The sequence below is a fragment of the Pseudomonas sp. S150 genome, assembly GCF_004526365.1.
Lineage (GTDB): Bacteria > Pseudomonadota > Gammaproteobacteria > Pseudomonadales > Pseudomonadaceae > Aquipseudomonas > Aquipseudomonas putida_A.
Genome location: NZ_CP038207.1, coordinates 2,116,816 through 2,232,158, shown reverse-complemented (window position 1 = coordinate 2,232,158; position 115,343 = coordinate 2,116,816). Strand labels below are relative to the sequence as shown.

The 115,343-nt window shown below is 60.0% G+C and carries 89 protein-coding genes and 1 pseudogene (2 of these 90 only partly in view); 42 read left to right on the top strand and 48 right to left on the bottom strand.

The features are described 5' to 3' along the window. Positions 1-1,823, bottom strand: partial view of a hypothetical protein gene (locus tag E3Z29_RS10320; protein ID WP_167734101.1) — the 5' portion only. The gene continues 127 nt to the left of window position 1, outside the view; only the first 1,823 of its 1,950 coding nucleotides appear in the window; the start codon lies at positions 1,821-1,823; its stop codon lies beyond the left edge, outside the window. 498 nt (positions 1,824-2,321) lie between these two features. On the opposite strand from E3Z29_RS10320, the gene E3Z29_RS10315 reads away from it, so the two are divergent. Beyond that, on the top strand, positions 2,322-7,118 hold the full coding sequence (locus E3Z29_RS10315; protein WP_134785706.1) for an Ig-like domain-containing protein: 4,797 nt from the start codon (positions 2,322-2,324) through the stop codon (positions 7,116-7,118). Between the two features lie 474 nt (positions 7,119-7,592). On the opposite strand, the gene E3Z29_RS10310 is transcribed toward E3Z29_RS10315, so the two are convergent. The 3 genes from E3Z29_RS10310 to E3Z29_RS10300 form a co-directional block, all read right to left on the bottom strand. Further along, complete coding sequence (locus E3Z29_RS10310; protein ID WP_134785705.1) at positions 7,593-7,952, bottom strand: DUF6124 family protein; 360 nt, start codon at positions 7,950-7,952, stop codon at positions 7,593-7,595. 154 nt (positions 7,953-8,106) lie between these two features. Further along, entirely contained in the window at positions 8,107-8,478 is a 372-nt protein-coding gene (locus E3Z29_RS10305) for a DUF6124 family protein (protein ID WP_134785704.1), read from the bottom strand. A 1,168-nt stretch (positions 8,479-9,646) separates the two neighbouring features. Continuing rightward, positions 9,647-18,256, bottom strand: coding sequence for a retention module-containing protein (locus E3Z29_RS10300; protein ID WP_134785703.1), 8,610 nt, complete (start codon positions 18,254-18,256; stop codon positions 9,647-9,649). Between the two features lie 532 nt (positions 18,257-18,788). On the opposite strand from E3Z29_RS10300, the gene E3Z29_RS10295 reads away from it, so the two are divergent. The 3 genes from E3Z29_RS10295 (at position 18,789) to E3Z29_RS10285 (ending at position 24,024) form a co-directional block, all read left to right on the top strand. Then, positions 18,789-20,147 (top strand): TolC family outer membrane protein, encoded by a 1,359-nt coding sequence (locus tag E3Z29_RS10295; protein ID WP_027614579.1) that lies wholly within the window; start codon positions 18,789-18,791, stop codon positions 20,145-20,147. Positions 20,148-20,304: 157 nt separating this feature from the next. Continuing rightward, on the top strand, positions 20,305-22,467 hold the full coding sequence (locus E3Z29_RS10290) for a type I secretion system permease/ATPase (RefSeq protein ID WP_027614578.1): 2,163 nt from the start codon (positions 20,305-20,307) through the stop codon (positions 22,465-22,467). A gap of 195 nt (positions 22,468-22,662) precedes the next feature. Then, positions 22,663-24,024 (top strand): HlyD family type I secretion periplasmic adaptor subunit, encoded by a 1,362-nt coding sequence (locus E3Z29_RS10285; RefSeq protein WP_134785702.1) that lies wholly within the window; start codon positions 22,663-22,665, stop codon positions 24,022-24,024. Positions 24,025-24,239: 215 nt separating this feature from the next. Here E3Z29_RS10285 and E3Z29_RS10280 read toward each other — a convergent pair whose 3' ends face one another. Then, positions 24,240-24,833, bottom strand: coding sequence for a tRNA-uridine aminocarboxypropyltransferase (locus E3Z29_RS10280; RefSeq protein WP_134785701.1), 594 nt, complete (start codon positions 24,831-24,833; stop codon positions 24,240-24,242). A 5-nt stretch (positions 24,834-24,838) separates the two neighbouring features. Continuing rightward, positions 24,839-25,732 (bottom strand): LysR family transcriptional regulator, encoded by an 894-nt coding sequence (locus E3Z29_RS10275; protein ID WP_007956593.1) that lies wholly within the window; start codon positions 25,730-25,732, stop codon positions 24,839-24,841. A gap of 392 nt (positions 25,733-26,124) precedes the next feature. Here E3Z29_RS10275 and speB point away from each other — a divergent pair, with 392 nt between their 5' ends. The 6 genes from speB to E3Z29_RS10245 all read left to right on the top strand — a co-directional run bounded on the left by speB (position 26,125) and on the right by E3Z29_RS10245 (position 31,716). After that, on the top strand, positions 26,125-27,075 hold the full coding sequence (gene speB, locus E3Z29_RS10270) for an agmatinase (RefSeq protein ID WP_003222717.1): 951 nt from the start codon (positions 26,125-26,127) through the stop codon (positions 27,073-27,075). A gap of 10 nt (positions 27,076-27,085) precedes the next feature. Then, positions 27,086-27,508, top strand: coding sequence for a nuclear transport factor 2 family protein (locus E3Z29_RS10265; protein ID WP_097090488.1), 423 nt, complete (start codon positions 27,086-27,088; stop codon positions 27,506-27,508). A gap of 56 nt (positions 27,509-27,564) precedes the next feature. Then, positions 27,565-29,067: a cytosine permease gene (locus tag E3Z29_RS10260; protein ID WP_134785700.1), complete on the top strand. Its 1,503-nt coding sequence runs from the start codon at positions 27,565-27,567 to the stop codon at positions 29,065-29,067. Positions 29,068-29,221: 154 nt separating this feature from the next. Continuing rightward, positions 29,222-30,601: a sodium:solute symporter gene (locus tag E3Z29_RS10255; RefSeq protein ID WP_047598203.1), complete on the top strand. Its 1,380-nt coding sequence runs from the start codon at positions 29,222-29,224 to the stop codon at positions 30,599-30,601. An 86-nt stretch (positions 30,602-30,687) separates the two neighbouring features. Beyond that, positions 30,688-31,413 (top strand): MBL fold metallo-hydrolase, encoded by a 726-nt coding sequence (locus E3Z29_RS10250; protein WP_098967752.1) that lies wholly within the window; start codon positions 30,688-30,690, stop codon positions 31,411-31,413. A gap of 42 nt (positions 31,414-31,455) precedes the next feature. Then, positions 31,456-31,716, top strand: coding sequence for a phosphopantetheine-containing protein (locus tag E3Z29_RS10245; protein ID WP_098967751.1), 261 nt, complete (start codon positions 31,456-31,458; stop codon positions 31,714-31,716). Between the two features lie 283 nt (positions 31,717-31,999). Here E3Z29_RS10245 and E3Z29_RS29585 read toward each other — a convergent pair whose 3' ends face one another. Both E3Z29_RS29585 and E3Z29_RS10240 read right to left on the bottom strand, forming a co-directional pair. After that, positions 32,000-32,128, bottom strand: coding sequence for a PA1414 family protein (locus E3Z29_RS29585; protein ID WP_003184145.1), 129 nt, complete (start codon positions 32,126-32,128; stop codon positions 32,000-32,002). A 142-nt stretch (positions 32,129-32,270) separates the two neighbouring features. Next, positions 32,271-33,164, bottom strand: a complete 894-nt coding sequence (locus E3Z29_RS10240; RefSeq protein ID WP_098967749.1) for a LysR family transcriptional regulator — start codon at positions 33,162-33,164, stop codon at positions 32,271-32,273. A 104-nt stretch (positions 33,165-33,268) separates the two neighbouring features. Between E3Z29_RS10240 and E3Z29_RS10235 the strand changes: the two genes are divergently transcribed. Further along, positions 33,269-34,450, top strand: a complete 1,182-nt coding sequence (locus E3Z29_RS10235; RefSeq protein WP_134785699.1) for an MFS transporter — start codon at positions 33,269-33,271, stop codon at positions 34,448-34,450. Here the strand turns inward: E3Z29_RS10235 and E3Z29_RS10230 are convergent. From E3Z29_RS10230 to E3Z29_RS10220, 3 genes are all read right to left on the bottom strand, one after another. Continuing rightward, a complete protein-coding gene (locus tag E3Z29_RS10230; RefSeq protein WP_098967746.1) occupies positions 34,395-35,327 on the bottom strand; it encodes a DMT family transporter in 933 nt (310 codons plus the stop codon). The genes E3Z29_RS10235 and E3Z29_RS10230 overlap by 56 nt on opposite strands. 241 nt (positions 35,328-35,568) lie before the next feature. After that, positions 35,569-35,973 carry a DUF2177 family protein gene (locus E3Z29_RS10225; protein WP_134785698.1) on the bottom strand — a complete coding sequence of 135 codons (405 nt, stop codon included), beginning with the start codon at positions 35,971-35,973 and terminating at the stop codon, positions 35,569-35,571. Positions 35,974-36,018: 45 nt separating this feature from the next. Further along, positions 36,019-36,855 carry a S1 RNA-binding domain-containing protein gene (locus tag E3Z29_RS10220; RefSeq protein WP_027614566.1) on the bottom strand — a complete coding sequence of 279 codons (837 nt, stop codon included), beginning with the start codon at positions 36,853-36,855 and terminating at the stop codon, positions 36,019-36,021. A gap of 349 nt (positions 36,856-37,204) precedes the next feature. Between E3Z29_RS10220 and E3Z29_RS10215 the strand changes: the two genes are divergently transcribed. The 3 genes from E3Z29_RS10215 (at position 37,205) to E3Z29_RS10205 (ending at position 39,260) form a co-directional block, all read left to right on the top strand. Beyond that, positions 37,205-37,393, top strand: a complete 189-nt coding sequence (locus E3Z29_RS10215) for a hypothetical protein (protein ID WP_016985943.1) — start codon at positions 37,205-37,207, stop codon at positions 37,391-37,393. Between the two features lie 206 nt (positions 37,394-37,599). After that, positions 37,600-38,319 (top strand): TorF family putative porin, encoded by a 720-nt coding sequence (locus E3Z29_RS10210; RefSeq protein WP_096797476.1) that lies wholly within the window; start codon positions 37,600-37,602, stop codon positions 38,317-38,319. A gap of 71 nt (positions 38,320-38,390) precedes the next feature. After that, positions 38,391-39,260 carry a DUF6279 family lipoprotein gene (locus tag E3Z29_RS10205; RefSeq protein WP_098967741.1) on the top strand — a complete coding sequence of 290 codons (870 nt, stop codon included), beginning with the start codon at positions 38,391-38,393 and terminating at the stop codon, positions 39,258-39,260. A gap of 114 nt (positions 39,261-39,374) precedes the next feature. Here the strand turns inward: E3Z29_RS10205 and E3Z29_RS10200 are convergent, their stop codons facing one another. Further along, positions 39,375-39,767 (bottom strand): transcriptional regulator, encoded by a 393-nt coding sequence (locus tag E3Z29_RS10200; protein ID WP_134785697.1) that lies wholly within the window; start codon positions 39,765-39,767, stop codon positions 39,375-39,377. A gap of 176 nt (positions 39,768-39,943) precedes the next feature. Between E3Z29_RS10200 and E3Z29_RS10195 the strand changes: the two genes are divergently transcribed. Further along, positions 39,944-40,678, top strand: a complete 735-nt coding sequence (locus E3Z29_RS10195; RefSeq protein WP_098967739.1) for a thioredoxin family protein — start codon at positions 39,944-39,946, stop codon at positions 40,676-40,678. A gap of 76 nt (positions 40,679-40,754) precedes the next feature. Here the strand turns inward: E3Z29_RS10195 and E3Z29_RS10190 are convergent, their stop codons facing one another. The 4 genes from E3Z29_RS10190 to E3Z29_RS10175 all read right to left on the bottom strand — a co-directional run bounded on the left by E3Z29_RS10190 (position 40,755) and on the right by E3Z29_RS10175 (position 55,176). Beyond that, entirely contained in the window at positions 40,755-41,057 is a 303-nt protein-coding gene (locus tag E3Z29_RS10190) for a hypothetical protein (RefSeq protein ID WP_134785696.1), read from the bottom strand. A gap of 54 nt (positions 41,058-41,111) precedes the next feature. Beyond that, positions 41,112-41,540 carry a hypothetical protein gene (locus tag E3Z29_RS10185; RefSeq protein ID WP_127646219.1) on the bottom strand — a complete coding sequence of 143 codons (429 nt, stop codon included), beginning with the start codon at positions 41,538-41,540 and terminating at the stop codon, positions 41,112-41,114. 233 nt (positions 41,541-41,773) lie between these two features. Continuing rightward, the gene (locus tag E3Z29_RS10180; protein ID WP_098967734.1) at positions 41,774-42,118 is read right to left on the bottom strand and encodes a hypothetical protein; all 345 of its coding nucleotides are present in this window, start codon (positions 42,116-42,118) and stop codon (positions 41,774-41,776) included. Further along, the gene (locus tag E3Z29_RS10175) at positions 42,115-55,176 is read right to left on the bottom strand and encodes a hemagglutinin repeat-containing protein (RefSeq protein WP_134785695.1); all 13,062 of its coding nucleotides are present in this window, start codon (positions 55,174-55,176) and stop codon (positions 42,115-42,117) included. The genes E3Z29_RS10180 and E3Z29_RS10175 overlap by 4 nt, the downstream gene beginning before the upstream one ends. Before the next feature lie 445 nt (positions 55,177-55,621). Between E3Z29_RS10175 and E3Z29_RS10170 the strand changes: the two genes are divergently transcribed. The 3 genes from E3Z29_RS10170 to E3Z29_RS10160 all read left to right on the top strand — a co-directional run bounded on the left by E3Z29_RS10170 (position 55,622) and on the right by E3Z29_RS10160 (position 57,356). Next, on the top strand, positions 55,622-55,897 hold the full coding sequence (locus E3Z29_RS10170) for a hypothetical protein (protein WP_097086740.1): 276 nt from the start codon (positions 55,622-55,624) through the stop codon (positions 55,895-55,897). A gap of 262 nt (positions 55,898-56,159) precedes the next feature. Next, on the top strand, positions 56,160-56,744 hold the full coding sequence (locus E3Z29_RS10165) for a papain-like cysteine protease family protein (RefSeq protein WP_134785694.1): 585 nt from the start codon (positions 56,160-56,162) through the stop codon (positions 56,742-56,744). Positions 56,745-56,756: 12 nt separating this feature from the next. Beyond that, positions 56,757-57,356, top strand: coding sequence for a hypothetical protein (locus tag E3Z29_RS10160; protein WP_134785693.1), 600 nt, complete (start codon positions 56,757-56,759; stop codon positions 57,354-57,356). Positions 57,357-57,418: 62 nt separating this feature from the next. Here the strand turns inward: E3Z29_RS10160 and E3Z29_RS10155 are convergent, their stop codons facing one another. Beyond that, positions 57,419-58,759 (bottom strand): DEAD/DEAH box helicase, encoded by a 1,341-nt coding sequence (locus tag E3Z29_RS10155; protein ID WP_041070247.1) that lies wholly within the window; start codon positions 58,757-58,759, stop codon positions 57,419-57,421. A 191-nt stretch (positions 58,760-58,950) separates the two neighbouring features. Here E3Z29_RS10155 and E3Z29_RS10150 point away from each other — a divergent pair, with 191 nt between their 5' ends. Beyond that, the gene (locus E3Z29_RS10150) at positions 58,951-60,249 is read left to right on the top strand and encodes a mechanosensitive ion channel family protein (protein ID WP_134785692.1); all 1,299 of its coding nucleotides are present in this window, start codon (positions 58,951-58,953) and stop codon (positions 60,247-60,249) included. A 110-nt stretch (positions 60,250-60,359) separates the two neighbouring features. Here E3Z29_RS10150 and E3Z29_RS10145 read toward each other — a convergent pair whose 3' ends face one another. The 3 genes from E3Z29_RS10145 to E3Z29_RS10135 form a co-directional block, all read right to left on the bottom strand. Next, positions 60,360-61,226: a carboxylate/amino acid/amine transporter gene (locus tag E3Z29_RS10145; RefSeq protein ID WP_134785691.1), complete on the bottom strand. Its 867-nt coding sequence runs from the start codon at positions 61,224-61,226 to the stop codon at positions 60,360-60,362. 343 nt (positions 61,227-61,569) lie between these two features. Continuing rightward, the gene (locus E3Z29_RS10140; protein WP_096796629.1) at positions 61,570-62,169 is read right to left on the bottom strand and encodes an FMN-dependent NADH-azoreductase; all 600 of its coding nucleotides are present in this window, start codon (positions 62,167-62,169) and stop codon (positions 61,570-61,572) included. Positions 62,170-62,400: 231 nt separating this feature from the next. Further along, a complete protein-coding gene (locus E3Z29_RS10135; protein WP_098967723.1) occupies positions 62,401-62,715 on the bottom strand; it encodes a 3-phosphoglycerate kinase in 315 nt (104 codons plus the stop codon). Positions 62,716-62,764: 49 nt separating this feature from the next. Between E3Z29_RS10135 and E3Z29_RS10130 the strand changes: the two genes are divergently transcribed. From E3Z29_RS10130 to aqpZ, 5 genes are all read left to right on the top strand, one after another. Next, positions 62,765-63,688 (top strand): LysR family transcriptional regulator, encoded by a 924-nt coding sequence (locus tag E3Z29_RS10130; protein WP_027614550.1) that lies wholly within the window; start codon positions 62,765-62,767, stop codon positions 63,686-63,688. A gap of 14 nt (positions 63,689-63,702) precedes the next feature. Continuing rightward, a complete protein-coding gene (locus tag E3Z29_RS10125; RefSeq protein WP_096796627.1) occupies positions 63,703-64,506 on the top strand; it encodes an alpha/beta fold hydrolase in 804 nt (267 codons plus the stop codon). 3 nt (positions 64,507-64,509) lie between these two features. Next, positions 64,510-65,073, top strand: coding sequence for a peptidylprolyl isomerase (locus tag E3Z29_RS10120; protein ID WP_095138580.1), 564 nt, complete (start codon positions 64,510-64,512; stop codon positions 65,071-65,073). Between the two features lie 88 nt (positions 65,074-65,161). After that, the gene (locus tag E3Z29_RS10115) at positions 65,162-66,994 is read left to right on the top strand and encodes an ABC transporter ATP-binding protein (RefSeq protein WP_095138579.1); all 1,833 of its coding nucleotides are present in this window, start codon (positions 65,162-65,164) and stop codon (positions 66,992-66,994) included. Between the two features lie 291 nt (positions 66,995-67,285). Beyond that, positions 67,286-67,981: an aquaporin Z gene (gene aqpZ, locus E3Z29_RS10110; RefSeq protein WP_134785690.1), complete on the top strand. Its 696-nt coding sequence runs from the start codon at positions 67,286-67,288 to the stop codon at positions 67,979-67,981. A 114-nt stretch (positions 67,982-68,095) separates the two neighbouring features. Here aqpZ and E3Z29_RS10100 read toward each other — a convergent pair whose 3' ends face one another. After that, positions 68,096-69,220 (bottom strand): GNAT family N-acetyltransferase, encoded by a 1,125-nt coding sequence (locus tag E3Z29_RS10100; protein WP_134785689.1) that lies wholly within the window; start codon positions 69,218-69,220, stop codon positions 68,096-68,098. A gap of 278 nt (positions 69,221-69,498) precedes the next feature. Between E3Z29_RS10100 and E3Z29_RS10095 the strand changes: the two genes are divergently transcribed. Then, positions 69,499-70,830 carry a putative porin gene (locus E3Z29_RS10095; RefSeq protein ID WP_098967717.1) on the top strand — a complete coding sequence of 444 codons (1,332 nt, stop codon included), beginning with the start codon at positions 69,499-69,501 and terminating at the stop codon, positions 70,828-70,830. Positions 70,831-71,013: 183 nt separating this feature from the next. Here E3Z29_RS10095 and E3Z29_RS10090 read toward each other — a convergent pair whose 3' ends face one another. From E3Z29_RS10090 to aceK, 5 genes are all read right to left on the bottom strand, one after another. Beyond that, positions 71,014-71,247 carry an anti-sigma factor gene (locus E3Z29_RS10090; RefSeq protein WP_098967716.1) on the bottom strand — a complete coding sequence of 78 codons (234 nt, stop codon included), beginning with the start codon at positions 71,245-71,247 and terminating at the stop codon, positions 71,014-71,016. Continuing rightward, on the bottom strand, positions 71,241-71,855 hold the full coding sequence (locus E3Z29_RS10085) for an RNA polymerase sigma factor (RefSeq protein WP_003222662.1): 615 nt from the start codon (positions 71,853-71,855) through the stop codon (positions 71,241-71,243). Before E3Z29_RS10085 ends, E3Z29_RS10090 begins: the two co-directional genes overlap by 7 nt. 106 nt (positions 71,856-71,961) lie before the next feature. Continuing rightward, the gene (locus E3Z29_RS10080; RefSeq protein ID WP_134785688.1) at positions 71,962-73,083 is read right to left on the bottom strand and encodes a beta-ketoacyl-ACP synthase III; all 1,122 of its coding nucleotides are present in this window, start codon (positions 73,081-73,083) and stop codon (positions 71,962-71,964) included. A 326-nt stretch (positions 73,084-73,409) separates the two neighbouring features. After that, complete coding sequence (hrpA, locus tag E3Z29_RS10075) at positions 73,410-77,321, bottom strand: ATP-dependent RNA helicase HrpA (RefSeq protein WP_134785687.1); 3,912 nt, start codon at positions 77,319-77,321, stop codon at positions 73,410-73,412. Between the two features lie 234 nt (positions 77,322-77,555). Then, the gene (aceK, locus tag E3Z29_RS10070) at positions 77,556-79,277 is read right to left on the bottom strand and encodes a bifunctional isocitrate dehydrogenase kinase/phosphatase (RefSeq protein WP_095138571.1); all 1,722 of its coding nucleotides are present in this window, start codon (positions 79,275-79,277) and stop codon (positions 77,556-77,558) included. A 409-nt stretch (positions 79,278-79,686) separates the two neighbouring features. On the opposite strand from aceK, the gene E3Z29_RS10065 reads away from it, so the two are divergent. Together E3Z29_RS10065 and E3Z29_RS10060 are read left to right on the top strand one after the other, a co-directional pair. Further along, entirely contained in the window at positions 79,687-81,312 is a 1,626-nt protein-coding gene (locus E3Z29_RS10065) for a methyl-accepting chemotaxis protein (protein ID WP_098967711.1), read from the top strand. An 85-nt stretch (positions 81,313-81,397) separates the two neighbouring features. Further along, positions 81,398-82,306: a DMT family transporter gene (locus tag E3Z29_RS10060; RefSeq protein ID WP_098967709.1), complete on the top strand. Its 909-nt coding sequence runs from the start codon at positions 81,398-81,400 to the stop codon at positions 82,304-82,306. A gap of 135 nt (positions 82,307-82,441) precedes the next feature. Here the strand turns inward: E3Z29_RS10060 and E3Z29_RS10055 are convergent, their stop codons facing one another. Beyond that, on the bottom strand, positions 82,442-83,305 hold the full coding sequence (locus E3Z29_RS10055; protein ID WP_134785686.1) for a DMT family transporter: 864 nt from the start codon (positions 83,303-83,305) through the stop codon (positions 82,442-82,444). A gap of 450 nt (positions 83,306-83,755) precedes the next feature. Here E3Z29_RS10055 and E3Z29_RS10050 point away from each other — a divergent pair, with 450 nt between their 5' ends. Then, positions 83,756-84,283 carry an N-acetyltransferase gene (locus E3Z29_RS10050; RefSeq protein WP_027614537.1) on the top strand — a complete coding sequence of 176 codons (528 nt, stop codon included), beginning with the start codon at positions 83,756-83,758 and terminating at the stop codon, positions 84,281-84,283. Between the two features lie 35 nt (positions 84,284-84,318). Further along, entirely contained in the window at positions 84,319-84,477 is a 159-nt protein-coding gene (locus E3Z29_RS29365) for a hypothetical protein (RefSeq protein WP_167734099.1), read from the top strand. Positions 84,478-84,535: 58 nt separating this feature from the next. Here E3Z29_RS29365 and E3Z29_RS10045 read toward each other — a convergent pair whose 3' ends face one another. Together E3Z29_RS10045 and cysK are read right to left on the bottom strand one after the other, a co-directional pair. Beyond that, positions 84,536-85,474: an aspartyl/asparaginyl beta-hydroxylase domain-containing protein gene (locus E3Z29_RS10045; protein WP_027614536.1), complete on the bottom strand. Its 939-nt coding sequence runs from the start codon at positions 85,472-85,474 to the stop codon at positions 84,536-84,538. Between the two features lie 184 nt (positions 85,475-85,658). Continuing rightward, the gene (cysK, locus tag E3Z29_RS10040; protein WP_041070300.1) at positions 85,659-86,633 is read right to left on the bottom strand and encodes a cysteine synthase A; all 975 of its coding nucleotides are present in this window, start codon (positions 86,631-86,633) and stop codon (positions 85,659-85,661) included. A gap of 127 nt (positions 86,634-86,760) precedes the next feature. On the opposite strand from cysK, the gene E3Z29_RS10035 reads away from it, so the two are divergent. Next, complete coding sequence (locus E3Z29_RS10035; RefSeq protein WP_098967705.1) at positions 86,761-87,837, top strand: DUF748 domain-containing protein; 1,077 nt, start codon at positions 86,761-86,763, stop codon at positions 87,835-87,837. On the opposite strand, the gene E3Z29_RS10030 is transcribed toward E3Z29_RS10035, so the two are convergent. Together E3Z29_RS10030 and E3Z29_RS10025 are read right to left on the bottom strand one after the other, a co-directional pair. Then, positions 87,834-88,331, bottom strand: coding sequence for a helix-turn-helix domain-containing protein (locus E3Z29_RS10030; RefSeq protein ID WP_041070304.1), 498 nt, complete (start codon positions 88,329-88,331; stop codon positions 87,834-87,836). The genes E3Z29_RS10035 and E3Z29_RS10030 overlap by 4 nt on opposite strands. After that, positions 88,319-88,549 (bottom strand): annotated as a pseudogene (locus E3Z29_RS10025) (DUF4160 domain-containing protein). Before E3Z29_RS10025 ends, E3Z29_RS10030 begins: the two are co-directional and overlap by 13 nt. Before the next feature lie 202 nt (positions 88,550-88,751). On the opposite strand from E3Z29_RS10025, the gene E3Z29_RS10020 reads away from it, so the two are divergent. Beyond that, the gene (locus E3Z29_RS10020; RefSeq protein WP_098967703.1) at positions 88,752-89,597 is read left to right on the top strand and encodes a MoxR family ATPase; all 846 of its coding nucleotides are present in this window, start codon (positions 88,752-88,754) and stop codon (positions 89,595-89,597) included. A gap of 12 nt (positions 89,598-89,609) precedes the next feature. After that, positions 89,610-90,788, top strand: a complete 1,179-nt coding sequence (locus tag E3Z29_RS10015; RefSeq protein WP_134785685.1) for a VWA domain-containing protein — start codon at positions 89,610-89,612, stop codon at positions 90,786-90,788. Positions 90,789-90,880: 92 nt separating this feature from the next. Here the strand turns inward: E3Z29_RS10015 and E3Z29_RS10010 are convergent, their stop codons facing one another. The 4 genes from E3Z29_RS10010 to E3Z29_RS09995 form a co-directional block, all read right to left on the bottom strand. Beyond that, positions 90,881-91,804 (bottom strand): biotin-dependent carboxyltransferase family protein, encoded by a 924-nt coding sequence (locus E3Z29_RS10010; protein WP_134785684.1) that lies wholly within the window; start codon positions 91,802-91,804, stop codon positions 90,881-90,883. Beyond that, positions 91,801-92,505 carry a 5-oxoprolinase subunit PxpB gene (pxpB, locus tag E3Z29_RS10005; RefSeq protein WP_134785683.1) on the bottom strand — a complete coding sequence of 235 codons (705 nt, stop codon included), beginning with the start codon at positions 92,503-92,505 and terminating at the stop codon, positions 91,801-91,803. Before pxpB ends, E3Z29_RS10010 begins: the two co-directional genes overlap by 4 nt. Continuing rightward, on the bottom strand, positions 92,502-93,254 hold the full coding sequence (locus E3Z29_RS10000; protein WP_134785682.1) for a 5-oxoprolinase subunit PxpA: 753 nt from the start codon (positions 93,252-93,254) through the stop codon (positions 92,502-92,504). Before E3Z29_RS10000 ends, pxpB begins: the two co-directional genes overlap by 4 nt. Positions 93,255-93,317: 63 nt before the next feature. Beyond that, the gene (locus E3Z29_RS09995; RefSeq protein WP_134785681.1) at positions 93,318-94,604 is read right to left on the bottom strand and encodes an MFS transporter; all 1,287 of its coding nucleotides are present in this window, start codon (positions 94,602-94,604) and stop codon (positions 93,318-93,320) included. A gap of 158 nt (positions 94,605-94,762) precedes the next feature. Here E3Z29_RS09995 and E3Z29_RS09990 point away from each other — a divergent pair, with 158 nt between their 5' ends. Then, positions 94,763-95,677, top strand: a complete 915-nt coding sequence (locus tag E3Z29_RS09990; protein ID WP_098967696.1) for a LysR family transcriptional regulator — start codon at positions 94,763-94,765, stop codon at positions 95,675-95,677. A 144-nt stretch (positions 95,678-95,821) separates the two neighbouring features. Here the strand turns inward: E3Z29_RS09990 and E3Z29_RS09985 are convergent, their stop codons facing one another. From E3Z29_RS09985 to E3Z29_RS09975, 3 genes are read right to left on the bottom strand one after another with little or no spacing between them, the layout of a single operon-like run. Beyond that, entirely contained in the window at positions 95,822-96,364 is a 543-nt protein-coding gene (locus E3Z29_RS09985) for a DUF2937 family protein (protein ID WP_007969600.1), read from the bottom strand. Between the two features lie 14 nt (positions 96,365-96,378). Beyond that, on the bottom strand, positions 96,379-97,155 hold the full coding sequence (locus tag E3Z29_RS09980; RefSeq protein WP_025110635.1) for a class II glutamine amidotransferase: 777 nt from the start codon (positions 97,153-97,155) through the stop codon (positions 96,379-96,381). Positions 97,156-97,171: 16 nt separating this feature from the next. Further along, the gene (locus E3Z29_RS09975; RefSeq protein WP_086791999.1) at positions 97,172-97,669 is read right to left on the bottom strand and encodes an MFS transporter; all 498 of its coding nucleotides are present in this window, start codon (positions 97,667-97,669) and stop codon (positions 97,172-97,174) included. 236 nt (positions 97,670-97,905) lie between these two features. Here E3Z29_RS09975 and E3Z29_RS09970 point away from each other — a divergent pair, with 236 nt between their 5' ends. Both E3Z29_RS09970 and E3Z29_RS09960 read left to right on the top strand, forming a co-directional pair. Continuing rightward, a complete protein-coding gene (locus E3Z29_RS09970; RefSeq protein ID WP_134785680.1) occupies positions 97,906-99,960 on the top strand; it encodes a S9 family peptidase in 2,055 nt (684 codons plus the stop codon). Between the two features lie 206 nt (positions 99,961-100,166). Next, complete coding sequence (locus tag E3Z29_RS09960) at positions 100,167-100,640, top strand: cyclic nucleotide-binding domain-containing protein (RefSeq protein ID WP_041070525.1); 474 nt, start codon at positions 100,167-100,169, stop codon at positions 100,638-100,640. Here E3Z29_RS09960 and E3Z29_RS09955 read toward each other — a convergent pair. Then, entirely contained in the window at positions 100,637-100,921 is a 285-nt protein-coding gene (locus E3Z29_RS09955) for a hypothetical protein (protein WP_134785679.1), read from the bottom strand. The genes E3Z29_RS09960 and E3Z29_RS09955 overlap by 4 nt on opposite strands. Positions 100,922-101,001: 80 nt before the next feature. Between E3Z29_RS09955 and E3Z29_RS09950 the strand changes: the two genes are divergently transcribed. From E3Z29_RS09950 to E3Z29_RS09935, 4 genes are all read left to right on the top strand, one after another. After that, positions 101,002-101,688, top strand: a complete 687-nt coding sequence (locus tag E3Z29_RS09950) for a spermidine synthase (protein WP_003222615.1) — start codon at positions 101,002-101,004, stop codon at positions 101,686-101,688. 49 nt (positions 101,689-101,737) lie between these two features. Then, positions 101,738-102,109 (top strand): YajD family HNH nuclease, encoded by a 372-nt coding sequence (locus E3Z29_RS09945; RefSeq protein ID WP_003222612.1) that lies wholly within the window; start codon positions 101,738-101,740, stop codon positions 102,107-102,109. Between the two features lie 192 nt (positions 102,110-102,301). Beyond that, positions 102,302-102,772: an RNA methyltransferase gene (locus E3Z29_RS09940; RefSeq protein ID WP_007911337.1), complete on the top strand. Its 471-nt coding sequence runs from the start codon at positions 102,302-102,304 to the stop codon at positions 102,770-102,772. 82 nt (positions 102,773-102,854) lie between these two features. Then, positions 102,855-103,232 carry a DUF2892 domain-containing protein gene (locus E3Z29_RS09935; protein ID WP_098967689.1) on the top strand — a complete coding sequence of 126 codons (378 nt, stop codon included), beginning with the start codon at positions 102,855-102,857 and terminating at the stop codon, positions 103,230-103,232. A gap of 120 nt (positions 103,233-103,352) precedes the next feature. On the opposite strand, the gene E3Z29_RS09930 is transcribed toward E3Z29_RS09935, so the two are convergent. Both E3Z29_RS09930 and E3Z29_RS09925 read right to left on the bottom strand, forming a co-directional pair. Further along, positions 103,353-104,582, bottom strand: a complete 1,230-nt coding sequence (locus E3Z29_RS09930; RefSeq protein ID WP_134785678.1) for a hypothetical protein — start codon at positions 104,580-104,582, stop codon at positions 103,353-103,355. A gap of 36 nt (positions 104,583-104,618) precedes the next feature. Then, positions 104,619-105,068 carry a YcgN family cysteine cluster protein gene (locus E3Z29_RS09925; protein WP_098967686.1) on the bottom strand — a complete coding sequence of 150 codons (450 nt, stop codon included), beginning with the start codon at positions 105,066-105,068 and terminating at the stop codon, positions 104,619-104,621. Positions 105,069-105,233: 165 nt separating this feature from the next. Between E3Z29_RS09925 and E3Z29_RS09920 the strand changes: the two genes are divergently transcribed. Further along, positions 105,234-105,827: a nitroreductase family protein gene (locus tag E3Z29_RS09920; protein WP_134785677.1), complete on the top strand. Its 594-nt coding sequence runs from the start codon at positions 105,234-105,236 to the stop codon at positions 105,825-105,827. Between the two features lie 124 nt (positions 105,828-105,951). On the opposite strand, the gene E3Z29_RS09915 is transcribed toward E3Z29_RS09920, so the two are convergent. From E3Z29_RS09915 to rnd, 3 genes are all read right to left on the bottom strand, one after another. After that, positions 105,952-106,884 (bottom strand): D-2-hydroxyacid dehydrogenase, encoded by a 933-nt coding sequence (locus E3Z29_RS09915; protein WP_003222601.1) that lies wholly within the window; start codon positions 106,882-106,884, stop codon positions 105,952-105,954. Positions 106,885-107,002: 118 nt separating this feature from the next. Continuing rightward, positions 107,003-107,296 carry a YcgL domain-containing protein gene (locus tag E3Z29_RS09910; RefSeq protein WP_097086697.1) on the bottom strand — a complete coding sequence of 98 codons (294 nt, stop codon included), beginning with the start codon at positions 107,294-107,296 and terminating at the stop codon, positions 107,003-107,005. Next, positions 107,293-108,426, bottom strand: coding sequence for a ribonuclease D (rnd, locus tag E3Z29_RS09905; protein ID WP_097086696.1), 1,134 nt, complete (start codon positions 108,424-108,426; stop codon positions 107,293-107,295). Before rnd ends, E3Z29_RS09910 begins: the two co-directional genes overlap by 4 nt. A gap of 254 nt (positions 108,427-108,680) precedes the next feature. On the opposite strand from rnd, the gene E3Z29_RS09900 reads away from it, so the two are divergent. Further along, positions 108,681-109,862 carry a cyanate transporter gene (locus E3Z29_RS09900; protein ID WP_134785676.1) on the top strand — a complete coding sequence of 394 codons (1,182 nt, stop codon included), beginning with the start codon at positions 108,681-108,683 and terminating at the stop codon, positions 109,860-109,862. Between the two features lie 200 nt (positions 109,863-110,062). Beyond that, positions 110,063-110,998 carry a LysR family transcriptional regulator gene (locus E3Z29_RS09895; protein ID WP_134785675.1) on the top strand — a complete coding sequence of 312 codons (936 nt, stop codon included), beginning with the start codon at positions 110,063-110,065 and terminating at the stop codon, positions 110,996-110,998. Positions 110,999-111,001: 3 nt separating this feature from the next. On the opposite strand, the gene E3Z29_RS09890 is transcribed toward E3Z29_RS09895, so the two are convergent. The 4 genes from E3Z29_RS09890 to E3Z29_RS09875 all read right to left on the bottom strand — a co-directional run. Then, a complete protein-coding gene (locus E3Z29_RS09890) occupies positions 111,002-111,367 on the bottom strand; it encodes a 5-carboxymethyl-2-hydroxymuconate Delta-isomerase (protein ID WP_134785674.1) in 366 nt (121 codons plus the stop codon). 52 nt (positions 111,368-111,419) lie between these two features. Next, positions 111,420-112,628 (bottom strand): low temperature requirement protein A, encoded by a 1,209-nt coding sequence (locus E3Z29_RS09885; RefSeq protein ID WP_134785673.1) that lies wholly within the window; start codon positions 112,626-112,628, stop codon positions 111,420-111,422. 177 nt (positions 112,629-112,805) lie between these two features. Continuing rightward, positions 112,806-113,726: a LysR substrate-binding domain-containing protein gene (locus E3Z29_RS09880; RefSeq protein WP_027614510.1), complete on the bottom strand. Its 921-nt coding sequence runs from the start codon at positions 113,724-113,726 to the stop codon at positions 112,806-112,808. A gap of 81 nt (positions 113,727-113,807) precedes the next feature. Beyond that, on the bottom strand, positions 113,808-115,343 hold the 3' portion of the coding sequence (locus tag E3Z29_RS09875; protein WP_134785672.1) for a DUF6311 domain-containing protein. 570 nt of this gene lie beyond the right edge of the window; 1,536 of the gene's 2,106 nt are visible here — the last part of the coding sequence; the start codon falls outside the window, past its right edge; the stop codon is at positions 113,808-113,810.

The following is a 115,343-nucleotide window of genomic DNA, read 5'->3' as shown; positions in this document are numbered from 1 at the left end:
CATAACGCCGAACCCCGGTTTTGCATCGGCGCTATCAATCTTTCGTAATCGGTCACATGCACTTCAAAACCGTTTCTTGCCTGATCCGCACTCAAGGTGGTCGAGAACCGTTCCGCGGCCTTGGGAATGGGCGTGGTGCCATTCGGTCCCGCGCATCCCTGCCAGAACAAAGTCACGATGTCCTTCTCGTCAAACACCGGGTTGCCTTCAATCCTCACGCGCACCCGCTCCCAGAGACGCGGTTTCGCACAGCAGTCAAGCGTCCCACTGATGCCAGCGTCAGGGAACGAAGGCTCTTGGAGACCTTCGATAATGATGATCGACACCTTGACGGGCGTGAATGGCGCCAACTGCTGGTTGACGCCATTGCTGGTGGTGTAATGAACCGGCAACGCCGGGTTCAGCCGGTCCTGGTCAATGACCGACCATGGAATATTGAACGGCACTCTCTTGCCGGCAACGTCACCGGTCTGGACGATGTATCTCGCCACGGGCGTACTGATGCTCCCCCAATAAACTTCGATCGTGTGTCCTCGTTCAGGTGCGTCGAACAATGTCAGGAAGCCGTCGGCGTCCTCGCCGAAATCTTCGGTAAGCAATGTGTTCAGCACCTTGGATTTGGCGCCGTAGATCTCCAGCAAGGCAAGCTTGGGGTTCAACAACGCCGGCGCATTCGCGTGATCCTGGCCTGCCACCGTCAGGTTCACCGATACCAGGGTTTCCATTGATGGTTTGCTATCGACGCCCCTTGTGCGCACGCGGTAAGTGACACGAGCATTCACCGGACCCAGCCCCTTGGCTGTGAGCGCACTCCACGGCACAGGGATCACGCAAGGAAAGTTGGCCGGGTCGACATACTGCGGCGGCAGAACAGTGCCATCCCAGTCCAGCAGTACCTGATCGCCGCTCAACGGATTGTCATAGGCATCGATTTCGACCGTTACCGCCCCTTGGTTGACCGCCCCCTCCCGGGCGTGCTGACGATCGATCAAGCCTCTGTCCGACAGGGGGATGCGCGGAGGCTTGTGAATGGGCACCCCTGGGGTCAGATCGACGAACACAGGCAGCGGCCGCGAGCGCGGTCCACGGTTTCCGGCCCAGTCGCGCAAGCGATAATAGATGTATCGCTGCCCATGACCGCGCAGGCGAATTTCGTCTGCGTAGACGGTGATGATAAGTTGATCGTTATCGATATCCAACTGACTGAACGCCTGCTCGCGGATTTCGGTTTCGAAGTCCGGTGGCGTGTTGGTGTCCGTCCAGTAATAAATCGCCCGGTCACGGGCCTTCACGTCCAGATAGAGGCGTACTTTGAAACGAACCTGACCGTGCTCGTCCAAATAGTCATCGGTGATGTCGCCCACAAGATCCAGCAGTTCCAGCATCGCCGGTTCCTGGCCGTCATCCGGCGGCACTCTATCGACGGTGATGGTTTTTTTCAGCGATTCCGCGTCGTTGCCACCAATCTTGAGCTTGTACGACAGGTCGTAAACGCCAGATGCCAGGTCCCTTTGAGGCACCGAAACAATCTTGTCACCCGGATCAATGGGAATATCGAACGGGAACACCCCCGCCGTGTCGTCATCAAAGGGAAGCCCCCGTCGCCTGAAGCCCACCAACACGACGTCTTTTACGAATTCCGGCTCTGTCGAGAAGTCCCACGCCGGAATCGTGATTTTCAAATCGCGACTCAATACATCGCGAGGTAATAGCCCGTCCGGGCTCTCATTACCCTCTTCGTCTTTCAGGATATCCGGAACAATCGGTTCTGGAATAACCACAAGACTTGGTTCGTCATCGCCGCGTGCGTGTTGCGGATCCATCGACGACTCTTCTGGGGGCACCATTGCGAAACTCCACGGCAATTGAGCGGACAGTGTTCTCGCGCAGGGCAGTCGTGAAGATAAAACGGGCCGTTGACTGACGATGGCGTGGAACGTTTGTGACCCAATTAGATGCCTGGCGGAAAAAGCTGACTACTGTCAGAAATACTAGGTTTGCTTACCGTTTGTCGGGAAGTCGCTGGAAATAACTGAACAGTCAGCTCAGCGTGAGGCTGCATTTTTGTTGAGCAGAATGGGGGATGAACTCGCCGCGCGACCCAGCGGGAGCAGACTCCCTCGCCATAGGTTGGGGTTCACCGCAGAGTCGACTACCCTGCGGCAACGCCTACTGGGAAGCAGTTTCAGGCATGCAAACCCCGCCTCACGACCGTTCATCGCAAATACCTCCTCACCTGTAATTTCTGACAGTAGCCAACGCTCGCCACCTGCCCCTAAATAACCCAGAGCCTTTGCTTCCCACGCCCTGGAGTCTTCAGCATGCCTATTCAGCCCCCTCGCCTCCCGCCCCCCGAGACTCTGCGGCAACTGGAAATACCCGACCGTACGCAGCCGGCCCTGGATGGGGGGGTGTGGGGGATCAATATTGCCGCCGCGCAGTTGCTGGCGCCCGACAAGGGGCTGAAAGTCTATTGTCCACCTTGGCAACTTATGGGTTTAGGTGACCACATCGAGCTGCTGCTCGACGGTGTTCAGGTCGACCAGACCACCATCGTCAAGCCAGAGGATGTCGGCGAGCGTGTCACCCTGTATGTCCCGCCCCGGAAGTTCGCGACCGGGGCCTATACGCTGCAATATCGGGTCAAGGTATTCAGCCAGTCTCCGGAAACTTCGCTGCCTCCGGTCGATATCTTCGTCAAACTCGAGCAACCCGGCGGCAAGGATGAAAACGGCAGTGCCCCGGGGCATTCCGAGCTGAACATGTACATCGATCCGCGGATCATCAACGATGGCGTGGACAAGGCAACCGCCGAAACCGGCCTCGACATCATCATCAAGGCCAAACCCGGCAGCAGCAGCCTGTTGCCCTACCCCAACATGGCCGTGGGTGACCACTGCAAGTTGACCTGGGGCGGCTGGTTTTTGTATTCGCCACGGGTGACCCAGGATCACATCGATGACCCGCAAGGCCATCCACTGGTCATCCATGTCGACAAGGCCACCATCCTCGAAGCCGGCGATACCGACAGCCTGGCCGTAGCCTTTGAAGTACACGACATTGTCGACAACCGTTCCGAAGACTGGTGCGCCGCAGTAGAGATTGCCGTCGATACCGGCAACACGCGCCTGTCGCCTCCCATGGTCAAAGAGGCCTTCAATAGCGTTGTGGACATGGACAAACTGGGAGCTGCGCCGCTGACCTTGCAAGTGGCGGTCGATGCGCCTGAATTCCGGATCGGTGATGTGATCATCGGCCTGGGCAAGGGCACCACGCTGGACGGCGAACCAATCAACGTTGAAGTCCGCGGCGAGCCACTCACCAGCGTGGGCAACATCTACGAATTGGCCCTGCCAAGCGCCGACATACGTTTGCTGGCCCAAACCCAGGCCGTGTTCAGTTATCGCGTGGAACGCAGCGGGTCTGATGATCGCCCCTCCAAGGGGCGCTTCGTCCGTATCATCGGAGCAACCCGACGCCTGCTCGCGCCGATTGCCGTGGATGCGCAACAAGGGGCACTTGACCCTGATCTGGTTAACACCACCGCCTTCATCCCCTTCGATCCGATGATGCAGGAGGGCATGGTCATCGTTCTGCGCTGGGTCGGCACCCGCCAGGATTTCAGCGTCTACGACCCGGAACTGGACTGGCACACCCTTAGCAAGGGCGATATCGACGACAAAGAACCGATCCCGATCATCGTCGAAGGCAAACACCTCAAAGCTATCGAGGGCGGTACGCTGGATTTGTTCTACGTGCTGATGGCCGAGGGCAGCGATGGAGGCATCATTCAGCGCGAGTCACTGCACCATGCTCTGTTGCGGGTGGGTGAACCGCTGCTGGAACTGGTCGCGCCCATCGTCCTCGGTGAGGCCGGCGGAACACTCGAACCCGACGACCTGCCCGGCGGTTCGAGCAAACTGACCGCCCCGGCTGCCGCCGAACCCACCAAAGCGGGTGACAAGGTCACCTATACCTGGCGCGGTTCGAAAACCGGCAAGACCAGCGACTCGGTGCCGATCAATTCGCTCAATGCCGGTAGAGCCATCGATTTCACCCTGAACCCGACCTTCGTCCAGACCCACATCGAACCCAATCGCGGCGGCACTGTGGACGCGATGTATGAAATCCTCAGGGTGGCGGCAGGCGCCACGCCGGAACGTGTCAGCTACTCGCGGACGTTGAATTTCACTGTCGGCGAAGCCGTGCTGCTGACCCGGCCGAAGGTTCAGCAGGCCGAGGCCGATGGCACTACCTTGCAGCCGATCAAGGCCGTGGAAGCCCTGACCGTCAACATCGATTCGCAAGACTTGCTGCTCAGCGATCTGCTCAGCGTGACCTGGACCGGCGCACCCGGCACGGCCGCCGGCGGCTCGCACACCACCCCGGCCAGACCCATCAGTGAAACCACGCTGACAATCGAACTGCCGGTCACCGTGCTGGCATTCAACCTGGGCAAAACCGTCACCCGCAACGGTGTGCCCCGGACCTCGTTGCCGCTGTTGTTGAATGTTGGCACCTTGCCGGACTCAAGCTTGAAATCGCCGGTGATCATGGAAGCCGACAACGATGGCGAAGGCCCGGAATTCAATGTGGCTAATCTGACTGCCAACGCAGTCGCTCGCATAGATGTCTGGCCGTTGATAGCTACCGGTCAGCGTATGTGGATGCGTCTGACCGGAACCAATGCCAACGACACTCCGTACATCAACGATATTGCACCTGGGGATCCTGTCACTCAGCCGTTGATCGATAGGGGCTACCAAAATCGCGGACTCACTCAAGCAGCAATGAAAAACCTGAAAGATGGCAGTGACTTGACCATCGAGTGCAAAACGACGTTCAACAAGAGCACGAATGAAAGCGAGGCGGTGCCCTTCCCCGTGCGCACTTACACGATCAAAGCGGTTGAGGATGTGCGGCCAGAAATTACCCGTGTGGAAGACTCCAAAGGGGAAGAAATTCTCCCGGGCGCCACGACCGTTGACACTTCTATCACGCTTAAAGGGAAAGGGGCTAAAGGCCAGAAAGTCCTGATCAAGGATGGCAATATCGAGATAGGCATTGCCGACATCGATCCACAGAGTGGTGACTGGGAGTTCCCGGTGACGGGGCTGTCCCTTGTCTCCCATAGTTTCACCGCCACTGCCCAGTACGGCAATGAGCAGGTATCGGATCCGTGGGTCGTGGTCGTGACCGCTCCTACCGCACCAACTATCACTCGGGTGGAAAACTCCAAAGGGGAAGAAATTCTCCCGGGCGCCACGACCGTTGACACCTCGATCACGCTTAAAGGCAAAGGGGCTAAAGGCCAGAAAGTCCAGATCAAGGACGGCACCACCGTCAAAGGTACAGCCGACGTCGATCCACAGAGTGGTGACTGGGAGTTCCTGGTGACGGGGCTGAGTGCCGACACCCATAGTTTCACCGCTACTGCCCAGTATGGCGGTGGGGTTGAATCGGCTCCGCGGGTCATCGTAGTGGTGGCTGCCGACACACCGGCCATCACATCAGTAAAAGACGAGAGCAACTGGAACATCCGCGAAAACGGTTACACCGTGCACACCAGCGTCACATTCACTGGCTCCGCGCCGGCCGGCAAAGAGGTGGAAGTTTTCCTCGGTACGGTTTCCAAAGGCAAAGCCAAGGCAGAGAGCAACTCCATCTGGACCCGTACCGTGAGCGGGTTATTGCTGGACGTGCTGCATACTTTCAAGGCCATTGGTCAATACGCAAATAACCCGCCGTCGAATACCTGGCGCCTGACCGTGTTGAATGGGGTCGTGCCGGCCATCACCGGTGCGGAGGATTCCAAAGGGCAGCCAATCAGCAATGATGGAAGCACTGTTGACACCACTATTCGTCTGAGGGGGACGGCGACCAAGTATCTTGAGGTGGAAATTTTCGACGGTAACAACTCCACTGGCAAAAGGGTCGAGGCCAATGGAAATGGCATATGGACGGTTGAACTGACCGGGCTGACACGTAGGAAGCATGTGTTCAAAGCCAAGGCCTTGTATGGCAGCGGGACGGAGTCGGGGGAGTGGGCGGTGAACGTGGTGGCAGCTGCTGCACCCACGATCACCTCAGTGCAAGACGAAAGCAAATGGAACATCCCCGATAACGGTTATACCGTGCACACCAGTATCACGCTCGAGGGCTCCGCGCCGGCCGGCAAGGAGGTGGAAGTTTTCCTCGGTACGGTTTCCAAAGGCAAAGCCAAGGCAGAGAGCAACTCCATCTTGACCCGTACCGTGAGCGGGTTATCACTGGACGTGTTGCATACCTTCAAAGCCATTGGTCAATACGCAAATAACCCGCCGTCGAATACCTGGCGCCTGACCGTGTTGAATGGGGTCGTGCCGGCCATCACCGGTGCGGAGGATTCCAAAGGGCAGCCAATCAGCAATGATGGAAGCACTGTTGACACCACTATTCGTCTGAGGGGGACGGCGACCAAGTATCTTGAGGTGGAAATTTTCGACGGTAACAGCTCCACTGGCAAAAGGGTCGAGGCCAATGGAAATGGCATATGGACGGTTGAACTGACCGGACTGACGCGTACGAAGCATGTGTTCAAAGCCAAGGCGTTGTATGGCAGCGGAACGGAGTCGGGAGAGTGGATAGTGAACGTGGTCGATCTCGTTGACCTCGTCGAAAACTTTGGTTCATATCCAAAAGAAAAATGGGTCACAAACCCAGGGGAAACCCTCGAAGGGACGCACACCAAACTAACGGTATTTACAGACATAGGGCGGGATTTTCGTTGGGTCAAAGTGACAGAAAACCGAACTCTTTGGATGCAGATCAGCAGCCAAATTGCTCCAGCCGCATTTGGGTATGCCGTAGCACTGAAACAAGGGAACGCCAAGAGTGCGACAATCAAGGGAGAGTTTCAGAGTCTTAGGCGTCACCGCATCCAGATTGAGTTTCTACAGAGTAATGATGTGGTCTCCTCAATACTCTTCTTCGAAGGCGTCAGTCTTGAACGGTTTGAGAGGGACGTCGCTCCACAAAACGGCCAAGCGTTCAACGCTATCAAATTTGTGATGACGATTTTGGAGGGGATAGGCGCTATGGAGATGTTTCTTATATATGAAATTGCTTACAGAAGTTAAAGGCTTCTGTTGCCTACAATTTGGTGAAGAACAGATGCCCCCGATGCTTTAGATCAGAGGAAATCACTTTTGCATCACTGACACGAAAAACGGTAATCCACGCTAAGCGCCTCTCCTTGATGGGGAGGGGCTTAGCAGTTACTCCTAAAGCTGGTGTGTTTTCAATGAACTGAAGTAAACACAGAAGGTTATTGGCAGGGGTAACGCTTTCCCACGAAAGTGTTACCCCAATTAATTGTCCCGAGCACAGCTTTATCCCAGTACTTACCTCCACTACAAAAAATATGTGCAGGCAAATTCTTGGACTCCGAAAAATGATCTGGAATGGGGCGGGTTAAGGAGACGGATTAATCTAATGGCAATAGTGAGTAACTTCACGCCTACCATGGATCTGTGCCGGGCACTTAACCAGTGACCAACGCAGATTCACTGTGGGAGCGGGCTTGCTCGCGAAGAGGCCAGAACTGTCAACGCCTATTCCTTGGGCACCACGTTATCCAGCACCTGATTCACCGCCAACTCCCCCAGCATCACCACTTGCGCAATGCCCAACACCGTATTACGACTCGGCCCCTCCAGCGTTCCGGCGAAATCGCCGAGCATGACCGTGGCCGAGGCCAGGGACTCGCAGGCGTTGGCCAGCAGGGATTCGGTGTCGGTTTGCGGGTTGACCATGAACATACTGCTGGGGGTGTATGGCGTTGCCATGATTTGCGCGGGTGCGAGGTAATGGTCGAGGGCGCGTTCGGCGGCTTCGTGGAGTTTTCTGGAGTTGAGGGATTCGTAGGGTGATACCGAGTCTGTGGCCGGCGGATTGGGTGGGGTTTCGGACATCAGCTGGAACTCCGATCAAGGTACTTTGGAAGAATGACTCCCTGTAGGAGCTGCCGAAGGTTCGGGCCGCGTTCGGACGATCTTTTGAGGTTGCTTTTAAAAAACAAGATCAAAAGATCGCAGCCTTCGGCAGCTCCTACAGGGGACCGGGTGATTAGTTCGGCACGCGGCGGCCGTCCAGTACCCGGTTGACCATCAGTTCACTGAGCATGATCACCTGATGCAGCATCAGCATGGCCCGGCGCTGTGGCTGGTCGACGACGTCGCCGATATCGCGGGCCATGTCGCTGGCGGCGGCCAGTGATTCGCAGGCTTCGACGAGCAAAGTTTCTTCGTCCACGGTGGGGTCGATGAGGAAGATTCTGTTCGCCTTGCATGACGAGGTTGAAGGGATCGAGATCTTCAGTGCGCCGGGGTTGAGGTAGAAGTTGATGGCGCGGTCGGTGGCCGCTTTTATCTTCTGCGGGTCGAGGGCTGGGTCGTACGGGATCGAGGTGTCCGGGGGGTTGGGTGTGGCTTTGAACATAGGTGACTCGCTGTTTTGAATAAGTGAGGAGCCGTCACTCTCGCTACCAAACGAAGGGTGGCGGCCATTTGTGGGTTGGTAGACCGGTCAAAACAGTAAACCCGGCGCTCCCGAAGGAGCCCCACGCATGGCCACCATAAAGCAGAGTCCCAAAAACGGATCTGTAATGTGGCGCACGACTGTAATGAAACGGGCTACCAAACCCGATCACTGATTTTCAGTGACAGGGATACGATATAGCCCGCCCCATAGCCGTGTAAGCCGGCGGATTCTGGCGTACGCGTAGGTAACGGCGCAAGGCGTTGTAGCCGGTATGGCGTAACGGTTCGTGTACTTTAAACGCGGTTGCGGGGTGATGTTTATTTGCGGGGTTTGCTCTGTTGTTTTGATTTTGTCTGGTAGGCCGCCATCGCTGGCAAGCCAGCTCCCACAATTTGACCGAGTGCATTCAGTTGGGGATTGGTCAGCTGGGAGGCCGCTTTCGCGAGCAAGCTCGCTCCCACAGTTGGAATGCGTGCATTCAGGTGGGAGGTTGGTCGGCTGGGAGGCCGCCATCGTTGGCAAGCCAGCTCCCACAGTTGGAGTGTGTACATTCAGTTGGGGATTGGTCGGCTGGGAGCCGCTTTCGCGAGCAGGCTCGCTCCCACAGTTGGAATGCGTGCATTCAGGTGGGAGGTTGGTCGGCTGGGAGGCCGCTTTCGCGAGCAAGCCCGCTCCCACAGTTGGAATGCGTGCATTCAGGTGGGGATTGGTCGGCTGGTAGGCCGCCATCGCTGGCAAGCCAGCTCCCACAATTTGACCGAGTGCATTCAGTTGGGGATTGGTCGGCTGGGAGGCCGCTTTCGCGAGCAGGCTCGCTCCCACAGTTGGAATGCGTGCATTCAGGTGGGAGGTTGGTCGGCTGGGAGGCCGCCATCGCTGGCAAGCCAGCTCCCACCATTTGACTGAGTGCATTCAGTTGGGGATTGATCAGTTGGGAGGCCGCTTTCGCGAGCAAGCCCGCTCCCACAGGGTAGCCTTGTTGTTCACAAATGCTGAGTACCCTAAATCCAATGTGGGAGCGAGCTTGCTCGCGAAGGCTGACTCACTGGCAACGCAGTTCTCCAGACAGACAAAACCCGCCGTCCCGACGGCTCGGGGCGGCGGGTTTTGTCGTTTCAGGCCTTGATCACACCGTGTCCACTTTCAGCGAATGATCATTGAGCATGCCGCTGATGATCGTCGCCGTGTCGTGCCCGCCGGCCACCACCCCGCCCGCTCCCGGGGTCACGCCGTAGTGGCTGGCGAGGTTGACGCCGGCCAGGTCGATGGTCTGGTTCGGCGTGGCGCCGGCCAGCGCGCTGACGTCGATGCTGGTGAGCACCGAGGCGCCGCTGCCGGTAACGGTGAAGTGCAGGTAATCGTCGAGCGACGCGGTGGTGCCGTTTTCACCTTGCAGCAGTTGCGACAGGTCGAGCTTGTCGGTGCCGGGGGTGAAATCGGTGATGGTGTCGTGGCCACTGTTGCCCTTGAGGTACTGGAAGGTGTCCGCGCCTGCCCCGCCAGTCAGGGTGTTGTTGCCCATGCCGCCGATCAGCAGGTCATCGCCGCCGCCACCGTTGAGGATGTCGTTACCCAGGCCGCCGTTGATCACGTTGTTATTGTTGTCGCCGGTCAGGGTGTCGTTGAAGTTCGAGCCGACCAGATTTTCGATGTTGCTGATCGTGTCGGTGCCGGCGCCGAGGGTGTTTTGCGCACCGAGCAGGCCGAGGTTGACCGTGACCCCGGCGGTGGCGTGGGCATAGCTGACCGTGTCGATGCCGGTGCCGCCGTCGAGAATGTCGTTGCCCGGGCCGCTGTAGAGCAAGTCGTTGCCCGCACCGCCGTGCATCTCGTTGTTGCCGGAACCGGCGGTCAGTACGTCGTTGCCGTCGCCGCCATTGAGGATGTTGTTGCCGGTGCCCGCCACCAGAATGTCATCCCCGGCCGTGCCGGTGAGGGTGTGGCCATCCTGATAGGTGATGCTGACGTTGGCCGTGTCGCTGCCGCCATGGTTGTCATTGGCGGTGTAGGTGCCGTGGAAGTCCGGCGTCACGTCGTGGGCGCCGGCGTAGTTGACCGTCATGGTCAGTTGATAGTTTTCCGCTGCCGTCGGATTGCTGCCGCTGGTGTTGCTGATGTTGGTCACGTGGATCTGGTAGGTGCCATCGGCACCGGCAGTGATGGTGCCGCCGTCGGCGATGCTGACGAACGCGCCGCCGTTGACCGAGTACTCCATGGTGACGTGGCCGGCCGCGAGGTTGTGATCCAGATTCAGCGTTTCGCCCTGTTTCAGTTTGACGGTGATCAGGTCTTCATCGTTGGCATTGGCGCTGGTCACCGCACCGAGGTAACCGCTGACCACCAGCACGGCGGTCATCGCTGCGGTGTTGGCGGCGAACGCAGCGCGTACGTCGGCCAGGTTCTGGTTGGCGGCAGTGTTGCCGGTGCCGGCGAAGTTGATCGCGCCAGTGCCGGTGAAGTCCGCGCCCTTGGCCACCCATCCGGTGTTGAAGCTAGTCGGCGAAGCGTTGAGCGTGTCGCCGTCCGGATCGGTGTCGTTGGCCAGCAACAGTTCGCCCGGCACCGTGATGTTGCTCGACAGCACGTTGGTGATGACGTGGTCGTCCGTCGCCACCGGTGGCGAGTTGGGGATCACTTTCACGGTCAGCGTCGAGCTGGCGAGGTCGCCGTCGTTGTCGCTGAGGGTGAAACCGATGTTCTCGGTGATCACCGTGGTTGTGGTTTTCTGCGAGGTGTAGCTGTAGTCACCGGTGTCGAGGTTGATCACCAGCGTGCCGCTGTTGTTGGTGGCGATGCTGATCGTGTTGTTCACGGTGTTGAACGTGCCGTGGTTGGTGCCGCCGGATGCGGTCAACGAACCCTGGCCGCTGTTGGCGCGCGGGTCATAGGTGTAGGTGGTGCCGTCGACCACGATGGATTTGATGAAACCGCCATCGGCGCCGAACGTACCGCCCTCGCCCAGCAGCGAACCGGTGACCGGCGCACCTTCCACAGTGCCCGACAGCACCGAGTTGAGCTGATTGAGATCGGTGACCACCACCGCGTTGGTGTTGGTGTGGCTGATGCCGTCATAGGCCAGCGGATCGAGGTTGGCGTTGCTCACGCCGCTGCCCAGACCGATCGCGTAGTTCTTGATGTTGTTGGCATCGAGGAAGGCTTTGAGTGCGGTCTCATCGGCGGTGCCGATTTCCTGGCCAGTGGTCGGTTTACCGTCGGAGAAGAAGTAGCCGATGTTCTGCGCCCCGGTGAGTTTGCCCGAGGTGTTGAACGCGGTCTGCATCGTTGCCACGGCCGCGTCGTAGTTGGTACCGCCACCCGCCGTGAGACCGGCGAGCAGCGACTTGGCGGTGGCCACGTCAACCCACACCGAGGTCCTGTCGGTGGCGCTGCTGCTGAAGGTGACGAGTTGCACCTTCACATCGCCGAGGTCGTCGTATTTGTCGAGCAAGGCACTGATCGCCTGTTTCGCCAGATCCAGTCGCGACAGGCCCGGCACGCCGGACGGGTCGACCATGCTGCCGGAGATGTCGAGGACGATCAGCAGGTTGGAATCGATCTCCACCGCCGCCACCGAACGATCCGACGCCACGGCTTTGGGCACGTCATCGACGATGTTGACCACAATCGTGCTGGTGGTGCTGTTGCCCAGCGCATCGGTGGCTTTGTAGGTAAAACTTTCGCTCAGGGTGTTGGCGCCGTCGTTGGCGTTCGGCGTGGTTTTCGGTGCCGAGGTCAGGGTGTAAGTGTAAGTGCCGTCGGCGTTGAGCTGGATCTGCCCGTAAGTGCCGGTGGCGCTGCCGACCAGGGTGTAGGTGAGCGCCCCGCTGCCGCCGGTGACCGCACCGACCAGTGTGCCGGTGGCGGTTTCGCCGGTGTTGGTCGGGTCGCTGCCGGTGACCGTGCCGGGGGCCAGGTCCTGGCCGTCCTTGGTCAGGTCGAGGGCTTTTTCGTAGACCGTCACGTCCTGATCGACCGACGCAATCAGTTTGCTGTCGGCAACGTTGATGGTGATGGTGGTGGTGCTTTCGTCACCGTCGCCATCGCGGATGGTGTAGGTGAACGTGTCAGTGGCGCCCGGCGGGCTCACCGAATTCGGGTTGCTGTGGTAAATGGCGTTGCCCGCTGCATCGAGGGTCAGGTAACCGTAGGTGCCATTGATGTTGCTGTTGAGGCCGCCGATCGCCGAGGTCGCGGTATTGCTGCCGGCGCGCACGCCGACCACTGCCCCGCCTGCCGCTGCGCCATCGGCGCCAGTGACGTCGTTGCCGAGCACGCTGAGGTTGACCGTGCCGCCCTCCGCCACCGAGCCGGTGTCGGCCTTGGCGGTCGGCAGGTCATCGATGATGTTGACGTTGATCTGGCCGCTGGCGGTGCTGCCGTCGGTGTCAGTCGCGACCACGTTGAAGTTTTCGGTGAGGCTGTTGGCGCCGTTGCCGGTCGGGTGGTTTTCGTTGTCCACCAGGGTGTAGCTGTAACTGACCACGCCGGTCGCCGGGTTGTAACCGGTGACGGTGAACGTACTGCCCAGCGGCGACACCACCGATTGCGGGAAGCCTGCGGCGACCCCGTTGGTCACGACGGCGATGCCACCGACAGTGAGGGTTTGCAGGCCATCCAGGGCCGTGACGGTGAACGTACCGCTCTGGGTCAGCGCCGGAGTATCGGGGCTGGTGCCGTCACTGAGGTTTTTCTCGTAGACGGTGAGTTCGCCGCCATTGACGTCGAGGCCGTTGAGCACCACCGGATCGTCGTTGTTGTGGATGTTCAGCACCAGATTGGCGGTGCTGGTATCGCCGTCGGCATCGGTGAGCGTGTAGGTGAATGTTTCGGTACCGTTTCCACCGCCGTGCAGAGCCTTGAAATCGGCGTCAGCCGGGTTAAGCGTGTAGGTGTAAGTGCCGTTGGCATTGAGCACCAGCGTGCCGTAAGTCCCGGTGAACGTACCGGCAGTGATCGGCCCGGCATTCGGTCCGGTGGCGACCACGTCCGCGCCTTGCACGTCGTTAGTCAGCACGTTGCCGGTCAGGGTCAGCTGGGTTTCCGAGGCACTGGTGGCGTTGCTGTCGTTGAGGGCTTTGGGCACGTCATCGACGATGCTGACGACGATGGTGCTGGTGACCACATTGCCCAGCGAATCGGTGGCCTGATAGGTGAAGGTTTCAGTCAGGGTATTGGCCCCGTCGTCGGCATGCGGTGTGGTGGTCGCGGGCGAGGTCAGGGTGTAGGTGTAAGTGCCGTTGGGGTTGAGCACGATCTGCCCGTAGTTGCCGGTGGCACTGCCGACCAGCGCATAGCTGATGGCGCCGACCGCACCGGTGACCGAACCGACCAGCGTGCCGGACGCGGTTTCGCCAGTGTTGGTCGGATCGCTGCCGATGACCGTACCCGGGGCCAGATCGGCGCCGTCCTTGGTCAGGTCGAGGGCTTTTTCGTAGACGGTGACGTCGGTGTCGCTGGTCGCATACAGCTTGCTGTTGGCGACATCGATGGTGATGGTGGTGGTGCTTTCATCGCCATCGGAATCGCGCACGGTGTAGGTGAACACATCCACCGCACCGGGGCCGTTCACGGCATTGGGGTTGCTGTGATAGACCGCGTTGCCGTTGGCATCGAGGGTCAGGTAACCGTAGGTGCCATTGATGTTGCTGTTGAGGCCGCCAATGGCCGAGGTCGAGGTGTCGGAGCCGGCGCGCACACCGACCACCGCGCCGGTCACCGCCGGGCCGTCGGCGCCGCCGATGTCATTGTCGAGCACGTTGCCGCTGACGGTGCCGCCCTCCGCCACCGACGCGGCATCGGCGTGCGCGCTCGGCAGGTCATCGATGATGTTGACGTTGATCTGGCCGCTGGCGGTGCTGCCGTCAGTGTCAGTCGCCACCACGTTGAAGTTCTCGGTGATGCTGTTGGCGCCGTTGCCGTTCGGATGGGTTTCGTTATCGACCAGGGTGTAGCTGTAGCTGACCACGCCGGTCGCCGGGTTGTAGCCGGTGATGGTCAGCGTGCTGCCCAACGGCGTGACGGTTGATTGCGGGAAGCCTGCGGCCACACCACCGGTGACGACGTTGATGCCGCCCACGGTCAGGGTTTGCAGACCGTCGAGCGCGGTCACGGTGAAGGTACCGCTCTGGGTCAGCGCCGGAGTATCGGGACTGGTGCCGTCGCTGAGGTTTTTTTCGTAGACGGTGAGTTCGCCGCCATTCACGTCGAGACCGTTGAGGGTCACCGGATCGTCGTTGTTGTGGATCTGCAGGACGAGGTTGGCAGTGCTGGTATCGCCGTCCGAGTCAGTGATGGTGTAGGTGAAATTCTCGGTGCCATTGCCGCCGCCGTGCAGGTTTTTGAAGTCGGCGTCGTTGGTGTTCAGCGTGTAGGTGTAGGTGCCGTCGGTGTGCAGTTCCAGCGTGCCATAGGTGCCAGTGAACGTACCGGCGGTGACCGGGCCGGTGGGTACGCGGTCGGCGCCCTGCACGTCGTTGGTGAGGACGTTGCCGGTCAGGGTCAACTGACTTTCCGACGCGGTGTTGGCGTTGCTGTCGTTCACGGCTTTTGGCAGGTCATCGATGATGTTCACATCGAGGGTTGCGTTAGCGGTGGTGCCGTTGTCGTCCACTACGGTGACGGCGAACTGTTCAGGCAGATTGTTGGCGCCGTTGGCGGTTGGGTGGGCGTCGTTGTGGTCGAGGGTGTAGCTGTAGCTGACAACACCGGTGGCCGCGTTGAAAGCGGTGACGGTGAGCGTACTGCCCAGCGGCGTGGTGACCGACTGTGGAAAACCTGCGGCCACGCCATTGGTCACCACGGCAATACCGCCGACGGTCAGCGTAGTGACGCCGTCCAGTGCAGTAATGGTGAACGTGCCGCTTTGGGTCAGTGCATTGGCATCAGGCGCACTGCCGGTGCTGAGGTTTTTTTCGTAAACCGTCAGCTCGCCGCCGTTCACGTCGAGGCCACTGATGACCACGGGATCGTCGTTGTTGTGGATCTGCAAAACGAGATTGGCGGTACTGGTATCGCCGTCAGAATCGGTGATGGTGTAGGTGAAGGTTTCGGTGCCATTGCCGCCACCGTGCAGGTTTTTGAAGTCGGCGTCGGTGGTGTTCAGCGTGTAGGTGTAGGTGCCGTCGGTGTGCAGTTCGAGGGTGCCGTAGGTGCCGGTGAAAGTCCCGGCAGTCACTGGGCCGGTCGGTACGCGGTCGGCGCCTTGCACGTCGTTGGTCAGCACGTTGCCGGTGAGGGTCAGATTGGTTTCTGACGCGGTGCCAGTGTTGCTGTCATCCACCGCCTTGGGCAGATCATCGACCACATTCACATCAAGCGTTGCGTTGGCGGTAGTGCCATTGTCGTCGACCACCGTGACGCCGAACTGTTCGGAAAGCGAGTTGGCGCCATTGGCAGTCGGATGCGCATCGTTGTGATCGAGGGTGTAGCTGTAGCTGACCACTCCGGTTGCTGCGTTGAAACCAGTAATAGTCAACGTGCTGCCCAACGGTGTAGTGACCGATTGTGGGAAGCCTGCCGCCACGCCATTCGTCACGACAGCGATGCCACCCACTGTCAGCGTGGTAACACCGTCCAAAGCGGTGATGGTGAAGGTGCCGCTTTGTGTCAGCGCGTTGGCATCCGGAGTGCTACCGGTGCTGAGGTTTTTTTCGTAAACCGTCAGCTCGCCGCCGTTCACGTCGAGGCCACTGATGACCACCGGATCGTCGTTGTTGTGGATCTGCAAAACGAGGTTGGCGGTGCTGGTATCGCCGTCAGAATCGGTGATGGTGTAGGTGAAATTCTCGGTGCCGTTGCCGCCGCCGTGCAGGTTTTTGAAGTCGGCGTCGTTGGTGTTCAGCGTGTAGGTGTAAGTGCCGTCGGTGTGCAGTTCGAGGGTGCCGTAGGTGCCGGTGAAAGTCCCGGCGGTGACTGGGCCGGTCGGTACACGGTCAGCGCCCTGCACGTCGTTGGTCAGCACGTTGCCGCTGAGGATCAGGTTGGTTTCCGACGCGGTGTTGGCGTTGGAATCATTCACCGCTTTTGGCAGGTCGTCGACCACATTAACGTCGAGGGTCGCATTGGCAGTGGTGCCGTTGTCGTCCACCACCGTTACGGCAAATTGCTCAGGCAAGGTATTGGCGCCGTTGCCCGTCGGATGCGCGTCATTGTGATCGAGGGTGTAGCTGTAACTCACCACCCCGGTGGTGGCATTGAAACCGGTGATGGTCAGCGTGCTGCCCAGCGGTGTAGTCACCGATTGCGGGAAGCTCGCGGCCACACCGTTGGTGACCACGGCAATGCCACCGACGGTCAGCGTGGTGACGCCATCGAGTGCGGTGATGGTGAAGGTGCCACTCTGGGTCAGCGCATTGGCATCCGGCTCGCTGCCAGTGCCGAGGTTTTTTTCATAAACCGTCAGCTCGCCACCCTCAACGTTCAAGCCGTTGATCACCACCGGATCGTCGTTGTTGTGAATCTGCAAAACCAGATTCGCAGTGCTGGTATCGCCGTCCGAATCGGTGAGGGTGTAGGTGAAAGTCTCGGTGCCATTGCCGCCACCGTGCAGCGCTTTGAAATCCGCGTCGCTGGTGTTGAGGGTGTAGGTGTACGTGCCATTGGCATTCAACACCAACGTGCCGAAAGTGCCGGTGAAAGTGCCGGCAGTGACCGGCCCGGTGGGCACACGGTCGGCACCTTGCACGTCGTTGGTCAGGACATTGCCGGTCAAGGTCAACTGGGTTTCCGAGGCGGTGTTGGCGTTGCTGTCATTCGCCGCTTTGGGCACGTCATCAATGATGTTGACGTCGAGCGAGCCGGTGGCGCTGTCGCCATTGCTGTCGCTTGCGGTCACGGTGAAATGTTCACTGAGGCTGTTGGCGCCGTCACCGGCCGGATGGGCATCGTTGCCGTTGAGGGTGTAGCTGTAGCTGACCACGCCGGTGCTGGCGTTATACCCGGTGATGGTCAGGGTGTTGCCCAGTTGTGTGGTGATCGACTGCGGGAAACCGGCTGCCACGCCAGCGCTGATCACGTTGATACCGCCGATGTTCAGGCTGCTCAGACCGTCCGGCGCCGCCACCGTGAAGCTGCCGCTCTGGGTCAGCGCGCCGGGGTTCGCCGAGGAGCCGGCAGGCAGGTTGGCTTCGTTGAGGGTCAGCTCACCGCCAGGCACGGCGAGGCCACTGAGGGTCACCAGGTTGTTGACCGGCGGCGGTACGATCGGCGTGTTGTCGCCATTGTCGATGACTGCGTTATGGCGCTCTTCGGGAAACTCGGGAATACCGTTGAAACCGGCGGTCGGGAAGCCGATCACCGGATCCACGCGCCCACCGACTTCCGTCAGCAGGACAAAACTGTGGCCGCCACCCAACTCACCTGGCGCGCCGCCCGGTGCATTCGGGCCGGCGGCGGTGGCCTCTGCCGCTTTGGTCGGGTCTTCACCGGCAGCGATGGCTTTCTGAATCTGCTCGACGTCAGTCAGTTGTGCTTCGCTGGGGGTCAGCGCTTCAGGGGAATCGACATGCACTGCCTGATTGGCCAGCAGTTGTCCGGACATGGTCATGCTGCTGTCGCGGCCCAGGGTCAACTCGTGGCCATTTTGCAGATGAATGGCGATGGCACCTTCTGCGCCGGTGATCACTTGATCGCCGGCAAACAAGCGGTCGCCCTCGACCAGGGCGCGGCGCGTGCCGTCGGTGCCCTGCGCAAAAACCTGACCAATGACTTTAGTGACGATCCCGATGAGCGTTGCCATGTGAAATTCCTCCGCTGCCGACCACCGTCGGCACTGGTTCGCGAAGCAGCCCATGGCTCAATCGGGTTGTCGGGGCGACGCTCGCACCTCGACAGTTCGTTTCGCAGGTTGCGCAAACGAGGAAACTTCAGTGCTTTCAAGCACTTCCGCGTCCTGATCGATGCAGCACACCCACTAACGCTACGTAACGGTGGTGAATCACCCGAGTGACAAAAATCTGTCGCTCATCTGCCGCTACGCGTCCCTCCCCTTCAGCAGTACTTCGCCGTATGTCGCAAAGTGAATGGAACTTTCCTCAAGCCTTTTTGTGCTCCCTAAAGCGCATGAAACAAAGGCTTTCGCCCTGAACAATGTGCCGGTTTTCGCCAAGCGCATAAGTTTTTTTCGGCATAAGCCTTATGAAAATTTTTTCTTAGCTACGCTTCAGGATGTTCTTAGCTCTGTTGTTACAAGAGTGAAACGCTTACACCTCAAATTATCGTCAAATATTTGGCGACAGTAACGCACCATCAGGATCAGGGAGATGCACCCCATGCGCGTTTTAACCCCCCTCTGCAGCGCGGTTTTGCTGGCCATGGCTTGCACTTCCCAAGCCCAGGCCATGAATCTGACCGAAGCGATTCAAAGCACCATCGCCACCCACCCGGACCTCGCCTCGCGCGTGGACGCCAAACTGTCCGCCGATGAACAAGTGAAAGTGGCCAAGGGTGGCTTCTATCCGTCCGTCGATCTGAATGCCGCTTACGGGCGCGGTTACAGCGACAACACCAATACCCGGGCTTTCGGTAATCACCACACCGAAATCCTCAATTACACCCAGTCGGAACTGCGCCTGCGGCAGATGATCTTCGACGGCTTCAACACCGCCAACGAGGTCGAGCGCACCAAGGGCGTTTCCAACTCGCGCGCCTATTACGCGCAAGGCACCGCTCAGGATCTGGCGTTGCGTACCATCGAGGTCTACCTCGAAGTGCTCAAGCGCCGTGAACTGGTGACCCTGGCCCGGAACAACCTGCAAGCGCACTTGCGCGTCAACGATCAGATCGGCCTGCGCACCCAGCGCGGCATCGGCAGCACCGCCGACTCCGATCAGTCGGTCGCCCGTAAGGCGCTGGCGCAGAACAACCTCGACACCGCCGAAGTCGATCTGGCCGACGCCGAATCGAATTTCTACGCCGTGGTCGGGCGCATGCCCGATGAACTGGAAGCGCCACCGTCGACCCGCGGCGAGGTTCCTGCCAGCCTGCCGGAAGCCCAGCAGAGCATGGTCGAAAACAACCCGTACCTGAAATCCGCGCAGGCGGACGTGCAGTCGGCCGAGAGCCAGTATGAAGTTGCCAAGTCGCCGTTCTACCCACGTTTCGATGCCGAGGCCGCAGTGGGTGCGAACAACAACGTGCAGGGCGATGAAGGCCACGACAACGAATGGCGCGTCGGCGTGATCATGAATTACAACCTGTTCCGTGGCGGCAGCGACAAGGCTCGTCTGGCCTCCGATGCGCACCAGATCAATCAGGCGATGGACATCCGCAACAATGCCCTGCGTCAGTTGAACGAGAACATTCACCTGGCCTGGAACGCCATGGTCAACGCGAACAAGCAGACCCCGACCGCCCGCGAATACGCCGAGACCACCAAGCGTGTGCGCGCGGCGTATCAGGATCAGTTCGGCCTCGGCCAACGCACCCTGCTCGACTTGCTCGACAGTGAAAACGAGCTTTACAACGCCAACCGTCGCTACACCGAAATCCGCTACACCGAGGAATATTCGATGTACCGCGTGCTGGCGAACATGGGCCAGTTGCTGAGCAAACAGAGGGTGGTGCTGCCGGCGGATGCGATTGCGGCGACCGAAGTCAAAAACGAAGCACGCCTGCCTGAGCTGAAGTAAGTCCCACGACCCTTTGTGGCGAGGGAGCTTGCTCCCGCTGGGTTGCGCAGTCACCCCAAAGATTTGAGCAGCAATGAGTTCCATGGGGCTGCTGCGCAGCCATCGGGGATAAATCCCCTCGCCACAGGTTGGACCAGTCATTACAGGGGCGATCAATATGACCAGCATGGCCGAAGGCGGACACTCCGGGATCGATCCGCGGCTGAGCTTCGATGACCCGTTACTCGACGGTCTGCTGATCCTCTGCAAACTCCACGGCGCGACGGTCAGCCGCGCCAGCCTGAGTGCCGGGCTGCCCCTGAACAAGCAACGTCTGAGCCTGGATCTGCTGCCCCGTGCAGCGGCGCGGGCCGGTTTGCAGGCGCGCTTGTTGCGCCGCGAACTGAAAGATATTTCCGCGCTGAATCTGCCGATTCTGTTGCTGCTCAAGGATGGGCGCACCGCCGTCCTGCGGCGTTTCGCCGACGACGGCAAGGCGCTGATCCTGCCCAGCGAAGCCGATGGCGGCGAGCAATGGGTCGAGCGCGAAGAACTCGCCGAACACTACAGCGGCCAGGCCTTGTTCGCCCGTCCGCGCCACGAACTCGAAGACTTGCGTTCACCGCTGGTGCCGCGCGTGCATGCCTGGTTTCGCGACACCCTGAAGCTGTCGAAATGGCTGTACAGCGACGCGATCCTCGCCAGTTTCCTGATCAACCTGCTGGGCCTGATGGTGCCGCTGTTCGTCATGCAGACCTACGACCGCGTGGTGCCGAATCAGGCCACGTCGACCCTGTGGGTGTTGGCGATCGGCCTGCTGATCGGCACCGGTTTCGAACTGGTGCTGCGGGTGGTGCGCGCGCACCTGCTGGACACCGCCGGGAAGAAAACCGATGTGATCCTTTCCGCGACGTTGTTCGAGCGCATCACCGGCATGGCGATGAAGGCGCGGCCGGCAACCATCGGCGGTTTCGCCCAGAGCATTCATGACTTTCAGGGCCTGCGCGAATTCCTCACGGCGGTGACCCTGACCAGCCTGATCGACCTGCCCTTCGTGGTGTTGATGCTGGTGGTGATCGGTCTGCTCGGTGGCTGGCTGGTGGTGATTCCGCTGCTGGCGTTTCCAATCACGATCATATTTGCTCTGGCGATTCAGGTGCGCCTGCGTGACACCGTGCAGAAAAGCCTGAGCCTGGGTGCCGAACGACAGGCGTTGCTGATCGAAACCCTCGGCGGCCTGGAAACCCTCAAGGCCTGCAGCGCCGAAAGCGAGCGCCAGCACAAATGGGAAAGCACCCATGGCGCCCTCACCCGCCTCGACAGCCACGCGCGCAACCTCTCGGCACTGGCGACCAACGGCACGCTGTTCATCCAGCAGTTCTCGGGGATGGCGACGATCGTCGCCGGGGTCTACAGCATCATCGCCGGCAACCTCAGCGTCGGTGCGCTGGTGGCCAGCTACATGCTCGGCAGCCGGGTGCTCGCGCCGCTGGGGCAGATCGCCGGGCTGATCACCCGCTACCAGCAAGCGCAACTGACCATGAAAAGCACCGACGCACTCATGGGCCTGCCCCAGGAACGCGACGGCAAACAGCGACCGCTGGAACGCACGCAACTGCAAGGTGCGCTGGACGTCAGCGGCGTGACCTTTCACTACAACGGCCAGAACGCGCCGGCGCTGAGCAACGTCAGCTTCAGCATGAAACCCGGCGAGCGGATCGGCATCATCGGCCGCAGCGGCTCGGGCAAAAGCACCCTGGCGCGGCTGGTGATGGGCTTCTATGAACCCGAGGAAGGCCAGTTGCTGCTCGACGGTCTCGACCTGCGGCAACTGGATGTAGCCGACCTGCGCCAGCAGATCGGTTATGTCGCCCACGACCTGCCGCTTTTGGCCGGCAGCCTGCGCGACAACCTGACCCTCGGCGCCCGCTACATCAGCGATTCGCGCATGCTCGAAGTCGCCGAGCTGACCGGCGTCACCGAGCTGGCCCGCCAGCATCCGCAAGGGTTCGACCGGCCAGTGGGCGAGCGCGGCCAGCTACTTTCCGGCGGCCAGCGTCAGGCCGTTTTACTCGCTCGGGCATTGCTGCTCGACCCACCGATCATGCTGCTCGACGAACCCACCAGCGCCATGGACAACAGCAGCGAAGACCTGCTGCGCCAGAAACTCCACGGCTGGGTGCAAGGCAAGACGCTGCTCTTGGTCACTCACCGCACCTCGATGCTGAGCCTGGTGGACCGGTTGCTGGTACTGGACAACGGCCGGGTCGTCGCCGACGGCCCGAAAGAAGCGGTCATCGATGCACTGCGCAAGGGCCGCGTCGGCTCGGCGGCGGTTTAGATGCGTGCACATAACTTATGGCTCTCACAAAACCTGTGGCGAGGGGATTTATCCCCGATGGGCTGCGCAGCAGCCCCAAATACTCTGAGGGCGCTTCGCACCCTATCGGGGATGAATCCCCTCACCACAAGTAAGTGTTACGGGCGACGCATGGGTTGTGCGGTTTGATGTTTCTTAACTGAGGGGTATCGCCCCATGGCTGCATCTTCAGATAGCAAATCACGCGGCTACTTCGACAGTTTCGGCAAAAGCGCCGAAGCCGAGTTCATGCCGGAAACCGCCGGCGCTTCGCTGCAGGATTCGCCGCGCTGGTCGCGGATCACCGTGTGGCTGGCGGCGGCGTTGCTGATCAGTGCGCTGGTCTGGGCCAAGTTCGCCGTGCTGGAAGAAGTGACCATGGGCGAAGGCAAGGCGATTCCGTCAAGCAAGGTCCAGGTGATCCAGAACCTGGAGGGCGGGATCGTCACCGAGATTTTTGTCCGTGAAGGGCAGATGGTGAACAAGGGCGACAAGCTGCTGCGCCTGGATGACACACGCTTCCTGTCGAACAAGGGTGAGAGTGAGGCCGATCGTTACGCCCTGACCGCGCAAGTCGAACGCCTTTCCGCCGAAGCCGAGGGCCGTCCGTTCAAACTGTCTGACGAGGTGATCGCCAAAGCGCCACAGGTCGCCGAAGACGAGCGCGCGCTGTACGACCAGCGCCAACGGCGTCTGGCCAGCGAACAACGCACCCTCACCGAACAGCTGCGGCAGAAGACTCAGGAGCTGGCGGAATTCCGCTCCAAGCAAGGCCAGTACAGTTCCAGCCTGGCGCTGCTGCAGCAAGAGATGAACATGTCCGCGCCGCTGGTCGGCACGGGTGCGGTGTCGCCGGTGGAGATCCTGCGACTGAAACGCAGCGCGGTGGAAATTCGCGGCTCGCTGAACGCGACGACCCTGGCCATCCCAAGGGCGGAATCGGCAATCAACGAGATCAAGAGCAAGATCGACGAATCGGAACAGACCTTCCGCTCCGACGCCGCCAAGGACCTCAATCAGAAACGCACCGACCTGTCGAAAATCACCGCGTCGAGCATCGCCATCGACGACCGCGTCAGCCGTACCACCGTGACTTCGCCGGTGCACGGGGTGATCAAGCAACTCAAGGTCAACACCATCGGCGGCGTGGTACAGCCGGGCAGCGACATGGTGGAAATCGTGCCGCTGGAAGACAACCTGCTGATCGAAGCCAAGGTCCGTCCGCAAGACGTCGCGTTCCTCCATCCGGGCCAGAAAGCCATGGTCAAGTTCAGCGCTTATGACTACACGATATACGGCGGCCTGAGCGCAAAACTGGAACTGATCGGCGCCGACACCATCACCGATGACAAGGGCAACAGCTTCTACCTGATTCAGGTGCGCACCGATAAAAACCACTTGGGCGGGGACGTGAAACCGCTGCTGATCATCCCGGGGATGGTGGCGACGGTGGACATTATTACCGGGGAGAAAAGTGTGCTGGATTATCTGCTCAAACCAGTGCTCAAAGCCCGGACCGAGGCGATGCGCGAGCGGTAGGCATTGTTGAGATTTGCGGTGATTGATCCGACGCCTTCGCGAGCAAGCCCGCTCCCACAAGTGATCGCATTCCTGCTGGAAGAACCCTAATGTGGGCACTGTTGAGATTGGCGCTGATTGATCCGGCGCCTTCGCGAGCAAGCCCGCTCCCACAGTTGGAATGCATTCCCCTGTGGGAGCGGGCTTGCTCGCGAAGAGGCCCGCACCAACACCCATTATTTTGAATGATTACGCTGAAAAACCTCCTCCCCCATCGCCGCAATCTGCCCCTCGATCAACGCCTCGAACGGTTTGAGCAACGGCGCAAACGTGGTCGGCGCTTCCAGAGTTTCCAGCGCCTGCACAATCGCCTCGATGGTCGACAACGCCCCCGGCCCCGGTGCCTTGCGCAACCGGTAGCGCGACACCCCGCCCTGCGCCAGCGTCACCCGTGGCAACGCTGCCAATAGCGGATTGAGGTGGAGCATCTTGCGCGCCTTGCGCCAGGTGCCGTCCGGCACCACCAGCAACAACGGTTCAGCGGATTCGCGGTAAGCCTGCAGCGGCTGCGCATCGTCAGCGGGAAACAGCAACCGCGCCTGATACCCCGGCCGATTGAGCAGCGTCGGCAGATCCTCGAACACTTCACCGACAATCAACTCGGCATTGGTCAAACCCAGCGCTGCCAGTCGCGCGGTGTTGAGCGCGTGATTGACCTCGCTCGGATGCTGCAACAGCAACACCCGGGTGCGGCTATCGAGGCTCGGGATCAGCGGGCACAGGCAATGGGTTTGTGGGCGCAGGCAGCGCGGGCATTGCGGTCTGGACATCGTTCTTAAGCCTGATTGAGCTGTGCTTTGAGCAAATCACGGAAGGTCTGGATCAGCGGCTCTCGGCTGCGGCCACGGCGCATGATCATCGAAAACGGCGCCTGATAACCGAAGGTCGCCGGCAGCAACACGCGCAGGTCGCCCTTGTCGGCCCAGGCTTGGGCGTAGTGTTCTGGCAAGTAACCGATGTAAGCGCCGGACAGCACCAGAATCAGCTGCGCTTCCATACTTTCCACGGTCGCCGCGCTGTGCTTGAAACCGTGGCGGGCCAGCTCTGCCTGGCTCCAGTAACCACGGCCGACCATGCGTTGCTGGGTGATGACCTGCTCGGGGATCCGCCGTTCGTTGAACAGCGGGTGCCGGCTGCTGCAATACAGCCAGTGCTGCTCGCGGTACAGCGGCATGTACACCAGACCGCTCATGCGCGTGGAAAACGCACCGATGGCAAGATCGAGTCGATTGTCCTGCACGCCGAGTTGCAGTTCGTACGGGCTCATCACCGACAGATGCAAATGCACCGCCGGGTGTTCCTGACTGTAGGCGCCAATGGCCTCGGCGAACGGCAAGGCCTTGTCGCTGACGGTGGAGTCGATCACCCCGAGGTTGAGCGTACCGCGCAGTTCGCCCTTGAGCGCCGCGGCGTATTGCTCGAAACCTTCGAGTTCGGCGAGCAGGCGCAGGGTTTCCTGATGGAACAGCTCGCCCTTGCTGGTCAGGCTGAATCCACCGCGTCCGCGATGGCACAGCACCAGACCGAGCGCCGCTTCGAGCTGGCTCATGTAAGTGCTGATCGCCGAGGTCGACAGGTTGAGTTCCTGCTGCGCATTGGCAAAACCCTGATGGCGAACCACGCTGACGAAGATGCGCAATAGTTTCAGGTCGGGTAAAGCGTTGGCCATGTCTACTCCGGGCTTTGGAACTGCGTTGTCTGTTGCACCCCTCACCCCAGCCCTCTCCCCGAGGGAGAGGGAGCTGATCTCCAGGGCTTTCAAATCCTGAGTTCGACTCGATTTTTCAGGTCGATGCAGATTCCGCTGACAACTCTGTCGGCCCCCTCTCCCTCCGGGAGAGGGTTGGGGTGAGGGCAGCAATGTTCAGCCAGGCATGAATCCCGAAACCGCAGAGTCTAATCCGCCCGCCCTCATTAGTTTAGAAAAATCTGAACTAAGTTTTTGCCCGTAGCGATTCTTCCCCGCCACTACATTTCGCAGAATCGGCCCCACAGCGGCGTCCGAACCTGTGCTCAACGGTGCGCCGACATAAATAAAACAAAGACGATGAGGCCCTACCCGTGGACAAGATTCTTCACCAACCACTGGGCGGCAACGAAATGCCGCGCTTCGGCGGCATCGCCACCATGCTCCGACTTCCCCATGTACCGACCGCTGCCGGCCTGGACGCTGCCTTCGTTGGCGTGCCACTGGACATCGGTACTTCGCTGCGCCCCGGCACCCGCTTCGGGCCGCGCGACATCCGCACCGAATCGGTGATGATCCGCCCGTACAACATGGCCACCGGCGCCGCGCCGTTCGACTCGCTGTCGGTCGCCGACATCGGTGACGTGGCGATCAACACCTTCAACCTGCTCGACGCCGTGCGCATCATCGAAGAAGCCTACGACAACATCCTCGAGCACAACGTGATCCCGATGACCCTGGGTGGCGACCACACCATCACCCTGCCGATCCTACGTGCCATCCATAAAAAGCACGGCAAGGTCGGTCTGGTGCACATCGATGCCCACGCTGACGTCAACGATCACATGTTCGGCGAGAAGATCGCTCACGGCACGACCTTCCGTCGCGCCGTCGAAGAAGGTCTTCTGGACTGCGACCGCGTGGTGCAGATTGGTTTGCGCGCGCAGGGTTACACCGCTGACGACTTCAACTGGAGCCGCGATCAGGGTTTCCGCGTGGTGCAGGCCGAAGAGTGCTGGCACAAATCGCTGGCGCCGCTGATGGCCGAAGTGCGCGAGAAAGTCGGCGGCGGCCCGGTGTACCTGAGCTTCGACATCGACGGTATCGACCCGGCCTGGGCACCAGGCACCGGCACCCCGGAAATCGGTGGTCTGACGACCATTCAGGCGATTGAAATCGTACGCGGCTGCCAGGGCCTCGACCTGATCGGCTGCGATCTGGTAGAAGTCTCGCCGGCTTACGACACCACCGGCAACACCTCGCTGCTGGCCGCCAACCTGCTGTACGAAATGCTCTGCGTACTGCCTGGCGTGGTTCACCGCTGAGGGTTCGGCCATGAACGAACGTGAGCAGGTATTGCAAGCGGCTGCCGATCTGGTGTCCGCCTTCGCTCGTAACGATCGCGAGGCTTATTTCGGCGCGTTCAGCGCCGACGCAAGCTTCGTGTTTTACACCCTCGAACAGCCGCTGCTGTCGCGCGATGCCTACCAGGCTTTGTGGGACAGCTGGCGCGCCGAGGATGGCTTTGAAGTGCTGTCGTGCACTTCGAGCAACGCCTTCGTCAGCCTGCAAGGTGACGTGGCGGTGTTTATCCATGACGTGGCCACCGAGCTGCGCATGCAAGGGGAGCAACATTTCAGCCAGGAGCGCGAGACGATTGTTTTCAAGAAACAAGCGTCGAGCCTAGAACAACAAGGCCATTGGCTGGCCTGCCACGAACATTTGTCCGCAATGCCGGAAGGGCTGCCATCCCCTTAGCCAAACAGGTGACGCCTCACACACGATGAGGCGCGCCTTTATGATCGGAGCAGATCATGAATAACAACAACAACGACCAAAGCCTTACGCAAATTGAAACCCACGGGGTCGAACAGATCCCGGACCACGAACGTACCGCAGGCCCGACGGATTTGTTCCGGATGATCTTCGGTGGTTCCAATACCTTTGCCACCGCCGTGCTCGGCAGTTTCCCGGTGCTGTTCGGTCTGTCGTTTCAGGCCGGTGTCTGGGCGATTGTGTCGGGCGTGCTGCTCGGCTCGCTGATCCTCGCCCCGATGGGCCTGTTCGGCCCGCTCAACGGCACCAACAATGCCGTGTCCTCGGGTGCTCACTTCGGCGTGCACGGGCGGATCGTCGGTTCGTTCCTGTCGCTGTTGACCGCCATCGCATTCTTCTCGCTCTCGGTGTGGAGTTCGGGCGATGCGTTGATCGGGGGTGCGAAACGCCTGATCGGTCTGCCGGAAACCGACCTGACCCTGGGCCTGGCCTACGGCCTGTTCGCGATTCTGGTGCTGACCGTGTGCATCTACGGCTTCCGCTTTCTGCTGTGGGTGAACAAGATCGCGGTGTGGAGCGCCAGCCTGTTGTTCCTGCTGGGCATCTTCGCCTTCGCCGGTCCTTTCGACGTCAACTACGCCGGCACGGTAAACCTCGGTCAACCGGGCTTCTGGGCGGCGTTCATCGGCGCGGCGCTGGTCGCGATGAGCAACCCGATCTCGTTCGGTGCGTTCCTCGGCGACTGGTCGCGCTACATTCCGCGTGACACCTCCAAGCAGCGGATCATGGCCGCTGTGGTGCTGTCGCAGATCGCCACGTTCATCCCGTTCCTGTTCGGCCTGAGCACCGCGACCATCGTCGCGATCAAGGCGCCGGACTACATCGCGGCGAACAACTATGTCGGCGGCCTGCTGGCGGTATCGCCGAGCTGGTTCTTCCTGCCGGTGTGCCTGATTGCGGTGATCGGCGGCATGTCCACCGGCACCACCTCGCTGTATGGCACCGGGCTGGACATGTCCAGTGTGTTCCCACGGGTGCTGTCACGCGTGAAAGCGACGCTGCTGATCGGCGTGCTGTCGATTGCCTTCATCTTCATCGGACGCTTCGCGGCGAACCTGGTGCAGAGCGTGTCGACCTTCGCCGTGCTGATCATCACCTGCACCACCCCGTGGATGGTGATCATGATCATCGGCCTGCTGGTGCGTCGCGGCTTCTACTGCCCGGACGACCTGCAGGTGTTCACTCGCGGCGAGCAAGGCGGACGCTACTGGTTCAATCACGGCTGGAACTGGCGTGGTCTGGGCGCATGGATCCCGAGCGCGGCGGTCGGTTTGTGCTTCGTCAATTTGCCGGGGCAGTTCGTCGGCCCGTTGGGTGAAATGGCCGGCGGCATCGACATCAGTTTGCCGGTGACCCTGGGCCTGGCTTCGGTGGTGTACCTGACGCTGCTGAGCCTGTTCCCGGAACCGCGGGAGGTGTTCGAGCCCAAGGATGCCCGCCGCAAAGCCGCAGAAACACCTGAACTGCGTCAGGCCGCCTGACGCAAATCCCCTGTGGGAGCGGGCTTGCTCGCGAAGACGGCGGCACATCCAACATTGATGTGACTGACCCAAAGCATTCGCGAGCAAGCCCGCTCCCACAAGGGCAAATCGAATTCAGCCTCACCATAAAAAAGACAATCGGAGACACGCCATCATGGCTTTGGATTTATTCGTCGTCCTCATCTACGCCGCCGGCATGCTGTTGCTCGGCTACTACGGCATGCGCAAGGCCAAGACCAACGAGGACTTTCTGGTCGCCGGGCGTAACCTGGGCCCAAGCCTGTACATGGGCACCATGGCCGCGACCGTACTGGGTGGCGCGTCCACCGTCGGCACCGTACGCCTGGGTTACGTGCATGGCATCTCCGGTTTCTGGCTGTGTGCGGCGCTGGGTTGCGGCATCGTCGCGCTGAACCTGTTTCTCGCCAAACCGCTGCTGAAACTGAAGATCTACACCGTTACCCAGGTGCTGGAAAAACGCTATAACCCGATGGCCCGCTCGGCGAGCGCGGCGATCATGCTGGCCTACGCGCTGATGATCGGCGTGACCTCGATCCTGGCGATCGGCACCGTGCTGCAAGTGCTGTTCGGCCTGCCATTCTGGATCTCGGTGCTGCTCGGCGGTGGCGTGGTGGTGATCTACTCGGCGATCGGCGGCATGTGGTCGCTGACCCTGACCGACATCGTCCAGTTCATCATCAAGACCGTGGGCCTGATGTTCATCCTGTTGCCGATCTGCCTGTACCGCGTCGGCGGCTGGGACGAACTGGTGCTGAAGCTGCCGGCAGCGGCGTTCAACTTCACCACCATCGGTTGGGACACGATCATCACCTACTTCATGATCTACTTCTTCGGCATCCTCATCGGTCAGGACATCTGGCAACGGGTGTTCACCGTCAAGACCGCCAAAGTCGCCCAGTACGCCGGCAGCATCGCCGGTATCTACTGCATCCTCTACGGCCTGGCCTGCGCGCTGATCGGCATGGCCGCGCACGTACTGATCCCGGATCTGGACAACGTCAACAACGCCTTCGCCGCCATCGTCAAACTGTCGCTGCCGGACGGCATCCGTGGTCTGGTGATCGCTGCTGCTCTGGCGGCGATGATGTCCACCGCCAGCGCCGGCCTGCTCGCCGCCGCCACCACCCTGACTGAAGACCTGCTGCCGAAACTGCGTGGCGGCAAACAGTCGAGCCTGGCGATCAACCGCCTGTTCACCTTGCTCACCGGTGTCGTGGTGCTGGGTATCGCGCTGGTGGTGAATGACGTGATCAGCGCCCTGACCCTGGCCTACAACCTGCTGGTGGGCGGCATGCTGATTCCGCTGATCGGTGCGATCTTCTGGAAACGTGCGACCACCGCCGGCGCCATCGCCAGCATGGGCCTGGGCTTTGCTACCGCGCTGCTGTTCATGTTCAAGGATGGTCTGGATGCCAACACGCCGATCTACTACAGCCTGGCTGTGGGGCTGGTGAGTTTTGTGGTGGTCAGCCTGGTCTCCCCTCGCCCGGCGACGGTGGCGAGTGCGATCTAAGCTCTGATGTAACGACTTGATGCTTTCTTCGACGGGTGTGGCGTCGGTTGCCACACCCGTTTTTTTACGTCTGGAGAAAATGGCTTATGAAGATCGTTTCGCGCGATCAGTGGTTCGAAGTTCAGCACTTGAGCGACGGCATCCGGTTGATCCATGAGCCGTATATCCGCCCGTTCTACCGCTGCAATTTGTGGCACGTGCAGGGGCGCGACAAAGACTTGTTGCTCGACAGCGGCTCGGGGCTGGTCAGCCTGCGCGAGCAGTTACCGTGGATTACCGAGCGGCCATTGGTGGCGGTGGCCAGTCATTGCCACTTCGACCACATTGCCGGGCATCACGAATTCGCCGAGCGCCTGGTGCATCCTGCCGAGGCCGACATCCTCGCCGCGCCGGACGGCGAGAACGACCTGAGCCGGGCCTTCGTCGGCGACGACATGTTCGAGGCGCACCCGGACTGCCCGCTGTGCTACGCCGAATACCGGGTGAAGGCCGCGCCGGCCACCGGGTTTGTCGAGGATGGCGATGTGCTGGATCTGGGCAACCGCACCCTGCAAGTGCTGCACACGCCGGGGCATTCGCCGGGTGGCATCAGCCTGTATGAGGCGGCCACCGAAACGTTATTCAGCGGCGACATCATTTACGACGGGCCGTTGATCGAGGACGCCTACCACTCCAATCTGCAGGATTACGCCGCCAGTCTGCGACGCTTGCAGGCGCTGCCGATCCGCACCGTGCATGGCGGGCATTTCGGCAGTTTTTCCGGCGGGCATTTGCGTTCGATGATTGACGAATGGTTGCGTCGACACGCTTGAGGCCTGCTGTAATCAGTCAAAACAACAACGAAATCATCTGCCATGAGAAGAGCTGCCGTGCGTGCTGCCGTGCACCGATACATTCGGCGCCTGCTGGAATCCCGCGAATTCAACGACGACACCAGTCTGGTGCAGTTAGGGCTGGAGAAGGCAGATATCGAAGATCTGATATTTCATCTGGAAGATGAGTTCGGACTGACGGCGTTCACGGCCGAAGAGGATCACATACTCAAGACCGCGAAGACCGCGAATGACCTGAGTCGATTTCTGCTGGAGATCGGGCGACACGGAGAAGGGTTATAAATACAGCACTCGTGTTGCTGGAGCGCCCTGTGGCGAGGGGATTTAGCGAAACGTCGCACCGCCCCGATGGGTTGCGCAGCAGCCCTGAAGCCAGTAATCGTAATCTCGCGGGTTAAACCAAATTGAATAGTTTTTTTGGACTGCTTCGCAGCCCATCGGGGCGGTGCGACGTTTCGCTAAATCCCCTCGCTACAAAAGCAAAAGATCGCAGCCTTCGGCAGCTCCCACACTTTTCTCTGTAGGAGCTGCCGAAGGCTGCGATCTTTTGATCTTTAATCAGGCACTACCGCCGGCGAGGCTGACGCCGGCGCTGTTCGTCATCGGTGCGGATCGGAACAGGTTGCAGAGGCGGTTCGATCAAGCCGAGGGCAACACCCAAATCGTGCAGCCAGTTCTGAATTTTCTCTTTCATCGTCATGCCCCCTTCAGGGTAGTGCTGAGCGGCCGGAATTCTGAGGCCGCTTCGCACTGATAATAGTCCGAAGTCCTACGCAATGCTCGGTCAAATCCGCAATGATCTGTTACTGAATTGAACAGAATTACGGTTGGTTGGTTCACGCCGTCTGCCGGGTTTCACTCGATGCCACGGAATAGAGCGCTTGCTGCTGTTCAATCCAGGCATTGAGGTTGGCCCCGACCATGCCCTTGCGCCACATGAGCCATGTTGTCGCACTGGCAAACGGTTCGGCCAACGGGTGCACTGCAACGCTCTCGCGCCCCGGCAGACTGGCGAGCATCGACTCCGACATCAATGCCACACCGCTGCCGGCAATCACGCAGGCGAGCATGCCCTGATACGACTCGATCTCCATCGCCCGTCCCATCGCCGCCTGATAGTGAACGAACCACGCCTCCAGCCGCGCGCGGTAGGCGCAACCATGACGAAAGGTGAATACCGCCCTGCCCTCGACCTCCTTGGCGCTGCGGATCGGCGGATGATCGGCTTCGCTGATCAGCACCAGACGCTCGTCGCACAGCGGCACGCCGTCGATCCCGGCGAGTTGCGGCGGGCCGTCCACCAGCGCCGCATCGAGGCGCCCGGAGACCAGGCCTTCGAGCAATTCGCCGCTGGGTCCGGACTGCACTTGCAGATTCACCGCCGGGTATTGCTTGTGATAGCGCGCCAGCAACGCCGGCAAATGGATCGCCGCGGTGCTGTACAGCGTGCCGAGGACAAAATCCCCGGCCGGCTGCCCGCCCATCACCGCCGCACTGGCCTGATCGCGCAGGGCGAACAGCTTGCCGGTGTAGTCCAGCAGGACTTTTCCCGCAGGTGATAACTGCAAACGCTGACGCTCACGAACGAAAAGTTCGACGCCCAATTGCTCTTCCAGCTGTTTGAGCCGGGTCGACAGGTTGGACGGCACTCGGTGCAGGCGTTCTGCTGCGCGGGTGATCGAACCTTCCTCGGCGACTGCCTGAAAGATCCGCAACTGGCTGAACTCCACGACCTTTCTCCATAACAGAACAAGTTACTCACTATTATTCAATTTTAAAGAAAGTCAATCGCTTCTAGCCTGACGGTCATTGCTCCTTCAAAGGAATCCCGACCATGTCGCCACTGATTCGCTTATCCGCCTGTTTCGTCGCCCTGATGATGGCCATGGGCATCGGGCGTTTCGCCCTCACCCCGCAATTGCCACACCTGCTCAGCGAAGGCCAGGTCGACCTGACGGCCGCCGGTCTGATTGCTGCGGCCAACTACCTCGGTTACCTGCTGGGCGCGGTGGACGCGATGTTCGCCCACCGTCCGCAGCAAGTTCAGCGCCGGTTGCATGGCGGTTTGTGGCTGTGTGTGCTGCTGACCCTGGCATCGTTCTGGGCCAACGGCTTCTGGGCGCATTTGCTGCTGCGCTTCGGCACCGGGGTGGCGAGTGCCTGGGTGCTGGTGATGATTACGGCGCTGAGTCAACCACTGGCAGCGGCGGCAGGCCGGCCACGGTTGGGGGCACTGGTATTCGCCGGTCCCGGACTGGGAATTTTTCTGACCGGGCTGCTGGCACTGTTCTCACATCTGCTGAATCAGACCTCTGCCACCTTGTGGCTGATCTATGCCGCCGTGGCGCTGGTGATGTTGCTGGGGATCGTGCGGATCCTGCCGCAACCGGGCGTGCACACACCGGTCGCCACCCTCAACGTCAACCATTCGAATCGCGGCATCCCGCGACTGGCGGCGGTGTATGCGTTATATGGCGTGGGTTACATCATCCCGGCCACGTTTCTCTCGCAAATGGCCAACGCGCAATTTCACGGGCAATGGCAGGCCGACCTGTTCTGGCCGTGCTTCGGTCTTGGTGCGGCGATTGGCGTGCTGTTGGTGAGCCTGCGTCGCCATGATCCGAACACCACACGGCACTGGCTGACCGCCACCCTGTGGTTGCAGGCGCTCGGGGTCTTCGCCTGTCTGTTGGGCAGTGGTTATGGCTTGGCGCTGGGGGTGGTGTTGTGCGGCATGCCGTTCCTGGCCTGCATGCAACTGGTGATGCAACGTTCGCGAGAACTGGCGCCGCACACAACTCAGCGCAACGCCGGACTGCTGACCGCATGCTTCGCCGTCGGCCAGCTCAGCGGCCCGTTACTGGCGGCGCTGAGCAGCCATTTCAGCGGTGGTCTGCAACCGGCGCTGATCATTGCCGGCAGCGGTCTGCTGATTGCCGGCGGGCTTGCGCTGCAATCGGTCAGTGCTGGCCGAGGGCTTTGCGCAAACGCCGACGCACCCACTGCTCAGCGCTGACAAAGGTAATGCCAAGCAACACCAGCACCGCGCCGATGACGAAGTTCACGCTCAACTCTTCACCAAGCAGCACCACGCCGAACGTGACGCCGAACAACGGCGTCATGAACGAAAACACCGCCAGATTGGCCGCCAGATAGCGGCGCAGCAGCCAGAACCAGGTCAGGTAACTGAAGAACGACACCACCAGGCCCTGGAACAGCACGCTGGCCACCGCCACGCTGGTCAGGCTGACGTGAGTGATCTGGCCGCTGAACAGCGCGATCAACAGCAGGCCGACGAAGCCGACGATCAATTGATAAAACAAGGTCAAGGTCACCGGCGCTTCCGATAGCCGCGAAGCGCGCACCACCACAGTGGTCGCGCCCCAGCAGGCACCGGCAATGACCCCGAACGCATCGCCCAGCAGCATGCGCCGGTCGAGGTTATCCCACGACACGCCGCCGGCGAAGGCAATGGCGATACCGACGAAGGCGAGCAGAATTCCCAGCCATTGCAAAGGCCGCAGGCGTTCACTGGCCAACAGAAAATGCACGCCGAGCGCGGTGAAAATCGGCGCGGTGTAGAGGAACACCGACATGTGCGCGGCGGTAGTCAGTTGCAGACCTTCGGCGATGAAGAAGAACTCCAGACCGAACAGCGCACCGGCCAGCAGCCCTCCACGCCAGGTGTTGCCGACCTGATCCCAGCCGCCCTTCCAGCACAGCAGCAAACCCACCAGCAACGCGGAAATCCCCGAACGCCCGGCCGCCTGCATCACCGGCGCGATGTCGGGCGCGGCCCACTTGATCATCACTTGCTGCACGCCCCAGATCAGGCAGAGGCCGATCATCACCTGCAAGGCAAACCCATCGGCATTGCGCCGCTCGACACTCACCGCAACACCTCAAACACACACAACATGGCAGCCGTCCACTGGTCAAAAATCTGTGTCGGGGATTATCAATCACTCGGGCAAAAAAAGCCGTCTGAAAAAGACTTTGTCTGCGTCAGTAACGTCAGCGGTGAATGGTTGTCGGCTGCGCCGCCATTCGCGAGCAAGCCCGCTCCCACAGTTGACCGCACTTCCCCTGTGGGAGCGAGCTTGCTCGCGAAGGCGTCTGCCCAGACAACCAGGATTATGCAGCTGACCTCACAAATCGCTTCGCAACCAGGAAACCGACCGAGCAGGCAACAGCCGTGGCAAACGCTCCCCAAGCCCAATCCATCAAACTCACCTGCACCGACCACCCGCGCAATGTCGCCCAATTGGTCAGGTCATACGTGCCATACGCCACCAGCCCCAGCAGCGCGCCCATCTTTGCCGCACGTTGCCAGCTCTGTGCCGGCAAGACCACAAACAGCACGCAGCCAAAAACATACAGACAATAAAAAACCGCTGCCGGAACCAGCAGCGGTTTTTCGAGCATCAGCGAACCGAGCAGTTCGCGGTAGGTTGGCGCCATCAGCACGCCGAGCCAGATACCGTCGAGCAACAGAAACGCCAGCAGAGTGGCGATATAAGCAAGCAACGGCTTTTTCATTTACCCGACCTCAAGTGACCCCATGCAACATGGGCCCCGCAAGGCTCAGGTTAGTTCAATGCGATCGGCATGAATGACGATCTTGCCTTCCTTGTACAGCGAACCGATGGCCTTCTTGAAGTTGCCCTTGCTGACACCGAACAGACTGCTGATCAACGCCGGATCGCTCTTGTCGCTGACGGCCAGCGTGCCATTGTTTTCGCGCAACTTGGCGAGGATCTTCGAGCTCAGGCTGCTCGCCGCTTCCTGGCCAACCGGTTGCAGGCTGAGGCTGATCTTGCCGTCGGCGCGCACTTCCTTGATGAAACCCTTCTCGCGCATGCCGGAACGCATGAACTTGAAGATCTCATTCTTGTGGATCAAGCCCCAGTGCTTGTTGTTGATGATCGCCTTGAAGCCCATGTCGGTGGCTTCGGCCACCAGCAGATCAACTTCCTGCCCGGCGCTGTAGTTGGCCGGGGTCTTGTCGAGATAGCGATCCAGACGTGCGGTGGCGGTGATGCGGCGGGTGTGTTTGTCGAGATAGACGTGCACCACGCAATATTCACCAGCGGTCATCTGCCGCTTCTCTTCGGAATACGGCAGCAACAGATCCTTCGGCAAGCCCCAGTCGAGGAACACACCGATGCTGTTGATTTCAACAACTTTCAGACTGGCAAACTCGCCGACCTGAACTTTTGGTTTTTCAGTGGTAGCGATAAGTTTGTCATCGCTGTCCAGATAAATAAAAACGTTGAGCCAGTCTTCATCTTCGCTGGGAATATCTTTAGGGATATAACGGTTGGGCAAAAGAATTTCGCCGTCGGCACCGCCGTCCAGATATAAACCGAAGTTAGTGTGTTTAACCACTTGCAAACTGTTGTAACGCCCGACTAAAGCCATTTTCCAAAACCCTCATTGCGTGGGCGGCATTCTACCCGGTTTTGCCGGTCTCGTTCGCTGGGCAAGCAGCCTGCCGCAGAAAATCTGCGGAAGCCTTGATTTTCCTTGGTTTGCGCAGGCGGCTTGCCATTCGTCAGGCCAGCGCGAAGCCTGCTGTGCCGTTTCACGGCGGACATTTGCGCCAATGAAGAATAAATGTTTTTATTTAAAACAGTGGCTTAGGGGAATATTCCGATTGTTTAATCGAGAATAATCCACCCACGCGCTCAGTTATTCCCGGGGATATTTATCAAGCAATTGTCAAGTTATTCCTGTACGATGCCTGGCCGAGTTACTTTTCTACAGGTTAATGGCCGCCATGCGTGTAAAAGCATCCACCAGCAAAGCAAAGCCAGCTCCAGCCGTTGAAACCAGCGAATCGATCAACGATCAGATCGCAGCGTTCCTCAAGTCCGGCGGCGAAATCCAGCAAATTGCCAAAGGCGTCAGCGGCCAGACGTTCGGTCCGTCCAAGCAGATCAGCCTGGGCAAGAAGTAACACCCGGTAATACACCCGTCCTGAGACGCTTTGAGCTTCGAAGCGTCTGGACTGGCACCCGCGTTACACCCTCCTTCTGTTTAATCAAATCCTTTGAAAATCGACGAACGGCCATCATTGCCGAGCATTCGCCGGTATCCTTGCACGCGTCTGGATCAAGCGTTTCAGCAGGCCAAGCCCTGCCCTCGCTGTTCATGGAGTGACGCATGCTCAAATCAACTTTCTGTTTATTGTTTGTGGGCCTTATGGCCTGCTCATCGGCGCACGCGCAGATTTTCCAGCGCGAGCTCGGCGACTTCGACCTCAAACTCGGCACCACGCCCAGCCGCAGCATGGCCCAAGGGCTGGTCAAACCGGCGGCAGTCGGCTCGTTCCACGGTGGCCTCGATCTCAGCCACGACAGCGGCCTGTATGTCGGCCAGTATGCACCGAGCATGGGCCTGACCCCGGGCAAGAATCTGGAAATCGACTCCTACGTCGGTTTCAAACAACCTTTCGATCAGACCCTCGGCTACGAAGTCGGGATGATCCATTACAGCTATCCCAAAGTAGACACCCTCGACAGCCAGGAGCTGTTCGGCGGCCTGACCCTGCTCGGCAGCCGCTTCGGTGTGGCCGTCAGCAACGACCCGGACAAACAGAACAACACGCTGTTCGCCGACCTCGGCGGCAATCAGCCGTTCGGCATCGGGATCAGCATGAAATACACCACCCACCAACTGAACACGCCGGTGTCGGTGGACGGTGGTTATGTCAGCAGTTTTACCGATTGGTCGGTGAAGTTTTCCCGACCGTTCATGGGCGTCGATCTCGATCTGATCTACAGCAATTCCAACCTCAGCGGCAGCGAATGCTCGGCGTACTCGGGACACAACAGTCAGTGTGACGGCCTGGTGACGCTCAAGGCCGAACGCGCGTTCTATTGATCGGCTGAACTGCCGGGAGCTTCCTGCGTTCACATGAGAATCAGACGTCAGGCTCTCGCAAGGATTCGCTCATGTCTCGCTGGTTCAAACACCTCGCCACCCTGCTGATCTTCACCCTCGCCCTCGGCGCCTGCAGCCGCGTCGGCCTGGCCTACCGCAATCTCGACGTGATCATTCCATGGACGCTTGGCGACTATCTGGACATGACCAGCGAGCAAAAAGACTGGTTCAACGATCGCCTCAAGGAGCACCTGAACTGGCACTGCACCACGCAATTGCCGGGCTACCTCGACTGGCTGGATCGCTTGCAGGCAATGGTCGAAAGCAATCAGGTGACCGACGCTGCGCTGCAAGCACGAACCGAGGAAGCGAAAAAAGCCATTGCCGAAACTGCACGGCAGATCACACCGTCGGCCATCGAGCTGCTGCAAGGGCTGGACGACAAGCAAGTCGCCGAGATGAACGATGCGTTTGCCAAGGATCTGCGCAAACGGGAAAAGGAATACGTCAAACCGCCACTGGCGCAGCAGATCGCCGAGCGCGGCGCGCGCATGGACAAGCGCCTGACCGATTGGCTTGGCCCGTTGAGCGCCACTCAGGAACAACGAGTGATGGCCTGGTCGACCGCGCTGGGCGATCAGAACACTCAATGGATCGCCAACCGCGCACATTGGCAGCAGCAGTTCAGTAACGCCGTTGCCCAGCGTAAAAGTGCCGAATTCCCACAACGAATCGAGACACTTCTGGTCAACCGCGAGCGTTTATGGACAACGGATTACCAGAAGGCTTACGCCAACACCGAAGCGCAAGCGCGCTCGCTGGCGGTGGATTTGATGGCCGAAAGTACGCCGCAGCAGCGTCAGCGGTTGCTGAAGAAAATCGAAGGGGTGCGTAAAGACTTCAATGACCTGAAGTGCCTGAAAGCTGCACAGAAACCTTAGTAGGATGCCAATCCAATGTGGGAGCGGGCTTGCTCGCGAATGCAGTGGATCATTCACCATCTATGTGCCTGATACAGCGCATTCGCGAGCAAGCCCGCTCCCACAAAAGGCCTGTCAGGCAATCTGCGCCTTTGAAGCCAGCTCATCAAACGTCGCCTCATCCAGCGCATCTTCCTGCTCGTCCAGCACCTGCCGCGGATGATCATTTCCGGGAATGCTGCTGTCGATCAGGCTCAGCAGGCTTGATCCGCGTGGCGTCAGAATGAAATTGCTGCCGGTACTGCCCATATGATCAGGGCGCGGTTCGATAAATCCACGATCAAGCAACAAGCCTTCATATTCGCAGGCCACCGTTTTCAGGTGATCCAGATTCTCGATCGGCTCGCCTGCACTGGCTTTCTGCGCCGCATAGTCCTCGGCATATTTTCGCGGCGCGAAACTTTCGCCTGCACTGTTCTGCACTTCATGCAGCAAGCGTTCAATCAAATCCCAGTTATAAGTCGTCATCCTGATTCAACCTCCGGTGCGCGTGATTTGGGGCGCTGTCATAGGTTGTGACCCGGACGCATCGCAGCCGTTCAGCGGCATTTTCCGCAGCGACCGACCGGCGGTCTGTCGAATTGATCGAGGGTTAAACGACTAGTCTGACAAAGACGGTTTCAACCCCCGCAGGAGAAATCATCATGAACGTCGAGAATCATCCGGTGGTATCGCGCGAAGAATGGCTCGCTGCGCGCAAACAGCATCTGGCCGACGAAAAGGCCTTCACCCGTGAGCGCGACCGCTTGAGCGCCAAACGCCGCGCATTGCCCTGGGTCAAAGTCGACAAGGACTACCGCTTCCACGGCCCGCACGGCGAGCTGAAACTGGCCGACCTGTTCGGCCAACACAGTCAATTGATCGTTTACCACTTCATGTTCGCCAAGGACTGGGAAGAAGGGTGTCAGGGCTGCTCGTTCCTGTCCGACCACATCGACGGCGCCAATCTGCACCTGGCGCATCACGACATCGCAATGGTCGCGGTCTCCCACGCCCCGTTTGAACAGTTCCAGGCCTTCAAGCGGCGTATGGGCTGGAAATTCGACTGGGTGTCGTCAGACGGTTCCGATTTCAACTACGACTCTGGTGTTTGCGCCCGCGCTGAAGATGTTGCTGCAGGTAAGGCTACGTACAACTACGAAAAGACTGACAGTGCCGAGGAAGAAATGCCCGGCCTGAGCGTGTTTTATCGTGATGCAAAGGGCGACATTTTCCACACCTACTCAACTTATGCCCGCGGTCTGGACATGCTGGTCGGCGCCTACAACTACCTTGACCTCACGCCCAAGGGCAGGAATGAGGACGAGATCATGGAGTGGGTGCGGCATCATGATCGGTATGAAAATGAAAAAGCCTCGAGTTGCTGCCACCAGAGATAATCAGCAAATCAAAGGAAAGGCAGCGGCCGGCAATACCGCCCGCTGCATCCTGGATGCCTGGAATACGCATCATCGTTTAGTAGTCGAATTTCGTTTTGACTTGTTCGCCTTCGCGATAAGACAGAACAAAGGATATCCATGGCTCGCCGCGAGCAACCGCATTCGCGTGTAATTTTTCTACAAGCGCATAGATTTTCGAATGGTTGAAATCAGTCTCAGCGTCCCAGATTTCTGAACCATTTTTTTCAACGGCGAGGTCTTCCTCCATATAGTTACCACCCCACTCAACGCTGTATCGAAAGGCGTCATAACCGTGAACAATTCCGCCTTCAACCAGCTGAAAAATTGCTTTGACGATTTCAAAGTCTTCAGTAATCACTCTATTTCCTGCGGAAAGGGTCTTTCATTATTCGGGACACGACAGACCGAACTTTCAATGGAGAACCGGAAGTAAACCCACTCTGCCCGTCGTATGCTTACCACGCTCATTCGCCGCGTTGATCTGATCTGCATACGCCGACACGTCGAGCCCGAGACTGATCATTGATCTGATCGATTCCAATGCGGCGTAAATTACACTGCCATTACGTGAAGTCACCTTAAGCAATAAGGCCAGTGCTCTTTTATCCGGGGAATCCCCCAACATTTCACACACCCGTAACACCCAAAAATCGCTCCTGCTGTCTACAACCGAGAAGAGTTCCAGCCAATCAGTATCAGAGAAGCGATCCAGCATCTCGGAGGCGCTGACAATGGCGACGTCAGACCAATAGTCCCTTGGATGCTCCTCATCAGCAAATAAATCTATCAACTTATCAAACTTAATAAACATCGTTGCTGTACTCAATGACTGCAGAAGCATCCCCCGCCCTCTCTGAAGAAAGAAGCGTAAAACGGGGGACAGACTACGTTTTCGCAGTACTTTCTAAACGTGGTCTGTCCCCATTTACGTTGAATTTTGCGCCACCTCCGCGACGTGGGGAGGCCGGCCAGATGATTCTCAGATTTATTATAAATCCGTCCCCTTTTCAGTAGGCTTGTGGGGATCTCTCAGAATCCATCCTCTTTTCCTACCTTTTTCTGAAAAAATGTAATTCACACCTCTAAACAAATAAGATCAAGGGCAACCTTCAACTTCCTTCGCGCCCTTTTCGATAATTTCTTATCATTATAACTTTCAATCGACCGCACTTCGACCAAAGGGCCACCCGGCATTGTTTTGGCTGAACGCGGAACTTCAATAATTGCTACCCGACCGACATCAATAAGCACCCAATAAATATCCTCAGCCTGTTCGGGAACCCAGTCCAAGATGAACGCAACATTAACTTCTGGAAACTTCTCCTGCATTATCCTCAACAGTGCAGAGTTTTCCTCCCCGGAAAACAGTGCCTCCTTGGACCCTAGCAGCTCCCTTTTAATTTCCTCATCAAAAATCATTCAAGCACTCCCGGAAACGCTGTAACCAAGTTCCCAAATTTGTCGGTCATTACGGTCATTATAGATGTGCTTTTACCATCATTGAATTTATCTGTCCCAATCTCTCTACCAACATTGACTTCTCGTACATATCGGTCGCCCTGCTTACTTTCAACAATTCTCGTAATAGGCGTATTTATTACTGTTTTGCTCTGTAGAAGCGTACGAATCTCCTTTTCGCTGATAGAGAATTGGCTAGCATTCGACTTACCTGAAAGGTGGCGAGAAATCAAATGATCCATGCCGGAATTTTTCAGGTTGACGCGTGATTTCACTCGACCCGGAATGACAGGTAATGATGGCCCTTTATCGATTTCTACTCGCGGCTTACTGGGTCCTGGGCTGCCACTTACACCCAGAATTCTTCCACCAGTCTTGATGCCAAAGCCTGTGACCCCATCCAAAACAGCACCAAGGAGGAACTTGGTGGCCATCACATAGGGATCTCCCTTCAGCGCAGAGTCAGGATTCGTCTTATCACTCTGGTGAAGGTACTTCATGTATTCCAGTTCGCGACCGGTCACGGCGGCCGCCAACTTGATAGCCGCGGTCTCCATAGCCTCATCGTATTGCTCTTTGACCAAGCCTTTAAGCGCGCTCGCCGTAACACTCACGACTAGCTTGAACGGGCCCATCAAAGCCTGCATCGATAGTGAGATGGCCATAAGCTGTTCTGGGGGAATCTTGCCCGCTAGTGTCAACGCCGTTACAACCGGGGCAAGTAGTGCCTCACCCGCATTTCGAGGAAGGTTACTGATGCCCGTTTCACCGATTTCAAGAACCTCTCCCAGCCTCCAGTTATCCTGTTGATTTACCTTGCACGTTTTGTTTTCGATGCAGTCTTTCAACTTGCCATCGTAGGCTGCGGCTTGAGCCTCAAAATCGACTAGAGCCTGAACAATTTTAGGATCAAGGGTTTCCAGTAACTCTGGGTCAAGTCCGGCACGAACCAGGTTCTTGGTTATCGTGAGCGCGCGCTTCTCTCCAAACTTCTCAATGAAATTTTTCGAAACATCATCGGCATTTACGTGCTGTGCCTGAATATCATTCCAGACATTATCTATGGAGCCCAAAATCAGGGCTATCTGAGCTGCTTGATCCTTTTGATTCTTGGTAAAGTCAGTAACGCTCTTTTCCCACTTATCGAGCGTTGCAACAGGGTGTCTTACTGCATCAATTGAACTACTGCTGACATACAGATCCGTACGATGCTCTTCATCCTTGGTGACCTCGTAAGCCTTATTCACATCCCGATTCAGCCCGGCCGTGGAATCCTGTCCGGTGACCTTGTCGTTGCGTACGATGATCTGGCCCGCGCCGACGGTGGCATTGAGGGTTTGCTCACGATCTTTGTCGTATTTGTAGCCTTCCACCGCCCAGCTTTTCTTGGCGTCCCCCTCCATGCCCTTGTTGGGCTTATCGGCTTGGGCGTCACCGCCCGGGCTATAACTGCCGCTGACATTGAGGTAGTAACCGTGCTCGTTGTCCTTGCCGGTGATGTTGCGATAGCCGAGGGTTCCGGTGTCGAGCTTCAGGTTGCCGTTATCAGCCGTGATGACCGCACCGTCCAACTGGGTGTGGTCCTGTGTGCGGATGTCGACATTGCTCTTGCCATTGATGACCGTCTGGTTTTCGACCCAATTGGTTTTACCGGTGGTTTTGCCATAGCCAACGGAACCGCTCGCTCCATAGAAAGAGCCGGTAATACTCAAGTCGAGTTCTTTTCCGCTGACCTTGCCGGTGTTCGGGACCGACGTTACGGTGAGGTTTCGACCGACATCGCCGATGACTTCATCACCACGCAGCGTGGCGCCCGCAATGTTGGTGTCACCCTTGCTCTCGAAACTCAACTTGTTGCCGGCATACAGATAGGCTTCCTGCTGCTTGACACCCTCACGGTTGAGGTCACCGATCCCCACATTCGCCGAGCCATAGATGCCGAAACCTTGCTGGCCAAAGATGATGCCGCCCTCGGCCCCCCAACTGCGTCGATCATTCGAGCTGCTGTAGGCATTCTGTGAAGACAGAATGTTCAGGTCGTTACCGGCCTTGAGCTTGATGTCACGCTCTGCGGTGACCTGGGTACCCACCAGTGTCAGATCGTTTTTTGCATCCAGATTGATGCTGCCGCCAGCATTCAACTGAGCGGTCGTCGAATTCCCCTGCGCGGACTCGCCTACGTTACCGGCGTTGCTGACCCCTACACCGAGTTTGAAGCCGCCGGTGGTGCCGCCTTTCACGCCACCTTTGCTTTGGGTCGAATGATCCTCGGTGTTCTCGGAACCGTGAGCCACATCGAACCGGATGTCTTTGCCCTTGACGTTGATGTCGCGACCGGCATTGAACTGGCTGCCACTCACATTGACGTTGTTCCCTGCATCAACGGTAATGTCGCCTCCCGCCGACAATGTCGACGGACGTTGAGTCACCGAAGTCTGCGTGCTGCTGGAACTGACGCTAGAAGCACCGGCATGTCCGTCAAACTTCGGCCCGCTGAAGAATTGATCCAGGGTGTCGACCGACTTCAGCACGCTGGAGCCCTTGCTGACCCCGTCCTCACCCTTGCCCGTGCCTTTGAGGCCGTCAATGGTATTGCCGATGTTGTAGGCAACCGTCGTGGTCGTCCCGTTGCGTTTCACGCTGTCACGAATGGTGACTTCGCTGGCTTCTTCCTTGGCATCGATATTGATGTCGCGGTCGGCCTTGAGCCGGATGTTGTTTCCCGCCGTAAAATCGGAGCCTTGCTGGTTGATGTCACGACCGGCATTTACATTGAGGTTCATCCCGGCATCGATGGAGCTACCGGCAGCGGTGTAGCCACTGCTGTCGACACCGTGTTTGATCGTCTCGTTACCGACAAACGTAGTGAATCCATTGTTGTCGATGGTCTGTTTGATGCCGTAGCTCTTATCGGTTTTCCACTCATTGCTGCGTTGTTTATCGATCGACGCGACAACGTTGACATCGCGTCCGGCGTCAAGCGAAGCGTTGTTATCGGCACTGATGCCGCTGCCGATGATGTTGATGTCACGGGCTGCGTCGAGAATTGCATCGTGACCGGCATTGACCTGACTACCGACACTGTTGGAGCTGATGACCTCGCGCCCGTTTTTGTGCGATGCATTGAGGGTGATGTCAGCTCCTGCACCCGGCGTACCCGCGAATAGACCGATGGTGTCCTTGAGCGACAGGCCCAGTTTTTTCTTGTACTCCTCGGCTCGGCTGTAGGCCTGATCGTCGGCTGACGACAGGGTGATGTCGCCTTCCTTGTCCACCAGCCCCGCGTGCAGCTCGGCATCGTTATCGGCATTGATCTGGCTGGCGTTCAGACGCACGTCGCGTCCAGCCAGCACCACGGCGTCGTGGCCAGCATTGAGTTCGCTGCCAATCTGGGTGACGGTGGTCTGCAGCTGGCTCTTTCCGCTGCTGGACATGCCGAACAGACCGGTCTTGGTTTTCTTACTGTAGTTGCCCGCCTCTTCAGTGGCAGAAAGCACGGACACGTCTTTAGTCGCCCCCACTACCAGATCATTGCCAGCTTTCAATTGGCTGCCAATGATGGTTACGTTGCGTCCACCATCGAGAGTGACAGCGCCATCGTTGTCCTTCGAGGTGTTGACGGTCAGGTCGTGGCCCGCCTCGATCACCGAAGCGACGTTCTCGCTTTCATAGCTTTGGCGCTCGGTCGTCTTGCTGCGCCCGAACGAGCCGTTTTTCTTCTTGTAGTAATAGGACGAACTCTCGTCCTTTGCGGAGGCAACAGTAATGTCCTGCACCGCATCGAGGCTGACATCTTCCGTAGCCTTGATCCGACTGGCGATGATGCCCAGATCGTTACCCGCGTTCAGCGCGATATCGCGTCCGGCGTTCAGTAAGGATGCTTGTTGAGTGATGCTGTGGGTTTCGTTCGCGCGCTTCTTGCTGCGCGATACGTAGTCACTCTCGTCGGCGGCCGAAGTGATGACAATGTCATGGCCTGCGGTTGCAGCGAGATCCCGCTTGGCATCCAGCCGACTGGCCACAACCGCCACATCCCGATCGGCACTGATCGACAGATCGCGCCCTGATGTCACTTCAGCCCCATGCTGGGTAATTGTCTGATCGAGGTAGCTGCCGCCCCGCGCATTGGTGCTGCGATCCTGCACTGAAGTGATGTTCACATCGCGATCGGCATCGAGAGTCATGTCCCCACCGCTTTTCAGCACGCCGCCGATGTTGTTGATGTCTTTGCCGGACTTGACCGTAAGATCATTGGCCGCTTCGATTCGCGCGGCGTTGTCCAGGTAGTCGCGGTGGAACACGTTGCCACCGCGATTGACATCGACACTGGTCACGTCACGCTGGTTGATCACGCTGCCGTTGGTGGCTGTGAGGCTGACGTCCTTGCCGGAAATGATGCCGCCGGATTTGTTGATGATGTCGTTGCCGGCCTTGAGTGTCAGGCGCTCGCCCGCTTCGATCAGACCGGTGTTGGTAAGGTTGTTACCGGCTTCGGCCGACAGGTTGTTGGAGGCTCGCAGCGTACCGGCGTTATTCAGGTCGCCACCGGCGATCAGGGTCACGTCACCGCCCTGGATCAATGCACCGTTAGGCGCCAGGCGGTTGTTGGCCTGGGCCAGGTACAACACCGGCACCAGCACTTTCTCACCGTTCACTTCGTGCTCTTCGAGCCAGACGATGTCGTGGGTCAGTGCCGCCACTTGTTGCGCGGTCAGGGTGACGCCCACCGACAGGTTGAGCTGATCCTTGCTGGCGATGGCGTTGTTCATCAGGTACTTGAACATGCCTTCGTCGGAGGTCTGTCCGTCGATGAAGCGCTGGCCGGTGCGGGCCACCACGGCCTGCTGCACCATGCGTTGTTCAAACAGTCCGTCGCCCAGGCGCTTGGCGCTGGTGTCGGGGTCGTAGCCGAGCTTGCCCAACAGATAGTCCGAGCTCATGAACTGCTTGAGGTTGGTCAGCGCCGGGTTGGTTTCGATCAGATATTTGTGCGGGTTGGAGCGCACGCTGGTATCGGGTAGGGCCTGCACGCGTGGAACGTCGAAAGAAACGTTGCCACGAGGGGGCATCAGCACACCAACCGGCCCGTCACCGGCAGCGGCATTGACGTTGATGACAGCCGTCTTGTCGTTGAGATTCAGCGAAGGACGGCTGGCCAATGCCAGCTCACGATTCTTCACCGAGACTGGATCGTTTTTATCGAACTGGAGGTCTGTTGCATGCCTGACCGGCATGCCGCCCGCATGTGTCGAGGGTGCGGCCGTGATGGAGCCGATCGTCCAGTCCTTGCCGGCTACGAGCGTTTGCTCGCTGCCGTCCTTGCGGCTGAGGCGGAACAGACCGTTGTCGCCGGTCGGCAGGGTGAAGCCCGGCAAGGCCAGTGGGTTGACCTGTTGTTGGGCGAGGTCTGGAGGAAGCTGGGCGTTGATACGGATGACTGTCGGGGTGACTTGACCCGCCAGTTGCGTGGAGCCCAGGCGAGACGCTCCGCCGGCAGCGGCGTTACCGTTGCGAACGACGCCGTTGTCCAGTTTGTTGGTCGCGTTGATATAGACGGTGCCGCCGGCCTGAACGACTGCGTTGGCATTGGCCGTCGGGCTGCTTTCAATAGTGGTGACTTTGGAGAACGCTGCGTTCTTGACCGCAGCCGGCGCCTCCGTGCGCACGCCGCTGTCGTAGCTCGGTGCAGGGAAAGGCAATTTCCCGTCGTAGTCTAGAAGGATCGACCCAAACAGGAAGAAGTTGGCGGCCTCGCTACCGGTATGACGCCCGCCGACCGTAGTCAACGTTTCGACGTTGTTCATGTCCCAAGTGTGGAGGTTCGGGATCATTTTGATTTTGCCGTCCGAGACCCCCATTTTTCCTGAGTCATAGTCCGGATCATTGGCAGCGTTATAGGCGAGTACGTCCCTCCAGAAAAACACGTCATGCCGACCTGGCGCGGCGAACCAGCGACTGACGGTGTAGTCCCCGACAGTCGCTCCCTGGTTCGTGAAGTTCTGCACGTTGATTGTCATGTCACGCCCGGCGCTTACGACAGAGGCGTTATTGATGAACTCCCGACCATTCCCAGTAAGGTTTCGCCCGGCCGTCAGCGTGCCGGAAGCCGAATCCTGAACAATGGTTGAGTGGTATTTTTCAATCCACACCATGTGGCTCGGCAGGCGAGTCTCGTAAAAAATGTTGGAGAACGAAGTACAGGTTTCGCACCGAACACCAATCGCCCCGGAGATCAGCCCGCCCCCGGCAGCCACTTCAAACACATCCTTGCGATTCTCGATGTGATCCGCCGCCAGACTCAGATCACCCACGCTTTCAATGGTCGCTGAAACGTTGTTGATCGACGAACTCCAGCCGTTGCTGTCGTCCCGGGCAATGCTGATGTTGCCGATGCCATAGATGTCGGCGTAGCGGTTGGTCAGCGTGCCGACGCGCAAGGCCATGTCGCCGCCACTGAAAATCAGCCCGTTCTGGTTAAGCAGTGAATCGGTGTTGACGCGCAGATAGCCGGCGCTGCCCAGCGTCCCGTTGTTGGTCAGCGCTGCGGCATTGACGGTCAGGCTGTCTGCCGACGTCAGTCGGCCCAGGTTGGTCAGGTTGCCGCGACTGGTGATCGTGGCGGTCGTCGCACCGGTGATGCTGGCCGCGCTGCTCAGTTCGATTCCGGACGCGGTGAGGCCAAGATTGCCTACACTGCTGAGCCGACCGTTGCCGCCATAAGTGCCGCTCAACTGGATATCGAAATTGCCACTGCTGGCAATCAATCCGTCATTGTTCCAACTGCCGCCACGTCCAATCAACTGATTGGAAGCAAGCAACTGGCCGCTCGCAGTCTGCACAAAATTGCCGACATTGACGGTCAACCGCCCAGCCTGAATCACACTGCTGTTGGTCCAGCTGTCCGCGTTCAGCGTCAGGCCGCCAAGGGTCACCAGCGAGCCGCCGGCGTTCATGACGTTGGCGGTCGAGATGCCGAATTCGCCGACGCCGACATGGGTGATCGAGCCGCCGGCATTGAGCAGGCTCGGCGTGGCGAGATTGAAGTCGTTGTTGGCGGTTTCCACCAGACCGTTGCGGTTATCGAATTGGCTGCCGATCTGGAAATCGGTTTTGCCGCCAGCGCCCAGCGCGCGCAGTTTGCCGCCCTGGTTATCGAGGTTGGCAGCACGAATCGCTAGTGTGCCGGCGCTTTCGATCAGGCCGCTGCGGTTGCTGAGGTTGCCGTTGACGCCCAGGTCGATGCCATTGCCGCTGATCTGGCCGGCGTTGTTGCTCATCGAGCCGGCGGTGGCTTTCACCTGCCCCCGGGCGTAGATCCCGCCGCCGCTGTTGTCGAGCGTGCCGACACCGGCATCGAGCAGGATGTCACCGCTGTTGGCGGCGATACGCCCGCCGTCGCTGTAGATACCACCGAGTGCGCGCAGGTCGAGGCGGCTGCCTTCGATCTTGCCGCCCTGGCCGTTGCGCAACACACCGGTCAGGCGGGTCTGCAGCAAACCCTTGAGGCTCGACAGCACACCGCCACGGCTGTCGAGGCTGGCGGCGGTGAGGGTCAGGTCGCCGTTCTGGGCGATGATCTTGCCGCCCTGGTTGTCGATGGCGCCGCTGCCCGCATTCACGGTCAGTGCTGTCATGCTTTGCACAGCGCCCTTGGCGTTGTTCAGCGCCGCAGCGGTGAGGTTCACCCCGGCATCGCGGCTGGAGATCAGGCCATCGGTGTCGTTGTGCAGAGTGCCGCCAGCGGTGAGATCCAGTTGGCTGTTGGCCGACACGGTGCCGCTTTGGCTGTTGTTCAGATCACCGCTGGTGACCAGGTTCAGCAAGGTCTGGCTGATCAGTTGCCCGCCGCGGTTGTCGACACTGGCGGAACGCTTGATCAGCAGTGGGCCGCTGCTGCCCAGCGCACCATTGACGTTGGTCAGGGCACCGAGCAGGTCGAGGCTGACGCTGTCATCGCCAACGAGGCTGCCATTGCTGTTGTTCAGGTGCGTGCCGGTGAAGGTCAGGGCTTTTTTCGCAGTGACTCTGCCGCCGCTGTTGTCCAGCGATGCGGCGCGGACGTCCAGCGCGTCACCGCTCTCGATCAAGCCGCCGGAAGCATTGCTGAGCGTGCCGCCAGTCAGGGCCAGCGTCTGTTTGCCGCCACTGCTGACCGTGCCGTTGCTGTTATCGAGGCTGGCCGCTTTGATACTCACTTCGCCCTTCGCGCCCACGCCACCTTTGCTGTGGTTGGTGAGCGCACCACTGAGGTCGATGCTGGTGTTGCCGAGCAGACTGGAAACACTGCCTTGCTGACTGTTGTCGAGGGTGCCGCCGGTGACGCTCACGCCGTTCCAGCCGGAGACCAGACCACCCTGGTTTTTCAGCTCGGCAGCGGTCAGAGTCAGTTGATCGTTGCTGATCAGGTTGCCGCCACGGTTGTCCAGGCTGTTGCCTTTCAAACTGAAGCTGTTGACGCTGGAAATCTCGCCCTTCTGGTTATTCAGATTGCGCAGCGTATCGATGCTCAACACGCCTTTGCTGTTGATCACGCCGTTCTGGTTATTGAGGTCACGCAGGTGGGCGATGCTTAGCAAACCCTTGCTGCTGATCAGGCCGTCCTGGTTATTCAGATCCTGTGCGGTGGCGCCCAGATCGATCGCCACGCCCGCAACACCCACCAGCGTGCCGCCCTGATTATTCAGGCCGGTGCTGTTGAGGGTCAGTTGTTGCGCGGCCTTGATGCTGCCCTTGTTCTGGTTGTTCAGCAGGCCATCGACCTTGACGTCGATATCGCTGTCACTGAGCAAAACACCTTCGCCGCTGTTATCCAGACTCGCCGCGCGAACCTGCAGCGCCGCCGCCGCGATCTTGCCTTTGATCGAGGTCAGCGCGTTGTCGATCTGCAGGGTGAGTTTCTGATTGCTCAGCAGTTGGCCGCCGCTGTTATCCAATGACTTGGCGAGCAGTTCGAAAGCCTGCTCGCTGGAAATCTCGCCGCCACGGTTGTTTACGTCAGCCAGATTCTTCAACAACAACTGACCCGGTGCACTGATGACGCCGCCCTGGTTGTTCAACGCGCCGCCGTTCAGATCGACGCTGACATCAGCATTGCTGCTGAACAGCCTGCCGCCCTGTTGATCGAGACCACGAACATTGGCCACCAGCGAATTGGCCGCGCCGAGACTGCCGGCGGTGTTGGTCACCTGGCCGGCCGCGATGTGCAATTGATCGGCGGAGTAAATGCTGGCCTGGCTGTTGTTGAGGTCGCCGGTGGTGATGCTCAGTTTGCCTTTGCCACTGATCGCGCCTTTTTGCTGATTATCCAGCGCGCTGCTGTTGAGCGTGAGGTCGCTGTCGGTCAGCAGTTTGCCGCCCTGGTTACTGACAGCGCCACGGGTGTCGATGGTCAGCGCTTTAGCGCTGGAGACCGTGCCGGCCTTGTTGTCGAGGCTGTCGGCGTTGATCGCCAGAGCCCCTTCACCGACGACACTGCCCTGCCCGTTGTTCAGCCCCGCAGAGAGGTTGATTGCGATATCTTTCTGGCTGGTCAGACGTCCGCTGTTTTCCAGGGTCTTGCCCGTCAGGGTCAAGCCGCTGTCACCGGACAGCAGCCCCTTGTTGCGGTTGATGACGTCATTAACCGTCAGCGCCAGATTGCCGCCGGCGAGCATGTAACCGCTGTCGCTGTTGTCGAGCCAGGCGCCGATCAGGCTCACATCGGCCTTGCTCGACAGTTCGCCGCTGCGGTTGTCGATACGGTCAACGGTGAGGTTCAGCGCTTTTGTCGCGCCCACCAGACCTTCCTGGCGATTATCCAGAGACGCGGCTTTGAGCGTCAGGCCGTTGTCGGCAATGACCACGCCGTCCTGGTTATCGAACAGACCGGTGACGCTCAAATCAACGTCGCCGCGACCACGGATTTCGCCATGGGTATTGTCCAGGCTGGCGCTGCGCGCTTCGATGCCTGCTGAGGCGATCACGCCTTTGATGTTGCTCAGGGCACGCTCAACAATCAGCGTGAGCTTTTCGTTGCTCAGCAGTTTGCCGCCATCGTTGTTCAGGCTTTGCGCGTTGACGCTCCAGGCTTTCGCGCCGGAAATCTCACCAGCGCTGTTGTTCACCTCATTGAGGTTCTTGAACAGCAATTGACCCGGCGCATGAATGTTACCGCGCTGGTTGTCGAGCAGACCGTTGTGCATGTCAACGGTCAGATCGGCGTTGCTGAACAGCTCGCCGCCGTCCTGCTCCAGCGAAGTGACCGATACGTCCAGGTTCTGCTGACTGCCGATGGTCCCGCCCGAGTTATCCAGGTGGGTGGCGGTGAGCAATAGCGTGCCATCGGTGGCGAGACTGCCGCCGCGCAGGTTCTTGAATTCGCCAGTGGTCAGCGTCGAATCGGCCTTGGCGCTGATGATGCCGGTGTCGCTGTTGTCGAGGCTGCCACTGGTAAATGTCAGGCCCTTTTGCGAGGCGAGCAAACCGCCCTGGTTCAATACAGCGCCGCCGCTGGTGAGCGCCATCGATTCGATACTCGACAGTTTGCCCAGACGATTGTCGAGACTGCCGAGGTTGAGGGTCATCTGCCCTTCACTGCTGATCAGGCCTTGCTGGTTATCCACGGCCTCGCCGAAGGTCAGCCCCAGTGTTTTCTGGCTGACGATCCGCCCGGCGACGTTGCTCAAACCGATGCCGCTCAGCGTGCTCGCGCCCTTGCTGAAAATCAGGCCGTTGCTGGCGTTGATGATCTGCGCGACTTTCGCCTCCAGCGTGGTGTCGGACAACACCTTGCCGCCCTCGCTGTTGTCCAGGCGCGACCCGTTGATGTGCAGGTCCTGCTGGCTGGAGAGCGAGCCGCCGCGGTTGTCGATCTGGTCGACGTTGACCGTCAGGGTCTTGAGCGAGCCGACGAGACCGTCCTGATGGTTCTGCAGCGTCTTGCCGGTCAGCAACAGGTTGCCTTCGGCAACCAGTTCACCGCCCTGCTGGTTCAGGCTGTCGATGTTGGCGTCGACATCGCCCTTGCCGGAAATCCGTCCGCCATCGTTGGTGACATTGTTGGCCTTGAGGCTCAGCAAACCGGTCGAGGTGAGCAGACCGCCATTGCGGTTGTCCAGCGTGTTGCCCTCGAACGTCAGTGTGGTCTTGCTTTCAACGCGGCCCTTGTCGCCGTTATCCAGTTCACCGATCAACAGTTTCGCCGCCTGATCAGCGCGAATCGTGCCACTGCGGTTGTCCGTATTGGCGCTGGTAACCGTCAGGGTGTTGAGGCTGGAAATCTTGCCGACGCGGTTATCCAGGCGCGTGGCTTGCAGGTCCATCGCTGCGTTGGCCTGGATCAGGCCTTTGTTCTGGTTGTCCAGGCGATCGCTGATGCGCGTGGTCAGCGTGCCTTCACTGGTCAACTGGCCTTGCTGGCTATTGTCGAATTGCTGTGCGCGCAGGGTCAGCGCTTGTCTGGCGCCGATCCGGCCGCCGTTGCTGTTGTTGATCGCACTGAGGGCGGTGATGTCGAGCAACTGCCCGGCGGTCATCACGCCGGCGACGTTATCCAGCGAAGTGACCGTCAGCACTGCGTCGGTCTGGCCGCTGAGTTCGCCATTGCGGTTGATCAATTGACCGATGTTGCCGGTCAGTCTGGTCTGGCTGTTGATCACGCCTTTGTTGTTCAGCACTTGAGCGGCATTCAGGTTCATCGTGCCGCCGCTCAGTACGCGCCCGCTATTGCGGTTGTCCAGGGTGCCCGCCGTGATCGCCGTGGTTTGTCCGCTGAGGGTGCCGCCCTGGTTGCTCAGGGTTTGCGCAGTGCTGACTGTCAGATTGCGGCCGGCGATGAGGCTTTTGCCAGTGTTGTCGAGGTTTTGCGCACTCAGGCTCAGATCACCGTTGGCGTTACGGCTGCCGTCGGCGTTGACCCCGGCCTCGATGACTCCGGCGTTGGTCAGCTGACCGCTGGCACTGAGGTTGATACTGTCGCGGGCAGCCAGGGTCTGGCGGTTGGTCAGATTGCCTTGGGTCTGCACGTTCAATGTCGTGCCGGCATAGACTGGGCCGCGCGCATCAAGGCTGGCCGCCTTGACGTTGACCGCGCCAGTGGCCGAGGTATCAACCAGGCTCAATTGACCATTGGCATCAAGCTGAATATCGCCACCGCTGGCGATCAGTTTACCGTCGAGCTTCACGCCGACCCCGGCCTCGGTGCCGACCAGTTTGATCGCCCCGGCATACATCCCGCCCAGCGCCGAGGAGTCAATCGCCAGTTGCGGTTTGGCGCTGCCGTCATCGGCGCGGGCCGTGACGTTCAAGGTCTGTGCGTTAACGTCGTTGCGCCCGGCAACGATGGTCAGGTTCTGCGCCTGGATTTCGGCATTGATCTTCGCGCTACGGGTGATGATTTCGAAGCGGTCGACGTTGGTCGCGTTAAGCCCGGCGCCTTCAATGGCCACAGAACCCTGATCAACCTGAAAACGATCCAGCCGCCCCGCGCCATCCAGCACCGGTTTGCCGGTGGTCAGCGTCACGCGCGGCGCGTTGATGAAGCCGCAACCATTACAGGTGATGCCATACGGGTTGGCGACAATCACTCGCGCCGACTGCCCCGCCACTTCGGTGTAACCGCGCAACTGGCTTGGGTTGCCGCTGATGACTTCGTTGAGAATGGCTTGCGCCGAGCCGCTGTTTTTCAGGTTCGGGTTGCCGATGATGTGCCCGGCCAACTGGGTGTTCGAGGTTTGCGTCGAGCTGTTGTTGAGGATGACGCCCTGCGCGCCGACGTTGTAATCGTGGAACTGGTTATGCGACAGCCCGCTGCCGTTGGGCGTGGCGATGTTGATGATCGGCACGCCATTGCCGGCCCGATCCAGCCCGGTATTCGGGTTGGCCACGACAATGCCGTCGGCCTGCGCCCACATCGGTTGCCAGAACATGACGTTCGCCAGCAGGAACGCCAGCCCGCGCTTGGGCATGCCCAGAAACGACTCACGGGTTTTCACGTCAGCAGAAGGCTGACCAGCGAGGAAGGCGTATTGGCGAACGTCCATGTTTGAGCTCTCGTTGCGACAGGCGAGTGAGTTCTGGGTAATCAACAGGCAAAGCGATCCCCGCCTGGCCAAAACACGGGGCCAAGTGAGAGAACAAGCAAAAAGGGGGGATAAATGCGCGCCTCGGTCAGAACGTCCAAAGCGTGGCAAAAACGATCGCAGAACCGCTGGCGAATAGTTTGTTCGATCCCTCGAAATCACAATTTGATATCAATTTGATGGCGCGATGGTAGATTGCCATCATTCTGGCGTCAATAAGTCGTACAGCGTCTTTTACAACAACCGCTCTAACCCGTGGCTTTCCTCAAGAGGTCTGCTTTTCAGGGGAAGATCGCGACCGTTCGGTCACTCTAAATGGACTGGTAAAAACACTGGAACTGAACTTTTCACCGCCCGAAACCCTCCACCGATCAACCCGCCCTACCCGGAACGGAGGCCTGCCCCCATGAAAACCCTGCTCAAGCTCACCCTCGCCGCCACCCTAGCCTGCGCCCTGCCGGTCTGGGCCTGCACACCAGAAGAGGCCACCGCCAAACGCGAACAACTGGCCAAGGAAGTGGCCAAGCTCACCGAACAGAATCCGGCCAAGGCCAAGGAAATCAATGCCGAGTTGCAGAAGATGGACTTGGGCACGGCCAGCGCCGATCTGCCGGACAAGTGCCAGTTGATTGATCAGCGCTTGAAGGAACTGGACTCGGCTGAGAAAAAAGCCGACAGCTAAAAGCAAGATCAAAAGATCGCAGCCTGCGGCAGCTCCTACACCAGACCCTTTAGGAGCTGCCGCAGGCTGCGATCTTTTGATCTTAAAAATGCACTTGTGCATTTATTTTCTTGCACAAACGCATATCCTGACTAAGGTTACATCGAGCAAGGAGATCGGCACCGTTCATCGCAGATGAAAACCGTTACCCACCGATCGCTCGGCAATACCGCAACACAATCACAAGCTGGACGCTTGTTTTCATTCATGGAGGACTGAAAAAATGTTAACCACTCAAGCAATATCGTTCACCGGCGAGAGCCTGCCAAGATGCCTTGTTGGCCACCTGATCGACCCGCAACTGGTCGAGGTTGAAGCCACTGCGCAAACGGCGGCACTGGCCGCTGCCAACCTTAACTTCACGATGCAGAAACAGACTCAGACCAACTGGTGCTGGGCCGCCGTTTCCGCTTCGGTCGGCAACTACTACGGCACCGGGTCATGGACTCAGTGCGGCGTCGCCAGCACTCAGCTCGACCGCAATTGCTGCAATCAGCCGGGGCCGTGCAACGTCTACGGCTATCTGGATTCGGCCCTGCAGACCACCCGCAGCTATAACGGGATGAATCAGGGTTCGCTGCAGATGTCGGCCATTCAGAACCAGATCAACATGGGCCGCCCGGTCGGCCTGCGTTGTGCCTGGTATGGTGGCGGTGCGCACTTCCTGGCGATCTACGGCACCAACGGCAACTACGTGCTGATCGCCGACTCGATCTACGGTTACTCGACCCGAGCGCTGAATTCATTCCCCGGTTCGTACAACGGCGGCGGCAACTGGACTCACACTTACTTCACCGCGAAAAACTAGGAGGGCGACATCATGCAACTGACTTATCCAAAGGCGCCTTCCAACGGCGTACAGACTTTGCGTCCGGTGCTGCAAGCCGCGCTGCAAAACCAGGGCTTCGGCATCAACCGCCAGTTCGCCAACGCGACACCGGCCAAAGTCAGCCTCAGCGAAGCCTATCGCGGCTACTCGCTGACACTCGACGACCTGAGCCAAGGCAAGGGTCTGAAAGACGCACGTATCGGCGACTGGCATTACCTGGTGTTTGCCGACGGCGTAAGCATTGCCGATGCGCAACTGGCCGAGGTGCGTGGCCATGTCGAGTTCGCTTCGCTGAACCACGGCACCCGGGCCGCCGACACCGTGGGCGCGTTGAAACTGGCGGAACAGGCGCCGCAATTGCAGGGCAAGAGCGTTGAACTGCGGGTGCTGTTTGTCTCGGCACTGCACGTCGTGGCGATCTGGCTGCACGCTGACGGTGAAGATGTACTGATCCCGATCGAGCCAACGCCGAAAGAGCTCGGGAACTCGCAGCTGTACAGCGAAGCCGCGTTGCTCGCGCAGCTCAAACCGGCGGCAGATCGCGCAAAACAGCGCTTTGACGCAGACACCAGCGGACAGTTGGGGAGCTGACAAACCCTGCGCATAAAAAAACCCGGACACTGTCCGGGTTTTTTATTGCCTGCGAAAACGCCTTACTCAGCCGCTGGCTCGGCCGGCTTGCGGCGCTTGAGCGGGGCCATGCCGTCGCTGCTCACCAGAGAATCCGGCTTCGGACGGTTGGCGCTCTTGCGCTTGGTCGGGGTCTTGGCGGCGGTTTTCTTCTTGTCGCCCTTGGCGTCGGTCTTTTTCTTCTTCACGCCGACGGCTTTGCCCGAGGCCTTGACCTTCTTCGGCCCGCCGTAGGTGCCTTTGACTTCCTTGATGGTGCGGCGCTCGAAGCTCTGCTTCAGGTAGCGCTCGATGCTCGACATCAGGTTCCAGTCGCCGTGGCAGATCAGCGAGATCGCCAGACCGTCGTTGCCGGCGCGACCGGTACGACCGATGCGGTGCACGTATTCGTCGCCGCTGCGCGGCATGTCGAAGTTGATCACCAGATCCAGGCCATCAACGTCCAGACCACGGGCCGCGACGTCGGTAGCGACCAGAATCTTCACGCCGCCCTGCTTCAGACGGTCGATCGCCAGTTTGCGATCCTTCTGGTCTTTCTCGCCGTGCAGCACGAACGCCTTGTATTCCTGAGCCACGAGGCGGCCGTAGATGCGGTCGGCCATGGCCCGGGTGTTGGTGAAGACGATGGCCTTCTGGTAGGTCTCGTTGGCCAGCAGCCAGTTGACGATCTGTTCTTTGTGCTGGTTGTGGTCGGCAGTGATGATCTGCTGACGGGTGGTCGAGTTCAGTTGGCTGACCGCGTTGAGCTGCAGGTGCTCAGGGTTGTTCAGCACCTTGGCGATCATCTCGCGCAGGCCGGAACCACCGGTGGTGGCGGAGAACAGCATGGTCTGCTGACGGTTCGGGCATTCGTCGACCAGACGTTGCACGTCTTCGGCGAAGCCCATGTCGAGCATACGGTCGGCTTCGTCGAGCACCAGCACTTCGACTTCTTTCAGGTCGAGGTTGCCGGCGTTGAGTTGCTCGATCATCCGGCCCGGCGTACCGATCAGGATGTCCGGCACCTTGCGCAGCATCGCGGCCTGCACCTTGAAGTCTTCACCGCCGGTGATCAGGCCGGACTTGATGAAGGTGAACTGCGAGAAGCGTTCAACTTCTTTCAGGGTCTGCTGGGCCAGTTCGCGGGTCGGCAGCAGGATCAGGGTCTTGATGCTGACGCGGATCTTCGCCGGGCCGATCAGGCGGTTGAGGATCGGCAGGACAAAAGCGGCGGTCTTGCCGCTACCGGTTTGCGCCGTCACCCGCAGGTCACGCCCCTGGAGCGCCAGCGGAATGGCCGCTGCTTGCACAGGCGTTGGCTCGACAAATTTCAGCTCGGCCACGGCTTTGAGCAGGCGTTCGTGCAGGGCGAATTGGGAAAACACGGGTGCTACCTCGAAGATATGCAAAAAAACAGCTGCATAGGTTACCGGTTTCGAGCGCTCAGGCCGAGTTTCTTTATACAAACGGGCGTAATCAGTGGCTTTTTTGTTGCTCGATTTGTCTCCAACGGTAATACACAGCGTCTTAAATGCTCTAATCGCCCATCGCGTCTTACAGAAGAATCGTTGCTCACATGGATTTCAAACAGCTCTGGCTCAACGCCCAAGACCTCTGGGGTGCCCTCGAACAGCACCCGTTCCTGCAATCCGGCCTGGCGCTGATGCTGCTATTGGTGATCGCGCTGGTCCTCGGACGAGTGGCACGCTATCTGATCCTGCATGCCAGCCGCATGCTCGGGCGCCAGCCGGCCCTGCACTGGATCAACGACTTTCGCCACAACAAGGTGTTTCAACGTCTGGCGCAGATGACCCCGTCGCTGGTGATCCAGTTCGGCCTGCACCTGGTGCCGGAACTGAGCAAAACCGCGATGACTTTCCTCGGCAACGTGGCGCTGTCCTTCACCATCCTGTTCCTGCTGCTATCGGTCAGCGCCCTGCTCAATGCGCTGCTGGACATCTACGCCCGCACCGAACACGCCCGCACCCGCTCGATCAAGGGCTATGTGCAACTGGCGAAAATGGTCTTGTACGTGTTTGGTGCGATCATCATCGTCGCCACCCTCATCGACCGTTCGCCGCTGTTGCTGCTCTCCGGTCTGGGTGCGATGTCGGCGGTGATTCTGTTGGTCTACAAGGACACCCTGCTGTCGTTCGTCGCCAGCGTACAGCTGACCAGCAACGACATGCTGCGGGTCGGCGACTGGATCGAGATGCCGCAAGTCGGCGCCGATGGCGATGTGGTCGACATCACCTTGCACACGGTCAAGGTGCAGAACTTCGACAAGACCATCGTTTCGATCCCGACCTGGCGCCTGATGTCCGAATCGTTCCGCAACTGGCGCGGCATGCAGCAGTCTGGCGGGCGGCGGATCAAGCGCAGCCTGTTCATCGACGCCAGCGGCGTGCGCTTCATTCGTGACGATGAGGAAGAAAAGCTCTCCCAGGTGCACCTGCTGACCGGCTACATGGGCCGCAAGAAAGCCGAGCTCAAGGCTTGGAACGAGGCGCAGGGCAACGTCGCCGCGATGTCGGCCAACCGCCGGCGCATGACCAACATCGGCACCTTCCGCGCTTATGCGCTGGCGTATTTGAAGAGTCACCCGGAGGTGCAGCCGAACATGACCTGCATGGTGCGGCAGATGCAGACCACGGCGCAGGGAATTCCGCTGGAAATCTACTGCTTCACGACCACCACGGTGTGGGCCGATTACGAGCGGATTCAGGGGGATATTTTCGATTATCTGCTGGCGGTGCTGCCGGAGTTCGGTTTGAGCCTGTATCAGCAGCCGAGTGGCGGGGATTTGCGTTCGGGGTTGTTGCCGGCTGTACTCGGCTCAGCGCACATACCAGAACCACAAAAACACCTCCTATAACCCCACAGATCAAAACTGTGGGAGCGGGCTTGCTCGCGAAGGCGTCAGGTCAGTCAACATAATCGTTGAATGACACACCGCTTTCGCGAGCAAGCCCGCTCCCACAGGGGTTATGCGGTGGCTTGAGTTTTGCGGATGCCCAACCGGCTGATCCACACCGCCGCCAGAATCACACTCCCGCCCAGCAACAACCGTCCCAGTTCCTCATGCTGATTCCAGATCAGCAGATTCAGCAGCAAGCCCACTGGCACATGCAGGTTGTTCATCACCGCCAGCGTGCCGCCGTTGACCATGCACGCGCCCTTGTTCCACCAGTACATCCCCAGCGCCGTCGAGACCAGACCGAGGAACAGCAACACGCCCCATTGCAACGGCGCTTCGGGCAGGAAGTTGGACTTGCCGAACAGCAGAAACGCCGGCAACACCACCGCCAACGCGCCGAGATAGAAGAAGCCGAAACGTCGGTAGTGCGGCAGATCACTCGGGTGTTTTGCCACCAGATGCTTGTACAGCACCTGCCCTGCGGCGTAGGTGAAGTTGGCCAGTTGCAGCAGCAAAAAGCCCATGAAGAAATCCGGGTTGATCCGGTCAAAACGAATCACCGCCGCACCGCCCACCGCTACCAACGCGGCCACCAGCGCCCACGGATTGAAGCGGCGGTTCAGCGCATCTTCGATCAGCGTCACGTGCAGCGGCGTGAGGATCGTGAACAGCAACACCTCCGGCACCGTCAGTACACGGAAGCTCAGGTACAGGCAAACGTAGGTGATGCCGAACTGCAACGCGCCGATCAGCAGCATGCCGCGCATGAACGCCGGTTCCACCGAGCGCCAGCGGGTCAACGGAATGAACACCAGCCCGGCGAGCACCACGCGCACCAGCACTGCAAAGTAGCTGTCGACATGCCCGGCGAGGTATTCGCCGATCAGACTGAAGGAAAACGCCTGGATCAGCGTGACAAAAAGTAGATAGCCCATGGTCGCCTCTGTTTCGAATGGCGGCGACGATAGCGGTTTTTGCGCCAGACCGCGAACCTCAGGCAACACTGAACCCTGTGGGAGCGAGCTTGCTCGCGAAGGCATCGTGTCAGTCGACGAATAGTTGACTGACACACCGCCTTCGCGAGCAAGCCCGCTCCCACAGGGGTTACACGTTGCTCAGATAATCCCAGGCAAAAAAAAGCCCGATCTCGCTAAAGCGTTCAATCGGGCTACAGCACTCAGGAGCAACAAGTGCAAAGGGAGGTTCGATGCGCGTAGAGCCTTGAAGGGGTTGCGCCAGGTCACTTAAACAAGCGGCGATTATCTGGCGATTAACATATCAAGCGACCTGGGACAGTTTGGCGTTGGCCTGATTCAGGCCCTTCTCCTGGAAGTCGCCGCCCAGGTTCATGCCTTCGGCGTGAATGAAGGTCACGTCGTGGATGCCGATGAAACCCATGACCTGACGCAGGTACGGTTCCTGATGGTCGGCCGGGCCGCCGGCGTAGATGCCGCCGCGAGCGGTCAGCACGTAGGCACGTTTGCCGCTGAGCAGGCCTTGCGGGCCGGTTTCGGTGTACTTGAAGGTCACGCCGGCACGCAGCACGTGGTCGAGCCAGGCCTTGAGGGTGCTCGGGATCGCGAAGTTGTACATCGGCGCAGCCATCACCAGTACGTCGGCAGCGAGCAGCTCGTCGGTCAATTCGTTGGAGCGCTCCAGCGACGATTGTTCGCTGGCGTTGCGCTGCTCGGCAGGCTTCATCCAGCCGCCCAGCAGGTTGGCGTCCAGGTGTGGAACGGGATTCACGGCGAGGTCACGCACGGTGATCTGATCGTTGGGATGCGCCGCTTTCCACTGACCAATGAAGGTCTGGGTCAGTTGACGGGAAACCGAATCTTGCTGGCGGGCGCTGCTTTCGATGATCAGAACGCGGGACATGGTGTGTAGTCTCCATCCGAGAATGTTGTAGGTCGATGGAGTGAAGGTTAAACAGGGTCGTATCGATGAAAAAGCGCAAATAATTGCTGCAAAGCATCGAATAATTCGTTTAGATGCACTTGCCGCCTGTGGGAGCGAGCTTGCTCGCGAAAGCGGTGTGTCATTCAACAATGATGTCGACTGAAACGGCCAATTCGCGAGCAAGCTCGCTCCCACAAGGGATTGACGGTGTTATTTCGGGCTGCAGCTCAAATCGATGCGCAGCCTGATGATCTCGCGGGAGAACTTGGCCGTGGCATTCGTATGCTTGCGGGCCGGGACTTCGATGTTGCGCGTACGCGGTGCTTCCGGACCATTGTTGAAAACGACTTTGCAGGTCGCGTCGACATCACCGTAGTTGGCGACCCGGATGGAGCCGATGTCTTTGTCGGTGTCGAAGGTCTCGTAGTCGATCTTCAAGCCATTGAGGTTCTTCTGCACATCGATCGGGTAAGCAAACGCAGTCAGCGGCAGCAACGCGAGCACCACACAACAGAATTTTTTCATTCGCCAGTCTCCATGAGGGACGGCCAGCTTAGGACAAGAGGAGCTATTGATGAAAGCGCCCCGCGTGACCCTTGATCAATGGCGAACATTGCAGGCCGTGGTCGACCACGGTGGTTTCGCCCAGGCCGCCGAGGTTTTGCACCGTTCGCAATCTTCGGTGAGTTACACCGTCGCCCGCATGCAGGACCAGCTCGGCGTGCCGTTGCTGCGCATTGACGGTCGTAAAGCGGTGCTCACCGAAGCCGGCGGTGTGCTGCTGCGCCGCTCGCGACAACTGGTGAAACAGGCCAGCCAACTGGAAGACCTCGCCCACCACATGGAGCAAGGTTGGGAAGCCGAGGTGCGGCTGGTGGTCGATGCGGCTTACCCGAGCGCACGCATCGTGCGCGCGCTGACCGCATTCATGCCGCAGAGTCGCGGCTGCCGCGTGCGTCTGCGCGAGGAGGTGTTGTCGGGGGTCGAGGAGGTCTTGCTCGAGGGCGTGGCCGATCTGGCAATCACCGGCCTGAGCATCCCCGGCTACCTCGGCGCGGAATTGAGCGACGTCGAATTTGTCGCGGTCGCCCACCCTGATCACGCGCTGCATCGGCTCAACCGCGAACTGAGCTTCCAGGACCTGGAAACCCAGATGCAGGTGGTGATTCGCGACTCCGGCCGCCAGCAACCACGCGACGTCGGCTGGCTCGGCGCCGAACAGCGCTGGACCGTCGGCAGCCTCGCCACGGCTGCCACGTTCGTCAGCAGCGGCCTGGGCTTTGCCTGGCTGCCACGGCACATGATCGAACGGGAATTGAAGGAAGGCACGCTCAAGCTGCTACCGTTGGATCAGGGTGGCAGCCGCAACCCGAGCTTCTATCTGTATTCGAACAAGGACAAACCGCTGGGCCCGGCCACACAAATCCTCATCGAACTGTTGCGTACCTTCGACACTTTGCCGCTTGACGCACCGTTCGCCGCCCCCGAGCAAGCCTGACACGGAGTTCACCGATGGCCTATTTCGAACATGAAGGTTGCAACCTGCACTACGAGGAATATGGCCACGGCACCCCGTTGCTACTGGTTCACGGACTGGGTTCGAGCACCCTGGACTGGGAAATGCAGATCCCGGCGCTGTCGGCGCACTACCGGGTGATCGTTCCGGATATACGTGGTCACGGTCGCTCCGACAAACCTCGCGAGCGCTACAGCATCGCCGGGTTCAGCGCCGATCTGCTGGCGTTGATCGAACACCTGAAACTCGGCCCGGTGCATTACGTCGGGCTGTCGATGGGCGGGATGATCGGCTTTCAGTTCGGCGTCGATCAGCCGCAAATGCTGAAAAGCCTGACCATCGTCAACAGCGCCCCCGAGGTCAAACTGCGCAGCCGCGACGATTACTGGCAGTGGTTCAAGCGCTGGAGCCTGATGCGCGTGCTCAGCCTCGCGACCATTGGCAAGGCATTAGGCGGCAAACTGTTCCCGAAACCCGAGCAGGCTGATCTGCGGCAGAAAATGGCCGAACGCTGGGCAAAAAACGACAAACGTGCTTATCTCGCCAGCTTCGATGCGATTGTTGGCTGGGGCGTCCAGGAACGACTTTCCCGGGTGACCTGTCCAACCCTCATCGTGACTGCCGACCGTGACTACACGCCGGTAGCACTGAAAGAAACCTATGTAAAACTGCTGCCCGATGCGCGGCTGGTGGTCATCGCCGACTCGCGCCACGCCACCCCGCTCGATCAACCCGAACACTTCAACCAAACGCTGCTGGAGTTTCTCGCCGCAGCCGACATTCAATCTCAGGATCACTGACCCATGCTGAAAAAACTCGCCCTCGCCGCCGGCACCGTGCTGTTTGCTGCCAACCTGATGGCTGCCACCCCGGCCAAAGCACCGCACGTGCTGCTGGACACTACCAACGGCCAGATCGAAATCGAACTGGACCCGGTCAAGGCGCCAATCAGTACCAAAAACTTTCTGGATTACGTCAACAGCGGTTTTTACACCAACACCATTTTCCACCGCGTGATCCCGGGCTTCATGGCTCAGGGCGGCGGTTTCACGCCACAGATGCAGCAGAAAGAAACCAAGGCGCCGATCAAGAACGAAGCCAGCAACGGTCTGCATAACGTTCGCGGCACTTTGTCGATGGCCCGTACCTCCAACCCTGATTCGGCCACCAGCCAGTTCTTCATCAACGTCGCCGACAACGCCTTCCTCGATCCGGGCCGTGATGCCGGTTACGCGGTATTCGCCAAAGTGGTCAAAGGCATGGACGTGGTCGACATCATCGTCAACTCGCAAACCACCACCAAACAGGGCATGCAAAACGTGCCTGTCGACCCTGTGATCATCAAGTCGGCCAAAGTCATCGACTAAGCTGTACAGGGCGTTTCGAGCGGCGCTGGCCTGAAGCCACGCCGCTCACACCGATAAAAGGAGAGCCCGGCATCCGGGCGGTTATCTGATGCTCTATCGCCGTTTCGAACAACTGATCGACATATTCCGCGACGCCCCCACGGCCTCCCCTCCGGATCGTGTCTGGCCCTTCTATACCTATTACCTCAAGCAGGTCTGGCCGAGTTTTGCCGCCCTGCTCGTCGTCGGCCTGTTTGCCGCGTTGATCGAAGTGGCGCTGTTCAGCTACCTGAGCCGCATCATCGACCTGGCCCAGGGCACGCCCAACCCGAATTTCTTCAGCGACCACGCCCTCGAACTGACGTGGATGGTGGTGGTCGCCCTGGTGCTGCGGCCGATCTTTTTCGGCCTGCACGACCTGCTGGTGCACCAGACCCTGAGCCCGGGGATGACCAGCATGATCCGCTGGCAGAACCACAGTTACGTGCTCAAGCAGAGCCTGAATTTTTTCCAGAACGACTTCGCCGGGCGCATCGCCCAACGCATCATGCAGACCGGCAACTCGCTGCGTGACTCGGCGGTGCAAGCGGTGGATGCGCTGTGGCACGTGGTGATCTACGCGATCAGTTCGCTGGTGCTGTTCGCCGAAGCCGACTGGCGCCTGATGATTCCGCTGCTGACGTGGATCGTCGCCTACATCGGTGCGCTGTATTACTTCGTGCCACGGGTGAAAGAGCGTTCGGTGGAAGCTTCCGACGCGCGCTCGAAACTGATGGGACGAATCGTCGACGGCTACACCAACATCGCCACCCTCAAGCTGTTCGCCCACACCAATTTCGAACAGCACTACGCCAAGGAAGCCATCGAAGAACAGACGGTCAAGGCGCAGATGGCCGGCCGCGTGGTGACCAGCATGGACGTGGCGATCACCACCATGAACGGCCTGCTGATCGTTGGCACCACCGCGCTGGCGCTGTGGCTGTGGACGCAGTCGCTGATCACCGTCGGCGCGATCGCCCTGGCCACCGGTCTGGTGATTCGTATCGTCAATATGTCCGGCTGGATCATGTGGGTAGTCACCGGCATCTTCGAAAACATCGGCATGGTGCAGGATGGTCTGCAGACCATCTCGCAACCGGTCAGCGTCACTGATCGCGAGCAGGCCAAACCGCTGGCCGTGGCTCGTGGCGAAGTGCGTTTCGAGCACGTGGATTTTCACTACGGCAAGAAGAAAGGCATCATCGGCGACCTCAACCTGACCATTAAACCCGGCGAGAAAATCGGCCTGATCGGGCCGTCCGGCGCCGGTAAATCGACCTTGGTCAACCTGCTGCTGCGCCTGTATGACGTAGAGGGCGGACGCATCCTGATCGATGGGCAGAACATCGCCGAAGTCGGCCAGGAAAGCCTGCGCGCACGCATCGGCATGATCACGCAGGACACCTCCCTGCTGCACCGCTCGATCCGCGACAACTTGCTGTATGGCAAGCCTGACGCCACCGACGCCGAACTCTGGGACGCGGTGCACAAGGCCCGCGCCGACGAGTTCATTCCGCTGCTGTCGGACGCTGAGGGCCGTACCGGTTTCGACGCGCACGTCGGCGAACGCGGGGTGAAACTGTCCGGCGGTCAGCGCCAGCGCATTGCGATTGCCCGGGTGCTGCTCAAGGACGCGCCGATCCTGATCATGGACGAAGCAACCTCGGCACTCGACTCGGAAGTCGAAGCGGCGATCCAGGAAAGCCTGGAAACCCTGATGCAAGGCAAAACCGTGATCGCCATTGCTCACCGTCTCTCGACCATCGCTCGCATGGATCGGCTGGTAGTGCTGGAAAACGGCAAGATCGCCGAGAGCGGTACCCACGCCGAACTGCTGGCGCATCGCGGATTGTATGCGCGGTTGTGGGCGCACCAGACCGGGGGATTTGTCGGGATCGATTGATCATTGAATCAATACAACTCCAATGTGGGAGGGGGCTTGCTCCCGAAAGCGGGGTGTCAGTACCGAACATTTGTCTGACACACCGCATTCGGGAGCAAGCCCCCTCCCACAATATATTGAGAACCGCCACAGCCCTCTAACCACGGGCTCTGGCGGTTTTTTCATGGCTGCTGGAAATCCATCCAAAGCGTGCTGTACTCAGCCAAGGTTCCAGCACGGAACCTGTCGTAAATCTGCTGGGAAGCACAACGCAATACAGTCTCGATAGCATGGGCTATCAAGGACTCTCTCATGTCTCTGTTCAAACGTTCAGTTACTGAGTTGTTGGGTACGTTCTGGCTGGTTCTGGGTGGTTGTGGCAGTGCGGTGCTCGCCGCGTCTTCGCCTCTGGGCATCGGGGTGCTGGGGGTGGCCCTGGCGTTTGGTCTGACGGTGCTGACCATGGCGTTCGCCATCGGCCACATCAGCGGATGTCATCTCAATCCGGCGGTATCGGTCGGGTTGGTGGTCGGCGGACGGTTTCCAGCAAAAGAGCTACCCGCCTACATCATCGCCCAGGTGCTCGGCGGGATACTCGCCGCCGCGCTGCTCTACTACATCGCCAGCGGCAAGGAGGGTTTCGACATCGCAGCAGGTCTGGCGTCCAATGGGTACGGCGAGCACTCGCCCGGCAAATACTCGATGGCGGCAGGCTTTGTCACCGAGCTGGTGATGACCGGGATGTTCGTGATCATCATCCTCGGCGCCACCGACAAACGCGCCCCGGCGGGCCTCGCACCGATTGCCATCGGCCTGGGGCTGACGCTGATTCACCTGATCTCGATTCCGGTCACCAACACTTCGGTCAACCCGGCTCGTAGCACCGGGCCGGCGCTGATGGTCGGCGGCTGGGCGATCGCGCAGTTGTGGATGTTCTGGGTCGCGCCGCTGATTGGTGCGGTGGTCGGTGGCGGGATTTATCGCTGGTTGGGCAAAGAAGAAACCTGAGGGGTGCCTGAGATCTCTTTGTAGGAGTGAGCCTGCTCGCGATAGCGGTGTGTCAGTCAACATCAATGGCTCTGACAGATCGCTATCGCGAGCAGGCTCACTCCTACAAAGGATCTATGTCTGGCGATAGGGCAAGGCGGTTTTCGCTTCTTCGGCGTACGCAAGGACGCCAGCACGTTCCTGTTGCAGGAAGTCTTTAACTGCGGCTTTCAGACCGGGATGACGCAGGTAGTGCCACGAGTGGGTGATCACCGGTTCAAAGCCGCGAATCAGCTTGTGCTCGCCCTGAGCGCCGGCATCAAAGCGCTGATACCCCTGGGCAATCGCATAGTCCATGCCCTGATAGAAACACGTCTCGAAATGCAGCCGGTCAAACTCGGCCAGACATCCCCAATAGCGTCCATAGAAGCTGTCGCCTCCGACCAGACTGAAGGCCATCGCCACCGGACGTGAACCCTGTTTGGCCAGCACCACCCGAATCGCCTCCGGCATCCGCGCAGCCAGCAGACTGAAAAACTCGCGCGTCAGGTACGGCGCCTGGCGGCGCACGGCGTAGGTGTTGGCATAGCAGGCGTAGACAAAATCCCATTGCGCCTCGTCCAGCTCACGCCCTTCCAGCCATTCGAACTCGAAGCCCTGCCCCGCCACTTGCTCGCGCTCTTTACGCATTTGCTTGCGCTTGCGCGAACTGAGCGCGTCGAGAAAATCCTGGAAGTCCCGGTAACCGCGATTCTGCCAGTGATACTGACAGCCGATACGTTGCAGCCAGCCCGGCTGCTCGGCCATGGCGGCATCGGTGAACGGGTCGGTGAAATTGATGTGCGCGCTGGAAAGCTCTTCGATTTCCAGATAACCCGGCAGGCTCTTGAGCAGTTCGAAACCGTCTTCGACCCGGGCGGCCAGCAAGCGTGGCCCGCTGACCGGACTGAACGGCACCGCCGTCAGCAGTTTGGGGTAGTAATCGATGCCGGCCCGGGCGCAGGCATCGGCCCAGCCGTGATCGAACACGTACTCGCCGTAGGAATGCCACTTGCGGTAACTGGGCAACGCCGCGATCAGCCGATCGTCTTCGACGTGCAGCAGATGCTCGGCTTGCCACCCCGTATGCGGGCCAACGCTGCCGCTGTCTTCAAGGGCCGAGAGAAAGGCGTGCCGCAAAAACGGCTGGTTCTCGGGCACCAGTGCATCCCAGGTCGCAGGGGCGATTTCTGACAGGCTTTGCAGGCGTTGCAACGGCATCAACTGACTCTCCACTTCCGGGCTTCAAAGCCCCGCGAGTATCGCTTATCGCTGCCCTTTGCACACGAGCAATCGGACGACAGCGCTCTAGATCAATAGTTCAGGACAACTTTGTATCGTCATCGACATGACATCACTTAGCCACTGCTCTGTCATAAACCATCGCGATACTCGCTCCTGTTTTTAGAGCGCCGGGTTCTACCCGGACACTGTTTTCCGACGTGCGCGTCGGTGTGCCCCGGATGGTTCTGCCATCCCTCTCATCTTCGGAGATTGCTATGCGTCTTGCTTCCACGAAAACTGCGGCGGCCCTGTGCGGTGGCCTGTTGCTGGCCATGAGCGTTCCGGCCAGTGCTGCAGTCGACGCCAAACTGCTCGACATGCTCAAGGCTAACGGTTCCATTTCCCAGGCGCAGTACGTAGAACTGCAAACTGAACTGGCCAAGGATCAGAAGGCTCAGCAAATCGCGCAGCAGGCGCAGCAAGAGACCAACGAGCAGATCGCGGCGACCGCGAAGAAAACCAATGAGCTGAGCTCCTTCGACCAGAAACTCGCCTGGGCCGCCAAGACCCAGTTCAAGGGCGACGTGCGTTTCCGTCAGGAGACCGTCAAGAACGATGGCGTGCCGAACAGCAAGGACCAGGACCGTCAGCGCATTCGTGCCCGTCTGGGTGCCTACACCGAAATCAACCCGCAGGTGGACACCGGTATCCGTATCGCCACCGGCAGCAGCGACGACGCCCGCTCCACCAACCAGGACCTGAACAACTACTTCGACAAGAAGCAGATCTGGCTCGACCAGGGTTACGTCGACTACCACCCTGACGCAATCAAGAACCTGCACCTGATCGCCGGTAAAATGAACCAGCCGTGGGTGAGCATGGGCGACATCATCTGGGACAGCGACATCAACCCGGAAGGTCTGGCCGTCACCTACAAGTATCCGTTGAACGGCAGCACCGAGCTGTTCGGTAGCGCCGGCCACTACACCCTCAAGGACAACGTCGACGGCGAAGGCGTGCAGTTCAAGCACGACCTGCGTCTGTACGCTGGCCAGTTGGGCGGTCGCTTCGCACTGACCGACAGCCTGAAACTGACCCTGGGTGGCAGCCTCTATTCCTACGACAATGACAAGGACAGCGCCTGCCCGACCACCGGCACCGTCACTGCGCCATGTGCCTTGGCCGTCAACGGCAACAGCCCGAACGAAACCTTCAAACTGTATGAAGGTTTTGGTCAACTGGACATCGCCAACCTGCCAGTACCGCTGTCGATCTACGGTCAGTACGTCAACAACAAAGACGCCAGCAACGACCAGGACACTGGCTGGCTGGCCGGCGTGAAAACCAAGGTTTATGGCTTCGGGATCGACTACAACTACCGCGACGTACAGCGTAACGCGGTGGTCGGTGCCTTCACCGACTCCGACTTCGCCAACGGCTACACCGGTTCGCGCGGCAGCAAGCTGAAAGTCAGCTACGAGCTGGACAAGAACTTCACCCTGGGTGCCACCTACTTCATGGCCAACTCGGACTACACCAACGCCAGCCTGAAGAAGACCGACTCCGACATCAATACGCTGCAATTGGATGCCGAAGCCAAGTTCTAAAACGCGTCACCCTATAGCCTGACGTGGGCGGGACGATCCCCATCATCCGTTCGTTTCGTCCGCGTCGGGCTATTTCTGCAGGAAGCAAAAAAACCAGTAGGAGCTGCCGGAGGTTGCGATCTTTTGATCTTGTTTTTGAGGATCAAAAGATCGCAGCCTTCGGCAGCTCCTACAAGTGAGATTCTATTTTTCCTTACGGCGTTGCTCGGCCAGACGCTCAGCCAGCGCATCCACACCCTCTTGCGGCTTCTCCGGCATCGCCTTCAACGTGGCCTGCATCAAACGCATCTGACGAATGAACCGCCGACAGTTCGGGCAGAACATCAGGTGATGGCGCACCAGCAGTTTCTCGCGAAAGCTCAATTGGCCATCGAGATAATCGCTGGAGCGCGCTACTTGTTCCTTGCAGGTCAGCATTCGCCGGTCTCCTCAAAATGCTCCACCGTGGCGAAGACTTTCAGCCGCGCCCGATGCAGCAGCACACGGACATTGGAGAGCGAGATCTCCAGAAGATTACAGATCTCTTCCAGTTCCAGACCCTGACGTTCGCGCAGCAGCAACACGCTGCTTTGCAGTTCCGACAGGCTGAGCAAGGTGTGCTCAAGGCAATCACGCAATTCACTTTCGGTAAGCAAGGCTTCCGGGGTGTCCTGATGCCAGGCGAATGGCGCCACCAGCCAATGGCCGTCACCGGGCGAAAAACGGTCGTCATCGATGGTGCCGTGGGGTGACGGCAGATCATCCATCAATACTTCGCGGCGGTTTTGTTTGTAGCGGCTCTTGGCCGAGTTGGCGGTGATGGTCAGCAGCCAGGTCTTGAGACTGGAACGACCCTCGAAGCTGCCGATATGGCGCACCACCGAAAGCCAGGCGTCCTGCACCACTTCTTCGACATGGCGCTGGCCGACAATCGCGTAAGCCACGGCGCGCATGGCGCTCTGGTAGGTGCTGACCAGCTCCTTGAAAGCCTTTTGCTCACCCGCGAGCAGACGTTCGAGCAGTTGGGTGTCGTCGGTTGCGGCCATGCACGCCTCGTTTTCAGATGGTCGAAAGCAAAAGATCGCAGCCTGCGGCAGCTCCCACAGAGATCAGTGTAGGAGCTGCCGCAGGCTGCGATCTTTTCAGGCGCACTCAGCGCTTGCGCAGAATCACGCTGCCGATCGAGTAACCGGCGCCGAACGAGCTCAGCACGGCCAGCGAACCGGCGGCCAGATCGTCCTGATATTTGTGGAAGGCAATCACCGAGCCGGCAGAGCTGGTGTTGGCGTAGGTGTCGAGAATCACCGGCGCTTCTTCTTCAGTGGCTTCACGGCCCAACAGCTTGCGCACGATCAGGTGGTTCATGCTCAGGTTGGCCTGGTGCAGCCAGAAGCGCTTGACGTCGCCGACGTTGAGTTGGTTCTCCTCCAGGTGCTCACCGATCAGCTCGGCGACCATCGGGCAGACGTCCTTGAACACCTTGCGGCCTTCCTGCACGAACAGCTTGTCGCGGGCGCCGATGCCCTCTTCCGCGGCGCGGTTGAGGAAGCCGAAGTTGTTGCGGATGTTGTTGGAGAACTTGGTCAGCAGTTTGGTGCTGACCACGTCGAACTGGTACTTGGACGTCGCCAGGTCAGCGCGTTCGATGATCACCGCCGTCGCGGCGTCACCGAAGATGAAGTGGCTGTCGCGGTCACGGAAGTTCAGGTGACCGGTGCAGACTTCCGGGTTGACCATCAGGATCGCCCGGGCCTGGCCCAGTTGCACGCTGTTGGCCGCGGCCTGAATGCCGAAGGTCGCCGAGGAGCAGGCCACGTTCATGTCGAAACCGAAACCCTGAATGCCCAGTGCTTCCTGGACTTCGATGGCGATGGCCGGGTAGGCGCGCTGCAGATTGGAGCAGGCGACGATCACGCCGTCGATGTCGGCGGCGGTCTTGCCGGCACGTTGCAGCGCCTGTTCAGCGGCGCCGATGGCCATCTGGCACAGCACAGACCATTCGTCGTTGGAACGCTCCGGCAGGCGCGGGGCCATGCGCGCAGGATCAAGGATGCCGTCCTTGTCCATGACAAAGCGGCTCTTGATGCCCGAGGCTTTTTCGATGAATGCAGCACTGGATTCGGTCAGCGCCTGGACTTCACCGCTGGCGATGGCGTCGGCATTGTCGGCGTTGAACTGCGCGACGTAGGTATTGAAAGACTGCACCAGCTCTTCGTTGGAGATGCTGTTGGCCGGGGTGTACAGGCCGGTGCCGCTGATGACGACGTTATGCATGGTCGTTTCTCTAATCTGTTCAGGCAGAAAGCGCTGGCACCGACGTACCAACACACAAAGGGTCTGTTCCCGTCCGGGGACGCTGACCTGGCATCGCTTTATTCCGCCACGTGACCCGGCCGAAGGCTCTGGGTCACGAAACCGGCGTTTATGGTCGCGAAGTTTGCCATAAACCCAAGGTTTTGGCGCCTTTCTCAAGCACCACCCCATTTCCCTGTAGGAGTGAGCCTGCTCGCGATTGCGGTGTGTCAGTCAGTATTACGGTGACTGACACACCGCAATCGCGAGCAGGCTCACTCCTACAAGGGATTGTGTAAGGCTCACTGTCAGGCCTCGACCTGACTCCACTGCTTGCTCAGCCGTTTGTCCGAGATCGGCGCTTTCGTCCCCAACTGCTGGGCGAACAGCGACACGCGGTATTCCTCCAGCCACCAACGGTACAGTTCAAGCTGCGGATCGCGTTTGCCTTCCTGGGCATGCTTCGCCGCGCGTGTCTGGTATTGCGCCCAGAGGCCGGCCAGTTCACCGCTCCAGACGCGATCCTTCTGCACTTGCGCACCGAGTTTCTCGAAACGCTGCTCGACCGCCTTCAGATAACGCGGCAACTCTTTGAGCCATTGCATCGGTGTTTCCCGGACGAAACCCGGATACACCAGATGGCTGAGCTGTTGCTTGATGTCGTTAAGCGCCACGGCCTGAGCCAGGTCGATCTTGCCCTTGAAGCGCTTTTGCAGACCGTGCCACAGCTTGAGGATCTCCAGCGTCAGGCGCGCCACGCGCTCGGCATGTTCGGTCCAGCTGCCGCGTTTGCGCTCGGCCAATGCGGCGAGCCCGGCGCCGTCACGCGGCAGCGGGTCTTCGCCTTCCAGGATGCAGCTGTCGAGGCTGGCCAGCAGAATGTCTTCGACCAGCGCATCCACTCGGCCCAGCTCGCGATAGAGCAGGCCCAACTCGGTGATACCCGGCAGTTTGCTGCGCAGGAACTTCGCCGGCTCCGCCAGTTGCTGCAGCAGCAGCCGTTGCAAGGCGCGGCGATGCTGGAACTCAGCTTCGGCCGGGGTCGAGAACCGCCCTTCCTTGACCGTGCCGCCCTCTTCCACCAGCGCCGGATAGACCGTCATCGACAATCCGGCAATCTTCTGCTGGGTCTTTTCCGCCACCGGGGCGAAGACCTTGGCCTCCACCGGTTGCTGACTTTTCGCACTCTGCGGCACGGCCAAAGCCGCCTGGCTGGCTTCGGCAAAACGCGCGGTCAGCTCGGCCAGGTCGCGGCCCTCGCCGAGGAACTTGCCCTGGCCGTCGACGATTTCCAGGTTCATCCGCAGATGGCTTTCGACCTGCTGCGCGGCTTCCGCCCATGCTTCATCGCTGACGCGCGCACCGGTCATGCGCAGCAACTCGCGACCGAGCGCTTGCGGCAATGAGCCTTCAGCGAAGGTCATGCGCTGCAACGCCGCCTTGATGAAATCCGGCACCGGCACGAAGTTCTTGCGCAAGGCTTTCGGCAGATTGCGCACCAGCGCAATGCACTTGGCCTCGATCAGCCCCGGCACCAGCCATTCCAGACGTTCCGGTGGCAGCATCGGCAGCAGCGGTGCCGGCACGCGCAGGGTCACGCCGTCGCGCGGGTGATTGGGTTCGAAGTGATAACTGAGCGCCAGTTCCAGATCACCGATGTGCAGCGTGTCCGGGTAGTCGCGCGCGGTGACCTCACTGGCCTCGCGGGCCAGCACGTCTTCTTCGCGCATGATCAGCAATTGCGGGTCTTTCTGGCTGTTGACCCGATACCAGCTGTCGAAGGTCGCGGTCTGATGAATCTCCGCCGGCAAGCGCGCATCGTAGAACGCGTACAGGGTTTCTTCGTCAGCGAGAATGTCGCGGCGCCGAGCCTTGGCTTCCAGCTCGTCGAGCTGTTCGAGCAACTGCTTGTTGGCGGTCAGGCACTTGGCTTTCGACTGAATCTCGCCACGCACCAGACCTTCGCGGATAAACAGCTCACGCGAGACCAGCGGATCCACCGGGCCGTAATGCACCGGGCGGCGACCCACCACGATCAGCCCGAACAGGGTGATCTGCTCGTAGGCCACGACCTGGCCGCGCTTCTTCTCCCAGTGCGGTTCGAAATGGTTTTTCTTGATCAGGTGCCCGGCCAGCGGCTCGATCCAGTCGGCATCGATCTTGGCGACCATGCGCGCGTAAAGCTTGGTGGTTTCCACCAGTTCGGCAGTCATCAGCCACTGCGGACGTTTCTTGCCGATGCCCGACGACGGATGAATCCAGAAGCGCCGCTGCCGGGCGCCGAGGTAATCGCCGTCCTCGGTTTTCTGGCCGATCTGGCTGAGCAGACCGACCAATACCGCTTTGTGCAGTTTCGGGTAATCCGCCGGCTCTTTATTGAGGCTCAACTGCATGTCGCGGCAGATCAGACTCAACTGGCGATGGGAATCACGCCACTCGCGCAGACGCAGATAATTGAGGAAATTCTTCCGGCACCAGTTGCGCAGCGGGCTGGCGGTCAGCGCCTGGCGTTGCTCTTCAAAACCGCGCCACAGATTGACCAGTCCGGCGAAGTCCGAATCGCTGTCTTTCCATTGTGCGTGGGCCTGATCGGCTGCTTGCTGACGCTCCGGCGGACGCTCGCGCGGGTCCTGAATCGACATGGCGCTGGCGACGATCAGCACTTCCTGCAAGCTGCCGAGTTTTGCCGCTTCCAGCAACATGCGGCCCATGCGCGGGTCCACCGGCAGACGCGCCAGTTGGCGACCGAGCGGAGTCAGCTGGCTGTTGCGATCCACCGCCGAGAGCTCTTGCAGCAGGTTGAAACCGTCGCTGATCGCCTTGCCGTCCGGCGGCTCGATGAACGGGAACGCGGTGATCTCACCGAGGCGCAGGTGCAGCATCTGCAAGATCACGGCAGCAAGGTTGGTACGCAGAATTTCCGGATCGGTGAATTCCGGGCGACCGAGGAAGTCTTCTTCGCTGTACAGGCGCACGCAGATCCCCGGCTCGACCCGGCCGCAACGACCCTTACGCTGATTGGCGCTGGCCTGGGAAATCGCTTCGATCGGCAGGCGCTGGACCTTGGCGCGATAGCTGTAGCGACTGATGCGCGCGGTGCCGCTGTCGATCACGTAACGGATGCCCGGCACGGTCAGCGAGGTCTCGGCAACGTTGGTCGCCAGCACCACGCGCCGCCCCGGATGCGACTGGAAAATCCGCTGCTGTTCGGCCGGCGACAGGCGCGCGTACAGCGGCAGGATTTCCGTGTGTTTGAGCTGGGCCTTGCGCAGCATGTCGGCGGCATCGCGGATCTCGCGCTCGCCGGGCAGGAACACCAGCACATCGCCGGGACTGCGGCGTTCGCTGCGCTCGTAGGCGGCAATTTCGTCGAGGGTGGCGAGGATCGCCTGATCCACGGTCAGGTCGTCTTCGACACGGTTGCCCTCTTCATCCTGCTCCAGGGTCAGCGGGCGATACCAGGTGTCTACCGGGAAGGTGCGACCGGACACCTCGACGATCGGCGCATCGTCGAAATGCTTGGAGAAGCGCTCCAGATCGATGGTCGCCGAGGTGATGATGACCTTCAGATCCGGACGACGCGGCAGCAGGGTTTTCAGGTAACCGAGCAAGAAGTCGATGTTCAGGCTGCGCTCGTGGGCTTCGTCGACGATGATCGTGTCGTAGCGCTCGAGGTAGCGGTCGTTCTGGGTTTCCGCCAGCAGGATGCCGTCAGTCATCAGTTTGATCAGGGTGTTGGCATCGCTCTGATCCTCGAAGCGCACCTGATAGCCAACCAGCGAACCGAGCGGTGTGCCGAGTTCTTCGGCGACCCGGCTGGCGACACTGCGCGCAGCGATTCGGCGTGGCTGGGTGTGGCCGATCAAGCCATGCTGGCCGCGACCGATTTCCAGGCAGATTTTCGGCAACTGGGTGGTTTTACCCGAGCCGGTTTCGCCGGCAATGATCAGCACCTGATGCTTCTCCAGCGCTGCCTTGATTTCGTCGCGCTTGGCGGCGATCGGCAGGCTGTCGTCGTAACGAATCACTGGCAGGCTGGCACGGCGCGCCAGCACCTGATCACAGGACGCCTGCATGCGCGCCACCCACTGGGCCAGTTTGGCCTCGTCGGGTTTCTTGCGCAGCTCGAGCAACTGCCGCCGCAGCCGGTGACGGTCGGCGAGCATGGCGTGATCGAGGTTTTTCAGCAGTTTGTCGATGGAGGGCGATTCGTCGGTCATCGGGTACGCAATTCGGTCGTCTGTTTATGCAGGGGGGCGATTGTCGCAGATTTGCGTCACTGAACACGACTGCGAGGTGCTTTTGTGGCGAGGGGATTTATCCCCGATCGGCTGCGCAGCAGTCGCCGACTGGATATGAAAGTCGCTCTGAAGCGTCTGAGTTGAATGGTTTTGGGGGGTGCTTCGCACCCCATCGGGGATAAATCCCCTCGCCACAATGTGTTTACCTGGGAGTCATTCGTTATCCAGACCTTTGCGGCGGTAAGGGAAGACGTCGATGACTTTGCCGGCGCGAATCGCCTCTTGCAAACCCTTCCAGTAATCGGCGTTATACAACTCGCCATGCAGTTGATCGAACAGTTTGCGCTGCCCGGCATCGGCGAACAGGAAAGGCGGAAACTCTTCCGGGAACACATCCAGCGGCCCGATCGAGTACCACGGTTCGGAGGCCATTTCGTCCTCGGGGGTGCGCGGCGCGGGGATGTGGCGGAAGTTCGCTTCGGTCAGGAAGCAGATCTCGTCGTAGTCGTAGAACACCACTCGGCCGTGACGAGTGACGCCGAAGTTCTTCAGCAACATGTCGCCGGGAAAGATGTTGGCCGCCGCCAGTTGCTTGATCGCCAGGCCGTAGTCCTCCAGCGCCTCGCGCACCTGCGCTTCATTGGCGTTTTCCAGATAGAGGTTGAGCGGGGTCATCCGGCGCTCGGTCCAGCAGTGGCGGATCAGCACCGTATCGCCTTCGACCGAGACCGTCGACGGCGCGACTTCCAGCAGTTCTTCCAGGCACGCCGGATCAAACTTGCTCAGCGGAAAACGGAAGTCGGCGAACTCCTGGGTATCGGCCATGCGCCCGACCCGGTCGACACTTTTCACCAGACGATATTTTTCGATCACCGTCGCCCGGTCGACGTTTTTCGACGGTGAGAAACGGTCCTTGATGATCTTGAACACGGTGTTGAAGCCCGGCAGGGTAAACACGCTCATGACCATGCCGCGCACGCCGGGGGCCATGATGAACTGGTCGTCGGTGTTGGCCAGGTGATTGATCAGCGCCCGGTAGAACTCGGATTTGCCGTGCTTGTAGAAACCGATCGAGGTGTACAGCTCAGCGATGTGCTTACCCGGCAGGATACGCCGCAGGAAACCGATGAACTCCGCCGGCACCGGCACATCGACCATGAAATACGAACGGGTGAAGGAGAAGATGATCGACACGTCGGCTTCGTCGGTGATCAACGCGTCGATCTGAATCCCGCGGCCCTCGCGGTGCAGCAATGGAATCACCAGCGGCCACTGCTCGTCGCGGGTGTAGATACGCCCGACCAGATACGCGCCCTTGTTGCGGTACAACACCGAGGAAAACAACTCGACGCTCAGCTCCGGATCCTTGCACACCCAGTCCGGCAAATTCTCGCGCAGTTGCGACTCGAGGCGCTGCAGGTCGCCGGGCAAATCGGCGTAATCCTCGCTGAAGCGGTAGTCGGCAAAGATGCTGGCGAGCATTGATGACAATTGGCCCTGCGGCTTGTAGGTGCGGGTTTGTGCGGCCCGGGCGCGGCGCAGGCTCGGCCGAGTGGTGTGGATGAACATGCAGCCGTCGCTGATCAGGTCGTGACTGAACAGCCCGCAGAAAATCGAGTTGTACCAGGTCTCGGACAGTTCATCGTCGAAACGCAGGTCGATGACACTGATGTAAGCGCTTTTCACCAGCGGCCAACTGCCGACATTCATCAGCGTCTCGTCGTCGAAATGCTCGCGCAGGCGGGCGATGGTTTCGCCGACCTTTTCTTCGTAGAGATTGATCCGCGCTGCCGACGCGGTCTGCGTCTCCTGCCAGCGCGCCTGCTCGAAGCGCTCGCGCGCACCGTCGGTGATCCGCCGGAAATGCTCGCGGTAATCGTCAAAGCCATCGAGGATCATGCGGGCGATGTCGGTGGCTGGCCATTGCTGCGGCATAGAGGAGACCTCGGCGTGCAAGTGGAAATCTGTGCCTGAGCTTAGCCACGGATGCATGCGCAGGAGAAGTGCAATTTCTGCCAAAAGCGCGGCAGGGTTGTACAGCGACACAGTTTTTATCAAAGTTTTTTGAGTCGACCGTTCGGTCAATTAACCGCCCTCTCAGTCTCGCCTGCCGCCCCGCGCCAGCCCGCGAATTCCCTGGGATTCGGATCCAATCCCTGCCCCACCGCTCTGGCTCGCGGTTTTACCGCTGCGTTCCCGCCTGTCGATGAAAGAGAAGAACTGCTCACAGATTGGTCTTACCAAAATAGTGGCACTTTGATATACAGCCCGCCAGTACCCGCCTCACAACAAGATCCTCGGCCCACGAGGACGACCTCTTCCTCATAGATCAAGGAGCACATTGATGTCTATCCGCAATCTGCGCATCGGTTTGCGCGCCAGTTTGAGTTTTGCCGTATTGGCCGCCCTGCTGGTGGTGGTCGGCCTGTTCGGCCTGGGCCAGATGAAAAATCTGCGTGAGAGCGCAACGGTGATCGAGGAATCGTGGATGCCCAGCATCGAGAGCATTCACGATGCGGCGGCGAACATCGCCAACATCCGCCTCGAATCCCTGCGCCTGATCACCAGCACCCAGCCGGCGGTACGCGACACAAGCAAAGGCCTCATCAAGGTGCAGCGCGAAGAATTGTCGAAGCGCCTGAAGGACCACACCGCTCTACTGGCCAGCGATGCGGAACGGGCGATGCTCGACGGGTTGAATAGCGACGTCGCCAAGTACATGAGCATCCTGGACCAGATCATCGCTCAGATCGACGCCGGGCAAAGTGAACAGGCCTATGCCCGTCTGAACAATGAACTGGCGCCACAGGGCCGGATCCTCGACAAGGCGCTGGAGCAGATGATCAGCGTCAACCAGCAAGGCGCCGACAGCGCCGCCGAGGCTGCTGCCGGGGTTTATCAGCAGGCGCTGTGGATTGTCGCGACCATCATCGTTGTCGCCCTGATCGCCACCCTGCTGCTGGCCTGGCTGCTGACCCGCAGCATCACCGCACCGATCAATCAAGCCCTGTCCGTCGCGCAAAAAATTGCCGCCGGCGACCTCAGCGGCCAGATTGCCGATCACGGTAGCGATGAGGCGGCGCAGTTGCTCAGCGCCCTCGCCGAGATGCAGAACAACCTGCGCTCGACCATCCGGGGCATCAGCGAATCGGCGCAGCAACTGGCCTCCGCCGCCGAAGAAATGAGCTCGGTGATGGAGCAAAGCACCCGTGGCCTGCAGCAGCAGAACGATCAGATCGAACAGGCCGCCACCGCCGTCACCGAGATGAGCACGGCGGTGGATGAAGTTGCGGCCAACGCAGTGTCCAGCGCCGAGGCCTCCGAAGCCTCGAACGAGGACAGCAAACACGGGCATGTGCAGGTCAGCGAGACCATCAGCTCGATTCAGGAACTGGTCAGCGCGGTGCTCGGTGCGTCGGAGCAGGCCGAAGGCCTCGCCACTCAGGCTCAGGACATCAGCAAGGTGCTCGAGGTGATTCGCGGCATCGCCGGGCAAACCAACCTGCTGGCCCTCAACGCCGCCATCGAAGCGGCGCGCGCGGGTGAGGCCGGACGCGGTTTTGCGGTGGTCGCCGATGAAGTGCGTTCGCTGGCGCAACGCACGCAGAACTCCACCGAAGAAATCGAGCTGATGATCAGCAGCATCCAGCAAGGCACCGGCGCCACCGTCGGCGCCTTGCAAAGCAGTGCCGAGCAGGCCAGCCACACGTTGCGCCGGGCCAACAGTGCCGGTCAGGCACTGGAGAAAATCACCGCGTCGATCTCGCAGATCAACCAGCGCAACCTGGTGATCGCCAGCGCGGCCGAGCAGCAAGCGCTGGTGGCGCGCGAGGTTGATCAGAATCTGGTGACCATCCGCGATCTCTCGACCCAGACCGCCGCCGGCGCTACCCAGACCTCCGCTGCCAGTCAGGAACTGTCGCGCCTGGCGATCGACCTCAACGGCCTGGTGACGCGCTTCGTGCTCTGAATGAAAAATTAAATGCCCGATTGACGGTTGCCATCGACAGGGCGCTCGGCAACACTCTCGTCCCGATCAAGGAAGGAGTGCCATCGTGAGCGCTGTCGATATTTTCCGCATGCTGTCGCTGGCAGCCATCTGGGGCGCGAGCTTCCTGTTCATGCGCATTATTGCGCCGGTGATCGGCACCATTCCGACCGCGTTCTTTCGGGTGTCGATTGCTGCCGTCGGTCTGCTGGTGATTCTCGGGCTGATGCGCATCAGCTGGGATTTCAAGGGCAAACTGAAAACGGTGATGTTGCTGGGCGTTATCAACTCGGGGATTCCGGCGACGTTGTATTCGGTGGCGGCGCAAGTGTTGCCGGCCGGTTACTCGGCAATCTTCAACGCCACCACGCCGTTGATGGGCGTGTTGATTGGCGGGCTGTTTTTCAGCGAAAAACTCACTGTCGCGAAACTGACCGGGGTGTTTCTCGGCTTGTTCGGTGTCGGCGTGCTGACGCGCGCAGGTCCGGTCGCGTTCGATCTGCAATTGCTGATGGGCGCCCTCGCCTGCCTGCTCGCTACCACTTGCTACGGCTTCGCCGGGTTCCTCACGCGGCGCTGGCTGGATCACAGCGGCGGGCTCGACAGTCGTCTCTCGGCCGTGGGCAGCATGCTCGGCGCCTCGCTGTTTCTGTTGCCACTGTTCGGCTACAGCGTGATCACCGCCCCTCCGGCAAGCTGGGGTGGGTGGAATGTCTGGCTGTCGCTGCTGGGCCTGGGTCTGGGCTGCACGGCGTTCGCCTACATCATCTATTTCCGCCTGCTCAGCTCCATCGGCCCGGTCAAATCGATGACCGTGACCTTCATGATTCCGGCGTTCGGCGTGTTGTGGGGCGCATTGTTGCTGGATGAACCGCTGTCGATGGCGCACCTGTATGGCGGGGTGTTGATTGCGCTGGCGTTGTGGCTGGTGTTGAAGCCGGCGGTGGTGAAGCCCGCTGCCGTAACCGTCCGCTGATTTGCGGCGTTAACAAGTCAGTCTTCGCGAGCAAGCCCGCTCCCACAGGAGGAATGCATTCCAATGGTGGGAGCGGGCTTGCTCGCGAAGAGGCCGGCCCAGACACTGAAAATGCCCGGGTTGGCCTGAAGGTTTTCAAGCAGTTTTACGGAACACAAACGCCAGCCCGACGATGATCAACAGCATCCCCAGCACACTCAACGCCGCCAGACGATTGCCGAAAATCAGGTAATCCATCACCGCCGTCACCGCCGGTACCAGATAGAACAGACTGGTGACATTCACCAGATTGCCCCGGGCGATCAGGCGATAGAGCAACAGTGTCGCCAACACCGACACCACCAGTCCCATCCACAACACCGGCACGATGAAACCCGTGCTCTGTTCAAAGTGGAACGGCTGAAATGGCACAAATATCCCGCACAACAACAGCCCGGCCAGATACTGCACCGGCAATGTGCCGAGGGGATTGTCGGTGATGCGCTTCTGCATGATCGAGCCCACCGTCATGCTCGCCAGCGCCAACAGACCGAACAGCATCCCTGCCCAGGACATCCCCGCCAGTCCGATCCCCTGATAAACCACCATGATCAGCCCGGCCAGCCCCAGCGCGAGGCCGAACATCCGGCTCGCCGAGCGCTGCCGCTCTATCAACACGACAGTGAGGATCGGCTGTACGCCCATGATGGTCGCCATCACCCCCGGCGTGACTCTGGTGTTCAGGGCCAGCAGATAGAAAATCTGATACGCCCCCAACAACACCACGCCCGTTGCAATCGCAAACAGCATCGGCCGACCGCCCTTGGGCAGCTTCAACTTGAGCAGCGGCGTCAACAGCAACAGCCCGCACAGCGCGATCACAAAGCGCATCAGCAGAAAGGCAAAGGGTGACGCATGGGCCAGGCCCCATTTGGAGAAGATTGCCCCGCTGCTCCACAGTAGAACGAACAGGCTCGTGGACGTCGCCGTGAGCGCGGATTTTTTCGAAAGGACAAACATGAATACCACCTGTAGTCAGGCAAATAGCCAACTCAGCCGAGGCTGAAATTCAGTAGGTTTTCTGGCGAGCGCAGGGGTCAGCAGAGAATGCCGATCAGCCCGAAACGCCAACGCCCGGCGGTGATACGACGGCGCACACCGGCGTGCTACTGACAGGTGGAGGGTAATGACTGATCTGCCCAGGCTGCTGATTCCCGCACGGCACGACGCCAGCGTTGACCGCTGAATCGACTACCGCGTTGATGAGGGATGCAGGCATTGGGGCTGATCTTTTTTGAAGGGTTTGGAGAGTGAATCAGATGATTCACGAGCGCCGACTATAACCAGCGTGGGACATGGATTGCAATGATTTGGACAAAGGGCCAGCAGGGACAGTTGGCCGCGAGGTGATTAGGCTGAAGAGCAACGGATAGGCCCATTGATGGGGAGACAGGGAATGCTCGGGATCACATGCCAAGGGAACGGACGAATTTGCGGTATCAGTTGTACAAGTCGCAGGCCAGGAAACAGGCAAGCATCGCCAAAGCTCTATTGCAGCTACCAGCGCGGCAAGACTTGTCGAAAGTACGCTTCGAACCCATCGACGCCATAGCACTGAGCGCGTTCGAGCTCTGGGAGAATCCACTTTTTTGCTGGCGAGAGGTTGCCGCATGGAAATCACGAGAACCCCTGTCCCTGGATATCGCGATCTGGTTCGAAGAACAGCTCTGCGGACTGTGCTTCGTCAATCCGAACAAAAGCCGCCAACGTATTCGAATCGTACGATTGGAAGGGCGACCCGGAGATTCTCACCCGCTGAAAAATCGTATCGGGACCTTGGCGATGATGGTCATCGATGAGTTCGCCCAAATAGTCGGCAGCAAGTTCATTGAAGTCCAGGAGCCAATGCAGGGCGCAATTCCTGTTTATACAAAGCTCGGCTTCAAATTTGATTTGGAAGGTCGTCTTGTCCTAGCAGTGGAGAGTAAAGTATCGTGAAAACAGTTCAAGTAATGATCAATGAGGGAGGGAGCATGCGCAAATCAGTCAAGAAATCCCCCGCTAAGAAAAGATCAATCAAAACAGAAGAAAAGATTGTGTCATCCGGGCTATCAGCCAATCAGCAGCGCTTTCTGCAGTTACTGATTACAGGCATTGAAGACGAACCCAACGTTCTCGCCGGGCGCCGCTGACTCACAGACAATAAAAAACCGCTCACAAGGAGCGGTTTTTTCATTTCAACATCCGGCTTCAACCAAACAGCCAATACCCCAGCAACGTCAACACTACCACTGCCAATACCGGACGCAGGATGCGGTAGGCCTTGGGATTGCGGCGTTTCCACTGTTTGACCACGCCGCTGAACCGGTCGCTGAAGTTCTTGCTCCAGGCGTAGGCCTGGTTGATGCCGCCGACACGTTCATCATCAAGGTTCTGCGGCGCGGTGGCGCGGCCCAGCCAGGCGCTGATGGCGCGATTGATGCGGGTCATCAGGCGGTTGCTCAGCGGGCGTTCGACATCGCAGAACAGGATGACGCGGGTCTGTTCGGTCTCGTTCTTGACCCAGTGCACGTAGGTCTCATCGAACATCACGTCTTCACCGTCACGCCAGGCGTAGACCTGACCATCAACGAAGATCCGGCAATCGTCGGAGTTCGGTGTCGACAGGCCCAAGTGATAACGCAGCGAGCCGGCAAACGGGTCACGGTGCGGGTTCAGATGGCTGCCACCCGGCAACAGCGCGAACATCGCGCCTTTGACGTTAGGGATCGCACTGACCAGCGCCACGGTCTTCGGGCACAGGGTTTCGGCCGACGGCAGCGGTTTGTCGTACCACTTGAGGTAGAAACGTTTCCAGCCCTTCTTGAAGAACGAGCCGAAACCGGCGTCATTGTTCTTCTCGGCGGCGCGGATGTAGCCCTCGTCGAACAGGTGCATGGCTTCGTCGCGAATGGTTTCCCAGTTATCGCGCAACACATCCAGCTCCGGAAACTTGCTGCGATCCAGATACGGTTTGGAGGGAACGCCGGAGAACAGGTACATCAGCGCGTTGTACGGGGCGAACAGCGCCGAGTGGTTGACGAACTGACGCAGTACCGGCAGACGCGCCTTGCCGCGCAAATGCACATAGAGGATGCTGCCCACAAACAGCAGCAACACCAACACCTTGGCGGCTAACGAAAAGGTCATCAACGACTCCTTGAATAAAGACAACGCTGCGCAATGCCCATTACCCGGCATGGCAGCCGGCCATGATAAACACTACCGGCCTCGGGAAAAACCCGCTGAACCCAAGATTCAGTGTTAAGAATTGCGCAACAAAGCATTTATTAGCATAACGATCCTGAACCCTGGCTGATCTGAGTCAATTCGACTACTGCTGATTCTCCTGCTCGGTGAACAGATCGCTGAACAGCATGCTCGACAGATAGCGCTCACCGGAGTCCGGCAAAATCACCACGATGGTCTTGCCCTGCATTTCAGGCTTCTCGGCTAAACGCACTGCCACGGCCATGGCCGCGCCGCAAGAGATACCGCACAAAATCCCTTCTTCCTGCATCAGGCGCAGCGCCATGGCCTTGGACTCGTCGTCAGTGACCTGCTCCACCCGGTCGACCATCGACAGATCGAGGTTCTTCGGCACGAAACCCGCGCCAATCCCCTGAATCTTGTGTGGGCTCGGCTTGATCTCTTCACCCGCCAGCGCCTGGCTGATGACCGGCGAAGACACCGGCTCCACTGCCACCGACAGAATCGGTTTGCCCTGGGTATTCTTGATATACCGCGAAACGCCGGTGATGGTTCCGCCGGTCCCGACGCCAGCCACCAGCACATCGACGGCGCCATCGGTGTCGTTCCAGATTTCCGGGCCGGTGGTTTTTTCGTGGATCGCCGGGTTGGCCGGGTTATCGAACTGCGACGGCATGAAGTATTTGCCAGTGTCGCTGGCAACAATTTCGGCAGCCTTCTCGATCGCGCCTTTCATGCCCTTGGCCGGTTCGGTCAGGACCAGCTCTGCGCCGAGGGCCTTGAGCACCTTGCGCCGCTCGATGCTCATTGATGCCGGCATGGTCAGCATCAATTTGTAACCACGGGCGGCGGCAACGAAGGCCAGACCGATGCCGGTATTGCCCGACGTCGGCTCGACGATGGTCATGCCCGGCTTGAGTTTGCCGCTGCTTTCGGCGTCCCAGATCATGTTCGCGCCGATCCGGCACTTGACCGAATAACCGGGGTTGCGCCCCTCGATCTTGGCCAGAATGGTCACGCCACGCGGCGCGATACGGTTGATCTGCACCAGCGGCGTGTTGCCGATGGAATGGGCGTTGTCAGCGAAAATACGGCTCATGGCTGGGTCCTTATGCAGCGTTGAATTCAGCCTTTCAAGGTATGCCTGTTGCCGGGCGCAGTCCAGTCGGGTCGAACGTCTGCGCCGCGCCACAGTCAATCGCTTACATCGTTCGGGAATTGTTGCCATGAAGCGTCGTTATAGCTGGCCAATAGGGATTTTTGCCGTCGTGGTTGTGCTGCTGATCGCCCTGCACATCGCCCTGCCCTACGTGGTGCGCGATTACCTGAACGGCAAACTGGCCGACATGGGTGACTACCGCGGCCAGGTCACCGACGTCGATCTGGCCCTGTGGCGCGGCGCCTACCGGATCAACGGCCTGAAGATCGTCAAGGTCGACGGCAAGGTGCCGGTGCCGTTCGTCAACGCGCCCGTGATCGATCTGGCGGTCAGCTGGCATTCGCTGTGGTACGACCATGCCGTGGTGGCGCAGGTGCAATTCTTCAATCCCGAGATCAACTTCGTCGATGGCGGCCCCAACAAGCAGAACTCGCAGACTGGTAAAGGCACCGACTGGCGGGCGCAACTGGGCAAGTTGCTGCCGATCACTCTCGACGAGGTGCAGATCCACGACGGCAAGATCACTTTCCGCAATTTCAACTCCAAACCGCCGGTCAACATGAACGCCAGCAACGTCGAGGCGAGCATCTACAACCTGACCAACGTGGTCGACAAACAGGGCAAGCGCGATGCCCGCTTCGAAGGCAAGGCCAAGCTGCTCGGCCACGCACCACTGGAAACCACGGCCACTTTCGATCCGCTGAGCAATTTCGAGGACTTCCAGTTCCGCCTGCGCGCCCGCGACATCGAACTCAAGCGCATGAACGACTTCGCCTCGGCCTACGGCAAGTTCGACTTCAACGCCGGCCACGGCGACGTGGTCATCGAAGCCCAGGCGAAAAAAGCCCAGGTCACTGGCTACATCAAACCGCTGCTGCGCGACGTCGAAGTGTTCAACTGGCAGCAGGACGTGGAGAACAAGGACAAGAGCATCTTCCGCTCAGTCTGGGAGGCCATCGTCGGCGGCACGGAAACCGTGCTGAAGAACCAGGCCAAGAATCAGTTCGCCACCAAGGTCGAACTCAGTGGCAACGTGCATCAGCAAAATATCAGCGCATTCGAAGCGTTTTTGCAGATTTTGCGCAATGGCTTCATTCAGGCATTCAATGCGCGGTATGAGCGGCCTAAGCCGGATGCGGGCTAGTTCTTACGATTAACGACATATCGACCAGATTCTTCAGCCGCCAGCGTGGACTTTTGCTGCAATGAGTCCCAACCAAGACAAGCCAAGGCTAATGACCTTGGCACCGCCTCCCGCCCATTACTGTATCGGCTGATGCTGCGGGCACTGACACCCAGCGCCTCGGCTGCCTGATTCAGTGAGAGTCCGGTACGTGCACGCCAATCGATGAAAATCCGAGTGTTTTCATCGACAGTGTTTTGGGCCAGCGCATCCATATAAAGCGTGTCTGCGCCAATCTGTATATCGGGCTCAAGCCATTCGACCGTCCAGCCATTGTCGTCAAGGGTCGCAGCCGCAAACACTTCGGGATCAAGCAATGGTTGCAGACCTGGATAAGCGTGGATGTCTCGGCTCAGGTCAAGGGTCAGATCCTGACCATCAATAAAGGTCAGTTTCAATCGAAAACCTGACAGTGCCTGCACAGCCGTCAGACGAGGCCTTTTCATGGGTAACATCGTTTCCAGTCCTCCAGCAGTTGCACTTGATGAGCCGCAACCCAAGCCAGCGCTTCCTTGATAATCAGCGGCGGTGCCTTGCCCGTCATGACTTCGACGGTTTCAAGGCTCAGCATCACGTCCACTCCGCCACCGATCAAGTGGACATGGGGTGGCGGGTGATCCTTCTCACGTCACTGAATGCGGTATTTGTCGCGAAATCGGTATTTAGTCGTCATGCCCGACAGGCTATCGCCAAATCGGCGATACCTGAATACTGGCCTCTGGCCGAAACCGAGTCAACATGTGACGCTCCATTCAGAGACTGAATAAGCCGTCTGCGTTCACAGTCGACCGGGCTGCGCGTTATAGTCGGGGCATCCGATTTTTTCGCCCCCGCCCTGCCCGTGCAGGTCGGCGTTACCGTTCGAGGATTAGCAGATGAAGTTCGAAGGCACCCAGGCCTACGTCGCCACCGATGACCTGAAGCTGGCGGTCAATGCCGCCATCACCCTGGAGCGGCCACTGCTGGTCAAGGGCGAACCCGGCACCGGCAAGACCATGCTCGCTGAGCAGTTGGCCGAATCGTTCGGCGCCAAGCTGATCACCTGGCACATCAAGTCCACCACCAAGGCCCATCAGGGCCTGTACGAGTACGATGCGGTTAGCCGTCTGCGCGACTCGCAACTGGGCAACGAAAAAGTCCACGACGTGCGCAACTACCTGAAGAAGGGCAAGCTCTGGGAGGCTTTCGAGTCCGAAGAACGGGTGATTCTGCTGATCGACGAAATCGACAAGGCCGACATCGAGTTCCCCAACGACTTGCTGCAAGAACTCGACAAGATGGAGTTCTACGTTTACGAGATCGACGAGACCATCAAGGCCAAGAAGCGCCCGATCATCATCATTACCTCGAACAACGAGAAAGAGCTGCCGGACGCCTTCCTGCGCCGCTGCTTCTTCCACTACATCGCCTTCCCCGACCGTAACACTCTGCAGAAAATCGTCGACGTGCACTACCCGGACATCAAGAAGGATCTGGTCAGCGAAGCGCTGGACGTGTTCTTCGACGTGCGCAAGGTGCCGGGCCTGAAGAAGAAGCCGTCGACCTCGGAACTGGTCGACTGGCTGAAGCTGTTGATGGCCGACAACATCGGCGAAGCGGTGCTGCGCGAGCGCGATCCGACCAAGGCCATTCCGCCATTGGCCGGTGCGCTGGTGAAGAACGAACAGGACGTGCAGTTGCTTGAGCGCCTGGCGTTCATGAGCCGTCGCGGTTCTCGCTAAGAGGCTGATGCCATGTTGCTCAACCTGTTCAATGAAATGCGTGCAGCCAAGGTGCCGGTGTCGGTGCGCGAGCTGCTCGACCTGATCAACGCGCTGAAACAGCGCGTGACCTTCGCCGACATGGACGAGTTCTACTACTTGTCGCGGGCGATTCTGGTCAAGGACGAACGGCATTTCGACAAGTTCGACCGTGCGTTCGGCGCCTACTTCAATGGCCTGGAAAAGCTCGACGATCACTTGCAGGCGCTGATTCCCGAAGACTGGTTGCGCAAGGAATTCGAGCGTTCGCTGACCGACGAGGAACGCGCGCAGATCCAGTCCCTGGTTGGTCTCGACAAGCTGATTGAAGAGTTCAAGAAGCGTTTGGAAGAACAGAAGGAACGTCACGCCGGCGGCAACAAATGGATCGGCACCGGCGGCACCAGCCCGTTCGGTTCCGGCGGCTTCAACCCGGAAGGCATTCGGGTCGGCGACGCCGGCAAGCGTCAGGGCAAAGCGGTCAAGGTCTGGGATCAGCGCGAGTACAAGAACCTCGACGATTCGGTGGAACTGGGCACGCGCAACATCAAGGTCGCCCTGCGTCGCCTGCGCAAATTCGCCCGTCAGGGTGCGGCTGAAGAGCTGGACATCGACGGCACCATCGACCACACCGCCAAGGACGCCGGCCTGCTGAATATCCAGATGCGCCCGGAGCGGCGCAACACGGTGAAGCTGTTGCTGCTGTTCGACATCGGCGGCTCGATGGACGCGCATGTGAAGATCTGCGAGGAACTGTTCTCGGCCTGCAAGACCGAGTTCAAGCATCTGGAGTACTTCTACTTCCATAACTTCATTTATGAGTCGGTGTGGAAGAACAACATGCGCCGCACGTCCGAGCGTTTCTCGACGCAGGATCTGCTGCACAAGTATGGCGCCGACTACAAAGTGATCTTCATCGGTGACGCCGCCATGGCGCCCTACGAAATTACCCAGGCCGGCGGCAGCGTCGAGCACTGGAACGAAGAGCCGGGCTACCTGTGGATGCAGCGGTTCATGGAGAAGTACAAGAAGCTTATCTGGATCAATCCTTATCCGAAGGACACCTGGGGCTACACCTCGTCGACCAATATCGTGCGCGATTTGATCGAGGATCAGATGTATCCGCTGACCCTTCGCGGTCTTGAGGAAGGGATGCGGTTTCTGTCGAAATAATCTTCGTTAGCCGTGATGGCCCCTTCGCGAGCAAGCCCGCTCCCACATTTGGAATGCATTCCCCTGTGGGAGCGGGCTTGCTCGCGAAGCTCTCAGCTATTTCGAAAGCGCCGCAAATACTCGACATGCTCGCGGTGCGCCACGTCCTGCACCACCGGCCTCAACCGCACCTGCGCCCCCGGCAGACACTGCGCCAGTCGCGCCAGCGCCAACGGCGTCAACGCTCCCAAGCGCGGATAGCCACCAATCGTCTGCCGATCATTGAGCAGCACAATCGGCTGTCCATCCGGCGGCACCTGCACCGCACCCAGCGGAATACCCTCGGAAATCATCGGCCGGCCCTGATACTGCAACGCCTTGCCCAGCAACCGAATGCCCATGCGATCAGCGCGACTGTCCAGCGTCCACGGACTGTTGAACACATCGAACAGACTCTGTCCGCTGAACTGGCCGATCTGTGCGCCAAGCACCAGATCCAGCGGCGCGTTGAGGCGCAGATCAGGTCGATGCGCCAGCGGCACTTCACGCACCTGCAGAACCGCACCGCGATAACTCAACATCGCGCCCTTGGTCAGCGGTAACCCCATACCATCAAGACCACCGAGTTCTTCGCGTACCACCGTGGCACTGCTGCCCAGCACCTGCGGCGCATCGAAACCACCGGGCGCCGCCAGATAAGCCCGGGCGCCGAGCAGCGGTTGGGTAAACTTCAATGTTTGCCCTTTGCCCAGTTTGAAACTGCGCCACGGCGCCAGCGCCTGCCCATCGATCTGCGCACCAAGATCAGCGCCGGCCAGCGCCAGCAGGCAATCTTCCTGCGCCACCACGGCAAACCCGCCGAGGGTGATTTCGATCACCGGCAGATCCAGCGCATTGCCGAGCAACCAATTGCTCCAACTCATCGAACTCCAATCCGCGGCACCGCCCTGGGTCACGCCCAAATGGCGCACGCCAAAACGCCCGGCGTCTTGCAACAGGCACAGCGGTGTACTGGCTTCAATCGTCAGTCGGCTCATGCCAGCGCCTCCAGTGGCGTGTCATCGCCGCCCAGGTTGACGAACTCGGCGTGGCTCACCGCTTCGAAACGCACGGTGTCGCCGGGTTGCATCAGGCTATAGCCGTCGCGATGGCGGTCGAACAGTTTCGCCGGGGTGCGGCCGATCAGGTTCCAACCGCCGGGGGACACCACCGGATAAGCCGCTGTCTGCCGCTCGGCAATCCCGACGCTGCCAGCCGCGACTTTCTTGCGTGGGGTGTCCAGGCGTGGCGCCGCGAGGATTTCTTCCACCAGCCCCATGAAGGCGAATCCCGGTGCAAAGCCAAGGGCGAACACCTGATATTCACGCGCGCTGTGACGGCGGATCACCTCTTCCACTGCCAACCCGCTGCGCTGCGCCAGCAGGTTCAGTTCGGGGCCGACACTCAGGTCGTACCAGACCGGCAACACATGGCACTGGCCGCTGGTTCGAGCGTTCGGCGACAGATCGATCAACGCTTCAGCGATCAATTCACGGGCCTGATTCGGATTCAGTACCGTCAGGTCGTAATGCACCATCAACGTGGTGTAGGACGGCACCAAGTCGATCAACTGCGCGCCAAACACCGCGCGCAAGCGCTCACTGGCGGCGAGCATCCACGGCATGTTGGATTCGGCAATTTCATCGAACAGGCGCAGCATCAGGCAGTCGAGGGCCACCACTTCAATCCGTGGACTCATGGCGCGCTCTGCTGATTCAGGGCCTCGCGAATGCGCTGCACAGCGGCCACCGAACTGGCGTTGTCGCCATGCACGCACAAGGTGTTGGCCTGCAGGTGCAGCGTGCTGCCGTCACTGGCGACGAGGTCGCCGCCACGGGCCATGGTCAGGGCCTGTTCGATGATTTTTTCTGCTTCGTGATGCACCGCACCCGGCAGTTGCCGCGAAACCAGTCGACCTGCACTGTCGTAGGCGCGGTCGGCGAAGGCTTCGAACCACAGGGTCACGCCGTATTCGTCACCGAGTTGCTGCGCCGCCGAGTTGTCGCGGGTGGCCATCAGCATCAACGGCAAGCTGCGATCGTAGGCGGCAACGGCCTCAATCACCGCCCGCAATTGCGCCGGGTTGGCCATCATGTCGTTGTACATCGCGCCGTGAGGTTTGACGTAACTGACCCGCCCGCCCTGCGCGCGGCAAATGCCGTCGAGCGCGCCGATCTGGTAATGCAGGATGTCTTGCAGTTCCTGGGCGGAATAGGCCATGGAGCGCCGGCCGAAACCGACCAGATCCTGATAGGCCGGGTGCGCGCCGATCTGCACGCCGTGGCTCAGGGCCAGGCTGACGGTCTTGCGCATGATGCTCGGGTCACCGGCATGGAAGCCGCAGGCCACGTTGGCGCAGTCGATGAAGGGCATGACCTCGGCGTCCAGACCCATGGTCCAGCTGCCGAAACTCTCGCCGATGTCGCAATTCAATAGCAGGCGGCTCACGGTGAACACTCCTGTAGCTTCTGGTCTTTTTATCTGTAGGACGCTTGCCCGGCAGGTTATCAGTTACTGCGCATCCAGTTGCTTGCCACGGGTCTCCGGCAGGCTCAGTGCGGCGAGAATCACCACGCCGTAGGACACCGCAGCAAACGCGCCGATCCCAACGCTCAACGGCACCTTCTGGCTGAGCAAGCCGATCAACAGCGGAAACAAAGCCGCCAGCGCCCGACCGATGTTGTAGCAGAAGCCCTGCCCCGAGCCACGAATCCGCGTTGGAAACAGCTCGGTGAGAAACGCGCCCATGCCGCTGAAAATCCCTGAGGCGAAGAAGCCCAGCGGAAAGCCCAGCCACAGCATCACCCTGTTGCTCACCGGCATTTGCGTGTACAGCAGAACGATGGTGAACGAGCCGACCGCGAACAGGATGAAATTCTTTTTACGCCCGAGCAGATCGGTCAGATAAGCACTGATCACATAGCCGACGTAGGAGCCGACAATCACCATGGCCAGATATCCGCCAGTGCCGAGCACGCTCAAACCGCGTTCGTTCTTGAGGAAGGTTGGAAGCCACGAAGTGATCGCGTAGTAACCGCCGAGTGCACCAGTGGTCAGCAGCGACGCACGGAACGTGGTGAACAGCATGCCGGGGGCAAAGATCTCGTAGAACTTCGCCGGATTCTGCGGAGTTTGTGCAGCCTTGGCTTCGCGATAGATTTCCGGGTCTTTCACGAGCCGCCGCACGAAGATCACGAAAATTGCCGGGACGATGCCGAGAATGAACAGCGCACGCCAGGCATCTTCCGGCGGCAACACCGAGAACAGCAGCGCATAGAGAATCGCCGTCAATCCCCAGCCCAAGGCCCAACCGCTCTGCACCATGCCCACCGCTTTGCCGCGATCCTTGGCGCGGATCACTTCACCGATCAGCACCGCGCCGGCCGTCCATTCGCCGCCAAAACCGAAGCCCATCAGGGTGCGGGCGATCAGCAGCTGTTCGTAGTTCTGCGCGAAACCGCAGAGGAACGTGAAGAAAGCGAACCACAGCACCGTCAGTTGCAGGGTGCGCACGCGGCCGATGCGGTCGGAGAGAATCCCCGCCACCCAGCCACCAATGGCCGAAGCGATCAGGGTGCTGGTGTGAATCAGCCCGGCCTGTCCGGTGGTGATGCCCCACATGGCGATCAGGGTCGGCACCACGAAGCTGAGCATCTGCGTGTCCATGCCGTCCAGGCCATAGCCGATCTTGCAGCTCCAGAAGGTGCGACGCTCTTGCTGATTGATGTTGCGATACCAGTCGAACGGTCCGGGGCGGGCCGTGTTCTTGGGGAGGTCGAGGGTGTCGGGCGCACGCATGGCAAGTCTCCGCAGGCTTTTATTGGTCTTGTTCGAAGTTCCGACGACGCCTATCGTGGGAACCGGATGCGCCGATTTTTCGTCGCCCGGCCCTGCTGCGTCCAACGAATAAAAACCCGCCTTAGGCATAAGAAAAATTTGTCACCCGAGCCGTTGCCATGAACCTGAAGTTTCTCGAGACCTTTGTCTGGGTCGCCCGGCTGAAGAGTTTTCGCCTGACCGCCGACAAGCTGTTCACTACCCAGGCGTCGATTTCCAGCCGCATCGCGGTGCTCGAAGGCGAGCTGGGGGTGAAGCTGTTTCTGCGCGATTCACGCGGCGTCAGCCTGACGCCCGAAGGCCTGAAAGTGCTGGATTATGCCGAGCAGATGCTCGACACCATGTCGGCGCTCAAGCAATCGATCGAAACCCGTTCGAGCAAGGTCGGGCGGGTGCGCATCGGCGTAATGGACACGGTGATCCACACCTGGCTCAGCCCGTTGGTGGCGCAGATGACCGATCTGTATCCGCGGGTGGAAATCGAGCTGGTGGCGGATACCTCGCTGAACCTCTGCGATCAGCTGCAAAAAGGCTTTCTCGACATCATTCTGCAAACCGATCTGGTGCGCCACGAAAGTGTGCGCAGCCTTGAGCTGGCCAGCCATCCGCTGGGCTGGATCGTTGCGAGCAATTCGATCTACAACCGCGAGTACGCTGACCTCGGCGAACTCGCGCAGGAGCGGATCATCACCTACTCGAAGAACTCCCGACCGCATCAGGATCTGCTGGCATTGATGCAGGCCAACGGTGTGTTGGCGCCGCGCCTGAACTGCGTGAATTCGGTGTCGGCGATCACCCGGCTGTTGCGCGATGGTTTTGGGATTGGCGTGCTGCCGCCGGTGCTGGTGGCCGAGGAACTGGCGCGGGGTGAACTGACTTTGCTCGACATCGACCTGCGACCGCCGAATCTGCAGGTGGTGGTGTCGTGGCGAGTTGGCGTGGAGTGGGTCGAGGAGATGGTGACGTTGTGTCAGCAGGTGCTGGCGGGGTATGCGCGCAAGGTCGGTGAAAACTACATCACCCTCACTCAGTAATCACACCTGTGGTGAGGGGATTTATCCCCGATGGGCTGCGCAGCAGTCCTGAAACCTGAGCAATCAGGTTGATCTGACACACCATTGAGGGCCGCTTCGCGCCCCATCGAGGATAAATCCCCTCGCCACGGAATTTGGCCAGCCTTACAAGCCGCGCACGTCGCGGTCTTCAATCGGCCGGCTCTGGCGCAAACGCCGGCCGCCGAGCACCACCCAGTCAATCAGACGAATCAGGCACTCGATGCCGAACGACAGCAGCAACGCGCCGCTCATGCCCCAGATCATCGCTTCCGGAGTCAGCAGGATCTGGTAGCTGTAGCCGTTCCAGGTTTCCTTGCGAATGTCCGGGTCGGCGGCCAGCACCACTTGCAGGAAGCGGATGTACCACGGGCCCTGCATCGCCTGGAACTGTTTATCCAGCGCTGTCTGGCGGTTGAGCAAGGTGCTCAGGCTGTCGGCATCGCTGCGAAATACCGGGTCATCACTGGCGCGGTAATGCGCGACCAGCGCCTGCAAGTCGCCCTTGAAGAACTGCTCGGCGGTGCCCTGAAAACCGCGCAGACCGGTCTGCGCTTCGATCAGATGAGCTTCGACGCGTTTGGCGTAATCGTTGATGAAACCCGGCACCTGGACACCGATCAACAGGCCCGCCGCAAACAACACCAGCCGTAGATAACTGAGCAACATCGGGGAGAGATCCTTTATTCGGTCGTGCCCTGGCTGACGCATTCGCCGCGTCGCCACAGGCTCCATTGGCCCGGTTCGTAACGGGTCCAGGTTTCGTTTTCGGTCAAAGGCTCGGTGGCGATCACCGTGACCACGTCGTTGGGCGTGGTTTCCGCCTGGAAATCGACGATCACATCGACATCCTTGAGCCGCGCCGGGCCGAACGGTGCGCGCCGGGTGATCTGTGCCAGTTTGGTCGAGCAATAGCAGAACAGCCAGTCGCCGTCGCTGAGCAGGCAGTTGAACACGCCTTTGCTGCGGTATTCGGCACATGCAGCGACCAGATCCGGCAGCAGCACTTCTATATCGACCGGTTCCGGGAATGCTGCACGCACGCGGTTGAGCAAATCGCAGAACGCCGCTTCGCTGTCGGTATCGCCCACCGGGCGGTAGAAACTCTTGATCGGGGTGAAATCGGCGAGCTGGCCGTTGTGCGCAAAACACCAGTTGCGCCCCCACAGTTCGCGCACAAACGGGTGAGTGTTGGACAGGCAGACCTTGCCGACGTTGGCCTGACGAATGTGGCCGATGACCACTTCGCTCTTGATCGGATAGCGCTGCACCAGGTTGGCGACTTCCGACTCACTGCTCGCGGCCGGATCCTGAAACAGACGCAAGCCGCGGCCTTCATAGAAGGCGATACCCCAGCCGTCGCGGTGCGGGCCGGTACGCCCGCCGCGCTGCATCAGGCCGGTGAAGCTGAACACGATATCGGTCGGCACGTTGGCACTCATGCCCAGTAGTTCACACATGTGCTGACTCTCGTGATTACAGGCGCGGCTCGACGCGCATGCGCTGCGGATTGTTCGGCAATGGCGGGCGACCGTAACGGTCATCACCGGCAGCGCCGAACGGCTGATCGTCGTCGCGATCATCGGCACGCGCCGCCGCTTTGGCCGCCTCGGCCTGCTCGCGGCGGGCGCGCGAGGCGCGTTCGATCGGGAAGCGGATCAGCACGAAAATCAGGTAGATGCCGAACGCAATCATGCCGTACATGAACAGATCGGAAATCGCCCGCCAGGCGTTGTTGCCGACCTTGAAGGCCAGGTCCAGCGCGGTGATGGCGATCGACGGTGCAACCTTGGCTTTCACCGGGTCAATGATGGTCGGGCTGAACAGCAACACTGCCATCAGCACCCGCAGCGGCTCGCGCAGCCAGCGCCACATCCAGCGGGTCAGGCGCATCCATACCAACAGGCAGCCCACAGCAGCAAAGGCGTAGAGGCCCCAGGCGATCAGATAGTCGTTCTCGGTCATGGTGTCCATGGCAAGGCAGGCAAAGAGGCGCTTATAGTAACGACTTTTCGCCTGTCAGGCTTGTCCCAATGCCAGACGGCCTGCCGCAATCATTGTGGGAGCGGGCTTGCTCGCGAAAGCAGTGTGTCAGCCAAATAAGTCTTTACTGACAGGACGCCTTCGCGAGCAAGCCCGCTCCCACAGGTGCTGCGGCGGTTTCACGATCCGCGAAAACCTTTATTCCGAACATTGTCCGAGAGCCTTCCATGCCCGAATCCGCCCACGTCCTCCGCGCCCCGATCGCCCGCAAGGCTGCCGGTGCCGACCCGTATGCCTGGCTGCAGGAACGCGACACCGACGCGGTGCTCGACTACCTCAAGGCCGAAAATGCCTATCAGGAAGCACAGACCGCCGATCAGGTCGGCCTGCGCGAGAGCCTGTTCGAGGAGATCAAGGGCCGGATCCTCGAAACCGACCTGTCCCTGCCCTCGCCTTGGGGCCCGTATCTGTATTACACGCGCACCACGGCGGGTGACGAGTACGCCCGCCATTACCGTTGCCCGCGTCCGGCCGATGACAGCCTGACCCTCGACGAAAGCCGCGAGCAACTGCTGCTCGACCCGAACGTTTTGGCCAACGGCGGCTTCTTCTCGCTCGGCGCGTTCAGCATCAGCCCGGATCACCAGCGTCTGGCCTACAGCGTCGACGCCTCGGGCGACGAGATCTACACACTGTTCGTCAAGGAGCTGGCCAATGACAAGGTCAGTGAACTGGAATTTCAGGACTGCGACGGCAGCATGACCTGGGCCAACGACAGCCTGACGCTGTTCTTCGGTGTGCTCGACGACACCCATCGCCCGCACAAACTGTTTCGCTATCGCCTCGACGGCACCGCCGCCGAAGAGGTGTTCCACGAGCCGGACGGGCGTTTCTTCCTGCATTGCTACCGCTCCAGTTCCGAGCAGCAATTGCTGCTGACCCTGGGCAGCAAGACCACCAGCGAAGTCTGGGCGCTGGACGCGCATCAGCCGCACCTGCCCTTCACTTGCCTGGCGCCACGGGTCGAGGATCACGAATACGATGTCGATCACGGCGCGCTGGATGGCGTGTGGACCTGGTTCATCCGCACCAACCGTGACGGCATCAATTTCGCCCTGTATCAGGCGCCGGACACCGGTGTGGTACCGAGCGAAGCCGACTGGCAGAACCTGATCCCGCACAGCGACACGGTGATGCTCGACGGCGTGACGCTGAACACCGCGGCCATGACCCTGAGCCTGCGCGAAGGCGGTCTGCCGATCATCGAAGTTCATCCGCAAGGCCTGACGCCGTATCGCGTGCAATTGCCGGACGCGGCTTACAGCCTCTATGTGCAGAACAGCCTGGAGTTCGAGAGCGACTGCATCCGTCTGCGTTACGAGGCGCTGAATCGTCCGGCACAGGTGCGCCAATTGCTGCTGGCCAGCGGCGAGCAAACCGTGCTGAAAGAAACCCCGGTGCTCGGCCCGTTCGACGCCGACGCCTACGTCAGCCAACGCCTGTGGGCCACGGCGCCGGACGGTACGCAGGTGCCGATCAGTCTGGTAATGAAACGCGAAATGGTCGGCAAACCGGTGCCGCTGTATCTGTACGGTTATGGCGCCTACGGTTCCAGCCTCGATCCGTGGTTCTCCCACGCACGCCTGAGCCTGCTGGATCGCGGCATGGCTTTCGCCATCGCCCACGTACGTGGCGGCGGCGAGTTGGGCGAAGCGTGGTACCGCGCCGGCAAACAGGAACACAAACACAATACCTTCAGCGACTTTATTGCCTGCGCCGAATTCCTGATCCTCAACGGCATCACCACCGCCGAGAAACTGGCGATCAGCGGCGGCAGTGCTGGCGGCTTGTTGATTGGCGCGGTGCTCAATCAACGTCCGGATCTGTTCGGCGTGGCGATTGCCGAAGTGCCGTTCGTCGACGTGCTCAACACCATGCTCGACCCGGACTTGCCGCTGACCGTCACTGAGTACGACGAGTGGGGCAACCCCGAAGAGCCGGAGGTCTACGAGCGGATCAAGGCCTACGCACCGTACGAAAACGTCACCGCGCAGAATTATCCGGCAACCCTGGTCATCGCCGGCTACAACGACAGCCGCGTGCAGTACTGGGAATCGGCCAAATGGGTGGCGAAACTGCGCGCGACCAAGACCGACGACAACCTGCTGCTGCTCAAGACCGAACTCGGCGCCGGGCATGGCGGGATGAGCGGGCGTTATCAGGGATTACGTGACGTAGCGCTCGAATATGCATTTGTGTTCAAGGTTTTGGGCCTGGCCTGAGGAACTCCGTCGGTCACTTGGGTCTTAACTCCAGACCCCGGTGGTCGATACACCACAAACCCCATTGTGGGAGCGGGCTTGCTCGCGAATGCGGTGGGTCAGTCGACACTGATATTGACTGAACCACCGCATTCGCGAGCAAGCCCGCTCCCACAGGGGTTCGTGTAGTGCCTGAAAACCGTGAAAACAATAAAGACCGCAATGACATGTCAGAACCCACCCTGCTGAACAACGAAATTCGCGACTGGCTGATGGATTGTGGCCTGTTCGATCAATTGCAACTGGCGGACTTCGCCGCGGCCTCGGGCTACTTCAGCATCAGCACCGTGGCGGAGGGCGAAGCGATTTTCCGTGAGGGCGATGCCGGCAGTTTCATGTGCATCCTCCACACCGGCCAGGTCGCGGTGCAAAAGACTGGCCCCGACGGCCAGGTCATCACCATGGCCACCCTGCGCAGCGGGCGGGCGTTTGGTGAAATGGCCGTGCTGGATGGTGAGCGCCGTTCGGCGACCTGCGTCGCGGCGAGCAACTGTCAGTTGCTCAACCTGGGCAAGGACTCGCTGGAAAAAATGCTCAACGACGCGCCGAAGATCGCCGCGAAAATCATCCGCGCCCTTGCCGTGTCACTCTCCAAACGTTTGCGCATGGCCGACGGCCAACTGGCGGCGCAACAGGTTTAACCGCCGGGGGATTTGACCTTGGTGCCGCTCGGCTCGATGCCCGGCACCGGTTGATCCTTGCTCGGCGGGCTGGGCATTTCGATCGGCACCAGCGGCGGGCTACCACTGCCGGCACCGACCTTCGGTGCGCTGATCGGGGTAATTTGCGGATACGGGGTCGGCGTGGCGGTTCCCGGCGAGCCGGGTTGCGGCGTCGGGCTGACCGGAATGGTCTGCTGCGCCTGCACTGCAGTAATCGAGAGCGCGGCCAGGGCAATGACCGTTAGAATGGTGCGCTTCATCAAGGGCTCCGTTTGGCCTTTAGTCTGCGCTCAGGCTACTCCCAACGGGCCTGCTTGCCTTCCCCCTTGTAGAGATTTCCATGAAACGTTTCGTTCTGCTCGACACCACGCCGATCCCTGACAACGGTGGCGCCCTGTGCCTGTTCGAGTATGGCGAGGATTTCGTCATCAAGATCCAGGGTGGCGACGGCGGGCAATTGATGAACACGCGCATGCACGGTTCGGAAGATGCGCTGGCCGAAATCCCTTGCCGCAAGGTCGCCGGCCGGCCGAATTCACGGGTGCTGATCGGCGGTTTGGGCATGGGTTTCACCCTTGCCTCGGCGCTCAAACATCTGGGCAAGGGTGCCGAGGTGGTGGTCGCCGAACTGGTGCCCGGCGTGGTCGAGTGGAATCGCGGGCCGCTCGGTGAAAAGTCCGGACGACCATTGCTCGACCCGCGCACAGTGATCCGTCAGGACGACGTGGCCAAGGTCCTGCAAAGCGAGCCGAACGGCTTCGACGCGATCATGCTCGACGTCGACAACGGCCCCGAAGGCCTGACCCAAAAGGCCAACAGCTGGCTGTACTCCGCCGCTGGCCTCAACGCCTGCGCCAAGGCCCTGCGGCCCAAAGGTGTGCTGGCGGTGTGGTCGGCCAGCGCTGACCGGCAGTTTTCCGACAAATTGAAGAAGGCCGGGTTCAAGGCCGAAGAAGTCCAGGTCTTCGCCCACGGCAACAAGGGCACCCGCCACACGATCTGGATTGCCGAGAAGCTCAAGGGCTGAGCTAAACTCTGCACATAACCGTCATTAGTCTTTTTACAAAGGTGAACCCATGAGTTCGTCCACCCCGACCAACACGTCGAAGCTCGATCGCATCCTTGCCGACAACCAGCGCGACAAGGAAATGGGCTACCGCGACAAGGCCCTGAAGATGTACCCGCACGTCTGCGGCCGCTGCGCCCGTGAGTTTTCCGGCAAGCGTCTGAGCGAATTGACCGTGCACCACCGCGACCACAACCACGACAACAACCCGCAGGACGGCTCGAACTGGGAGCTGTTGTGCCTGTACTGCCACGACAACGAACACTCGCGCTACACCGACCAGCAATATTTCGGCGACGGCTCGCTGAGCACACCAAAAATCGCCAAGGCCACGCATAACCCGTTTGCTGCCCTCGCCGGGTTGATGAAAAAAGAAGATTAAAGTTCTTCATTGGCCCGACTGGCCCCTTCGCGAGCAAGCTCGCTCCCACACTGGATCGGTGTCATACACAAAACCACTGTGGGAGCGAGCTTGCTCGCGAAGGCGGCCGTTCGGGCACCGATAATCCCAGGTCTGACCACAACCGCCCAATCCCCGTATAATCTCCCTCTTTTTCCCGAAGGCACCCCGCTCGTGGCAGACAAACGTTACAGCTGCATTGGTTTGTACAACCCCAAATCACCGGAGAACGTCGGTTCGGTGATGCGCGCCGCAGGCTGTTACGGCGTGGCGTCGGTGTTCTACACCGGCAAGCGTTATGAACGCGCCGCCGATTTCGTCACCGACACCAAGCGCGTGCACTACGACATCCCGCTGATCGGCATCGACGACCTGAAAAAGATCCTCCCGCTCAACTGCGTCCCGGTCGCCGTGGAACTGGTCGAGGGCGCCCGCCCGTTGCCCGAATACACCCACCCGGATCGTGCGCTGTACATCTTCGGCCCGGAAGACGGCTCGCTGGATAAAGAGATCCGCGACTGGTGCGAAGACGTCGTGTACATCCCGACCACCGGCTGCATGAATCTGGCAGCCACGGTCAACGTCGTGCTCTACGACCGCATGGCCAAGGGCCTGAATACCCGCTCCGGGCCGAAATTCCGCTGAAACGTCGCACATCCGATGGAACGAGCCGGCCGCTGCGGCAGTCAGCTTATCTATCTATTGCACATTGCCTGGGAGACAGATCATGACCGAACTCAAACGCGTCCAACGTATCGATTCCACCCCGTTCCAGAGCCCGACCGAGCAGAACGTACAAGGCTGGGAGCGCATCGGCTCGCTGGCCGGTGGCGTGATCATGGTCGGCAAGGGCCTGCGCCGTGGCGGCGTGTTCGGTCTGATTCAGGTGGCGATTGGCGGCGTGGCGATGGCCCGTGGCATCACCGGGCACAGCTCGGTGAAAAGCCTGCTGGAGAAAAGCCGTGAGGACATGAACAACGTCCGGGCGAAGATCGAACGGGCCGGGGAAGAATTGAGCAAGCTCAAGGCCAATGCCGAGGCGGCGACCAGCACGGCCACGGTGACTGGCAATGATTCGGTGAAATCGCCGAAGGCCGGGGTTTGAGCCTGAATTTTCGGTGAGGCTTCTGGCCTCTTCGCGAGCAAGCCCGCTCCCACATTGAACCGGGTTCCGTCAGTTGGAATGCGATCAAATGTGGGAGCGGGCTTGCTCGCGAAAGCGGTATTACTGAAGCAATGCGCTATCGAGGACTTTGGAAGACTCGCCCAGAACACTCTCGGCCAGTTGCACAAACTCCTTGGTACTCACCGTCCCCAGATGCATCGCCCCGCGCAACACATCATCCAGCGAACGTTTGTTGCGCGTCTTCAAGCGAATCTCGCGATCCAGTTCCTGCAAGACAATCACCGCTTTTGCAAGCTGCGCCGCACTGATCTGTTCGCCGCGCAGGGTCGTGACTTTCTGACTGTCCTTGGTCAACTTCGCCTGCAACGCCTGATAGCGCTCATCGCTCATGCCCCCGGCACGCCGCACCAGTTCGATCGCGTAGTACTCGGCAAAGCCTTCGCTGATCCAGTCGCTGCGCTGTTCGTCATTGATGCGCCCGAACACCTGCGCCAGCTCGCGCACCAGCGCACTGCTGCCGCTCTCGCTGACCAGCGGCAAACGCGTGTTCAGGTAAATGGACTCATGCGCACCGAGGCTGCCGCGCCACATCGGGTCGTTGGCGCCGACAATCAGCAGTTTCTTCGGATGCCGGGGATAGACCGCTTGCACCTGCGGCCAGACGAACGTCAGCAAAGTCAGCACATCCATGCGCCGCATGCCCTGCCCTTGCGGTGAGGCCACGGTGACTTCGGTTTCGCCCAGGCGCGTGCGGCGGCTGCCGAGGTGACCGGCGAGCATCCAGCCGGTCGGGCGGTCGAACAGGCGTGACGGGTTGTCGATGCGGAATTTGTTCTTGCCGATGCGCGGCCAGGCGGTTTCAACGCTTTGCCAGCCATTGGGCAGTTCGAATTGCAGACGCGACACCAGCTCGATGCCATCCTGCTGATCGAGCCTGGCCGGCGGCACCAGATCATCACCACGCAGCAGCGCCCAGCTCGGGGTCATGCGCGTGTCGAAGCTGCCGCTCTTGCGGCCGTGGCTGATACTGACGCGATAAGTCAGGCTGGGCTTGTCGCCGATCGGGCGCCAGAGGCCCCGGGTCTGTTTGCCCGGGGTCAGTTGCCACTGGCCGTCGGCCTTGAAGTCGCTGTAATGGCTGCCGTCACCGAGGTCAAAGTCGAGACTGCGCACCGCTTCGCCTTTGGCCAGGGTCAGGCGCACTTCGGCCTGATCGCTTTGCGGCAACAAGCGTACGTGGTAATCGAGGTCGACTTTTTTCGCCGCCCACACTGGTGCGCTTAGCGCCAGCAGGCCGATCAGCGATGCCCGCAGCAATCCCCCAGCCATACACACTCCTTGTTGAATCCTGGAAACCCTTGGTGCTTAACCAGCGCGGAAAATCAGGTGATCTTCCCAGTCGTCCTCCGGCACGCTGCCTTCGGCGAGCATGCGCCCGGACTGGGAAATCCGTTCGTGGTGCACGGCGTCACGATCGCCGCACACCAGGTGGTGCCACAGCGGCAGATCCTTGCCTTCACTGACCAGACGATAACCGCAAGTCGGCGGTAGCCATTTGAATTCTTCGGCCTGGCCAGGAGTGAGCTGGATACAGTCCGGGACAAACTTGATGCGATTCGGGTAGTCGCTGCACTGGCAGGTTTTCAGGTCCAGCAGTTTGCAGGCGATGCGCGTGTAATAGACGCTGTTGTCTTCTTCATCTTCGAGTTTCTGCAGGCAGCACAGACCGCAGCCGTCGCACAGCGATTCCCATTCCTCGTGATCCAGTTGCTCGAGGGTTTTGCGTTTCCAGAACGGTTCGACTATGGCGGCCATGGTTCAAGCATCAACATCAGGTGGTGAAAAGGCCGCCAGTCTAGTGCCCAAGGCCTTGCGGGCCAAGCGCTGGCGACTGTCGGTAAATCGCGCTTGTCAGCCGAATCGCCGCCCAGTAGGGTTTTGCCACGAATTCATGACTCAAACACAGCAAGGAATCTTTCGATGAGTGCCAACCCTCGCGTCGCCGATTACGCCATTCACCCGCAGTTCACCGAGCGCTGGTCGCCCCGCGCCTTCACCGGCGAAGCGATCCCGGAAGAAACCCTGCTGAGCTTTTTCGAAGCCGCACGCTGGGCGCCGTCGGCCTACAACTCGCAGCCATGGCGCTTTCTGTATGCGCGCCGTGACACGCCGAACTGGGAGCGCTTCCTGGGCCTGCTGAATGAATTCAACCGCAGCTGGGCGCAACACGCTTCGGCGCTGGTGATCGTGATTTCGAAAACCACCTTCACCGCCCCCGGCGCCAGCGAAGAGTCCCCGGCGCTGTGGCACACCTTCGACACCGGCTCGGCCTGGGGCCACCTGGCGCTGCAAGCGAGCATCAGCGGCTGGCACACCCACGGCATGGCCGGTTTCGATCAGGAGCTGGCCCGCAAGGAGCTGAATATTCCTGAAGGTTATGCGCTGCATGCGGCGGTGGCTGTCGGCAAGCTGGGTGACAAGGCAACTCTGGCCGAGTACCTGCAGGCCCGTGAAGTGCCGAGCCCGCGTCGCCCGCTGAGCGAGTTGGCCGCAGAAGGCAACTTCACCCTCTAAGCCACCATGCAAAAACCACTGTAGGAGTGAGCCTGCTCGCGATGGCGTAGTGTCAGACAACATCAATGTCGACTGACACTACGCCATCGCGAGCAGGCTCACTCCTACAGGTATCGCGGTGGATTTAATATCCGCGGTTGAAATCCACTTCCCCGCGCAACGCTTCTCCCGCTTGATACGCCTTCAGGTTCTCGACAAACAACTGCACCATCAACGCCGGTGACGTTGGTGCCGAGCTGTGCCCGGTCAGCAGCAGGCCCCAGGCGGTCCAGAACGGATGGCGTTGCGGCAACGGCTCCTGACGGCAGACGTCGATCACCGCGCCCGCCAGATGCCCTTCCTTCAGGGCTTCCACCAGATCCGCATCAACCACTGCCACGCCGCGCCCGACGTTGATGAACAACCCGGTCGGCTTGAATTGCTTGAACAGCGCCGCGTCGTAAATGTCGTGGGTGTGCTCGGTATTCGGCAGCAGATTGACCACGTAATCGACCGCGCCCACCAGCCGTGGCAGATCCGCCATCGAGCCGACTTCGACGAACGGCGCCTGCTCGCGCGCGCTGCTGGCGATGCCGTACAACTCGACGCCGAACGGCAACAGGAACTGCGCCACGCTCTGGCCGATATCGCCGGTGCCGACGATCAGCACCTTGCGCCCGACCAGACTCTGGCCGGTGCGATTGTCCCACTTGCGCTCGACCTGGCTGACCAGGCGCGCCAGCACTTCACGCTCGTGACCGAGCATGTAGGTCAGCACGTATTCGGCCATCACCTGACCGAAGATCCCCACCGCGCGGGTCAGACGATAATCGCGGCGCAAGCCGTCAGCGAGCAGCGGCGTGATGCCGGCCCAGGTCGATTGCAGCCATTGCGGCTGATGGCCCTGACGCAGCAGGGTCGCCAGCAGATCCGGCTGCCCCAGCCACACCGGGCAATCGGCCGCCTGCCGGGCCAGTTCGGCGGAGTCGCCACTGGTCAGTACTTCAAGCTCGGGGGCCGCCTGACGCAGCAGCCGGGCGTACACCGCGTGGTCGTGTTCAGCAATCAGAACGCGCATCTTCAAACCTTTCGCAAACCGTGCAGGCAACCGCCGAAGGAGTCGCGCTCCTTCGTGGCGGTCGTCGCCGTAAAATCAGTTCCAGGGTGGCAAGAGGCCCAGAACAGGGCCTCGCAGATCAGACCGGGTCGTTGCGTCGCAGCAATTCTTCGGGCAGGTGTTCGATGTACTCGTCCTCGGCCGGTGGCATCTGCAGGTGATAGCCCTGCTTGTCGAGGTTTTCCAGGACCACGACGATGTCCTCGCTGGCCAGCTTGCGCTCAGGCGACAGCACCAGATCGAAGGCATGTTTCGGCTTGCCGAACGCCAGCATCAGGGGTTCCGGCACACGCTCCAGAGCATCGCTCTTGAGCACATAAAGGTACATCCCGCTTCGCTTGGAGCTTTGATAAATGGAGCAAATACGTTTCAAGGCTGTTCTCCGGCGGTGGCCAGGCTGTCGAGCAGCTTCTGGCCCATGAGTTCGCGGCGCCAGCCACGCAGCGACTCAGGCAATTGATAAGGACCCTCGGGGAAGCCACTTTTAACCAGCGCTTCGAGGGTTTTCTTGCGCAGCATCAGTTCCGGGGCGATGCCCAGGCGTTCGGCTTCGACCTGGCCGAGGGCGCGCAGTTGCTTGATCAGCGCAGCCGCTTCGACCGGCAATGGTTCCGGCACCGCCGGCGGCCATTGATCAGGCCCCACACTGCCAGAGCGCTTGATCAGATCAAGCAGAAATTGGCCGTCCTGACGCACGGTACGCGGGTGCATGTCTTCGATCTTGCCCAGCGCGGCGAGGTTGTCCGGCTGCGTGCGGGCCAGCGGCCACAGCGAGTGCTCACGGACGATGCGGTTGCGCGGCAGATCACGGGCGCGGGCTTCTTTTTCACGCCAGGCGCACAACTCACGCAGCACCGCCAGTTGCGCACGGGACAGTTTCCACGCCAGTTTGGCTTCGCGGTAGACCTCGTACGGGTCGGTCTCGCGGCGCAGGTTGGCGACCAGTTCGGCGCCGTCCTCCAGCACCCAGGCGAATTTGTCGTCGGACAGTTTCGGCCGCAGCTGTACGAAAACTTCCGCCAGATGCACTGCGTCTTCAGCGGCGTAGCTGATTTGTGTGTCGGAAAGTGGACGCTGCAACCAGTCGGAACGGGTTTCGCCCTTCGGCAACTCAATGCCCAGCACTTCCTGCACCAGCCGCGAATAGCCCATCGAGAACCCGAGGTTCAGGTAGGCCGCCGCCAGTTGCGTGTCGAACAACGGCGCCGGCAGGCTGCCGGTCAGACGCAGCAGCACTTCGAGGTCTTCGCTGCAGGCGTGCAGGACTTTGAGCACCGCCGGGTTTTCCAGCAACGCCGCCAGCGGTTGCCAGGCGTCGATGCTCAGCGGATCGATCAGGTAGGCGCGTTTGCCGTCGCCGACCTGCAGTAAACCGGCAATCGGGTAGAAGGTGTCGACCCGCATGAATTCGGTGTCGAGGGCAACGAACGGCAGTTGCTGCCACTCGGCGCAAAACTGCGCGAGGCTTTCGTTGTCGCGAATCCAGTGAATATCGATGGCCACACGGCTCTCCCTTGAAGAATGGCGCGCAGTATATATCGCCGCCGGCGTTTTACGCGCCTGCGCTGGGCCAGAGCTGTAACGAAATGTCCTGCCAGAAAGAAAGAATAGTCTTACAGCGTGATCAGCAAGAGGAATCCGAACCTCCCCATGTAGGAGAGCCATATTTAATTTTTAAATAATGCTCGGGAAATCTGATTTGCCGATAAGTGCTGCGCGCCGCCTAATCGACAGCCTCCGCAATCCAGAGTCTGCCGATGGAACACGTCCGCGCCCCCGCTCGCCCCGTTGCCTGGCTGATGTTCGGGATCATTCTCGTCGCACTCAATCTGCGCCCATCCATGGCCGCCGTCGGGCCGTTGCTGTCGGCAATTCGTGGCGATATCCCGCTGAGTTTCAGCGTGGCATCGCTGCTGACCATGCTGCCGGTGATGGCGATGGGGCTGGCGATGTTTTTCGGTATCGGCATCAGCCGGCGGCTGGGCGAGCAACGCACGGTGATCCTGTCATTGTTGATCATCGGCCTGGCGACGCTGTCGCGGCTGGTGCTCGATTCGGCACCGCAGTTGATTGGCAGCGCGGTGCTGGCCGGGATGGGTATCGCCCTGATTCAGGCGCTGATGCCGGTGCTGATCAAGTCACGCTTCCCCGACCATGTGGCGCTGTGCATGGGCCTGTATGTCACCTCGATCATGGGCGGCGCCGCGCTGGCCGCCTCATTTTCGCCGCTGGTGCTGGGGCAGACCGGCAGCTGGCGCATCGGGCTGGCAATCTGGGCGGCACTGGCCTTGCTCGCGTTGTTGGTCTGGTGGACACAGTCGATCCCGTCATCCATCCAGAACACGCCTGTAGGAAAAGAGTCCTTCACGCGTAGCTCCCGCGCTTGGCTGCTGGCCTTCTTCTTCGGCCTCGGCACGGCGTCCTACACCTGCGTACTCGCCTGGCTGGCGCCGTACTACGTGGAACAAGGCTGGAGCGAACAGCACGCCGGCCTGCTGTTGGGTTTTCTGACGGCCATGGAGGTGATTTCCGGGTTGCTGACGCCGGCCATCGCCAACCGCAGCCGTGATCGTCGCCTGATTCTGGCTACGTTGCTGTTGCTGATCATTGCCGGTTTCTGCGGATTGATCCTCAGCCCGCAACACCTCAGCCTGCTGTGGCCGTGCCTGTTGGGGCTGGGGATTGGCGGCTTGTTTCCGATGAGCCTTATTGTCTCCCTCGATCACCTCGACAACCCGCAGCGCGCCGGCAGCCTGACCGCGTTCGTGCAAGGCATCGGCTACTTGATCGCCGGGCTTTCGCCGCTGCTGGCCGGAATCATCCGCGACCGTCTCGGCAGCTTCGAATGGGCCTGGTGGTCGCTGACCGCAGTGATGATGGTGATGCTGCTGATAGTGCTGCGCTTCGACCCTCGGCTGTACGCCCGACACATCCGTTGAAGCCGAATGCCGCCGCTGGGCTAGAGGCCTGTTGCCATCTTTTTGCGGTTTATTTGCCGACGTCGTGTTGCTAAAAGTTTCTGTCCCACTGGCGACATTGAAACGTCCTACAGGGCTTTGTCCTGGCACCATCGTTCCGCTACGATCATGCGCACACGTTTGCGCGGATTCAGCGCAAGGAGCACAGCGGGACGGAACGGATGCTGAACAGTAACTTGCTTCGAAAGCTCGACATGCAGGACCTCATGGTGTTTATCGCCGTGTATGAGCAAAGCAGCGTCACGGATGTCTCGGAGATGCTGTGCGTCAGCCAGTCCACTGTCAGCTACTGCCTGAAAAAATTGCGCACCAGTTTCGAAGACGAGTTGTTCATCAATACCCGCACGGGCATGCGCCCCACCTACAAGGCCGGCACCATGTACGGCCATGTGCAGAAGATCCTCGAAAGCATCAACCTGTGCCACGCCGGCGCCCCGGCCTTCGATCCGACCCGGCAAGCGGTGACCTTCAATATCTGCGCCCCGGAATATTTCGAGCAACTGGTGTTGCCACGGCTGTTGAAGCGTTTCGACTTCGACGATTTGCCGGTGGTGGTCAACATGCACAAGTTCGAGACCGATGTGCCCGCCGACGAACTGCGCGACGGCAGCCTTGATCTGGTGATCTGTTTCGGCCCCAACTTCCACCGCAGCCACACCGACCTGAAATCGCGGATGCTGCTGGAGGACGATCTGGTCTGTGTCTTCGACAAACGCGCCACGCCGCTGGAACCGCGCCTGAGCCTGCAGGCCTTCACCGAGCGGCGCCATGTGTTCCCGACACCGTGGACTTCCACCACCAACATGGTCGATGGCTGGCTGGCGCGTCAGGCGCAGAAACGGCAGATCGTCGCGCGTTCCAACAGCTACAGCGCGGCATTGAAGATGATCACCGGCACCGATTTCATCCTCACCCTGCCCCGGCGCATCCAGCGTCTGCTGACCAACGACGCGGTGTTCAATCACTGCGAGGCGCCGAACGGCCTGCCGGGGTTCACCCTCGACATGCAATGGAGCCAGAACGCCGATCAGGACAGCGCCAACGTCTGGCTGCGCGAGCAGGTGATCAAGGTGTGCAGTGAGCTGGAAGCGGCCTGAGTCCTACATGCCGATGGCGGTCTTGGTGTAGGAATCGCGGTCGATATCGAGCAACTCCACACACAACTGCACTTCGACCCCGGCCGGCCATTCGCACAGATCCTGCAACACCGCCAGCAGGCTGTCCGAGAGCTGCTTCTTGATCTGCGGCGAACGACCGCTGAGCAGCGCCAGCTTCACATGGACGAAAGCGCGCTCGCCGATGCCGGTACCGACCTTGAAGGTCTCGACCTTCACCGCCCGGCTTTTGATATCAAACTCCGCAGCGAACTGACCGGAACCCACCATGGCGTTGTTGAGCCGGATCAACGCCACATCAGCGTTCAACTGCGGCAGGTTGGCGGTGTATTCCATGTGCAGGTGTGGCATGGGGTGCTCCAGTCAGTCGGCAGAAAGGTCGTACATATACCACAGCGCTGCCCTACTCTCCTGCGGCTTTTTCCGAGGTTATCGAGGCCGACGCCTGACGCAATGCCAGGCTTTCCCACAGCGCCACCAGCACCACGATCGCCGTGGTCAGCGCCCCGAGCACCAGCGCCGAAAACCAGTGATTCAACGCCAATGGCAGCGCCAGCATGAGCAACACCAGCCCCGCCAGATGCGACAACGGCGGCAGCGGTCGGTCGGACATGACCCACTTGAACAGCGCATTGCCCAACAGAAACAGCCATGGCCCGCCCACGATCACCAGGATCCCGGCGTCACTGGCGTGATCCGGATGCACCAGCACCAGTTCGTCGGCCACCGCACTGACAATCACCCCGGCAACAATCAGCACGTGCAGGTAGGTGTAGGCGATGCGCGCCTGGCGCCCGGGATCGCTCGAATGCGCGATGCGGTGATGCGCGCGCTCGGCGCCGCTGTCGAAGTACACCCACCACATGCCGATGCTGCCCAGCACCGCCACCAGAAACGCCATGACTCCGGTGGCGCTCAGCGTCAGTTCAGCGAACGTCGCACCGGTCACCAGCAACGATTCGCCCAGGGCGATGATCACGAACAGCGCGCAGCGCTCGGCCATGTGATTGCCTTCGACGTTCCAGTCGCTCAACGACGAACGCCCCAGCCCCGGCACCCAGAAATACAGCGAAGGCGAGATCAGCTCGATCAGCAGCGCCAGCGCCCAACACAGCAGACGTTGTTGCCCGTCAAGAAAGGCTCCGACGATCCAGAACACGCCGGAGCACATCAACCACGCCAGAATTCGCTGGAAGTTGCGGGTCATGCTCAGCGATTCGCCACGCACCGCCCAGATCGCAAACAGCGTGCGCCCGACCTGCATGAACACGAACGCCGAGGCAAACATCAGCCCGCGCTCGGTGAAAGCCTTGGGGATCGAGGACGACAGCAACAGACCGGCGATCATCAGTCCGAACAGGCCGAGACGGATCGGCAATTTTTCCGGGTCGAGCCAGTTAGTGATCCACGAAGTGAAAATCCACACCCACCACACCGCGACCATCAACAGCGCCACCTGCACCGCGCCCAGAATCGACAACTGCGCGAGCAACGAATGCGAGAGCTGAGTCACGGCAAACACGAACACCAGATCGAAAAACAACTCGACCATGCCGACCTTGCCACTGTCGAGACTGCCGCGCCCACGCAGCAACGAACGGGAAATGCTCATCGGACAAGTCTCCAGCCGGGATCATTGCCATTGAGCAAAGCAGCCCGACCAGACGAACGCAAACCCTTGTAGGAGTGAGCCTGCTCGCGATGGAGTCGTGTCAGACAACATCAATGTCGGCTGACACACCCTCATCGCGAGCAGGCTCACTCCTACAGGGGAGATTTGTGGTGGGATTCAGGGCGCGGTCAGTGGCCGCTCACTCATGAACGCCTCAAGCCGCGACCGCAGCCAGCGCTCGGCCGGGTCGCTATCGACGTGGCTGAGCCAGACCATCGACAGATCCAGCATCGGCGTCTTGAACGGAAACGGTTCCTTGAACAACAGCCCGGAGGCAGCCATGGCTTCGGCGGTGTAGTCCGGCAGGCTGGCGATCAGGTCGGTGCCGGCCAGCAATGCCGGCAGCGCACTGTATTGCGGCACCGACAACACCACATGCCGGGTGCGGCCGATTTCCGCCAGCCACTCATCGGCATAGCCGCTGATGTTGGCGGTGTGCGACACCAGTACGTGTGGGCGCGAACAGTATTCATCGAGGGTCAGCGGCGAATCCGAGGCGTCGGCGCGCAGAATGCTTGGCTGGATATGCCGCAGCAGTTTGCGCTTGGCATTGGCCGGCAGGCCCCGGGTCTGACTGATGCCGACGGTGATGTCGCCGGCGGCCAGCAGGTCGGGGATGCGCCAGTAGTCGACGTGTTGCACCACGAACACTACGCTGGGTGCTTCCTGACGCAGCGCCCGCAGCAACGGTGGCAGCAGGCCGAATTCGACGTCATCGGACAGGCCGATCCGGAACGTCATGTTGCTCACGGCCGGGTCGAAATCGTGAGTCAGGCTCAGCGCCACCGACAGCGAGTCAAGGGCCGGCGACAGGTACTTGAACAGCTCTTCGGCCCGGGCAGTCGGCTCCATGCGATGGCCGACGCGAATGAACAGCGGATCGTTGAACATCGCGCGCAAGCGATTGAGCGCCGAACTGATGGTCGGCTGGCCGAGAAACAGCTTCTCCGCCGCCCGGGTCACGTTGCGTTCGAGCATCAAGGTCTCGAACACCACCATCAGATTGATGTCGGCCTTGCGTAATTCATTTCGATTCATCCATTGCCCCTACTCCCCGGTCTGCGGGCAGTTTAGAAAGGCCCATGGACAGCGTCTATGGGCGAAAGGAACAACACCGGCTCAATTCACCGTCAACGCCTGTATCCCGATCGCCAGCTTGCGCATGTCCTTGCCCATGCCCAATTCCCCCGGGCTGATAGCGTTGGCGTATTTGAAACGAATATTCAGCACACCTTGTTGCTCGACACGCTGCTGCACTTCGACCGGCAACTCGACATTCAGGCGATTCGCTTCAGGCTTGACCAGCCGGGTGGACAGCACGCGTACATCGTTGACGAAAATTTCCACTGCTTGCTCGGTGTGTGAAGGGGCCAGCAGCGCAGTGGTTTCCAGCAAGAACGAGTGCACCCGAGCAGTCGGCCGCAGGGCAATTTGCGACTCATTCCCCTCGGACCAGGTGCCCCACGGTTCATTGTTCGCCCACCCTTTACCGAGGAAAAACGTCGCCAGACTGCTGGGATTGAACACGACTCTCTCGCCCGACTTGAGTGGCGGGATCAGCGTCAATGGGTCCGGGGCCGATATCGGCAGGCAGTCGGCGCAACGCTTCCAGCCCGGCGCCAACACGTTCAACCCGTCAATTCTGGCGAGCACATCGGTGTCGCGATTCAAGGTCAGAGCTGCTTCCAGCACAGTACGGTTACTGAGCACGTACAGGGTATCGGCTGCATAGTTTCCAGAACTGACCATTCGATCCGACACCGCTTGAGCGGCTTCAGTGGCAACCGTACTGACGCGCCCAAGGTAGACCGCGTTGGTCGGCAAGTGATGGCGACCTGAGTAGTCGGCCAGGGTCATCCACTGTTCCGGATAATTCTCCGGTCGCAGCCAGCGCACTGCCTGATAACGCTTCGCCGCCTGCTCCCAGAACGGGTCGACCAATGGCGTCTTCCATGTGGGCGACGGCGTGGCCATGAAGAAACCGCGCGACACCGCCCAGCCGGCGCGCGTGTCTGCCACCTGAACCACCAGCGCCACACTCAGCAGCATCAACGCCACGCGCGAGGAGTGCCCGCGAATCACCACATAAAGGATCGCAAAAATGGCCATGTACATGAGCGGCCAGATCATTCGCCCCGAGCCACGAAAAATCGTGGCCACGGCAACCACCGCATCCGGCAGCGGAATCCTGAATTCGAATGGCCCTACGCCGATATTGTTGGAAACGGCGAATATCGCCAGCCCTGCCAGCGCGAGCAAAACCAACGGGTAACGGCGAGCCTTGGCTCCCAGGTCAGTCGTCCCTTGCAGCACCGGCACCAAGGCAAAGATCCCCAGGCAGATCACGCCCAGGCCCAGAAATGCGAACCCGTCGCCGTCGCCCAGTACACCCGGCATGTCCTGCAAGGTATAGGACCAGACACCCGCATCGAAAAAGGTCAGCACATTCGCCCGGAACAGGCCATACCCCATCAACGCCAGACCGCTGTCGCCTATGCTGAAATAACCCGCCTGCCAGCAGCAGACACTGACCAGCAGAAACAGACCGATCAACTCGATCAAGGCCTTACCCGGCGTCTGGCGCCGCTGAAGGGTTTTGGCGGCAAGGTCGGCAAGCCAGATCAACGCAACCATCGCCAGCAAATAAGCGTGCAC

Coding starts and splice junctions, on each gene's coding strand:
- E3Z29_RS10315 (WP_134785706.1), top strand. CDS start 2,322: ATGCCTATTCAGCCCCCTCGCCTCCCGCCCCCCGAGACTCTGCGGCAA.
- E3Z29_RS10310 (WP_134785705.1), bottom strand. CDS start 7,952: ATGTCCGAAACCCCACCCAATCCGCCGGCCACAGACTCGGTATCACCC.
- E3Z29_RS10305 (WP_134785704.1), bottom strand. CDS start 8,478: ATGTTCAAAGCCACACCCAACCCCCCGGACACCTCGATCCCGTACGAC.
- E3Z29_RS10300 (WP_134785703.1), bottom strand. CDS start 18,256: ATGGCAACGCTCATCGGGATCGTCACTAAAGTCATTGGTCAGGTTTTT.
- E3Z29_RS10295 (WP_027614579.1), top strand. CDS start 18,789: ATGCGCGTTTTAACCCCCCTCTGCAGCGCGGTTTTGCTGGCCATGGCT.
- E3Z29_RS10290 (WP_027614578.1), top strand. CDS start 20,305: ATGACCAGCATGGCCGAAGGCGGACACTCCGGGATCGATCCGCGGCTG.
- E3Z29_RS10285 (WP_134785702.1), top strand. CDS start 22,663: ATGGCTGCATCTTCAGATAGCAAATCACGCGGCTACTTCGACAGTTTC.
- E3Z29_RS10280 (WP_134785701.1), bottom strand. CDS start 24,833: ATGTCCAGACCGCAATGCCCGCGCTGCCTGCGCCCACAAACCCATTGC.
- E3Z29_RS10275 (WP_007956593.1), bottom strand. CDS start 25,732: ATGGCCAACGCTTTACCCGACCTGAAACTATTGCGCATCTTCGTCAGC.
- E3Z29_RS10265 (WP_097090488.1), top strand. CDS start 27,086: ATGAACGAACGTGAGCAGGTATTGCAAGCGGCTGCCGATCTGGTGTCC.
- E3Z29_RS10260 (WP_134785700.1), top strand. CDS start 27,565: ATGAATAACAACAACAACGACCAAAGCCTTACGCAAATTGAAACCCAC.
- E3Z29_RS10255 (WP_047598203.1), top strand. CDS start 29,222: ATGGCTTTGGATTTATTCGTCGTCCTCATCTACGCCGCCGGCATGCTG.
- E3Z29_RS10250 (WP_098967752.1), top strand. CDS start 30,688: ATGAAGATCGTTTCGCGCGATCAGTGGTTCGAAGTTCAGCACTTGAGC.
- E3Z29_RS10245 (WP_098967751.1), top strand. CDS start 31,456: ATGAGAAGAGCTGCCGTGCGTGCTGCCGTGCACCGATACATTCGGCGC.
- E3Z29_RS29585 (WP_003184145.1), bottom strand. CDS start 32,128: ATGAAAGAGAAAATTCAGAACTGGCTGCACGATTTGGGTGTTGCCCTC.
- E3Z29_RS10235 (WP_134785699.1), top strand. CDS start 33,269: ATGTCGCCACTGATTCGCTTATCCGCCTGTTTCGTCGCCCTGATGATG.
- E3Z29_RS10225 (WP_134785698.1), bottom strand. CDS start 35,973: ATGAAAAAGCCGTTGCTTGCTTATATCGCCACTCTGCTGGCGTTTCTG.
- E3Z29_RS10220 (WP_027614566.1), bottom strand. CDS start 36,855: ATGGCTTTAGTCGGGCGTTACAACAGTTTGCAAGTGGTTAAACACACT.
- E3Z29_RS10215 (WP_016985943.1), top strand. CDS start 37,205: ATGGCCGCCATGCGTGTAAAAGCATCCACCAGCAAAGCAAAGCCAGCT.
- E3Z29_RS10210 (WP_096797476.1), top strand. CDS start 37,600: ATGCTCAAATCAACTTTCTGTTTATTGTTTGTGGGCCTTATGGCCTGC.
- E3Z29_RS10205 (WP_098967741.1), top strand. CDS start 38,391: ATGTCTCGCTGGTTCAAACACCTCGCCACCCTGCTGATCTTCACCCTC.
- E3Z29_RS10200 (WP_134785697.1), bottom strand. CDS start 39,767: ATGACGACTTATAACTGGGATTTGATTGAACGCTTGCTGCATGAAGTG.
- E3Z29_RS10195 (WP_098967739.1), top strand. CDS start 39,944: ATGAACGTCGAGAATCATCCGGTGGTATCGCGCGAAGAATGGCTCGCT.
- E3Z29_RS10185 (WP_127646219.1), bottom strand. CDS start 41,540: ATGCTTCTGCAGTCATTGAGTACAGCAACGATGTTTATTAAGTTTGAT.
- E3Z29_RS10180 (WP_098967734.1), bottom strand. CDS start 42,118: ATGATTTTTGATGAGGAAATTAAAAGGGAGCTGCTAGGGTCCAAGGAG.
- E3Z29_RS10175 (WP_134785695.1), bottom strand. CDS start 55,176: ATGGACGTTCGCCAATACGCCTTCCTCGCTGGTCAGCCTTCTGCTGAC.
- E3Z29_RS10170 (WP_097086740.1), top strand. CDS start 55,622: ATGAAAACCCTGCTCAAGCTCACCCTCGCCGCCACCCTAGCCTGCGCC.
- E3Z29_RS10165 (WP_134785694.1), top strand. CDS start 56,160: ATGTTAACCACTCAAGCAATATCGTTCACCGGCGAGAGCCTGCCAAGA.
- E3Z29_RS10160 (WP_134785693.1), top strand. CDS start 56,757: ATGCAACTGACTTATCCAAAGGCGCCTTCCAACGGCGTACAGACTTTG.
- E3Z29_RS10150 (WP_134785692.1), top strand. CDS start 58,951: ATGGATTTCAAACAGCTCTGGCTCAACGCCCAAGACCTCTGGGGTGCC.
- E3Z29_RS10145 (WP_134785691.1), bottom strand. CDS start 61,226: ATGGGCTATCTACTTTTTGTCACGCTGATCCAGGCGTTTTCCTTCAGT.
- E3Z29_RS10140 (WP_096796629.1), bottom strand. CDS start 62,169: ATGTCCCGCGTTCTGATCATCGAAAGCAGCGCCCGCCAGCAAGATTCG.
- E3Z29_RS10135 (WP_098967723.1), bottom strand. CDS start 62,715: ATGAAAAAATTCTGTTGTGTGGTGCTCGCGTTGCTGCCGCTGACTGCG.
- E3Z29_RS10130 (WP_027614550.1), top strand. CDS start 62,765: ATGAAAGCGCCCCGCGTGACCCTTGATCAATGGCGAACATTGCAGGCC.
- E3Z29_RS10125 (WP_096796627.1), top strand. CDS start 63,703: ATGGCCTATTTCGAACATGAAGGTTGCAACCTGCACTACGAGGAATAT.
- E3Z29_RS10120 (WP_095138580.1), top strand. CDS start 64,510: ATGCTGAAAAAACTCGCCCTCGCCGCCGGCACCGTGCTGTTTGCTGCC.
- E3Z29_RS10115 (WP_095138579.1), top strand. CDS start 65,162: ATGCTCTATCGCCGTTTCGAACAACTGATCGACATATTCCGCGACGCC.
- aqpZ (WP_134785690.1), top strand. CDS start 67,286: ATGTCTCTGTTCAAACGTTCAGTTACTGAGTTGTTGGGTACGTTCTGG.
- E3Z29_RS10100 (WP_134785689.1), bottom strand. CDS start 69,220: ATGCCGTTGCAACGCCTGCAAAGCCTGTCAGAAATCGCCCCTGCGACC.
- E3Z29_RS10095 (WP_098967717.1), top strand. CDS start 69,499: ATGCGTCTTGCTTCCACGAAAACTGCGGCGGCCCTGTGCGGTGGCCTG.
- E3Z29_RS10090 (WP_098967716.1), bottom strand. CDS start 71,247: ATGCTGACCTGCAAGGAACAAGTAGCGCGCTCCAGCGATTATCTCGAT.
- E3Z29_RS10085 (WP_003222662.1), bottom strand. CDS start 71,855: ATGGCCGCAACCGACGACACCCAACTGCTCGAACGTCTGCTCGCGGGT.
- E3Z29_RS10080 (WP_134785688.1), bottom strand. CDS start 73,083: ATGCATAACGTCGTCATCAGCGGCACCGGCCTGTACACCCCGGCCAAC.
- hrpA (WP_134785687.1), bottom strand. CDS start 77,321: ATGACCGACGAATCGCCCTCCATCGACAAACTGCTGAAAAACCTCGAT.
- aceK (WP_095138571.1), bottom strand. CDS start 79,277: ATGCCGCAGCAATGGCCAGCCACCGACATCGCCCGCATGATCCTCGAT.
- E3Z29_RS10065 (WP_098967711.1), top strand. CDS start 79,687: ATGTCTATCCGCAATCTGCGCATCGGTTTGCGCGCCAGTTTGAGTTTT.
- E3Z29_RS10055 (WP_134785686.1), bottom strand. CDS start 83,305: ATGTTTGTCCTTTCGAAAAAATCCGCGCTCACGGCGACGTCCACGAGC.
- E3Z29_RS10050 (WP_027614537.1), top strand. CDS start 83,756: ATGCCAAGGGAACGGACGAATTTGCGGTATCAGTTGTACAAGTCGCAG.
- E3Z29_RS29365 (WP_167734099.1), top strand. CDS start 84,319: ATGCGCAAATCAGTCAAGAAATCCCCCGCTAAGAAAAGATCAATCAAA.
- E3Z29_RS10045 (WP_027614536.1), bottom strand. CDS start 85,474: ATGACCTTTTCGTTAGCCGCCAAGGTGTTGGTGTTGCTGCTGTTTGTG.
- cysK (WP_041070300.1), bottom strand. CDS start 86,633: ATGAGCCGTATTTTCGCTGACAACGCCCATTCCATCGGCAACACGCCG.
- E3Z29_RS10035 (WP_098967705.1), top strand. CDS start 86,761: ATGAAGCGTCGTTATAGCTGGCCAATAGGGATTTTTGCCGTCGTGGTT.
- E3Z29_RS10030 (WP_041070304.1), bottom strand. CDS start 88,331: ATGTTACCCATGAAAAGGCCTCGTCTGACGGCTGTGCAGGCACTGTCA.
- E3Z29_RS10020 (WP_098967703.1), top strand. CDS start 88,752: ATGAAGTTCGAAGGCACCCAGGCCTACGTCGCCACCGATGACCTGAAG.
- E3Z29_RS10015 (WP_134785685.1), top strand. CDS start 89,610: ATGTTGCTCAACCTGTTCAATGAAATGCGTGCAGCCAAGGTGCCGGTG.
- E3Z29_RS10010 (WP_134785684.1), bottom strand. CDS start 91,804: ATGAGCCGACTGACGATTGAAGCCAGTACACCGCTGTGCCTGTTGCAA.
- pxpB (WP_134785683.1), bottom strand. CDS start 92,505: ATGAGTCCACGGATTGAAGTGGTGGCCCTCGACTGCCTGATGCTGCGC.
- E3Z29_RS09995 (WP_134785681.1), bottom strand. CDS start 94,604: ATGCGTGCGCCCGACACCCTCGACCTCCCCAAGAACACGGCCCGCCCC.
- E3Z29_RS09990 (WP_098967696.1), top strand. CDS start 94,763: ATGAACCTGAAGTTTCTCGAGACCTTTGTCTGGGTCGCCCGGCTGAAG.
- E3Z29_RS09985 (WP_007969600.1), bottom strand. CDS start 96,364: ATGTTGCTCAGTTATCTACGGCTGGTGTTGTTTGCGGCGGGCCTGTTG.
- E3Z29_RS09980 (WP_025110635.1), bottom strand. CDS start 97,155: ATGTGTGAACTACTGGGCATGAGTGCCAACGTGCCGACCGATATCGTG.
- E3Z29_RS09975 (WP_086791999.1), bottom strand. CDS start 97,669: ATGGACACCATGACCGAGAACGACTATCTGATCGCCTGGGGCCTCTAC.
- E3Z29_RS09970 (WP_134785680.1), top strand. CDS start 97,906: ATGCCCGAATCCGCCCACGTCCTCCGCGCCCCGATCGCCCGCAAGGCT.
- E3Z29_RS09960 (WP_041070525.1), top strand. CDS start 100,167: ATGTCAGAACCCACCCTGCTGAACAACGAAATTCGCGACTGGCTGATG.
- E3Z29_RS09955 (WP_134785679.1), bottom strand. CDS start 100,921: ATGAAGCGCACCATTCTAACGGTCATTGCCCTGGCCGCGCTCTCGATT.
- E3Z29_RS09950 (WP_003222615.1), top strand. CDS start 101,002: ATGAAACGTTTCGTTCTGCTCGACACCACGCCGATCCCTGACAACGGT.
- E3Z29_RS09945 (WP_003222612.1), top strand. CDS start 101,738: ATGAGTTCGTCCACCCCGACCAACACGTCGAAGCTCGATCGCATCCTT.
- E3Z29_RS09935 (WP_098967689.1), top strand. CDS start 102,855: ATGACCGAACTCAAACGCGTCCAACGTATCGATTCCACCCCGTTCCAG.
- E3Z29_RS09930 (WP_134785678.1), bottom strand. CDS start 104,582: ATGGCTGGGGGATTGCTGCGGGCATCGCTGATCGGCCTGCTGGCGCTA.
- E3Z29_RS09925 (WP_098967686.1), bottom strand. CDS start 105,068: ATGGCCGCCATAGTCGAACCGTTCTGGAAACGCAAAACCCTCGAGCAA.
- E3Z29_RS09920 (WP_134785677.1), top strand. CDS start 105,234: ATGAGTGCCAACCCTCGCGTCGCCGATTACGCCATTCACCCGCAGTTC.
- E3Z29_RS09915 (WP_003222601.1), bottom strand. CDS start 106,884: ATGCGCGTTCTGATTGCTGAACACGACCACGCGGTGTACGCCCGGCTG.
- E3Z29_RS09900 (WP_134785676.1), top strand. CDS start 108,681: ATGGAACACGTCCGCGCCCCCGCTCGCCCCGTTGCCTGGCTGATGTTC.
- E3Z29_RS09895 (WP_134785675.1), top strand. CDS start 110,063: ATGCTGAACAGTAACTTGCTTCGAAAGCTCGACATGCAGGACCTCATG.
- E3Z29_RS09890 (WP_134785674.1), bottom strand. CDS start 111,367: ATGCCACACCTGCACATGGAATACACCGCCAACCTGCCGCAGTTGAAC.
- E3Z29_RS09885 (WP_134785673.1), bottom strand. CDS start 112,628: ATGAGCATTTCCCGTTCGTTGCTGCGTGGGCGCGGCAGTCTCGACAGT.
- E3Z29_RS09880 (WP_027614510.1), bottom strand. CDS start 113,726: ATGAATCGAAATGAATTACGCAAGGCCGACATCAATCTGATGGTGGTG.